The sequence below is a fragment of the Mycobacterium sp. 4858 genome (assembly GCF_900240975.1).
In the GTDB taxonomy this organism is placed as follows: Bacteria; Actinomycetota; Actinomycetes; order Mycobacteriales; family Mycobacteriaceae; genus Mycobacterium.
This window is the reverse complement of record NZ_LT968775.1, coordinates 1-115,343: the sequence shown is the minus strand read 5'-3', so window position 1 is coordinate 115,343 and position 115,343 is coordinate 1. Positions and strand designations below refer to the sequence as shown.

Here is a 115,343-nt window from a genome sequence, read left to right as displayed (position 1 = left end):
GCTATTCAGCGTCTGACCACCCGAGGCGCGCCCGGGCCGCCAGCGCCCCGCACTACAATGTCGTTTTTCCGCCAGTTTTGTCAGTCGGTGGGTGTAAGTCTTGAAGCGTGCATGACGACTTCGAACGTTGCTACCGCGCCGTCCAGTCCAAGGACGCCCGGTTCGACGGCTGGTTCGTCACGGCGGTCCTGACCACCCGCATCTATTGCCGCCCCAGCTGCCCGGTGCGGCCGCCGTTCGCCCGCAACGTGCGGTTCTACCCGACCGCGGCGGCCGCTCAGCGCGCGGGGTTCCGGGCCTGCAAACGGTGCCGCCCCGACGCGTCGCCGGGTTCACCGGAATGGAACGTACGCGGCGACGTCGTCGCGCGGACGATGCGGCTCATCGCCGACGGCACGGTGGACCGCGAGGGTGTCGGCGGTCTGGCAGCCCACCTCGGCTATACCACCCGCCAGCTGGAGCGGCTGTTGCAGGCCGAAGTGGGCGCCGGCCCGCTCGCGCTGGCCCGCGCCCAGCGAGCGCAGACCGCTCGCCTGCTGATCGAGACCACGGCTTTGCCGTTCGGCGACGTCGCCTTCGCGTCGGGGTTTTCCAGCATCCGCCAGTTCAACGACACAGTGCGCCTGGTGTTCGAGAACACGCCGACGGAACTGCGCCGGCTGGCAGCCGCCCGGCCCGGGTCGGGCGCCGCTTCGGCGGGAACGGTGTGCCTTCGCCTGCCGGTTCGCACCCCGTTCGCCTACGAGGGAGTCTTCGGCCACTTGGCCGCCAGCACAGTGCCCGGTTGTGAGGAAGTTCGCGATGGCGCCTATCGACGCACCCTTCGCCTGCCGGTCGGCAGCGCCGTCGTCACGCTGACACCGGCCGTCGATCACGTCCGCTGCGTGCTCGCGCTCGACGACTTTCGCGACCTCACAACGGCGATCGCCCGCTGCCGGCGGCTGCTCGATCTCGACGCCGATCCCGAAGCGGTGGACGAGGCGCTCGCCGGTGACCCCGGCCTGCGTCCCGCGATCGTAAAGGCACCCGGACAACGCATCCCCCGCACTGTCGACGAGGCCGAGCTGGCCGTGCGCGCGGTTCTGGGCCAACAGGTCTCGACCAAAGCGGCGAGCACGCACGCCGGCCGCCTGGTCGCCGCCTACGGGCACCCGATCGCGGACCCGGACGGCGGGTTGACGCATACTTTCCCGTCGGTGGAGCAGCTCGCCGAGATCGACCCGGTCCACTTGGCGGTCCCCAAAGCCCGCCAACGGACCCTGAGCGCATTGGTCGCCGGCCTCGCCGACGGCAGTATCGTCCTGGACAGCGGGAGCGACTGGGAAGCCTCCCGCAGGCAATTGCTGGATCTGCCCGGGGTAGGCCCCTGGACCGCAGAGGTGATTGCCATGCGCGGTCTCGGTGACCCAGATGCCTTCCCCGCCACCGACCTTGGCCTTCGCTCGGCCGCCAGACAGCTGGGCTTGCCGACGGACGAAGGGGCGCTGGTCACGCATGGCACCCGCTGGCGCCCCTGGCGCTCGTACGCCACCCAGTACCTTTGGACCACCCTCGAGCATCCGGTTAACCAATGGCCACCACAGGAGCCCCAAAAGGAGACAGCATGATCGAGTACCGCACCATCGAAAGCCCGGTCGGGCCGCTGACGTTGGCGGGACAGGACTCCGTTTTGACCGTGCTTCGGATGGTCGACCAGACCTACGAACCGAGCCGGACCGGCTGGACACCGAACCCGGCCGCATTCCAAGAGGCCACCGAGCAACTCGACGCCTACTTTGCCGGCGAGCTGACCGACTTCGATTTCGAATTCGAGCTCCGCGGCTCCGATTTCCAGCGGCGAGTGTGGTCGGCGCTACAAACAATTCCATATGGCGAAACGAGGTCGTACGGAAAGATTGCGGACCAGATCGGAGCTCCCGGCTCCGCACGGGCGGTGGGGTTGGCCAACGGCCACAACCCCATTGCGATTGTCGTTCCCTGCCATCGAGTGATCGGCGCCAACGGCAGCCTCACCGGTTACGGCGGCGGCCTCGAGCGAAAGCAAACGTTGCTCGGGTTGGAGAGAAAACACGCATCCGCGAATGCGACTTTGACATTGTTCGACTAGAAATCGCCGGCGCCGTAAATGCAAAAACACCCCCGTCGCCGGGGGTGTTTTTGTGTATGTTCGGCGGTGTCCTACTTTTCCACCCGCATGGGCAGTATCATCGGCGCTGACAGGCTTAGCTTCCGGGTTCGGAATGGGACCGGGCGTTTCCCTGTCGCTGTGGCCGCCGTAACTCTATTTAAATTTGGTTTCGGTGGGGGGTGTGGTGTCCAAGTTTCCGCGGCTATTGCCGCTGGAAATGGAAAGTGGTTGCGATTGTGTGTTGGTAAGTTTTCGGCCGGTTAGTGCCAGTTCCCTGCACTCATTGCTGAGCTTCCAGGTCTGGCCTATCGATCCCGTGGTCTGCGGGGGGCCTTATCCCTCTAAAAGGGTGAGAAACCTGATCTTGGAGAAGGTTTCCCGCTTAGATGCTTTCAGCGGTTATCCTGTCCGAACGTGGCTATCCAGCGGTGCCCCTGGTGGGACAACTGGTATACCAGAGGTTCGTCCGTCCCGGTCCTCTCGTACTAGGGACAGGTTTCCTCAAGTTTCTGACGCGCGCGGCGGATAGAGACCGAACTGTCTCACGACGTTCTAAACCCAGCTCGCGTGCCGCTTTAATGGGCGAACAGCCCAACCCTTGGGACCTGCTCCAGCCCCAGGATGCGACGAGCCGACATCGAGGTGCCAAACCATCCCGTCGATATGGACTCTTGGGGAAGATCAGCCTGTTATCCCCGGGGTACCTTTTATCCGTTGAGCGACACCCCTTCCACTCGGGGGTGCCGGATCACTAGTCCCGACTTTCGTCCCTGCTTGACTTGTAAGTCTCGCAGTCAAGCTCCCTTGTGCACTTACACTCAACACCTGATTGCCGTCCAGGTTGAGGGAACCTTTGGGCGCCTCCGTTACATTTTAGGAGGCAACCGCCCCAGTTAAACTACCCGCCAGGCACTGTCCGTGAACCCGATAAGGCTTCGACGTTAGGTGTCCAATACGATCAGAGTGGTATTTCAACAACGACTCCGCCCCAACTGGCGTTGAGGTTTCACAGTCTCCCACCTATCCTACACAAACCGTACCGAACACCAATACCAAGTTGTAGTGAAGGTCCCGGGGTCTTTTCGTCCTGCCGCGCGTAACGAGCATCTTTACTCGTAGTGCAATTTCGCCGAGTCTATGGTTGAGACAGTTGGGAAGTCGTTACGCCATTCGTGCAGGTCGGAACTTACCCGACAAGGAATTTCGCTACCTTAGGATGGTTATAGTTACCACCGCCGTTTACTGGGGCTTAAATTCTCCGCTTCACCTTACGGTTAACGGGTCCTCTTAACCTTCCAGCACCGGGCAGGCGTCAGTCCGTATACATCGTCTTGCGACTTCGCACGGACCTGTGTTTTTAGTAAACAGTCGCTACCCACTGGTTTCTGCGGCCGAATCCCGCTCCCACCGCAAGGGTGTTCACAGTATTTCGGCCCCCCTTCTCCCGAAGTTACGGGGGCATTTTGCCGAGTTCCTTAACCATAGTTATCTCGTACGCCTTGGTATGCTCTACCTGACCACCTGTGTCGGTTTGGGGTACGGGCCGTGTGTGTGCTCGCTAGAGGCTTTTCTTGGCAGCAGAGGATCACCGAATTCGCCTCAATCGGCTATGCATCACCTCTCAGGATTAATGAGCGACGGATTTACCTATCGCTCTCCCTACGGGCTTGCCCCAGTATTACCACTGACTGGTACGGCTACCTTCCTGCGTCACCCCATTGCTTGACTACTACCAGCGAAGGTCCCACGCAGCCGGCGATCCTCGCACCCCGAAGGGATTGATAGACCACCATTTGGGTGGTTAGTACCGCTGATTCGTCAGGGACGCCCACACACGGGTACGGGAATATCAACCCGTTGTCCATCGACTACGCCTGTCGGCCTCGCCTTAGGTCCCGACTCACCCTGGGCGGACTGGCCTGGCCCAGGAACCCTTGGTCTTACGGCGGGCAAGGTTCTCACTTGCCTTATCGCTACTCATGCCTGCATTCTCACTCCCCCAAACTCCACCACACGGTTACCCGGTAGCTTCGCTGCATGGGGGACGCTCCCCTACCCAACCTTACGGTTGCCGCGGCTTCGGCGGTGTGCTTGAGCCCCGCTACATTATCGGCGCACAATCACTTGACCAGTGAGCTATTACGCACTCTTTCAAGGGTGGCTGCTTCTAAGCCAACCTCCTGGTTGTCTCTGCGACTGCACATCCTTTTCCACTTAGCACACGCTTAGGGGCCTTAGCCGGCGATCTGGGCTGTTTCCCTCTCGACGCACGGAGCTTATCCCCCGCCGTCTCACTGCCACGCTATACACCACGGCATTCGGAGTTTGGCTGACGTCAGTAACCTAGTAGGGCCCATCGGCCATCCAGTAGCTCTACCTCCGTGGTGAAACACGTAACGCTGCACCTAAATGCATTTCGGGGAGAACCAGCTATCACGGAGTTTGATTGGCCTTTCACCCCTACCCACAGCTCATCCCCTCAGTCTTCAACCTAAGTGGGTTCGGGCCTCCACGCGGTCTTACCCGCGCTTCACCCTGGCCATGGGTAGATCACTCCGCTTCGGGTCCAGAACACGCCACTACACCCCAAAGGGGATGCGCCCTATTCAGACTCGCTTTCGCTGCGGCTACCCCGCACGGGTTAACCTCGCGACGTGTCCCTGACTCGCAGGCTCATTCTTCAAAAGGCACGCCATCACCCCACAAGGAGGCTCTGACGGCTTGTAGGCACACGGTTTCAGGTACTATTTCACTCCCCTCCCGGGGTACTTTTCACCATTCCCTCACGGTACTAATCCGCTATCGGTCATCGAGAAGTATTTAGGCTTACCGGGTGGTCCCGGCAGATTCACAGCAGATTCCACGGGCCCGCTGCTACTCGGGTGTTGATACAAGGTAGGTGCCGGGTTTTCGCGTACCGGGCTTTCACCGTCTACGGCGGGCCGTCCCAGGCCACTTCCGCTAACCACGACACTTTCTGACTACCCCTCAGCCAGGTAGAGCTGAGACATATCAATCCCACAACCCCGCACACACAACCCCTACCCGGTTATCCATGCATGCGGTTTAGCCTGTTCCGCGTTCGCTCGCCACTACTAACGGAATCACAATTGTTTTCTTCTCCTACGGGTACTGAGATGTTTCACTTCCCCGCGTTACCTCCCGCACCCTATATATTCAGATGCGGGTAACACGACATCACTCGTGCTGGGTTTCCCCATTCGGAAATCCTCGGATCAATGCTCGGTTGACAGCTCCCCGAGGCATATCGCAGCCTCCCACGTCCTTCATCGGCTCTCGATGCCAAGGCATCCACCATGCGCCCTTAAACACTTACTTACACACAAAAACCAAAGAAGAAATTACACATTTCAACGAACACGCGACCGTTGCCGGCAACGCATCCGTTTAGATGCTCGCAACCACTATCCAATACTCAAACACCACACCCCACCACCAAGATGGAGGGACACCACACGGACTGGCCGAGTGTTGTCTCAGGGCCCAATAGTGTGTCTGGCAATCATTTGCTGTTGTGCACCCGGATCCCGCCCACTACAGGCGGAAACCCCTCACGGCTCGCACCCCACCAATTGGAGTGCTTTTCGTGGTGCTCCTTAGAAAGGAGGTGATCCAGCCGCACCTTCCGGTACGGCTACCTTGTTACGACTTCGTCCCAATCGCCGATCCCACCTTCGACAGCTCCCTCCCAAAGGGTTAGGCCACTGGCTTCGGGTGTTACCGACTTTCATGACGTGACGGGCGGTGTGTACAAGGCCCGGGAACGTATTCACCGCAGCGTTGCTGATCTGCGATTACTAGCGACTCCGACTTCACGGGGTCGAGTTGCAGACCCCGATCCGAACTGAGACCGGCTTTAAAAGGATTCGCTTAACCTTACGGCATCGCAGCCCTTTGTACCGGCCATTGTAGCATGTGTGAAGCCCTGGACATAAGGGGCATGATGACTTGACGTCATCCCCACCTTCCTCCGAGTTGACCCCGGCAGTCTCTCACGAGTCCCCGGCATTACCCGCTGGCAACATGAGACAAGGGTTGCGCTCGTTGCGGGACTTAACCCAACATCTCACGACACGAGCTGACGACAGCCATGCACCACCTGCACACAGGCCACAAGGGAACGCCTATCTCTAGACGCGTCCTGTGCATGTCAAACCCAGGTAAGGTTCTTCGCGTTGCATCGAATTAATCCACATGCTCCGCCGCTTGTGCGGGCCCCCGTCAATTCCTTTGAGTTTTAGCCTTGCGGCCGTACTCCCCAGGCGGGGTACTTAATGCGTTAGCTACGGCACGGATCCCAAGGAAGGAAACCCACACCTAGTACCCACCGTTTACGGCGTGGACTACCAGGGTATCTAATCCTGTTCGCTCCCCACGCTTTCGCTCCTCAGCGTCAGTTACTGCCCAGAGACCCGCCTTCGCCACCGGTGTTCCTCCTGATATCTGCGCATTCCACCGCTACACCAGGAATTCCAGTCTCCCCTGCAGTACTCTAGTCTGCCCGTATCGCCCGCACGCCGAGGGTTAAGCCCCCGGTTTTCACGAACAACGCGACAAACCACCTACGAGCTCTTTACGCCCAGTAATTCCGGACAACGCTCGCACCCTACGTATTACCGCGGCTGCTGGCACGTAGTTGGCCGGTGCTTCTTCTGCAGGTACCGTCACTTGCGCTTCGTCCCTGCTGAAAGAGGTTTACAACCCGAAGGCCGTCATCCCCCACGCGGCGTCGCTGCATCAGGCTTGCGCCCATTGTGCAATATTCCCCACTGCTGCCTCCCGTAGGAGTCTGGGCCGTATCTCAGTCCCAGTGTGGCCGGACACCCTCTCAGGCCGGCTACCCGTCGTCGCCTTGGTAGGCCATCACCCCACCAACAAGCTGATAGGCCGCGGGCCCATCCCACACCGCAAAAGCTTTCCACCACAAGGCATGCGCCAAGTGGTCCTATCCGGTATTAGACCCAGTTTCCCAGGCTTATCCCGAAGTGCAGGGCAGATTGCCCACGTGTTACTCACCCGTTCGCCACTCGAGTACCCCCGAAGGGGCCTTTCCGTTCGACTTGCATGTGTTAAGCACGCCGCCAGCGTTCGTCCTGAGCCAGGATCAAACTCTCCAAACAAAATCTCCTCGCGAATGAGGTGAATTCAGATCAGAGAAAATCTGACCTAACAAAAAGACACCAAATAACTGGCATCAAAAGTTGCCATACCCACACACGGGGAGTGCTAGGTATGGCCAAAAACAACAACAAATAAAAAGACCAAACACACTATTGAGTTCTCAAACAACACTTGTTTCGCCCGTTTTGGGGCAACCCTGCCAGCTTAATACAAGTCCGGCAGCGAAGTCAACTCCCAGTTTTGGTCTTCCGGAGACCGTTTCGGGAGCAGCCGTGCAAGGCTAGTACCAATCCAGCGAGGGAGTCAAGGGCCCGGGGTGTCGGCCGCCTGGTGTGGCGACCGCCCCTGTGGGGCACTGACTTTGGTTACTCTACCCGCTCGATCTCCGCTCCCAAAATCGCCAGGTTCTCCACGAACAACGGGTAGCCCCGATCGATGTGGAAGACGTCGTGGACCTCGGTGTCACCGTCGGCGACGAGCCCCGCCAAAACCAGCCCCGCACCGGCCCGAATGTCCGAACACCACACCGGGGCGCTCGACAATTGCGGCAGGCCTCGCACGACTGCGTGGTGACCATCGGTGCGGGCGTCCGCGCCCAGCCGGATCATCTCTTCGACAAAGCGGAAACGGGCCTCGAAAACGTTCTCCGTGATCATCGAGGTGCCGTCGGCGATCGACGCCAGGGCGATCGCCATCGGCTGCAGATCCGTCGGGAACCCGGGGAACGGCAGGGTCGCCACGTTGACGGCCTTGGGCCGTTCGTACTGGGTGATCCGAAAGCTGTTGTCCGTCTGGGTGACGGTCGCGCCGGCGTCGTGCAGCTTGTGCAGCACCACCTGGAGGTGGGCCGGGTCGACGCCGGTCACCGAGATGTCTCCACGGGTCATCGCGGCGGCGATGCCCCAGGTGGCGGCAACGATGCGATCCCCGATCACCCGGTGCTCGGTCGGGTAGAGCCGTGGGACTCCGGTGATGGTCATGGTCGACGAGCCGGCACCTTCGACCTGCGCGCCCATCTGGTTCAACATGGTGCACAGGTCCACGACGTCGGGTTCGCGCGCCGCATTGTGGATCGTGGTGACGCCCTCGGCCAGCACGGCGGCCATCAGGATGTTCTCGGTGGCCCCCACCGAGGGAAACTCGAGCTGGATCTCCGCGCCGCGCAAGGTGTCGGCGTGGGCGACGACGCAACCGTGTTCGATGTTGCACTGGGCGCCCAGCTGCCGCAGGCCCGCCTGATGCATGTCCAGCGGACGGGAACCGATCGCGTCACCGCCCGGCAGCGCCACCCTGGCCCGCTTGCACCGGCCGACCAGCGGCCCGAGCACGCAGACCGACGCCCGGAACTGTCGCACCGCCGCGAAGTCGGCGTCGTATTTCGGCTCGTCGGGTGAGGTGATGCGGGCGACGTCGCCGTCGAGTTCGACGGTGGCGCCCAGGCCGCGCAAGACCTCTGCCATCAACGGCACATCGAGGATGTCGGGGCAGTTGGTGATGGTGCTGGTGCCCTCGGCCAGCAGCGTTGCCGCCATCAGCTTGAGCACGCTGTTCTTGGCGCCCCCCACTGCGACTTCGCCGGACAACCGGTTGCCGCCGGTCACCACGAATCGCTCAGCCACCCGCGTCAGTCTAGTGAAGCGATATCGGGTTGTCAGTCAGCCCGCTTGGCGACGATGCGCTCCGCGGAGCGGAGTGAGGTGGGGGTGTCCCCAGCCGTGCAGCGACGAGGGGTCAGCCGAGGCTCGGCACCATCGCGAGCCGCAGTACCGTTTTGGTCATGGCGATACACCTGACCCGCATCTATACGCGAACCGGTGACGACGGCACGACGGGATTGAGTGATTTCTCGCGGGTCTCCAAGAACGACCCCCGACTGGTCGCCTACGCGGACTGCGACGAGGCCAACTCGGCGATCGGCGTCGCGATCGCCCTTGGTCAGCCCGACCAGGAGATCGCCGGTGTGTTGCGGCAGATCCAGAACGACCTGTTCGACGCCGGCGCAGACCTGTCGACACCGGTGGTGGAGAACCCCGAATATCCAGCCCTGCGGGTCACCCAGCCCTACATCGACCGGCTCGAGGGCTGGTGTGACAAATATAACGAGAACCTGACTGCGCTGAATTCCTTTGTGCTGCCGGGCGGTTCGCCGCTGTCGGCGCTGTTGCACGTCGCCCGCACCATCGTCCGCCGGGCGGAACGCTCGGCCTGGGCGGCGGTCGAGGCCGCGCCGCAGCAGGTCAACGTCCTCCCGGCGAAGTACTTGAACCGCCTGTCGGATCTGCTCTTCATCCTGGCGCGCGCGGCCAATCCCGACGGTGACGTGCTGTGGAAGCCCGGGGGCCAACCCGGCGGCGACGCGCCACCTCCCAGTTAGCCTGCGGGGCAAGGCCTAAACGCTGCGGCGGCGAGCGCGCGGTGACGGGCGCGATTCCAGCCAGGACAGGAACGCGGTCAACGCGCCCTTGTCGAGCGCGATCTCATAACCGGTCCGACGATCCTGCGTCGTGTCGCGCAGCTCCAGCACAACGATCTCGTCGGTCATGATGTCGAATTCATCGCCGCGGGGTGCGCGGCGGGAGACGATCTCGACTCCCCTGCGGCTGAGTCGGCGATCGGGCCACAGCCGCAGGCTGGAGAGCCGGTAGAACGCGGCCTCACCGCCGCGGTAACGGATCACGCCGTGACGCCAGCCGTGACCCCCGACCGCGGGAATGTCTCGCATGATCCCCGCGGTGCCGCCCTGGCGCAGCTTCCACAACCGATAGCTCAACGCGACGACCGCGCCCGCCAGGACGACGACGAGCACGACCATGCCGATCATGGGCGCGCTCATCGGCGATTAGTCGATCGCGCCGACGGCGCGCAATCTGCCGCGCCCCCGCGCCGCGATGCGCGGGTCGTCGGACTCCGAATCCTCCCTGGCGGCGCTTTCGTCGATCTCCGACTCGAACGCGGCGGACTCGGCCAGAACGGTCACCGACTCCTCGGTGACCGACAGGAACCCACCTTCGATGGCGACGCGCAGATCGTCGTCACCCTCGCGTTCCACGCGCACCATCGCGTCGTCGACCAGCTGGGCGACGATCGGGATATGCCGGGGCATGATGCCGATTTCGCCGACGGTGGTGCGGGTGAACAAAAACGTTGCCTCACCCGACCAGATCTTGCGGTCTACGGCAACTATCTCAACGTTCAATTCGGCCATGCCACAGAGCCTTTCAGAGCCTTTCGGTCACGCCTTTAGGAATCCAACTTGGCGCCGAAGCTTTCGGCTTTCTTGGCCAAGTCGTCCAGGCCGCCGATCAAGAAGAACGCCTGTTCCGGGATGTGGTCGAAGTCGCCCTTGGTCAGGCGGTCGAACGCCTCGATGGTCTCCTTCACCGGCACCGTCGAACCCGGCTGCCCGGTGAACTGCTCGGCCGCCATCATGTTCTGCGACAGGAACCGCTCGATGCGCCGGGCGCGCTGGACCAGCTGCTTGTCCTCCTCGGACAGCTCGTCGATACCGAGGATCGCGATGATGTCTTGAAGGTCCTTGTAGCGCTGCAGGATTCGGATGACTTCCTGCGCCACCCGGTAATGCTCGTCACCGACCACGCTGGGGTCGAGGATCGTCGAGCTCGATGCCAGCGGGTCCACCGCGGGGAAGATGCCTTTGGAGAACACCGAGCGCGACAGCTCGGTGGTGGCGTCCAGGTGCGCGAACGTGGTCGCCGGCGCAGGGTCGGTGTAGTCGTCGGCGGGCACGTAAACCGCCTGCATCGAGGTGATCGAGCGGCCTCGCGTCGAGGTGATGCGCTCCTGCAGCTCACCCATCTCGTCGGCCAGCGTGGGCTGGTATCCCACCGCGGAAGGCATACGGCCGAGCAGCGTCGATACCTCCGACCCGGCCTGGGTGAACCGGAAGATGTTGTCGATGAACAGCAGCACGTCCTGGCCTGCCTCGTCGCGGAACCACTCGGCCATCGTCAGGGCGGACAGGGCCACGCGCATACGGGTGCCGGGCGGCTCGTCCATCTGACCGAACACCAGCGCGGTGTCCTTGAGCACGTCGGCTTCCTTGAGCTCGACCCAGAGGTCGTTGCCCTCACGGGTGCGCTCGCCCACGCCGGCGAAAACCGAAGTACCACCGAAGTTTCGGGCGATACGGTTGATCATCTCCTGGATGAGCACCGTCTTACCCACGCCGGCACCGCCGAACAGCGCGATCTTGCCGCCACGCACGTATGGCGTGAGCAGGTCGACGACCTTCAGACCGGTCTCGAGCATCTCGGTGCGGGGCTCGAGCTCTTCGAACGGCGGCGGCTTGCGGTGGATCGACCAGTGCTCGAAGTCCTCACCGTAGCCCGGCTCGTCCAGGCAGTCACCCAGCGCGTTGAAGACGTGACCCTTGACCTCCTGGCCGACCGGCACGGAGATCGGCTTGCCGCTGTCCGTCACCTCGACGCCGCGGACCAGCCCGTCGGTGGGCTGCAGCGAAATGGTGCGCACCAGGTTGTCGCCAAGGTGCTGTGCGACCTCCAGGGTGAGGGTCTTCTTGAGCTCCTCGAACGTGATCTCGGCGTTGAGCGCGTTGAACAGTTCAGGCACAGAACCGCGCGGGAACTCGACGTCGACCACGGGGCCGGTGATTCGCACCACGCGGCCGCTGGTCTCGGAGTTCGTGGCCTTCTCGGCCTTTTCTGTCGTTGCAGTAGTAGCAGCCATTTATTTTCTCTTCCTCGTGTGCTACTTAGCGTCGGCGAGCGCATTTGCGCCGCCGACGATTTCGCTGATCTCTTGGGTGATCTGGGCCTGGCGCTCGCGGTTGGCCATCAGCGTGAGCTCTTTGATCAGGTCGTCCGCGTTGTCGGTTGCCGACTTCATCGCTCGTTGGCGCGAAGCGAGCTCCGACGCCGCCGATTCGAGCAGCGCGGCGTAGACGCGGGTCGTCACGTAACGCGGCAGCAGCGACTCGAAAAGCGTTGTCGCGTCTGGCTCGAACGAATACAGGGTGCGCACTTCCGGCGGCTCCTCGACGTACTCGACCACCATGGGTGCGATCCGGTGAGCTACCGCCGCCTGCGACATCATCGACTTGAACTCCGAGTAGACGACGTGCAGTTCGTCGACGCCCTGGTCGTCCTGCGACTCGTCGCCCGTGCCCTTCATGAAGGCATCGACCAGGGTCGAAGCGATCTCGGCGGCGTTCTCGTACTGAGGTTGCTCGGAGAAGCCCGTCCACGAGTCGGTGATGTCCCAGTTGCGGAACTTGAAGTAGTTCAGCGCCTTCCGGCCGACCGTGTACACGACCGGCGTCTTGCCTTCCTCGCGCAGCAGGGAGAACAGCTCCTCAGACCGACGGAAGATGCTGGAGTTGTAGGCGCCGCAGAGACCACGGTCGGAAGACACCACCAAGACGCCGGCCCGCTTGGGTTCTTCCCGCTCGACCAACAGGGGGTGATCCAGTGCGGCTTCGGACGACAGCGTGGTGAGCATCGCCGTGATCTGAAATGCGTAGGGCCTGGCGGCTTGCAGCCGGGCCTGCGCCTTTCCGATGCGCGATGTCGCGATCATCTCCTGGGCCTTGGTGATCTTCTTGATCGACCCCGCCGAGCGGATCCGGCCGCGTAATTCGCGAAGTGTGGCAGCCATTGGTTGTTACTTGTTCTCTTTCTTTGCCTTCTTCTCCGGCGCAGGCTTCTTCACCTTCACCGATTCCTTCCCGAGGTCTTCTTCGTCCAGCGGCTCGACGTGCTCGTCGGGCACGACCGATCCGCCGCCCGTGGCTGCGAAGCCCTTCTTGAAGTTGTTGATGATGTCGGTCAGCTGCTTTTCGGCCTCTTCGGGAAGCTTTCCGCTGTCGCGGACACCGGCCAGGAACTTCTCCTCGGACGCCCGCATGTGGTCGAGCAACTCGGTTTCGAAACGCCTGACGTCCTCGACGGGCACGGAGTCCAGGTGACCTCCGGTACCCAGGAAGATCGAAACAACCTGCTCCTCAACCGGCATGGGCTGATACTGCGGTTGCTTGAGCAGTTCGACGAGTCGCTCACCGCGCTCCAGCTGCGCCTTGGAGGTGGCGTCCAGGTCGGAAGCGAAGGCCGCAAACGATTCCAGTTCGCGGTACTGGGACAGGTCCAGACGCAGCGAGCCTGCCACCTCCTTCATGGCCTTGATCTGTGCCGCACCACCCACGCGGGACACCGACACACCGACGTTGATGGCGGGCCGCACGCCCTGGTTGAACAGGTCGGACTCCAGGAAGCACTGCCCGTCGGTGATCGAGATGACGTTGGTCGGGATGTAGGCCGAGATGTCGTTGGCCTTGGTCTCGATGATCGGCAGGCCGGTCAGCGACCCACCCCCGAGTTCGTCGGAGAGCTTCGCGCAGCGCTCCAACAGCCGCGAGTGCAGGTAGAACACGTCACCGGGGTAGGCCTCGCGGCCCGGCGGCCGACGCAGCAGCAGCGAGATCGCCCGGTACGCCTCGGCCTGCTTGCTCAGGTCGTCGAAGACGATCAGCACGTGCTTGCCGTCGTACATCCAGTGCTGGGCGATCGCCGAACCGGTGTATGGCGCAAGCCATTTGAAGCCTGCCGAGTCGGACGCCGGGGCCGCGACGATGGTGGTGTAGTCCATAGCGCCGCCCTCTTCGAGCGCTCGCCGGACCGACGCGATCGTGGTGCCCTTCTGACCGATGGCCACGTACACGCAGCGGACCTGCTTTTTCTCGTCGCCGCTCTCCCAGTTCTCCCGCTGGTTGAGGATGGTGTCAACGCACACGGCGGTCTTGCCGGTCTTGCGGTCGCCGATGATCAGCTGCCGCTGGCCTCGACCGATCGGGGTCATCGCGTCGATGGCCTTGATGCCGGTCTGCAGCGGCTCGCTCACACTCTGCCGCTGCACCACCGAAGGCGCCTGGATCTCCAGCGCGCGGCGGATGTCGGTGTCGATGTCCCCCCGACCGTCGATGGGCTGGCCGAGCGGATTGACCACGCGCCCCAGGAAGCCGTCGCCGACCGGGACGGACAGGACCTCCCCGGTGCGCTTGACCTGTTGGCCCTCTTCGATTTTCTCGAAGTCACCCAGGATCACCGCGCCGACGCTGTGTTCGTCGAGGTTCAGGGCGACGCCGAGAACCCCGCCGGGGAACTCGAGCAGCTCCTGCGTCATGACGGAGGGCAGGCCTTCGACGTGCGCGATGCCGTCCCCGGCCTCGACGACGGTACCGACCTCTTCGCGTGAGGTGTCGGAGGTGAAAGAGCCTACATACTCCTCGATGGCGCTTTGGATGTCATCAGCGGAGATTGTCAACTCGGCCATGGCTTTTCGTCTTCCTACTTGATCTTGGTTCGCGTGTGCTTGTGAATGGTTGGTGTCAGTCGGGCAGTTGCGCCTGGGCTGCGGCAAGGCGCGAAGCGAGTGTCCCGTCAATCACTTCGTCGGCCACTGAGATGAGCAGCCCGCCCAGCAGTTCGTCGGAGATCTGCAGCTGCACCGTCACCGGGTGGCCGTAGATGCGGCCGAGGACGTCGGTGAGGCGGGACCGCTGGGCATCGCTGAGCTCGGCCGCCGCACCGACCTGTGCGACGATCTCGCCGCGACGTGCCACGGCGACTTCCGCCAGGAACTGGACGGCCTCCTCGGCCGACTCGCCTCTGAGCAGTTGGACGGTCTGGGTCAGCAGCGCCTGCACGATCGGGTTGACTCTGTCGCTCGCGCTGTCAAGCACCTTGCGCAGCAGGCCGATTCGTCCTTCCACCGGGACGCCGTAGTCGCCCAGCAGGATGGCGAGCCGCGGCTGCGAGTCCAGGATGCGCGAGAACCGGAACAACTGCTCTTCGACTTCGTCGACCTTGTTCTCACGCTCGGCGACTTCCAGCAGCGCCTGCCGCGAGATGTGCTCGATGGCGGCGGCCAGGTCGGAGTTGGCCGACCAACGCTCCGAGACGGCCAGCCGCAACACATCGAGAGTGGCGTCAGCGACCTTGCCGGAGACCAACCGCTCGATCAACCGGACCCGGGGCGCCGCGTCCTCGGCGGGCACCGTCAGATACCGGGTGACGACGATCTCCCGGTCGAGCATTTCGGCTACCGAGACAAGCTCGGCTGACAGATCGGAAAGGGCTTTGTTGTCAAGGCCTTTGGCGATGTCACTGAACCGCTCCGACAGCCCCGCCACCGCTGCGCGACTGGCGGAGCGCATCTTCGCCAGCAGCGGATATTGGACCTCCGCGGGCGCAGGGGCCATCGCTTCGAGGTCGTCCAGGAACCGATCGACGGTGGCCGATTGCTGCGCCGGCTCGGCGACGTAGTTGCGCACCAATTCGCCGGCCTGACGCACCGCTTCGTGGCCGAGCTCCAGGCGAAGCTGGCGGCTCAGTTGCGTACGCAGCAGGTCGACCTGGCGGCCGCCCTGTGCGGTGATGCGCTCGGACTCGACCGCGGATTGGGCCCGGAACTGCTCGGCGATGCGGCCAGCGTCCGTTTGGGCCTCCTCGACGAGCCGTTCGGCTTCGACCTTGGCGGATTCCACGGCCTTGCTGTGGGCCGTGGTCGACTCACTCAGCCGGTCGGCCGCCGCCGCAGAGTCTTTCAACTGCTGGCGGACGGCGTCTTGACGAGCAGCCATCAGACGGCGCACCGGGGGCACGACGTACCGCACGACCAGGAAAACGATTGCCGCAAAACCGATCAACTGCCCGATGAAAGTCGACATACGCGCTTACCGCCCAGACTTACCGGTGGCCGCGGTGGCCGGAGCCACCTCTACACCGAGGATCCGGCTGGCCAGCGTCGCCGACATGGCCGCCACGTTGGCGCGCAGATCCAGCTCCACGGCGTCTCTCTCCCGCTTCAATTGCTCGGAGGCCATTTGCAACGTCGACAGCACCTGCTGCTCCGCACGGGCGCGCGCGTCTTCGACCAGCTTACGGCCCTCTGCGCGGGCATTGTCGCGCAACGACGACGCCTGAACCCGCGCTTCCGTCAGGGCTTCTTCGTAGTCGGCCTTGGCGGCGTCGAACTGCTCGCCGGCCTTCTTGTTGTCGGCGACCGTCTTGGCGACCATGGCGTCACGCTCGCGCAACACCCGCATGACGGGCGGCACGACGAACGTGCCGATGACGGCCAGCACGATCAAGAAGATCGCCAGCACGAAGAAGAAAGTGCCGTTCGGAACGAGGAAGTTGTTGCCTCCCTCGGCCAGCACCTGGCTGGACGCCAGAACGCTCAGGCTCGCGTCACCCATCACAGCGAATTAGGTGCCGACGGGTGTGGCGAAGACGAACAGCGCCATGAACGCCAGGTTGATGAAGTAGGCCGCCTCGACCAGACCGACGGTGATGAAGAACGGCGTGAACAGCCGGCCTTGTGCCTCGGGTTGCCGGGCGATGCCGGAGACCAGCGCGTTACCGGCGATACCGTCACCGATACCGGCGCCGATCGCGCCGCCGCCCATGATGAGTCCACCGCCGATGAGCGCAGCGGCAGCGACTTGGGGGTCCAGAGCCATTCTTATCCTCCTTGATAGCTGGTAGCGGTCTACCAGGCCTCTGTAATGGTGCGTGGGACAAAGCAATTCGTGATGGTCTCAGTCATGGTGTTCCTCGATCTCCATGGCTTGGCTGAAGTAGAGGATCGTCAAGATCGAGAAGATGAACGCCTGGATCGCCCCGACGAACAGGTCGAAGGCCTTCCAGATGGCGTTGGGTGCCCACATGATGTAGGGCGGGAAGAGCGCGATCAACGCGACCAGGATGCCGCCGGCGAAGATGTTGCCGAAAAGTCGGAGCGACAACGAGATCGGCTTGGCCAGTTCTTCGACGAGGTTGATCGGCGCCAGGAACGCAACGTGACCTTTGAGCACCGCGAGCGGGTGTCCGACGATGCCGCGGCGCCAGATGCCGGCCACGTGATAGCAGACGAAGACGAACAGGGCCAGCGCCAGGACGTAATTGATGTCGGCTGCGGCCGACTTCAGCAGCTCGGTGGTGTGTCCGGACTTGTCGGTGTACTGCAGCGGCAGCACGGACAGCCAGTTGGAGATCAGGATGAACACGAAGATCGTGACGGCCAGCGGCAACACGAACGGCGCGATCCGCATTCCGATCGCGCTTTCGATCTGGTCGCGCATCTGGACGGTGATGGCCTCCCAGAACAGCTGCACGCCGCTGGGGACGCCGGTGGAGGTGATCTTCGCGCGCAGGAAGAAGGCCAGCGCGAGCACGATCACCGCCGCGATCGCGGTGGACAGGATCGTGTCCGTGTTGACGGTCATGCCCAGCCACGTGGCGTGGGTGTGCTCGCCGACCTCGATGGCGGATTCGGCCAGGAACGTCGTCTCAGTCATCGTTGCTGTTCTTTCCTTCGGTTCCGTCCGATCCCGCGATCACGCCGCCTCCGTCCGCGGGATGCGCCTCGGCCCAGTCGCCGGCGCGCAGCTTCTTCCACACGGGAAGCGCCGTCGACGCCACCAACAAGACCTGGAAAAGCGCCAATCCGAACACGACGCCCAGGCCGGCGGGCCGGAAGACGTAGGCGATGATCAGCCCGATGACGGTGATGATGGCCAGCCGGGTGGCGGAGTTCAGCGCCATCGTGCTTTTCAGCGGATGCTCCTTCGCGGTGATCGACGCGACCGAACGACGCACCAAGAGGGCGTTGAGCAAACCGAGGAGCAACCCGACGCCGAAGAACACCCCGACCATCGGGTGACCGGTCATGCTGGCGACGATGACCGCCACCGCGGTGACGGCAATGCTGAGGACCAACAGGCGGACCGGGCGGAACGCAACAGAGGGAAACACCAACGGCGCGTCCTGCGCTGGTGTCGTCACTGCAGCACCTCAATCCCAAGTTGGTGGAGCGGGAGTCCCCCGACCGACTGATCGGTGGCCCGCCGAGCGTATCGCACGTCACAGTGGAATCGCCCAAGGGGTATCTCCCGGCGCGAGTCCTCAGCCGACCCGACCGGATCTGTGTCCGATGGACCGGCAATTTGTGCGGCTTTTTGGGGCTCTACCTGCACCGTACCATAGGGCGAGGCACCCCTACTACTAGCTGTCGTAGTCCTCGTCGTCGTACTCGTCGCGCCGGCGCATGAGGGGAATCGCCGTCGCGATGCCGGCGACCACGATGGCGCCCAGCATCACCGCCGCGGTGTGGCGGGGATTGAAGAAGATGGTGCTGGCCGCGCCGAACGCGACGATGCCCACCCAGAGGTAGATCAACAACACCACTCGGCGGTGGGAGTGCCCGATCTGCAGCAACCGGTGATGCAGGTGCATCTTGTCGGGACTGAACGCGCTGCGGCCGGCGCGGGTGCGGCGCACGATCGCCAGCAGCAAATCGAGCATCGGCACGAACATGACGGCGACCACCAGCAGGAACGGCGACAGCAGCGCGAACACGTCGCGCGCGCCGTAGGCGTTTTGCGAGACGGGGCCGGCGGCGGTGGTGGAGGCCGCGGCGAGCATCAGGCCGATCAGCATCGAGCCGGAATCACCCATGAAGATCTTGGCGCGGTGGAAGTTGTGCGGCAGGAAGCCGAGACAGGCGCCCGCGAGCACCACGGAGATCACGGCGGGCGGATAGAAGAGGACATCGCCGCCGTGATCGCGCAGCAGTCCGACCGAGAACATGCAGATCGCCAGCGCGGTGATCAACCCGAGCCCGGCGGCCAGCCCGTCGAGCCCGTCGACGAAGTTCATCGCGTTGACGATGGAGACGGTCAACGCCAGCGTGAGCAGGATGGACGAGGCCTGGTCCAGCACGATGGTGCCGACGCCGCCGATCGGGATGTACAGGACGCTCCAGGCCACGCCCATGGTGACCAGCACGCTGGCCGCGGTGATCTGACCGGCGAACTTCGTCAGCGCGTCGAGCCCCCACCGATCGTCGATGAGGCCGATGCCCATGATGACCGCGCCGGCCACCAGCACCGCGGGCATACCGGTCGAGTAGACGAACCCGCGGGTGAGCGCCGGGAGCTGCGACGCCAGGAAGACGGCCGAGACGACGCCGAGAAACATCGCCAACCCACCCATACGCGGGGTGGGCGTCACGTGCACGTCGCGCTCCCGCGGATAGGCAACGGCACCGAGCCGGGTGGCGAGCACCCGCACCGGGCCGGTTGCGAAGTAGGTGATGATCGCCGCGGTCAACCCCACAAGTGCCAGCTCGCGCAGGGGGACTCCGGCGCCGCGGTCACCCAGGGCGAGCAAACCACTGGCAAGGTTCGCTAGGTCGCCGGCCGGGTCGCTGGACACGTCGAGACCGTACTGCACCAACCTGGCAACGGGGGAACCGCTCCGGTCAGGCTTGAGCAGTCAGGCTTTCGGGATCGACACCGAGCACTTCCGCGATTCGTTCGGCGCTCACCGGGCCGGGTCGCAGGATCCGCGGGGCGGGTCCGGTCAGGTCGACGATCGTGGAGGCCGCCCGCTGCTCGGCCGTCCCCGCGTCGAGATAGACGTCGACGAGATCGCCGAGTTGATTGCGGGCCTCGTCGGCGTCCACTGCGGGCGGACGGCCGGAGACGTTCGCGCTGGAAACGGCCATGGGCCCCACTTCGCGCAACAACTCGATGGCCACCGGGTGCAGCGGCATACGCAGCATCACGGTGCCGCGGGCGTCGCCGAGGTCCCATTGCAGCGACGGCGCCTGCGCCACCACCAGGCTCAGCGCGCCCGGCCAGAACGCGCGGATCAGGTCTCGGGCCCCGCCCGGCATGGTGTAGACCAGGCCCTCGATGGTGTGCCAGGAGCCGACCAGCACGCCGACCGGCATGTCGCGGCCCCGCCCCTTCGCCGATAGCAGGGCGGCGACCGCGGCGCTGTTGAACGCATCGGCGCCGATGCCGTAGACGGTGTCCGTCGGCATGACGACCAATCGGCCGCCCTTGAGCGCCCCCGCCGCCGAGGCGATCCCGCGCGAACGCTGGCCGGGGTCGGCGCAGTCGAACACTTCGGTCACACCCGACCCCGCTTTCTGCGGGCGGTGACGAACCGCGGCCGGCCGGCGAGGTCGCGGCGGGCCTCGACTTCATCGAAAAGCCCTGTCCTGCAGATCAATTCCACCGTTTGCGACGAGGTGGTGTCGTCATGCTCGACGGCGAAGATGCCGCCCGGGCGAAGCCAGCGGCCGGCCAGGGCGACGATGGGGGCGATCACCGCCATCCCGTCCGGTCCGCCGAACACCGCGTGATGCGGATCGTGTTGAGCGACTTCGGGTTCCACGTCTGCAGCATCGGGGACATAGGGCGGATTGGCCACCACCGCGTCGACCTCGCCGTCCAGGTCCGGCAGCAGCGCGGGCTCGGTGGCGTCGGCGCGGATGAATTCGACGGCGGTGCCGGCGGCGTTGCGCCGCGCGTATTGGAGGGCCACGTCGGAGTCGTCGATGCCGATGACCCGGGCATCGGGGCGCTCGTGGGCGAGCGCCACCGCCAATGCACCCGAACCAGTGCACAGGTCGACGATGACGGGCCGTGCCGGGAGGGGCTGTTGGGTGGCCCACGCGAACAGCGCTTCGGTTTCCGGGCGCGGTAGGAAGACGCCCGGGCCGACGTGCAGCGTCAGCGGTCCGAACGCGGCCGTGCCGGTGAGGTGCTGCAACGGCACCCGTCGGGAACGCGCGGCCACGACGTCGCGGTAGCGATCGAGGAAATCGTCGCCGGCCGACTCGAGCAAGGCCAGCCGGCCGCGTTCGGTCCCGGTCAGGTGTGCGGCCAGCTCCTCGGCGTCCCAACGCGCGGAGTCGATCCCCGCCTCGGCCAGCGTCGCCGCAGCGGAGTCGATCGCGCGCCGCACCGCACTCATGCCTGCTGCAGCCGGGATTGTTTGTCGGCGGCGCTCAGCGCATCGAACATCGCGTCGAGGTCGCCGTCGAGTACCTGATCGAGATTGTGTGCCTTGAAACCGATCCGGTGGTCGGTGATCCGGTTCTCCGGGAAGTTGTAGGTGCGAATCCGTTCGCTGCGGTCCACGGTCCGGATCTGGCTGGCCCGGTCGGCCGACGCGTCGGCCAGCGCCTGTTCCTCGGCCAGCGCTTGCAGCCGGGCGGCGAGCACCTGCAACGCACGCGCCTTGTTCTGCAGCTGCGATCGTTCGTTCTGGCAGGTGACCACGATGCCGGTGGGTAGATGTGTGATCCGCACCGCGGAGTCGGTGGTGTTCACCCCCTGCCCGCCCTTGCCGGACGAGCGGTACACGTCGATGCGCAGATCCGACTCGTCGATCTGTACCTCGCCCACTTCCTCGGGTTCGGGATAGACCAGGACCCCGGCGGCTGAAGTGTGAACGCGTCCTTGGGATTCCGTCACCGGGACGCGCTGCACCCGATGCACCCCGCCCTCGAACTTCATCCGGGACCACACGCCGTCGGGCGAGTCGCCCTTGCTGGCGATGGACAGCGTCGCATCCTTGTAGCCACCGAGGTCCGATGTCGTCTCATCCAGCACCGTCACCGTCCAGCCGTGCCGCTCGGCATAGCGGATGTACATCCTGGCCAGATCCGCCGCGAACAACGCCGATTCCTCGCCGCCCTCACCCGATTTGACTTCGAGCACGATGTCGTCGGGATCGTGCGGGTCGCGGGGGGCCAGCATGTCGGTCAGTTGGGTGTCCAGTTCGGCGACCCGTGATTCAAGCTCGGTGACCTCCGCGGCGAACGAGTCGTCGTCGGCGGCCAGCTCACGCGCGGCCTCCAGGTCGCCGCGCGCCGACTCCAGCTTGCGGTAGGTGGCGACGATGGGGGCCAACCGGGCGAAACGGCGGCCGGCTTTGCGCGCCTCGACGGGGTTGCTGTGCAGGTCGGGGTCCGCCAGCCGTCGCTCGAGCTCGGCGTGCTCGGCCAGCAGCACATCAATCGTCTGCACCGGCTGCGTCACGTGTCACCTCCTGCCCGGTCCGCTCCCGCTTTCTTACTGCCGTAAACGCAAACCGACGCCCGGCCTGTGCTCGCTCGCACAGTTCGGGCGTCGGCAACGCAGCTATTTGTCGGTGTTGTCCGCCGCGGCGCCTTTGCGCTTGCCGTAACGCTTCTCGAAGCGGGCCACCCGGCCGCCGCTGTCCAGAATCTTCTGCTTGCCGGTGTAGAACGGGTGGCACTGCGAGCACACCTCGACGACGATGTTGCCGCCGGCCTTGGTGCTGCGGGTCTGAAAAGTGTTCCCGCACCCGCAGTGCACGGTGGTCTCCGCGTAGGCGGGGTGAATGTCGGCTTTCATGCTGTCCTTTTCGGTCGTTTGCCCGCGACCCCCGTGCCTGGCGAACGTGAGCCGGTTCGGGGATAGTCGAGCGTCGATTATGCCAGGTCAACCGCTGTCTCCCCAAAACACCGAGTTGGGCCGTGGCATTCCCGGGAACCGGGGCCGGGCAGCGGCGTGATCGGCGGGTTGCCGGTTGCCGATCGCCGCGAGACATAAACCACGGCGAAACCCGCCGGCGGGTCGTGTACGTGGTTGATGTGTCGTGGCCAGACCAGCCCGGCCTAGGGGTGATCGGTCAGTCGTTGTCCATGGATCCGGGTGTGGTCTTGGAGACCTGCACCAGGAACTCGTAGTTCGTCTTCGTCTTGCGCAATTGCGACATCAGCAGGTCGATGGCCTGGTGGGAATCCAGACCTGACAGCACGCGGCGCAGCTTGTGCACGATGCCGAACTCGTCGGGCGACAGCAGCAGCTCGTCCTTGCGGGTGCCGGAGGGGTTGACGTCGACCGCCGGGAAGACCCGCCGCTCGGAGATCTTGCGGTCCAGCTTGAGCTCGGCATTACCGGTGCCCTTGAACTCCTCGAAGATGACCGTGTCACCGGTGGATCCGGTCTCGACCATCGCCGTGGCGATGATGGTCAGCGACCCGCCTTCCTCGATGTTTCGCGCGGCACCCAGGAATCGCTTCGGCGGGTACAGGGCGGTGGAGTCGACACCACCGGACAGGATCCGGCCCGATGCGGGCGACGCGTTGTTGTAGGCGCGGCCCAGACGGGTGATCGAGTCGAGCAGCACCACGACGTCCTTACCCTGCTCGACGAGGCGCTTGGCACGTTCGATGGCCAGCTCGGCGACTGCCGTGTGGTCCGTGGGCGGCCGGTCGAAGGTCGAGGCGATGACCTCGCCCTTGACGGAGCGCGTCATGTCGGTGACCTCCTCCGGGCGCTCGTCGACGAGCACGACCATGAGGTGGCATTCCGGGTTGTTCTTGGTGATCGCGTTGGCGATGTCCTGCAGGATCGTCGTCTTACCGGCCTTCGGCGGCGACACGATCAGGGCGCGCTGGCCCTTACCGATCGGCATGATCAGGTCGATGACCCGGGTGGTCAGCCGGTCGGGGGTGGTTTCCAGGCGAAGCCGCTGGTTGGGGTAGAGCGGCGTCAGCTTGCTGAAATCGGGCCGCTTTTTCGCGTCCTCGACCGGGCCACCGTTGACGCTGTCCAGGCGGACCAGCGGGTTGAACTTCTGGCGCTGGTTGGGCTGTTCGCCGTCCTTGGGCACGCGAACCGCGCCGGTCACCGCGTCGCCGCGGCGCAGGCCGTTCTTGCGCACCATGTTCATGGACACGTAGACGTCGTGCGGACCGGCCAGGTAACCGGAGGTGCGGACGAACGCGTAATTGTCGAGGACGTCAAGGATTCCGGCGACCGGTTGCACGACGTCGTCTTCGCGCAGTTCGGTGTCGCCGCCCTCGCCGGACCGCTCACCGCGCCGCCTCCGGTCGCGGTCGCGGAAGCGGCGACCACGCCTGCCCTGACGGCCCTCGCCGTCATCGTCCTGCTGGTTGGAGCCGCCACGAGATTGCTGGCCGCCCGAGCCTTGCTGGTCACCGCTTTGGTCACCGGCGTCTTGTCCGCGCTCGTCGTTTTGGGTCTCCCGCTTGCCGCCCTGACGTGCGTCATCGTCGCCGGTGGCCGCGCCCTCGCGGGTGCGTGAGCGCTCGCCATCGGTGTCGTCGGCGGTGCGGGCCGATCCCGGCTCGCGCGAGGCGCTGCGCCGCTCACGGCGGGGCGCCTCGGTCGAGGAACCGTTCTGTTGGTCCTGAGCGGTCGGCGCATCGGCGCCGGCGGCGTCGGATTTGCCGCCGTCCTCGGGGGCGGCCGGGGCGGACGTCCCGTTGGACTGTCCCCTGATTTCCTTTATGGCGGCGATGAGTTCGTTCTTGCGCATGCCCGACGTCCCCTTGACGCCGACCTGGTTAGCCAGCGCGCGCAGTTCGGGAAGCACCATGGTCGACAGAGAGCCAACCGGGGCATTGGTTTTGACGTCGGATGTGTCCGGGGTCACGGCGTTCGGCACGTCATTGTTGTCGGTGCTCGCGTCAGCCGTGAACAGGTCCGTATCGGTCACGGATTTCCTTTCTTCCCCCGTTGATCAGGTCATTCGGGGGGTTCGTTGCATTCAGCCAAATTTGCCGAGTGCACCCAATCATCGACTCTGCAACGGTGATCGCCTCAGTCGGCGGAGTAAGCGGCGAACCTCGTTCACGAGAAGAATTGGTGTTGTCCTAGCGGCAACGCAGTATTGATGCAGATGCAGATGCTGCAATTGCTGGACGGGTCCGAGGATAGCCCGCATCTTTGTCGGAAGCAAGCAAACCCTCCGGCCACGCTGTGGATCAACCGGGGACTGTGACTCCCGGGCTCCAGCGAACTCGTTCGCCGGCGGTCATCTCAGTGAGGGCAAATCCGTTCGCGGCCCCGTGCTCCACCACTTCCGCGGGCAACTCCGGCTCCGTGCTCAGGGCAATCAGTGCCGGGCCCGCCCCCGAAAGCGTCGCTGCCACGTTATTACGCCGCAGCAGCCGCAAATATTCCGCGGAGGCCGGCATCGCCGGCGCGCGCTGCGGTTGGTGCAGCAGATCCTCGGTGGCCGGCATGAGCAGGTCCGGGCGTTCGGTGAGCGCTACCACCAGCAGGGCCGCGCGGCTGACGTTGAACCGGGCATCGTCATGACTCACCTGAGCCGGCAGCAGCACCCGGGTCTCGGCGGTCAGGGAGCGCTCTTGGGGTATCGCGCAATACAGACGGATGTCGGGGTGGAGTCGCACCGACACCGCCGAGTAGCGCGGCCGCTCACCGGAGCGATCGATCCAGGAGACCACCGCACCGCCGAGCACCGCCGCGGCGGCGTTGTCGGGATGACCCTCGAACTCCGAGGACAGCTGGATCAGCTGCGCGTCGCTCAACGGCTTCGAATCCGCCTGCGTCACAAGGCCGTTCGCTGCCGCCAGGCCGCCTACCACGGCGGCTGCGGACGAGCCGAGGCCGCGGGAGTGCGGGATGGCGTTGCGGCAGCGGACCACCAGCCCCGCGGCGCGCACGCCCGCGGCGCGCAGCCCGCATTCGACGGCGCGGACCACCAGGTGTTCGGGACCGCGCGGCACCTGCTCGGCACTCTCCCCCTCGACCAGCACCACCAGGCCTGAATCCGTTGTCTCCACGACGATTTCGTCGCTGAGACTCAATGCCAGGCCGAGGCTGTCGAAACCGGGGCCGAGGTTGGCGCTGGAGGCCGACACCACGGCGCTCGCCACCAGCCCGGCGGGCAGCATCTGGGACGTCATTTCTCAGGCCAGCCCCAGCTTTTCGACGACCAGCACCGGGTCGACCGGCAGCGGGGACACGGTCGGCATATCCCTCAGCGCGGTGTCGGGATCCTTGAGGCCGTTGCCGGTGACCGTGCACACCACCGTCGAGCCGCGCGCCACCCAACCGTCGTCAACCGCCTTGAGCAGACCCGCGATGCTGGCCGCGGATGCGGGCTCGACGAAGACGCCTTCGCTCTCGGCCACCAGGTGGTAGGCGGCGAGGATCTCCTCGTCGGTGGCGGCCAGGAAGCGGCCGTTGGACTGCTGCTGCGCGTTCACCGCGGCGGCCCACGATGCGGGGGCACCGATGCGGATGGCGGTCGCGATCGTCTCGGGGTGGCGGACGGGGGCGCCGTGCACCAGTGGCGCCGCGCCGGCGGCCTGGGTGCCGAGCATGCGGGGCAGCTTGTCGATGACGCCGTCGTGGTGATATTCGGTGTAGCCCTTCCAGTACGCGGTGATGTTGCCCGCGTTACCCACCGGGAGGGCGTGCACGTCCGGCGCGGCACCCAGCGCGTCGACGATCTCGAACGCCGCCGTCTTCTGGCCCTCGATGCGCACCGGGTTGACCGAGTTGACCAACGCGATCGTCGGGAAGTCGGCGGCCATCTTGCGGGCCAGTTCCAGACAGTCGTCGAAGTTGCCGTCGATCTGAATGATCTTGGCGCCGTGCATGACCGCCTGCGCCAGCTTGCCCATCGCGATCTTGCCCTGCGGGATGAGCACCGCGCAGGTGATGCCGGCGCGGGCCGCGTACGCGGCCGCCGACGCCGAGGTATTGCCGGTCGACGCGCACAGCACGGCCTGCTGACCCCGCGCCAGCGCGTCGGTGACCGCCATGGTCATGCCGCGGTCCTTGAACGAGCCGGTCGGGTTGAGGCCCTCGACCTTGAGGTGCACCGTGCAGCCGGTCTTCTCCGAAAGACGCGTCGCCGCGATCAGCGGGGTGCCGCCCTCGAGGAGGGTGACCGGGGTCCAGTCGTCGCCCACCGGCAGCCGGTCGCGGTAGGCCGCGATCAATCCCGGCCACGGTTGGTGCACGGCGGTACGCGGAACGCTCATCGGCCGGTCTCTTCCAGCCGCAGCACGCTGGTGACGCCCTGCACGACATCGAGATCGGCCAGCGCGTCGACGGTTTCGGAGAGTGCGGCGTCGGTGGCGCTGTGGGTGACCACCACGACGCGGGCCCCCACCCGCCGCCCGCCTTCGTCGACCACGCCCTCCTGGCGGACCTCGGCGATACTCACCTCGCGCTTGGCGAATTCGGCCGCCACCGTGGACAACACGCCGGGCTTGTCGGCGACGTTCATGCTGACGTAGTAGCGGGTGGAGATGAAACCCATTGGGGCGATGGGAAGCTGGGCGTACTTCGATTCTTTCGGCCCGCGGCTGCCCAACACCCGGTTGCGGGCGGCCATGACCAAGTCACCGGTGACCGCCGACGCGGTGGGCGCGCCGCCCGCGCCCTGACCGTAGAACATGAGCCGGCCGGCGGCCTTGGCCTCCACCACGACGGCGTTGAATGCCCCGTTGACCGTGGCCAACGGGTGCGACAGCGGCACCAGCGCCGGGTAGACGCGGGCCGAGACCCGCTCCTGTCCGTCGTCACTGGTGATGCGCTCGCAGATGGACAGCAGTTTGATGGTGCAACCCAGGGAGCGGGCGGAGGCGAAGTCGGCCGGCGTGATCTTGGTGATGCCCTCGCGATAGACGTCGTCGGCGGTCACCCGGGTGTGGAAGGCGATCGATGCCAGGATCGCGGCCTTGGCCGCGGCGTCGTAGCCCTCGACGTCGGCCGTGGGATCGGCCTCGGCGTACCCCAGCGCGCTCGCCTCTGCCAGGGCGGTGGCGTAGTCGGCGCCGGTGCTGTCCATCGCGGAGAGGATGTAGTTGGTGGTGCCGTTGACGATGCCGGCGACCCGCAGCACGGTGTCTCCCGCCAGCGACTGCGTGAGCGGGCGGATGACCGGGATGGCGCCCGCGACCGCCGCCTCGAAATACAGGTCGACGTGGGCGTTTTCGGCGGCCTGCGCCAATTCCCCGGTGGAGGTGGCCAACAGCGCCTTGTTCGCCGTGACGACGGACTTGCCGTGCTCGAGCGCGCGCAGGATCGCCTTGCGGGCCGGCTCCACCGGACCCATCAACTCCAGGACGATGTCGACGTCCTCGCGGGAGACGAGTTCCTCGATGTTGTCGGTGAGCAACTCGATCGGAACTCCTCGGTCGGCGGCCACCCGCCGCACTCCGATGCCGCGCAACACCAAGGGAGCACCGATACGCGCCGCGAGGTCCTCGGCGCTGTCCTCGATGATTCGGACAACTTCGCTGCCGACGTTGCCGAACCCGAGTACCGCTACGCCGACAGGCTTTTCGTCACGGGGCACAGTTCACCTCACTTCCAGACTCAGTAGGTCGTCCACCGTCTCGCGGCGCAGAATCAGGCGCGAGCGCCCCGCACGCACCGCCACCACGGCCGGCCGACAGACCATGTTGTAGCGGCTGGACAGTGAATAGCAGTACGCGCCGGTCGCGGCGACCCCGAGCAGGTCACCGGGGCGCAGGTCGTCGGGCACCCACGCGTCGCGCACCACGATGTCCCCGCTCTCGCAGTGCTTTCCGACGATCCGGGCCAGGGTCGCCGGCGCATCGCTGGCCCGCGACAGCAGCCGGGCGTCGTATTGGGCGTCGTAGAGCGCGGTGCGGATGTTGTCGCTCATGCCGCCGTCGACGCTGACATACCGGCGCTGGGCCGTGCTGCTCACGTCGACGTCCTTGACGGTGCCCACCTCGTACAGCGTGATGGTGCCCGGCCCGGCGATGGCACGCCCCGGCTCGACCACCAGCCTCGGAGTGGGCAGGCCCACGGCCGCCGACTCGTTGGCGACGATCGCCGTCAGCTTGGCCGCCAGCTCGGCCACCGGCGGCGGGTCGTCCGTGCCCAGGTACGAGATGCCCAGCCCGCCACCGAGATCCACGGTGGAGACCTGGCCCGTCTTGTCGATGCCGAATTCGTCGACGATTTGGTGCAGCAGCCCGATCACGCGGTGTGCGGCTACCTCGAAGCCGTCGACGTCGAAGATCTGCGAGCCGATGTGGCTGTGCAGCCCCACCAACCGCAGGTGGTCGGTGGCGAACACCCGGCGCACCGCGGCCATCGCCGCGCCGCTGGCCACCGACAGCCCGAACTTCTGGTCCTCGTGTGCGGTCGAGATGAACTCGTGCGTGTGCGCTTCGACCCCGACGGTGAGGCGGACGTAGACGTCCTGGACGACGCCGGCCTCCCCCGCGATCGTGTCGAGGCGCTCGATTTCGGTCATCGAGTCCAAGACGATATGCCCGACACCGGCTTTGACCGCCGCGGTCAGCTCCGCGACGGATTTGTTGTTGCCGTGGAACGTGATTCGCTCCGGCGGAAAGTCGGCGTGCAGCGCGACGGCGAGCTCGCCGCCGGTGGACACGTCCAGCGACAGGCCCTCCTCATCGACCCACCGGGCGATCTCGCTGCACAGGAAGGCCTTGGCCGCGTAGCACACGTTCTGCCCGCCGCCGAAGGCCGTCGCCAGTTCGCGGCACCGGGAACGGAAGTCGTCCTCGTCGACGACGAACAGCGGGGTCCCGTACTCCTGGGTGAGCTGGGTGACCGGTATTCCGGCGAGGTTGGCCACCCCGGTGTCGTCGCGAAGGATGTTGCGCGGCCAGACATTCGGCGCAAGCCGCAGCAGCTCGTCGGGCGATTGCGGCCGCGGCGTGCTATCGGGGTGCCGGGCGTCTTCGGCGTGCCGGGGGCCGGCGGGGTGCACGTTCACATTCGCTCCGGAGCGGTGACACCGAGGATCGTCAGCCCGTTGGCGATGACCTGGCGGGTGGCCTCGCACAGCGCCAGGCGCGCGGCGTGCAGGTCGGTGGGCTGCTCGTCCCCCTGGGGCAGCACCCGGCACGAATCGTAGAACCGGTGGTAGTCGCCGGCCAGGTCTTCCAGGTAACGGCACACCCGATGCGGCTCCCGCAGGGACGCAGCGGTTTTCAGCACGCGGGGGAATTCCCCGATGCTGCGCAGCAGCGTTCCCTCCTTGTCGTGGCTGAGCAGCTCGAGGTGCCCCGTGTCGGGGACCAGGCCCAGTTCCGCGGCGTTGCGTGCCAGCGCCGACAGCCGCGCGTGCGCGTATTGCACGTAGTAAACCGGGTTTTCGTTCGACGCCGACGACCACAGCGCCAGGTCGATGTCGATCGGGGTGTCGACCGAGGAGCGGATCAGGCTGTAGCGCGCCGCGTCGACGCCGATCGCCTCCACCAGGTCGTCGAGCGTGATCACCGTTCCCGCCCGCTTGCTCATCCGGACCGGCGCGCCGTCGCGCACCAGGTTGACCATCTGCCCGATCAGCACCTCGACGTGAGCCGGGTCGTCACCGAATGCGGCGGCCACGGCCTTGAGCCGGGCGATGTATCCGTGGTGGTCGGCGCCGAGCATGTAGATGCACAGGTCGAAGCCGCGCTGCCGCTTGTCCAGGTAGTAGGCGATGTCGCCCGCGATGTAGGCCGGCTTACCGTCGCTCTTGATCACGACGCGGTCCTTGTCGTCCCCAAAAGAACTGGTGCGCAACCAGGTTGCGCCATCCTTCTCGTAGATGTTGCCGGTCTCGCGCAGCCGGGCGATGGCCTGATCGACGCGGCCGCTGGTGTGCATCGAGTCTTCGTGGGTGTAGACGTCGAAGTCGGTGCCGAACTCGTGCAGCGACTCCTTGATGTGGGTGAACATCAGGTCGACACCGATTTCGCGGAACGTCTCGTGCATCTCGGCTTCGGGCAGGCTCAGCGCGTCGGGCGCCTTGGCCAGCACCTGCGCGGCGATGTCGTTGATGTAGGCGCCCGCATAGCCGTCCTCGGGCGTCGGTTCGCCCTTGGCGGCGGCGATCAGCGAGTTGGCGAAGCGGTCGATCTGGGCGCCGTGGTCGTTGAAGTAGTACTCGCGCTCGACGTCGGCGCCCTGGGTGCTCAACAGCCGGCCCAACGCGTCGCCGACGGCGGCCCAGCGGGTGCCGCCGATGTGGATGGGCCCGGTGGGGTTGGCCGAGACGAATTCCAGGTTGATCTTGTGGCCGCCCAGCGCGTCGGAGTGACCGAACTCATCACCGGCGTCGATGACGTTGTTGATGATCACCGCCTGCGCCGACGCCTCGAGGCGCAGGTTGATGAATCCGGGCCCGGCCACTTCCGCCGAGGCGACGCCGTCGGCCTGTGCCAGCGCCTCTGCCAGCCAGCCGGCCAGTTCACGGGGGTTGGCGCCGACCTTCTTGCCCAGCTGAAGCGCCAGGTTGCTGGCGTAGTCGCCGTGCTCGGGATTGCGGGGCCGCTCCACGGTGACCGTCGCCGGCAAGGCGGCAGCGTCCAGCCCGCGCTCGGCCAACACCGCGGAGGCGGTGTTCCTGAGCAGCTCAGCGAGGTCAGCTGGGGTCACGAGCGTCCATCCTATTGGCTGAGGTGCCCGCGCCCCGAATCCGTTGCGGTGGTCGAGCGGTCACCGCGATGCGTTAGTCTGTCTGGGCCCACTGGCGCATCATGGTCTCCATGCGCCCCCGTAGCTCAGGGGATAGAGCGTCTGCCTCCGGAGCAGAAGGCCGCAGGTTCGAATCCTGCCGGGGGCACCAGTATTCGCGCAGGTCAGGCGGTATTTTCCGTTAGTCAGTTCGGCTAATGAAACGTTCACCGCGGATAAACCGGACTCAGATGGTGCATTTCAGCCCGACGTGGGCGGCGTGGTACCCGAGCCGGCGATAGAACGCCCGAGCCCTTTCGCGAGCCTCGTCCGTGGTCACCTGCGCCAGCTGTGCCCCGTGTGCTCGGCCGTAGTTGTGTGCCCACTCGACGAGTGCAGTACCAAGACCCTGTGCGCGTTCGGCTTTGGCGACCCGTAATCCCTCGATCTGCAGCCGGGTGGCGCCGCCGCGGGAAAGGCCGGGAATGATCGTCAATTGCACAGTCGCGACGACCATATCGGAACCGTTCAGGACGACTCCGAGATAGTTGGATCGGTCGCGAACGACGATGTCGTAGGCCGCCTCGTAGCGTTCGAGTTCGGCGGCTTCGCGATCCTGACCGAATTCGTCGTCGGAGAGCAGCTGGGCGATCACCCCCACGTGTTCGCGCGTCGCGCGCTGCACACGATATGTGCGGCCCGCTACCCGCAGCAGTCCTCGAACCGACGACTGCGCCAGTGCCTGTAGGCGCGCCACCAACAGGTCCAGCCACGCCCCCACATTGGTTCGGGCCTCCGCGGTATCCGGGTAGCGGCATCGCAGATGTAGCCCGGACTCGTCCTGGATGAACCAGAGCATGACGCCGTCGGTGTCAACGCTCGCGCTCACATACTGGGCGTCGAGTCCGACCGAGTCGATGCGCACCGGAAGTCTGCTTTGGTCCAGCCAGGAAATCGCGAACATGCCGGGCGCGACGGGCATTCCACCCCACGGAGCCAGTACGTCGGCCAGTGGCCAGGAACCAAGCTGCACAGCTTCTTTGACGGCGACGGCCGCGGCGTGCGGCTCGGCAACCGCTGACTCCAGGACCGAATTGGTGATGAACCAGCCCACCGAGTCGTGCCATTTGTCTTCAAATCGGCTGTGCACGGGGAAGACCGCGCGCAGCGGCGCCCCGGCCAACTCGCGGGTCACCGCAGTCATGGCGACCACAGCGAGTGCCAGCGTCGAGACACCGTCGTCGCGTGCCTGCGCGACGAACGCGGCGCCGTCATCGACATCGAACACGTCACGCACTTCAACGCGTTCCGGATGCGGCCCGGACTCACCCAACGGCAGCGGAAACCGTGGCATCACCCCACCGCTGTCGCTGATGATTTGTGCCCATCGCGCGCGCACGCGTTCCGGTGCCGCGGGACGGTCCAACAGTGCTTGGGTGTGCACGACAAATGCCGGCGGCGGCTGCAGCGACGACGTACGTCCGATCCGCGCGTCGGCGAGTATCGACAACAGGTCCCGGGCAATCACCAGCATCGACCACATGTCCACATGGGCGTGGTCGGCAGCGATCACCACCGTCAATCCGGCGGCAGTCTCCAGCACACACAATCGATGTGAGGGCCGCTGATAGGGCGAGCACGTCGCATTGAGAACTACTCGCAGTGCGTCGTTGACCGCCTGGCCCGGAGTGATCTCATGCTCTACCCACTTGCCTGGGCGAATATCGATCTCATTCAGCTGCGGATCGCCGTCCGCCCCGAGTGTGAAAGCCGTTCGAAGGGTGCCGTGGCGGGCGATCACAGCCAGCCACGCATCGGCCAACGATTGGCGGCTGACCCCCGCCGGCAACCGAATGGACAGCGCCATCCAGGAGCCGGGTCGTGCGCCCGCACCGACGTGTATGCGCTGGTCGAACGACACCGGGAGCTGATGCCGGCCGAGGTCAGACACCGACACGTCATAGCCCCATAGTCGTCCAAAGGGTAGCCGCAGGTGCGCCACGTTGGTCAGCCGCATGGCGGTACCCTAACGCCCCGGTTAGCCTGAATGCTCGGTCTGCGGGGTCGGCTCCGGGGCGAGCCGTCCGGTCGTGAGAAGAGTTGCGTGATGTCCACTTTCGTGGTTCCTGGAGCAGAGCTTGCGGTTGAACTGAGCGACGAAGGTGGTCATCCGGTAGTTCAACTGCACGGGCTTACCTCCAGCCGCGCGCGTGACCGGGTGCTCAATCTCGACCTCGGCAGGGGCCTCAGCGGGACCCGACTGCTGCGGTACGACGCACGCGGCCATGGCAAGTCGACTGGGCGCAAGGTCCCGGAGGATTACCGATGGGAAAGCCTTGCCGAGGATCTTCTGCAGCTGCTCGACAAATGGTTTCCCGGCGAACGAGTACACGGAGTCGGCCCGTCCATGGGTACCGGCACGCTGCTGCACGCGGCTGCCCGCGAGCCGGACCGCTTCGCCGGCCTCACGCTCATGGTGCCGGCTACCGCGTGGGAAACCCGGCCCGCGCAGGCGGCGATCTACCGGGTTGCGGCCGAATTGATCGAAACCGAGGGAGTCGGGGCATTCATCGCGTCGGCGCGTGGGGCGACTCCGCCGCCGGCCACGGTCGGCGCGCCCGAAACAGTTCCCGATGTGGCCGACGCGCTGCTGCCGTCACTGTTTCGAGGCGCGGCTCTCAGCGACCTGCCCGCTCGCGAAGCGGTCGCACGAATCAATGTGCCGACGACGATTCTGGCCTGGGTCGGCGACCCGGCGCATCCGATGTCGACAGCGGAATCGCTTGCCGCACTGATGCCGCGGTCGACGCTCACCGTGGCGCACAGCCCGGCCGATGTCGAGACCTGGCCCCGGATCCTGAGCCAAGACGTCGCCCGCAGAGGCTGACTTGTACGCGGAGCCACGTCGGCTCGCGCCTGGGCCGCGCCGGCGTCTTGCATGGTGTAGGTGCCGTAGCGCTGACGTGCGGTTATGGACAACCTTCGCGTGGCTTGTTACTGCGCTTGAACGAGTCTTCCGGCGCGTTGACGCGCGGGGGCTGTCGCAACAGTCGTGAGTTTCAGGTCTTCGCTGACCTCGTCGAGCGCGCGGCCGCGGGGTTCCGGCAGCAGGAGTGTCGTCGCGATCGCCGCGATGTAGCAGCCGAACGCCAGCAGCGTCACCGCCCGCAACCCCTCCGCAGACAGGATGAGCGGCACCACAAGCGCTCCCCCGAATGCGCCGACCTTGGCGACACCCGACGACAGGCCGTGCAAGCTGCTGCGGAAGGCGGTCGGGTAGGACTCGGCGGCCAGCAGCATGGTGGTGTAGTTCGGACCGAACGCGATGCCGAACAACGAGAGACCGAACACGATCCCGAAGGGCAGGACGGCGCTGCTCAGGGTGGGCACCACGGTGATCAGCAGCATGGCCAACGCACACAACCCGAAGCCGACGATTTGGAGTCGACGCCGCGGCCATCGGTCGAGGACGAAGAGCCCGGCGATGGCGCCGACCAGGCTGAAGCACACGACGAGCACGGCGTTCAGCGCGATGTTGGACAGCGTGGAGCCGTGCGGGCTGATGGTCTTGATCAGCAGCGGCTGACTCACCGAGTTGCCGTACACCGCGACGTTGAAGAAGAACCAGCTTCCGGCGGTGCCCAGCAGGGTGATGAGCACCTTGCGGTTCGTCAACGCCAACCGCAGCCCACCGACCGGAGCCTTAGAAACCGTTGCCGCACTGAACGTTTGATTGCCCGCTCCGGCGAACTTCTCGAAGTCCTGGCGCGCCCGACGCTCGTCGCCATGCTCGGCCGTCCAACGGGGCGACTCCGGCATGTGGCGACGCTGGTAGAGAACCAGCATCGACGGCAGTACACCCAGCCCGAGGATCAGTCGCCAGGCCAGGTCGTTGTCGACACCGACCGCGAGGACCAGCAGGCTCACCAGGTAGGCGCAGACCTGGCCGAACACATAGAACAGGAACGTCATGCCGACGAGTTGGCCACGGTTTCGCGCGTTGGCGTACTCGGTCATGATGACGCCGCTCGCCGGGTAGTCGCCGCCGATGCCCACGCCGAGGATCAGCCGGCCGACCAGCAACACCGTGAAGTTCGGGGCGAACGCCGACACCAGGGCCCCGATGATCATCAGCACGGCTTCGAGCCCGTACACGCGCCGGCGGCCGAAGCGGTCGCCGAGCCGGCCGAACACCATCGCGCCCACCGCGACCGCGAGAAGCGTCGAGCTGGTCAGCATCGAGACCTGACCGCTGCCGAGGTGGAACTGCGGTGCGGCCAGCAGCGTCACCGAGCCGATGACGTTGAGGTCATAGGAGTCGGTGAAGAATCCCGCCCCGGCCGTCGCCGCTGCCTTGAAGTGGAAGACGCCGAGTGGGGCGTCGTCGATGGACTTCCCGACGCTCTCGCTGCTGGCCACGTCAGTCATTGAGGCTCCGATTCCAAGCGCCGACTTGTCATTACAAGAACCCTCCGATAGAGGTTCAGCAGCTGTCAACACCGGAATGTTCTGGGCAGCAGATGTTCAGATTCCCTTAACCAACAGGCTAATTCGTAAGCAAAGCCCGGGCCGGAGCCCTCGCCACACATGTATAGTCAAGTCGTGGCAACCGCACTGCACGAGATCATTGCCGACAGCCTGAGGGAACAGATCCGCCTCGGTGAACTGGTCGTGGGCGCGCCGCTGCCCTCGGAGTCTCGGCTGTGCGAACAGTGGAACGCGTCGCGCGGACCGGTGCGCCAAGCGCTGGCCACCCTGCGCGCCGAGGGCGTCATCGCCGGCGGGCGCGGCAAACCGCCGGTCGTGTGTTCCGCCGCGACCGGACAGCCCTTCGACACGCTGCTGTCGTATTCGGCGTGGGCGCACTCGATCGGCCGTACGCCCGGGCAGCGGACCCTGGAGTTGGCGCTGCGGCGGGCCGACCAGCACGCCGCCTCGGTGCTACACGTCGACGTCGATGCGCCGGTCGTCGAGGTGTTGCGGCTGCGCTACCTCGACGACGAGCCCGCGATGCTCGAGCGCGCCGTATTCGTCGAGCACGTCGGTCGGCGCCTGTTCGACTTCGACTGCGATTCGGGATCCCTGTGGGCGTATCTACTTTCGCAGGGCGTGCAGTTCGCCCGGGCATCCCATGTGATCGACGCGGTGGCCGCCGACGCGCTGGACGCGCAGCACCTCGGTGTGCCCGAGGGAGTTCCGTTGCTGCGTCAGCAGCGAACGACGCGAAGCCCGTACGGCGAAATCCTCGAATACCACGACGACCGATACCTGCCGGGACTCGTCAGTTTCACCCTCGAAAACACGCTGGACGCGCGCTGCGCCCTGACGCGCAACGCCAATCCCTAAGGAGCCGAGCTCATGACGATCCTCCCGCCCGAAGTCGTGGTCCTGGACATGGCGGGCACCACGATCGACGACGGTCAGCAGGTCTACCGCGTGCTCGCTGAGACCGCGAGAGCGCACGGGGCATCGCCGTCGAAGGCCGAAATCGCCCGCTGGCACGGCGCCTCGAAGCACGAAGCGCTGCGCGAACTGCTCACCTCCCGCTCCGGCACGCCCCCGAGCGCGGGGGAGCTGGAAGTGGTGGTCACCGATTTCCATGCCCGGCTCAGCGCCGCCTACGCCGAACACCCGCCGTATCCGCTGCCGGGGGTCGTCGACGCTCTGTCCACGTTGCGCGACCGTGGTGTAAAGGTCGCGCTGACAACGGGATTCGACCGCGTCATCGTCGAATCGCTGCTGTCGGCGCTGGGATGGATGGACGACGCGGTGGCGGATACCGTCGTCTGCGGCAGCGATGTGGCCGCCGGACGCCCCGCGCCCTACATGATCTTTCGGGCCATGGAACGGCTGGGCGTGACCGATGTGGCGCGCGTCCTGGTCGCCGGAGACACTCCCCGCGACCTCGAAGCCGGGACCAACTCCGGTGCCGCGATGGTGGTGGGCGTCCTTTCGGGAGCCAGCGACGCCGACGAACTCGGCGCCCACCGGCACACCCACCTGCTGCCGTCGGTGGCCGACCTGCCCGGCCTGCTCGGCGTGCTCCCGGTGGCGATGAGCGCTCCATGACCAGCGCAACCCTCGACCGGCGGATCGACACCACCGCCGCGGCAGTATGGCGCGGCGGTGACCGAATCACCGTCGAGCGCGTGGCGGTGCCGCCACTGGGCCCGGCCGACGTGCTCGTCCGGGTGCGCCTGGCCACCGTGTGCGGCAGCGACCGGCACACCGTCAGCGGCCGTCGCGTGCAACCGTGCCCGTCGATCCTTGGCCACGAGGCCGTCGGTGAGATCGTTGCCGTCGGACAAGCAGGCAGGCGCGACGTCGACGGCCATGACCTACACCCCGGGCAACGCGTCATCTGGTCGATCACGCTGCCCTGCCGAACCTGTGACCGCTGCCGCGCCGGGGTCACCGCCAAATGCCGCACAGTCCGCAAGGCCGGGCACGAGGCGCTCGACTCGGACTGGGCGTTGTCCGGCTCCTACGCCGAATATGTCTTTCTGCCAAGCAACTTGGCGATCGCGGTCGTCGACGACGACCTCAGTGACGCCGCCGCCGCTCCCGCCGCGTGCGCGACGGCGACGGTCATGGCGGTGATCGACCGCGCGGGGCCACTGGCCGGCAAGCGGGTTAACGTCGTAGGGGTCGGCATGCTCGGACTCAGCGCTGTCGCGGCTACGGCCTCGGCCGGCGCTTCGGCGGTCACGGCGATCGATCCCAGCACCGAAAGAAGGCAGCTGGCAAGGCAATTCGGCGCCACCGACGAGGCGCCATCGGCACACGACGTGGGAAGCTACGACGTCTTGTTGGAGTTCTCCGGCTCATCGGCGGCCTTGCAGGCCGGATTAACCGCGTTGGACGGCCAGGGCGTCGCTGTCCTCGCCGGTTCCGTCGCGCCCAACGGCGCCATCGCGCTCGACCCCGAGCAAGTCGTTCGCCGGCAGCTGTCGATCTTCGGCGTGCACAATTACGAGCCGCGGCACCTCAGTGCGGCGCTGAGCTTTCTGCTCGCAACCCACGACCGGTTTCCGTGGGCGGAGCTGGTTGCCCAGCCCCGGCCGCTCGCGGACGTCGCGAGCCTGCTCGTCGGCTGCCCCGGCCCCTCGCCGCGATATTCGGTCGCGCCCTAGGCCTTAACTCCGGACGAGAACGAATGCCTCGGCCTTTCGAGCATCGTCCGAGGCAGGTTAGATCATCGGCATGGGCGAACGCATCACTTTCCAGGGCTCCACGGGCGCGCAGCTGGCCGGCGTCATCGAGGTGCCCGACGGAGCGGTGCGCGGCTGGGGCGTGTTCGCGCACGGCTTCACGCTCGGCAAGGACTCGCCCGCCGCGGCGAGGATCTGCAAGCAACTGGCCGCCGACGGCATCGGCATGCTGCGCTTCGACGCGCTCGGCCTCGGCGGATCCGAGGGCGACTGGGGCGACGGGTCGTTCACCGTCAAGGTCCACGACATCGCCAAGGCGTGCGAATTCATGACAAGCCGCGGAACCCCGGCCGACATCCTGATCGGGCACTCGTGGGGCGGCGCGGCGGTGCTCGCCGCGGCTCGGCAATCGCCCGGAGTGCGGTCGGTGGTGACGGTCGCCGCACCGGTCGACCCGAGCCACGTCGAAAAGCATTACGACGCAGTCGTCGACCGCTGTCTGACCGAGGGCAGCGCCGAATGGATGGTCGGTGGACGCACGCTGACGCTCAAGCGGGCATTCGTCGAGGATGTTCGCCGGGCCCACCTGCGCGACAAGATCAGGGATTTGCGCCTGCCGCTGCTGATCCTGCACTCGCCCACCGACAACACGGTCGGCATCGAGAACGCGAGCGAGATCTTCCGCTTGGCCCGTCATCCCCGCAGCTTCGTCTCGCTGGAGGGGTCCGATCACTTTCTCACCGCTCGTGGCCAGGCGCACCGGGCGGGGCGGATCATCGGCGCCTGGGCCGACGCGTACCTGGGTGACAACAGCTACGTCAAGTAGGCAAACCAGCCGATGCGATGCTCACCCGCCGACGCCGGGGGCACATTCGCCAAGCTCCCCGCGATCGCTGATGTCCAGGACTTCGACCTCGTACCTGTCCGACAACTCCTGGCCGAACGCCATGGCCTCCGGCCCTCCGTCGGTGTCGAGGAGTCCCAGCTCGACGATGCCGCCCACGCGCGCCCGATACTCGGCACGGGGGCTGATCTTCATCGTCGGCGGCGGCCGGAACGGCAGCACGTCATGCAGGACAACCTTGCCGACAACCAGATACGACCACGGCGCATCCGTGACCTTCAGTTGCGGCGCCGCTCGCGAGGCCAGCTGCGCCACCCTCGGGAACCCGCGCGCCCGCGCGATCACATCCGCGACCTCGATATCGGCGTACCATCCGCACTCGCACTCCGGCGCCGGCGGCACGTGCGCCGGGTTGTAGCGGCATTCGGCGGCGGACCATTTCGTCGGCCAGGCCATTTCGCCGTAATACGGGGATCTCAGCACATCCCCGGCCATTCCCGTCCAAAAGCGAAAGCCGACGGCGGTTTCCAGGCGGCCGAAACCGGGTGCGATCAGCCGGTCGTCCAGCCATTCGTGCAGCCCGGGCATCGCGGCCTCGATCGCCGCCAAGGCGTGCTCGAAGTCGGCGCCAAAGACCGGGTTCCGGACGTCGACGCACCTGAGCCGGGCGTCGTCAACGCCACGCTCCCGCAACACCTCCACATGTTCGCGGCCCAACGCCACCACCAGATCGGCTGCGAGGTGCTCAGGACCGACCAGCGCGGCCCGATGGTCCGCCGGCGCGGGATAACCACTCGCGGACAGCACCGAGCACGCTTGCTCATCGGCCGTATCGCCCACCCACGCGAGGGTGCCCGCACTGGAGACCCGCACCACATCTTCCAGGCCACGCTCCCGCAGCTGCTCGGCGAACAGCGCCGCGGCCATCACCGATCGAGCGCGGTTGAAACTGCATACGAACGCGACGTGCAGCCGAGGGTTACCCACCGTCCGCACCGCATCCCAGGCAGCGCAGCGAGCTCATGGAAGTCCTTCAGTCGAGGGTGACCGATGTATGCGACTCGCCTCGAACAGATTTGAGTCGGTCGCCAGCTTATCGGTGGGGTCCCGGGTCAGCCGCCTCACGCTCGAGCCAGGACAAACGCCTCGATGTGGCGCGCTCCGGCCCGCGCTTCGTACTTGCGCCACCCCGGATACAGCTCAAGGCCTTTCGCCCAGATCTCGTCGCGTTCGCCGGGCGCGGCGAGCCGCGCGTTCGCGTGCCATCTATCCCGACCGATGGCCACCGTCGCTTCGGGGTGGGCCTTGAGGTTGTGGTACCACGAAGGGTGCTTGGCGCCGCCGAAGTTGGACGCGATGAGGGCCAGACCGTCCGGGTGCGGGATTCCGTACACGGCGACGGTGCGCGGCTCACCGGATCTCGCGCCGGTGGTGGTGAGCATGACCACGGGGATGCCGGTCGCCAGCCCGGCGAAGCTGGTCCTGCCCCCGCTGACCCGGGCGATGAGCCGGTCGAGGTGGTGCGCGGTGGGACGCAGCAGCGCGACACCCACGGGTGTCGACGCGAAGCGCCGCATCATCCGGTGGAATGCGTTGGCATCGTCGAAGGACTGGCCGGGCATGGTGTCATTGTGACCCGAGCCTGGGCCGCGTAGGGCCTGTTCACGCGAGCCGAAAAACCAACGCCAATCCCACCACAGGCGTCGCCCACGACACTAAGCTGCTGGTCGTGGGCAAGAACGTGTTAGCCAACGGCCGTGGGCGCTGGCTGGCGATCCTGGGCTCGCTCGCACTTGCGGCCGGCATGATCTACGCCCAAGACACGAAGCCGCGATGCTGCGCGCCGAACGCGCTGGCGGCGGCCCCCACGACCGCATCCGCCGCACCTACCAACGCCGCCGCGCCACTCATCGACAACCCGCACACCGCCACTCCCGCGGAAGTCGAGATGCTGGCCGCGAACGCGCCCGCCGCCGCCCAGCAGTTCCAGGTCGCGTTGCCCCGCGGCCTGGCCTCGGAGGACCGGCTCCAGGTCAAGACGATCTGGGCGGAGCGAGCCATCAGCGTGCTGTTTCCGCAGATCAAGACGATCTACGGGTACCGCGAAGACCCCTTGCCGTGGCACCCCAACGGGTTGGCGATCGACGTGATGATCCCGAACCACAACACCCCCGAGGGCATCGAGCTGGGCAACCAGATCGCCGGGTACGCCTTGGCGAACGCGAAGCGCTGGGGAATCAACCACGTGATCTGGCGGCAGAAGATCTATCCGGGCGTCGGAGGGGGAAGCTGGACGGCCGACCTCGGGTCGGAAACCCTCAACCACTACGACCACGTTCACATCGCCACCAACGGCGGCGGCTACCCCACCGGGCACGAGGTCTATTACATCGCCTCGATGACGCCCGCGCCCAACCAGTGACACGCGGGACGCGGCGGGTCCCCGCATTGCGTCATGGCCGTCGCAGCAGGAACAGGCTGTAGGCGGCGACGGACTGTGCGTCGGCGATCACTCCGGAACGGATCATCTGCTCGACGTCCTCGCGGTCGAACCAGGCGCTGCGCAGGTCCTGTTCCTCGTGCTCGAGGTCCGGCTCGCCCTCGACGATTCCGGTGGCCAGGAACACCCACCCGCGCTGGCTCGTCATGCCCGGTGCGACGTCGAGCTGGCCGAGGACTTCGAACGACGTCGCACTCAATCCCGTTTCCTCGCGCAACTCACGCGCGGCCAGCTCGGAGGGGTCCGTGTCCGCCAAACCGGGTGCGGTTCCTTGCGGGAATTCCCAGCGTCGCGCCCCGAGCGGGTACCGAAACTGCTCGACCAGCCGGAAGCGGTCCCCGTCGAACGGCATCACCAGCGCATAGTCGGGTTTGTCCACCACGCCGTAAATGCCGGGGCTGCCGTCCGGGCGACGGATGTCGTCTTCGCGGAGCACCATCCATTGGCTCCGGTAGACCTCGCGGGACGCGACGCATTCGATGAAGTGCACCCGCCCAGTATCACTGCCGGCCCACGACGCGTCCCGTTACCGGGGGGCCGTGAAGCGGTCGTACGTCCGGCGCAGCGCACCGCGGTCGACGGAATGCAACACGCTGGTGAGGGCCCCGAAGACGTCGACGGGTCCGACGGTGGGATCCGCCGTTTCGCCGCGGGTGTATTCCCAGGGCAGAGATCGTCCGCGGCGCAGCACCTCGCCGAGATACCACACCGCGCCGTCGAGGAACGGCGCATTGCGTTCCTCGTCCAGGAGCTGTTCGGGTGTCGGAGCCTTCTGAACGACCAGCTCTTCCAGCGCGTCGAGGGACGCCGGGGAGAAGTCCCAGACGGCATCGCCGCCGTAATGGCTTGCCCACACCGGGAATTGGGCACCCCGCTCGGCAAGCCAGCACCGCAGGTATTCGCCATTCGAAAACCGTTGCGTCGCTTGTTGTTTGGCCCTGAAGCGGCGCTTGGTGGATTCTTCGACCCGGTCGCGCATCTCGGCCACCCAGCGGAGGTCCTCGACACGGTCCCGCCACTTCGCCAGTTCCTCTTGGGCGGCGACGGTGAGGGGGCTGTCGTCACCGAAGACCCGGGCTTCGTCGTCGGCCAGGGCTTGCCAGGTGGCGACCTTGTCCCGGTAATCCTCGGGTTCGGACTCCCACAGCGCGATCGTGTGCCGCGCGATCAGCGTGTGGCGGTGGTCGTGCCCCAGCTTCTCTCGCATCACCTCGACCAGCGACTCGAGTTGGGCCATGGCGCCGGCGGCGTCCACCGATTCGCCGTGCCATTGCGCCAGTGACAACCGCATCCCCAGCGTGTCCTCGTGGTGCTCACCGAGCACCAAGCGCCGTGCGGCAAGGACGCGCTCACCCTCGGCGATGGCCCCCGGGTAGTCACCGAGCTCCTTGAGCTGGTGCGCCACCCGGTCCCTGGACGTCAGCACGGTCGGGTGCTCGGCGCCCAGCACGCCTTCTTCGTCGGCCAGCAGCTGCGACCATTCGGCCAGCGCGGCGCGCCCCTCGGGCTGCGGCCGGTCGGCGAACATGTGACGCGCCGTCAACGTGGTGATGTGATTGCGGCCGAGCACCTCCTCCAGTTCGGGTACCAGCTGCTCGAGAGCGGCATAGGCCCCGGCCTGGTCTCCCATCTGCAGCTGCAGGTGCACCAGCGCGAGCTCCATGTCCAACACGTTGGGATGGCGCTCCCCCAGGATCGGCCGGCACAGCGCGACCAGCTCGTTCATCAGCGGCAACGCCCCGGCGAAATCGGCCGCGGCGATGCGCTCCGAGATGAGCCGGGTCAAGGCGGCAAGCGGCCCGGGCAGTTCCGGCTGCGTCATATCGCTATCGAATCTCGCGCGCGGCGCCGTGGCAATTCACCTCGCCTTCCCCGCCTCCGGTGTCGCGCTGGCATGAATCGGCACGGTGCCCGATAGTCATAGGAACAAAACGCCAACGTCAGCAGAGGTGGGGGTTATGCCGGACGCCCGGGAGCGGGGGTGACCATGCGCGGCCACATCATCGTCAGCGGTGACGACGCGCTGGCCACCACGATCGTCGAGGAGCTCAACACCGCCGGCATGCACATCGTCAAGGTCCGCACCGCCGGTGAGCTCGAAACCGTCGGGGTCACCCGCGCTCTCGCCGTGATCTGCGTCGGGGACGACGACGCGACCAACCTGGAAATCGCGCTGCTGGCACGCAAGGCCAACCCGGGCGTGCGCGTGGTGGCGCGGCTGGCCAATGACGTGCTGCGCACGGCCATGGCCGCGGACAAGCGCCCCGGGGCGATCCTGGACGTCGCCGACCTGGCGGCACCCTCGGTTGTCGAGGCGTGTCTGGCGCACACCGTGCACCCGTTCGAGGCGGCGGGCATCGAGTTCGTCGTCTCCGGCGCCGAGGCGCCGTACAGCGCGACGCTGCGCGAGATCTACGGCGACCTGGCGCCGGTGGCGGTGATCCACGGCGAGAACTGCGCCACCCCGGGAGAGGTCGTGTCCTGTCCGGGCCGCGACCTGCCGATCCACGCCGGCGACTGGACCGCGATGATCGGCACCGCCGACGAACTGGCCGCCCGCGGCATCAGGGTTCCGCGGCCCACGGTGACGCGATATCGCCTGACCCGGCTGCGCAGGGCGCTCGACGGCGCGCGCGCCCTGCGTGACGACGTCAACCCGATGTTCGCGAGAGCGTTGCTGGCGGCGGCGTGCCTGCTGATCGGGTCGACGGTGGTGCTGCGGTTCAGCTACCAGCCGCATCCGAAGATGACGTGGCTCGACGCGCTGTATTTCAGCACCGAGACGATCGCGACGGTGGGTTACGGCGACTTCAGCTTCCTGCAGCAGCCCACCTGGCTGCGGCTGTTCAGCATCATGCTGATGTTCGCCGGGGTGACGACCACCGCGCTTCTCGTCGCCTTCATCGCCGACCTGCTGCTATCGCGGCGTTTCGCCCATTCGGTCGGCCGCCGCCGGGCGCGCCACCTGCGCAATCACGTGATCGTCGTCGGGCTGGGTTCGTTCGGCAGCCGCGTGATCGCCGACTTGAGGTCGGCCGGGTACGACGTCGCGGTGATCGAGCGGGACGAGAACAACCGGTTTCTGTCGACGGCGGCCGACCTTGACGTGCCGGTGATCTTCGGCGACGCGACGCTGCGCCAGACGCTGGAGGCGGCGCGCGTCGACCACGCCCGCGCGGTGGCGGTGCTGACGCAGGACGACATGGTCAACATCGAGACCGGGATCGTGCTGCGCGAGATGCTCGGGCCCCGGGTGAAGCCCGAAGTCGTGCGGCCCGACGTTCCCCTGGTGCTCCGGGTCTATGACCGTGCGCTGGGGGCCGCGGTGGCGCAGCGGTTCGGCTTCGAAAACGTCCGGTCCACCGTCGAACTGGCCGCGCCATGGTTCATCGGCGCCGCGATGGGCCTGCAGGTGCTGGGCACCTTCTCCGTCGGGCAGCGCTCGTTCATGATCGGCGGGATGCACGTGGCGCCCGGCAGCGAGCTCGACGGGCTGAAGATGTTCGAACTGTCGACGCAGACGCGCGTCATTGCGATCACCCGCCAGGACGCGCCCGTCGAGCTCCACCCGCGCCGTGACGCCTGGCTGCGGGGCGGCGACACCGTCTACCTCGTCGGCCCGTACCGCGAGCTGCTGGCGACGCTGCGCAAGGGTCAGCCTCCCCAGCAGCCGGCGGCGGGCGACGACCAGCGCGCGTCGGCCTAACCCCCTAGAGCCGGGCCGCCACGTCCGCCGCGCGGCTGAGCTGGTCGACGTCCGAGCTGGTCGGGATGAGCTGCACCTCGTCGGCGCCGATGGCCTCGAACTTGCGCAGCACGGCCAGCAGCTCGTCCTCGGTGCCGGCCCAGCCGGTCGTCGGCGCCATCGCGTCGACGTACTCCCCCGGTATCCAGTTCATGTACCGCCGCAGATGACGATGCACCTGGGCGCGAGCCTGCTCGGGTGAGCCGAACGCGAACCAGAACGACGTCACCAGGTGCGGTTTGCCCTTGCCCACCCGCGCCCACGCGTCGCGCGCGACGTCGAACAGCTCGTTCTGCTTGGCGGCATCCAGGTCCAGGGTGGTCCCGGCGAGCCCGGCGGCCCAGGACGCGGCGCTGCGGATGGTCTTCGGGCCGATGCTGCCCACCAACAGCGGCGGACCGCCGGGCTGCACCGGCGCGGGCCCGACCGGCAGGACCGAGTCGGTGAGCTTTTCGCCGGCCCACACCCGCTTCATCACGGCCACGCGTTCGGCCATGTCGCGCATGGTCTGCGTCGCCGGGTCGGCGCCGACGGCGTGGTAGTCCTCGTGCCTGCCGCCCACGCCGATGCCCACGCTCAGCCGCCCACCACAGAGCATGTCGCCGGTCGCCAGGGCCTTGGCCAGCATCACGGGGTCGTGCAGCTGCGGGACGATCACGGTCGTCAGCAGCCGCACCCGACGCGTCCAGGCGGCCAGCGCTCCCAGCAGGGTGAGGTTGTCCGGGTTGTCGAACGCGATGCGCTCACCCCAGCACAGCGATGAGAACGGGCCGGCGTCGATCCCGCGCGCCCAGCTCTCCAACACTTCCGCATCCAAGTCCGGCTCCATCACCGGCAGCGTCATCGCAATCCGCACGACGGCGATTCTGGCATGACAGTCAACATCCGGGCGGGCAAGTGGCAGCATGGAGCAGATGGGTTTCACCAGCAGTTCCATCGCGCACGTCCGCCTCACCGTCACCGATATCGAGCGGTCCCGTCAGTTCTATGAGAGCGTTTTCGGTTGGCCGGTGCTGCTGGAGGTGCCCGACAACGCCGACGAGGCCACCCGCAGCCAATTGAGCTTCCTGTTCGGTGGCGTCATCTACGACCTCGGCGGCACGCTGCTCGGACTGCGGCCCGTTGCCACCGACCGCTTCGACGAAGACCGCACCGGGCTCGACCACATCGCGTTCCGGGTCGCCAGCAAGGACGAATTGGATTCCGCCGCAGCCCATCTCGATGATCTGGGTGTCTCCCACGAACCTGTGAAGGACATCGGGCCGTCCTACATCCTGCAGTTCCGCGACCCCGACAACATCGCCCTCGAACTCACCGCACCGAAATAGGAGGAGCATGGCCATCAGTTTCAACCACACGATCGTCGCCTCCCGCGACAAGCGCGAGTCCGCGGAATTCCTCACCGAGTTGTTCGGACTGCCAGACCCAAAGCCGTTCGGCCACTTCATGGTTGTCCAGCTCGAGCACGGCGCCAGCCTGGACTATTCGGACGCCCCCGGCGGGACGGAGATTCCGCGGCAGCACTACGCCTTCCTGGTGTCCGAAGAGGAGTTCGACACGATCTACGGCAAGATCTCCTCGCGCGGACTGCAGCACTGGGCCGACCCCGGCGCCAACCGGCCCGGCGAGATCAACCATAGGGACGGCGGGCGCGGGGTGTACTTCCTGGACCCGTCGGGGCATGCCATGGAGATCCTGACCCGCCCCTACGGGTCGGGGGGCCAGCGGTAGTGGTTATTCGCCCCCACGCGGTGTGCCGTGCCGCACGCTCTCCTGCGTTCGGTAGTCCTCGGCGAACTGCGCCACGTGTCTGGGCAGGGCGTTGGCGGCGACGTCGGACAGCGTGGTTTCCTCCAGCACCGAGCGCATGCTGGCGCGCAGCGCCCGCCAGACGTCGGTGAGCGCCGCGGTGGGGCCCGAGTAGGGCAAGTCGCCCAGACCGATGTCGCGCACGCTGGCCAGTGGCCCGTCGATGCAGCGCAACACGTCGGCGATGCTGATCTCGTTGCCGGGCCGGGCCAGTTCGTAACCGCCCTCGCGGCCCCGATGGCTTCTCACCAGGCGGTCGGTGCGCAGGTTGGTCAGGATGTCGACGAGAAACTGCGGCGGTATGCCCTGTGCCTGGGCCAAGTCGTCGGTTTTCACCAACGTCCCGTGGGGGACCGTGGCGAGCTGGACCATGGCCCGCACCGCGTACTCCGCCTTCGCCGACATGCGCACTCTCAGGATTGTGCCACCCGATGTGCGAAATCCGGCGTAGCCGGGCGCGCTATCCGCGTGATTCGAGCAGATCGACGATGCTGCGTGCCTGCTCCTCGACGGTGCGGTCCGGCGTCAGCCGCAGGTCGGGGTTGGCCGGCGGTTGATACGGGCTGTCGATGCCGGTGAAGTGTGCGATCTCGCCCGCGCGGGCCTTGGCATAGAGCCCCTTGGGATCACGCTGCTCGCATTCTTCGATGGGGGTGTCGCAGAACACCTCGATGAAGTCGAACCCCGCGGCGGCGTGCACATTACGAGCCATCTCGCGCTGCTCGGTCAGCGGGCTGATGGCCGGCACCAGCACGACGTTGCCGCAGTCGGCGAGCAGAGCCGCCACATGCGCCAGCCGGCGCAGGTTCTCCGCGCGGTCGGCCATGCTGAAGCCCAGGTCGGCGTTCAAGCCGTGCCGCAGGTTGTCACCGTCGAGAACGTAAGCGGGGATGCCCTTTTCGAGCAGCATCTGCTCGACCAGCATCGCCACCGACGACTTGCCGGATCCGGACAGACCGGTGAACCATATGGTCCTGCCCCGCGGGCGGGCTTCGGCGACGGCCGATGACTTGTGCCGCACCGTGTTCGGGCTCGCCGTCTGCACCGAGACGTCACGCAGCACCATGCCCGCGGCGACGGTGCCGTTGGTGTGCGGGTCGATCAGGATGAACGAGCCCGTGCTGGCGTTGCGGGTGTACTCGTCGAGCAGCAAGGGCACCTGAGTGCGCAGCGAAATTCGACCAAGTTCGTTGAGCTGCAATGCGTTTGCAGTCTTGTCGCGGTGCAGGGTGTTCACGTCCAGCCGGTAGTCCAGCCCGGTCACCCGCGCGCGCGTGGTGCGGGTGGTGTGCTTGATGACGTATTCGCGGCCGGGCTCCAGCGTCGCGTCGTCGGCCATCCAGCACACGGTCGCGTCGAAATCCTGGGCGATCCGGGGCTGGTTGTTGCTGCGGGCGATGAGGTCACCGCGCGAGATGTCGATCTCGTCGGCAAGGCTGATCGACACGGCCATCGGCGGAAAGGCTTCTTCGACAGGACCGTTCGGCCCGTCGATCGCGGTGATCCGGGTGGTCTTGCCGATCGGCAGGACGACGACCTCGTCACCGGCACGCATGACCCCGCTGGCCACGGTGCCGGCATAGCTGCGGTGGTCCTGGTGTTCGCGGGTGTGCGGCCGGATGACGTACTGGACCGGGAATCGCACGTCGACCAGGTTGCGGTCGCCGGCGATGTAGACCTCCTCCAGGTGCGACAACAGCGCCGGGCCCTCGTACCAGGGCGTCTGGTCCGACTTGGTCACCACGTTGTCGCCGTGCAACGCGGATAGCGGGATGGTGGCCACGTCGTGCACGTCCAGGCGCGCGGCGAACGCGTGGAATTCGTCCCGGATCGCCTCGAATTTGTCTCTGTCCCAGCCGATCAGGTCCATCTTGTTCACGGCGAGCACGATGTGCTGGATGCCCAGCAACGAGGCCAGGAAGGCGTGCCGGCGGGACTGCTCCAGCAGGCCGTGCCGCGCATCGACGAGCACGATCACCAGTTGGGCGGTCGACGCGCCGGTCACCATGTTGCGGGTGTACTGGATGTGGCCCGGGGTGTCGGCGATGATGAATTTCCGCTTGGGAGTGGCGAAATAGCGGTAGGCGACGTCGATCGTGATGCCCTGCTCACGTTCGGCGCGCAAGCCGTCGGTCACCAGCGCCAGGTCGGTGTAGTCGTGACCACGATCCTTGGAGGTCTGTTCCACCGCGGCCCACTGGTCCTCCATGACGGCCTTGGAGTCGTAGAGCAGGCGCCCGATCAGGGTGGACTTGCCGTCGTCGACGGAACCCGCGGTGGCGAGGCGAAGCAGCGTGGTGGGTGTGGCCATCAGAAGTACCCCTGCCGTTTGCGGTCTTCCATGCCGGCTTCCGAGATTCGGTCGTCTGCCCTGGTGGCGCCGCGTTCGGTCAGCCGGGACACCGCGGTCTCGGCGATGACCTCCTCCACCGTCGAGGCTTCCGATTCCACGCATCCGGTGCAGGTGACGTCGCCGACGGTGCGGAAACGGACCGTCGTTTCGAACACCGGCTCGTCGTCGCGCGGTTGCATGTGCCGGTCGACGGCCAGCAGCATGCCGTCGCGGCGGAACACCTTGCGCCGGTGGGCGTAATAGATCGAGGGCAGCGCGATGTTCTCGGCACCGATGTAGGACCAGATGTCGAACTCGGTCCAGTTGGACAGCGGGAAGGCCCGGATGTGCTCGCCCTTGTGGTGCCGGCCGTTGTAGAGGTTCCACAGCTCGGGCCGCTGCGCCTTCGGGTCCCACTGGCCGAACTCGTCACGGAAGCTGAACACGCGTTCCTTGGCGCGCGCCTTCTCCTCGTCGCGGCGCGCTCCGCCGAACGCCGCGTCGAACTTGTTCTCCCGGATGGCGCGCAGCAGCGTCACGGTCTGGATCGGGTTGCGTCCCTGCTTGGGCTCGACGACGCGGCCGGCGTCGATGTCCTCCTGGACCGACGCGACGACCAGGCGGACCCCGTGCTCGGCGACGAGCTCGTCGCGGGTGGCGATCACCTCGTCGAAGTTGTGGCCGGTGTCGACGTGCATCACGGGGAACGGCAACCTCCCGGGCTTAAACGCCCGCAGTGCCAGGTGCAGCATGACGATGGAGTCCTTGCCGCCGGAGAACAACAACACCGGCCGCTCGAACTCGGCGGCCACCTCCCGGATGATGTGGATCGCTTCGGCCTCCAGTGAGCGCAGATGGCTCAACTCGTACTGGCCGGCGGCGGGGGCCGCCTTCAGATCGCTGGGCATAGCTTCCTCGGGGTAAACCTGGTAGAGTCGGTCAAGTTTAGCAGCTTTGCCATCACAGCACCAGCACGGGTGACGGGTTGTCAAGTGGGGCCGCTCATAGCGCGGACGACGGTGATCCGACTGATCGGGTCAAGACGGGCGGCGACCCTTTTCCGGCCGATGCCCGGTGCGAAAGCATGAACGGATGACCTCCGACTCTGCACCCCAGGGCCCATCATCGAGCGGCCGCGACGTCATCGCGCAGTTCCTCCTCGAATCACCGTTCGTCGCCAAGCTGGGCATCGTCGCCGACCGGCTCGACGACCAGAGGTGAGGTTGCGGCTGCCGTGGGACACCTCCAACGTCACGATCGGTGACATGGTCCACGGGGGCGCGATCGCCATACTCGCCGATGTCACGTCATGGCGGCGGCATGGTGCGGCGCGCAGGGCAAGCTCGTCGCGAAGGCCCTCGCGACCTACAAGGTGGGCCGACTACTGCTAGACCTTGACTTCCTCGAGCTTCCCCGTCGCGACGTCGAAGACGAATCCGCGCACGGACTCGTGCTTGGTCACGAACGGGCTGTTCTCGATGCGCCGCAGCGACTGCCGGACGTCCTCGGCCACGTCGGGGAAGGCTTCGGGCGCCCACGGCGGCTTGACGCCGGTCTCCTCTTGAATGGCGCGCTTGAAGTCGTCGTCGGTGAAGGTCAGCATTCCGCAATCGGTGTGGTGGATCAGGATGATCTCCCGGGTCCCGAGCAACCGCTGACTGATGGCCAGCGACCGGATCACGTCGTCGGTGATCACCCCGCCGGCGTTGCGGATGACGTGGGCCTCGCCCTCATTGAGACCGAGGGCGCGGTACACGTCGAGCCGGGCGTCCATGCAGGCGACGACCGCGACGTGTTTGGCCGGCGGCATCGGCAGCGGGCCGTGGAAGCTGCTCGCATAGTGGGCGTTGTTGGCCAGGAAGTCGTCGGTAACCGTCACGCAAGCCTCCTCGGAATGTCGCAGCACTCGGAGTTGCTACCCGCATCGGTGCCGCGGTGATGTTAACAACGGGCCATCGTTCATTGACGCATGAAAATCAGCGGGATCACAAGGATCGACCGCCGAACCGGGCCGGTGCGGGCCGGAATCGTTAACCTGTCCCAATGCGGGTCGGGCGGTGCGATCGGGGATGATTCGCTTCTTGGCGCGCCGGTTGCTCAACTACGTCGTGCTGCTGGCGCTGGCATCGTTTCTCACGTTTTGCCTGACATCGGTGGCCTTCCGCCCACTGGACAGCCTGTTGCAGCGCAGTCCGCGGCCGCCGCAGTCCGTCATCGACGCCAAGGCGCACGCGCTCAACCTCGACAAGCCGATACCGATCCGCTATGCGCAGTGGGCCTCGCATGCCGTGCGCGGCGACTTCGGCAAGACCATCACCGGACAGCCCGTCGGCGCCACACTCTGGCGGCGCGTCGGGGTCACCCTGCGGCTCCTGGTCGTGGGGTCGCTGGCGGGCACGGTGCTGGGCATCGTGGCCGGGGCCTGGGGGGCCATCCGCCAATACCGAATGAGTGACCGCCTCGTCACGATGGCGGCGCTGCTGGTGCTGAGCACTCCGACGTTCGTCATCGCCAGCCTCTTGATCCTCGGCGCATTACGGGTGAACTGGGCTTTGGGCGTGCACCTTTTCGACTACACCGGGGAAACCTCACCCGGCGTGGAGGGCGGGGCCTGGCATCAGTTGGTGGACCGGTTGCGGCACCTGATCCTGCCCACGCTCACCCTGACCTTGGCGGCCGCCGCCGGGTACAGCCGTTATCAGCGCAACGCGATGCTCGACGTCCTGGGCCAGGATTTCATTCGCACCGCGCGCGCCAAGGGGCTCACCCGCCGGCGCGCACTGGTGAAGCACGGACTGCGCACGGCGCTGATACCGTTGGCCACCCTGTTCGCCTACGGGGTCGCCGGCCTGGTGACTGGCGCGGTGTTCGTGGAGAAGATCTTCGGCTGGCATGGCATGGGCGAATGGCTGGTGCAGGGCATCGCGACGCAGGACACCTACATCATCGCCGCCATCACGCTGTTTTCCGGCACGGTCGTGCTGCTGGCGGGCCTGCTCTCCGACGTCTTCTACGCAGCTCTCGATCCCAGGGTGCGGGTGTCATGACGGCCGAGCCCAAAGTGGAAGGCGCTCAGGGTATCTCGTCCCCGAAACCATCGGAGTTCACCTCGCGCCGCACCCTGGTGCTGCGCAGGTTCGTGCGCAACCGGTTGGCCGTCACGGCGCTCACACTGCTGGTGCTGCTGTTCGTCGGCTGCTACGCACTGCCGGGCCTGCTGCCGTATTCCTATGACGACCTCGACTTCGACGCGCTGTTACAACCGCCGAACGCCCGGCACTGGCTGGGCACCAACGCGCTGGGTCAGGACCTGCTGGCACAGATCCTGCGGGGCATGCAGAAGTCGATGCTGATCGGTGTGTGCGTGGCGGTCATCTCGACCGGCATTGCCGCCACGGTCGGCTCGATCGCGGGCTATTTCGGTGGCTGGCGGGACCGGGCGCTGATGTGGCTGGTCGACCTGCTGTTGGTGGTACCCAGCTTCATCCTCATCGCGATCGTCACTCCGCGAACCAAGAGCTCCGCCAACATCCTGTTGCTCGTCTTACTGCTCGCCGGCTTCGGCTGGATGATCAGCTCGCGCATGGTGCGTGGCATGACCATGAGTCTGCGTGAACGCGAATTCATCAGGGCCGCAAGGTACATGGGCGTTTCGAGCCAGCGGATCATCCTGCGCCATGTGGTGCCCAACGTGGCCTCGATCCTGATCATCGACGCCGCCCTCAACGTCGCGTCGGCCATCCTGGCCGAGACCGGGCTGAGCTTTCTCGGTTTCGGGATTCAGCCGCCGGACGTGTCGCTGGGCACGTTGATCGCCAACGGCACCCAGTCCGCGACCACCTTCCCGTGGGTGTTCCTGTTTCCGGCGGGGGTGCTGGTGCTGATCCTGGTGTGCGCCAACGTGACCGGTGACGGCCTGCGCGACGCGCTGGACCCGGGCAGCGGCATGTTGCGGGGCGGCACCCGTTGAACGCGCTGCTCGAGGTGGCCGACCTGGCCGTCAGTTTCCCGACGGACGGTGACCCGGTGACCGCGGTGCGCGGCATCAGCTACAGCATCGCCCCGGGCGAGGTCGTGGCCATGGTCGGCGAATCCGGTTCGGGCAAGTCGGTTTCGGCGATGGCGGTGGTCGGTCTGCTACCGGAGTACGCGCGGGTGCGCGGCTCGGTGCGGTTGCACGACACCGAGTTGCTGGGCCTGGGCGACGACGCGATGTCGCGGTTCCGCGGCAAGGCGGTCGGCATGGTGTTCCAGGATCCGATGTCGGCGCTGACGCCCGTCTACACAGTCGGGGACCAGATCGCCGAGGCGATCGAAATTCACCAGCCGCACGTGGGCAAGAAGGCCGCCCGCCGCCGCGCGGCGGAACTCCTCGACTTGGTCGGTATCGCTCAGCCCGACCGGCGTGCCCGCGCGTTTCCGCACGAGCTGTCCGGCGGCGAACGGCAGCGGGTGGTCATCGCGATCGCGATCGCCAACGACCCCGACCTGCTGATCTGCGACGAACCCACCACCGCGCTCGACGTCACGGTGCAGGCGCAGATCCTCGAGGTGCTCAAGACGGCGCGCGACGTCACCGGCGCCGGCGTGCTGATCATCACCCACGACCTGGGCGTGGTCGCCGAGTTCGCCGACCGGGCGCTGGTCATGTACGCGGGCCGGGTCGTCGAATCCGCCGGGGTGCACGACCTGTACCGCGATCGCCAAATGCCCTACACCGTAGGCCTGTTGGGCTCTGTCCCGCGGCTCAACGCCGCGCAGGGCACCCGGCTGGTGCCCATCCCGGGCGCGCCCCCGTCGTTGGTCGGACTGGAACCGGGCTGCCCCTTCGCGCCGCGCTGCCCCCTCGTCATCGAGGACTGCCGCGCGGACGAACCGGACCTGCTCCCCGTCGGCGCCGGTCACCGGGCGGCCTGCATCCGCACCGACCAGGTCAACGGACGCACCGCCGCGGAGATCTACGGTGTCAACACCGAGGCGCATGCCCCCGCGTCCGGCGACTCGTCGGTCGTCGTGCGGGTGCGCGATCTGGTCAAGACCTTTTCCCTGACCAAAGGTGTGGTGTTGCGCCGCAGCGTCGGCGAGGTCCGCGCGGTCGACGGCGTCAGTTTCGAGTTGCAGCAGGGCCGCACCCTCGGCATCGTCGGCGAGTCCGGCTCGGGCAAGTCGACCACGCTACACGAAATCCTGGAATTGGTTGCGCCGCAGTCTGGTTCGATCGACGTGCTCGGCACGGACGTGGCAACCCTGACCGCGTCGCAGCGGCGATCGTTGCGGCGCGACATCCAGGTGGTGTTCCAAGACCCGGTGGCGTCACTGGACCCCCGGCTGCCGGTGTCCGACCTCCTCGCCGAGCCGTTGCTGGCCAACGGCTTCGGAAAGAGCGAGACCAACGCGCGCGTCGCCGAGCTGCTCGACATCGTGGGACTGCGCCGAGCGGACGCCGCCCGATATCCCGCCGAGTTCTCCGGCGGGCAGAAGCAGCGCATCGGCATCGCGCGGGCGCTGGCGTTGCAGCCCAAGATCTTGGCCCTCGACGAGCCGGTCTCCGCCCTGGACGTCTCGATTCAGGCCGGCATCATCAATCTGCTGCTCGATCTGCAGGAACGGTTCGGCCTGTCGTACCTGTTCGTGTCCCATGACCTTTCGGTGGTCAGACACCTCGCGCACCAGGTCGTGGTCATGTATGCCGGCACGATCGTGGAGCAGGGCGACAGCGGGCAGGTGTTCGATAACCCGCGGCACGAGTACACCCGGAGGCTGCTGGGGGCCGTGCCACAACCGGATCCGAGCAGACGTGTCTAGGCGGGTCGCGACGGCGATCGTCGTTATGGTGCTGACGGTGTCCGGTTGCTCGCCGGCAATCAACCTGGCGCCCGAAAGCGGCCACAGCGCGGAGATCGGCACCACCAGCGACATCAACCCACAGGACCCCGCCACGCTGCGAGACGGCGGCAGCCTGCGGCTGGCGCTCAGCGACTTCCCGCCCAACTTCAACATCCTGCACATCGACGGCAACTCGGCCGAGGTCGCCGCGATGATGAAGGCCACCCTGCCCCGGGCCTTCGTCATCGGCGCGGACGGCTCGACCACTGTGGACACCGACTACTTCAGCAGCGTCGAACTCACCGGGACCGCACCGCAGGTGGTGACCTACACGATCAACCCGCGCGCGGTGTGGTCCGACGGCACACCGATCACGTGGGAAGACATCGCCAGCCAGATCCACGCGTTGAGCGGCGCCGACAAGACGTTCGAGATCGCCGGGCCCAGCGGCGCGGACCGGGTCGCGTCGGTCACCCGGGGTGTCGACGACCGGCAAGCCGTGGTGACCTTCGCCAAGCCGTACGCCGAGTGGCGCGGCATGTTCGCCGGTAACGGCATGCTGCTGCCCAGGAGCATGACGGCCACGCCGGAGGCGTTCAACAAGGGCCAGCTCGAGGGGCCCGGCCCGTCGGCGGGCCCCTTCATCGTCACGTCGCTGGACCGGACGACACAGCGGATCGTGTTGTCGCGCAACCCGAAATGGTGGGGTGCCCGGCCGCGACTGGACAACATCACCTACCTGGTACTCGACGACGCCGCGCGGCTGCCGGCCCTGCAGAACAACACCATCGACGCGTCCGGCGTCGGTTCCGTCGACCAGCTGACCATCGCGCAACGCACGAAGGGGATCTCGATCCGGCGCGCCCCCGCGCCCGCATGGTCTCACTTCACCTTCAACGGCGCCCCGGGATCGATCCTGGCCGACAAGGCGCTGCGCCTCGCGGTGGCCAAGGGCATCGACCGCCGCACCATCGCCAAGGTCGTCCAATACGGCCTCACGAGCGATCCGGTGGCGTTGGGCAACCACATCTACGTCGCCGGGCAGAAGGGCTACCAGGACAACAGCGCGGTCGTTCCCTATGACCCGGAGCAGGCCAAGCGGGAGCTCGACGCCCTGGGCTGGAAGCTGAATGGCCAGTTCCGGGAGAAGGACGGTCGCCCGCTGGTCATTCGCGATCTGTTCTATGACGCCCAGGGCAGCCGGCAGTTCGCCCAGATCGCCCAGCACAGCCTCGCGCAGATCGGCGTCAAGCTCGAACTGGTGTCCAGGTCCGGCAGCGGGTTCTTCACCAACTACATCAACGTCGGGGCTTTCGACATGGCCCAATTCGGTTGGCTCGGCGACGCTTTCCCCCTCTCGGCGCTGACGCAGATCTACCTGTCGGGCGGGGAGAGCAACTTCGGAAAGATCGGCAGCCCGCAGATCGACGCGGCGATCGAGCGGACCCTGCAGGAACTCGACCCCGCCAAGGCGCAGGCGTTGGCCAACGATCTCGACAGACTCATCTGGGCCGAAGGGTTCAGCCTGCCGCTCACGCAGTCGCCCGGCGACGTCGCGGTCCGCAGCACGCTGGCCAACTTCGGCGCCGCCGGTCTAGGCGACCTGCGCTACACCGCCATCGGGTTCATGCGCGGGTGATCCGGCGCAGCCTCGCGGGGATCGGCAGGGCGCCCTCGACGAGGGCGGCCACCGCGATCGCTTTCCACAGCAGGCGCAGCTCCGGGCGCTCCGGAAGCGCGTCCAGCGCCGGTGCTTTCGCGGCGAGCCCCTCGAGCCCGCCCCGCCATACCGCTCGCGCGATCTCGATCGCTGCGGGCTCGCGAAAGTCCAACGCGCTGTGCGCCATGCTGGGCAGCTTCAACAGCACCGCGTGGGGCAGCAGCGCGGCGACCCGCTCGGCGACCGCCGGTGGAGTGATGAGGTCGCGGCCACCGGAAACCACCGCGGTGGGCCAGCCGAAATGCGGCATCTCGGCCGCCAGGTCGTAAGGCTCGTCCTCGAAAGTCGCCGTCTGGGTGCGCGCTTCGCGTTCGGCCACGGCGGGGTCGAGCGGTAGGCCGTCGGGTTCGGCGGCGTAGTTCAGCTCGCGGAACGCGATGCGGCTCACCAAGTCTTCCTCGTAGCGAAACGGCAGGTTGCTCAGCGTGGCGAACCGGGATAGTAGCCACCACAACAGCTTTCGGCCATCCAGCAGTAGGTCGAGTTGCCGCTCGAGCAGCTCGGCACCGCCGTACCCGTAGATCGTCGCCACCACCTGGGTGGCCGCCGCCGTCATCACCCCCGCGTCAACGAGTTTGCGCATTTTGGGCGCCAGCGCGGCGGTTTCGGGGCTGTCGCCGCGGAGCAGGAGCCGACGGATCGCGCGACGGACGATCACGATGTCATGCCGCGACAGCAGCGGCGAATCGAGGATCATTGCCCGTACCCGGCCCGGATGTTGCACGCCGAACCCGGACGCGATGTACGTGCCGTACGACGCACCGTAGATGACGGCCGAGTCGACGCGGGCATCGTCGAGCACGGCGGCGATGTCGTCGACGACCTGATTCACGGTGATCGCTTCGGGGGGCAGATCCTCGCCGGAGTCGTCGTGGCGGGACATGCCCACTCCGCGGTGCTCGATCATGATGACGTCCAGGCCGGCCGCGGCCGCGCGACCCCGCAACCCCCGATACATCTGCACCGAGGCCACCCCGGGACCCCCCGGGATGATGACCAGCGGGTGCGCGGATTTACGCCCGGTGCGCACGTAGTACAGATCAAACTCTTCGCGGCTATCCGGGGAGATCGGCCGACGCACGGGCCGCACACCGGGCAATGCCGCGAGCTTCTCCTGCACCCGGCGCCGCTTCGCATTCATCGTCATCGGTGTCGGCCCGCCATGGTCCCATTCTGCCGGGGCCCTCGCCGGGCACCATCGCAGCGCTCCCCGCGCGACGCTTGGCGCACCTGTGCGCGCAGGTCTAGGCGCTGAGGTCGATGCGGTGCGCGCCCTTGACGCCGTCATACCGGTCGGGGCTGCAGGTGAGCACGATCACCTGCCCGTGCGTTCCGACCGTGTCGAAGACCTCCCCCATCTTGGCCAGCCGGTCGGGATCGGTGAAGCCGAGCGCGTCGTCGACCACCACCGGAACGGCGTCCTCCTTGGCGACCAAAGCCGCGCCCGCGAGCCGCGCCAGGATGGCGAGTTGTTCTTTGGCCCCGCCGGACAGTGATTCGTAGGGCACCGTGACGCCGTTGAGCGTGCGACTGCGGATGCAAAGGTCGCTGTCGATGTCGACCTCGAACGTGGGCCCGAACACCGGGCGGCCGAGCCGTTGCAGCTCGGCGCGATAGGGCTCGACGTACCGCTGCCGGGTGGTGTCGCGGTGGCGGGTCATGACCGAGCGCAGCAGCCTCGCGGCCCTGGCCCGGCCGCCAACCCGGATGTGCTCGCCGGCCGCGTGCTCGCGTTCGGATTCCGCGGCGTCGAGCTTGCCCTGGCGGCCCTCGCTGCCGAACACCGACAGTTCGATGGTGACCTCGCGCAACGCGCGGGCGGCGTTCTCGTATCGCTCCCGGAGTTCCTCTGTTTCCTGTGTGGCAGCGGTCAATTCGGCATGCACCGCGTCCGGACTCGCCGCCGCCAGTCCCTCGGCGAGCTCGGCGTGACGAAGCTCAGCGGCCCGCGCCGCTTGTTGCGCGGCGTCGGCCGCCGACGCGAGGTCGTCGTCGCCGGCCGATGCCCGCTCTCGGGCCAGCCTATCGGTGGCCGCGGCGAGTTCACCGCGCTGGGTCTCCAGCGTGTTCTGGAGAACGGTTGCGCGGGTGGCTAATTCGGTGAGCCGGGCGGCGGCGGCGGTGGCGTTCCGGCGGCGGTCGTCGCAGTGCGCAACCGCGGCCAGACGCGTGGTCTCCAGCGCATCGAGTTCGGCGCGGGCGGCGTCGACGTCCGCAGCGGGAAGTTCCACCCCGGACGGTTGGCCGATACGCAGCTCTGCGAGCCGGGAACGCAGCTGGTCGATCTCTTCGTCGCCGCAGAGGCCGGCCAGGGTGGCACTCAGCTGGTCGCGGCTACCCTGCAGCTCGCGGCGACGGCGATCGGCGGAGCGGGCGGCCGCGAGGTCGGCTACCCGGCCCTCTGCCAGCGCGGCGGCCAACTCTTCGTGTGCTGCAGCGTGTTTCGCCTGGACATCGAGCGTCGTCGCGCCTGGAGTGATCCGCGCAGTCAGGACCCCGGGGACCTGCACGGCGGTGGGTCCGGTGGTCGTGAGGGACCAGGTCTGCCCCTCGGCCAACGAGACCCGCTGGTCGCCGACGGCGAGTTCCACGTCCGCTGTGGCGGTGAACTCGACGACGGCGGACGTCGATGCCAGCTGGTCGCCGGTGCGATCGACCGCCGCGGCGGCGTCCTCGATTCGTCGCAGCAGCTGTTCGGTGACGGCGACATCGGAGAGCGCGGCGCACACGTGGTCGCGGTCCTGCTGGATGGCCTCGATCTTGGCCAAGCGGGCGCTCAACCGGTCGGCCTCCTCGCGGTCGGCCAGCGCAGCGACGGCTCGGCGGGCGGATTCCGCGCGGTCATGCAGGTCCGCAAGCGCCTCGGTGGCCTTGCGGGCCGCGATGTCGGCGGCCTCGGCTTCGACGTGCGCGGCCGCATGCTCATCGGTCGCTTGTTGCGTTTGAGCCTCGACGGCCGCGACACCGGCTGTGCGGACGTCGATTTCGGCGAGCAGTTGCAGCCGTGCATGGTGGGCGACCGCCGCCGCGGCGCTCGTAGCCGCCGCGGCCGCAGCGATCAACTCGGCCTCGCGCGCCTGGCCGGCGAGTTCGTCGATCTGTTCCGCGGCCTCCCGGGCGGCGGCGAGGCGCGGTCGGGCCGCGATGCGACGCTGCGACAACTCGGCGACCTGTTCGGTCAACACTGCATGCCGGCACACCCGCTCGTCGACCTCGGCCACCGCCGCCGCGCACTCCGCGACCGCCGCCTCGGCGTCTGCCAGCCGGGTGATCGCCGCGGCCCATTCACCCGTCGGGCGCCCGGTGGGAGTGAAGTAGCGGCCGTATTCGGCGTCGATTCGCTCGATGAGCAGCGGCTCGGTGCCGGAAAGCGCCCCGGTGTCGCCGGCCGCCACATCCAGCGCGCGCGAGAGCGCGTCACAGCCCGACAAATCCACCGCCGCGGTCGACGCTGACTGCAGCACCCGTTGGGCGTGCCACAGATCGCTGTCCACCGTCTCGGCCAGCATGGCGCGGACGCGTTCGTGCGCCTCGTCGCCGGTGAGCTGTTCGCGGTGCGGCGCCTGGATCGTCAGCTCGGTTTCACACTTCTTGTGAAAACGCTTGCGGTATACGAATCGATAAGGGCCGCAGCTTAATTCGGCGCTCACCTCGGAGCCGACGTCACTGTTGGTGGGTTTGACCTGCTTGACTTCCTTCTTCGTCGAACGGTCCCTGGACTCGAGCAGTAGGTCCAGCGCCTCGATCATGGACGACTTGCCGATTTCGTTGGCCCCGCACACCACCACGACGCCGTGGTCGGGGAACTCGATCTCCCGGTGGGCGATGCCGCGGTAATTCGTCAGGACCAGGCGGTGCAACTTCATGCGGCGCCCCGGTCGGTGAGGCGCAGCAACAGCGCCAGTGCCGCCTGCGCGTCGACGGCCGTCTCGGAGTCGCCCTCGCGCGCCGTCACCACCAACTCGTCGACCGCCGCGGCCGCGAATCCCCCGATACCGAGATCGCTGAATTCGCCGTCGGCCGGAATGACCGCCAGATCGGTGTGGCGGTCCCACAGGCCGAGCCAGGCGTACAACCGCGCGTACTTGTCCAGGCAGGCATCGAGCGCGGCGCGGTCGGTGACCGTCAGTGATCCGGTGAGCGCCAAGCGCACCACCGTGCGGTCCTTGTCGGTCATCAGGTCCAGGTTCATGTCGAGGTCGACGATGTCGCGGCGGGTATCGACCTGTCGATGCAACGTGACGAACCGCCAGCGGCCGACATGCCGCGATTCCACCTTGACGGCGCGGTTCGGGTCCGTTTCGTCGATGTCGACGATGAGGACGTGGCCAGGGTCCGATTCCACGTCGTCGAAGTTGGTGACTTCCGGCGCCCCGGAGTACCAGACCCGGCCGGTGTTGCCGACGCGGGTGCGCGAATGCTTGTCGCCCAGTGCCGCGTAGTGCACCGTGCCCGTCGCCAGCGCGTCGTCGAGGGCGGTGAGCCGGATCACTGAGGGCTTGTCCCGATCAGGGTCCAGAACGTCGACCCCGCCGTGCGCGACGAGGATCCGGGTAACGGGTTCCGGGGTCAGCGCCTCGAGGACGCCGGCGACCAGGTCGGAGGTGGGGGCTTTGGATCGCCATGGCGCGGCGACGATCTCCAGCCCGGGCCGCACGTGGTGAACGCCGGCCTGGTCAAGCACGATCACGTTCTCGGGGCGTTCGGCGGTGAACAGCGCGCTGGTGTAGACGGAGGAGGCATCGAGCGGATCATGGTTGCCTGGCAGCAGGTAGACCGGAATCCCGATGGCGCGCATGGCTTCCAAGGACTGCCCGACAACCCGCGGGGGAAGCTGATTGTGTTCGAAGACATCTCCGGACACCACGACGAACTCGGCGCCCACCTCCGCCGCCAGCGCTCCCAGACCGGCCACCGCGTCACGCCGGGCCGCAGAGTAGCGCGGCTGGGCGTCCCCGGCCAGGAAGTGCCGGGTCATGCCGAGCTGCCAGTCGGCGGTGTGCAGGAATCGCATGTCGGCGGCCCCCTTTCGGATTGCGTGGTTACAGGGCATCGCGAGCTTATGTCCGCGCACCGACAAGACGCGGGACCTCGACCGGCAGGTCTCCGAGCGGCTATTTTGCGGATTTTTTTGAGTGTGCATCTGTGGCGGTTTCGAGCCGATTTTTGTCGGTGGGGGTGGCTAGTTTGGCGGTGTGAGTCCAAGTAGTCATCCGGATGTCGACGCGGTGTTCGACGACCTCGATGCGGTCTTGGCCCGCGCCCGGGCGTTACCGGTTGACGCGATGAACGTCGCACAACAGCTGGCGATGCTGGAGCGCTGCGAGAAGGCGCGCCGCCAACTGCCGGCCATCGAACACCCGGTGATCAACAACCTGGCCCGCCAAGCCACGCCAGAGGAGTTGGGCGGCACGCTGCCGCACGCGGTCGCCGAGGCCACGCTGATCAGCCGCGCCGAAGCCTCCCGGCGGGTCAAAGAAGCGGTGGATTTGGGGCCGCGGCACGGGTTGACCGGCGAACCGCTGGCGCCGATGCTGCCGGCCACCGCCGCCGCCCAACGCGACGGACAACTCGGCGCCGGCCAGGTGGCGGTGATCCGCCGCTTCTTCCACCGCCTGCCCGGCTGGGTGGATGCCGCCACTCGCGAGGCCGTCGAGGCCGACCTGGCCGCCCACGGCACGCAGTACCGGCCCGAACAACTCGCCGCACTCGCCGAGCACATCGCCGACTGCCTCAACCCCGATGGCACCTACCGCGACGAGGACCGCGCCCGACGCCGCGGACTCACTTTGGGCAAGCAAGGCCCCGACGGCATGTCCGAACTGCGCGGCCTGCTCACCCCCGAGGCCCGCGCCACCGTGGAAGCGGTCCTGGCCAAACTCGCCGCACCCGGCATGTGCAATCCGCTCGAGGACACCCCGTGCGTGGACGGCGCCCCCAGCCAAGAGGCCATCGACCGCGACACCCGCAGCACCGCCCAACGCCACCACGACGGCCTGCTCGCTGGGCTGCGCGGGTTGCTGGCCTCGGGAAAACTCGGCCAGCACAACGGCTTACCCGCCTCCATCATCATCACCACCACCCTGCAAGACTTGGAGGCCGCCTGCGGCACGGGGCTCACCGGCGGCGGCACCCGGCTCCCCATCAGCGACGTGATCCGCCTGGCCCGCCACGCCCGTCACTATCTGGCCGTCTTCGACAACGCCAAACCCCTGGCGCTCTATCACACCAAACGCCTGGCCTCCCCGGCTCAGCGAATCATGCTCTACGCCAAGGATCGTGGTTGCTCGGCGCCGGGCTGCACCGTGCCCGGCTACCTGTCCGAGGTCCACCACGTCACCGACTGGGCCAAGTGCCGGCGCACCGACATCACCGGCCTCACCTTCGCCTGCGGACCCCATCACCGCATGCTCAAACCCGACGGCTGGACCACCCGCACAAACACCAAGGGCCACACCGAATGGATCCCCCCACCCCACCACGACCGCGGCCAACCCCGCACCAACACCTACCACCACCCCGAAAAACTGCTCCACCACGACGACGACGATGACGACGACGCGGCCTAGGGGTTAGCGTGGCTCCCGTGAAAGATCAGCGCACATTGCTGTTGATGCGCCACGCGAAATCCGACTACCCGCCCGGGGTCGCCGACCACGAGCGGCCGCTGGCGCCCCGCGGCGTCAAGCAAGCGGGACTCGCCGGCGATTGGCTGCGCGCCAACGCTCCAGCCATCGACGCCGTGCTGTGTTCCACCGCAACCCGTACGCGGCAGACGTTGGCCAACGCACGAATCGACGCGCCCGTGCGCTACAGCGAGCGGCTTTACGGCGCCACGCCCGGCATCATGATCGAAGAAATCAACACGGTCGGCGGCGAAGTCGAGACACTGCTGGTCGTCGGTCACGAGCCGACGATGTCGGACCTGGCTCTCGGCCTGGCCGGCAGTGGCACCGACTCGGCTGCCGCCGAACGGATCTCGGCGAAGTTCCCGACGTCGGCGATCGCGGTGCTGACCGTGCCGTTCGGGTGGAAGGACCTCGAACTCGGCCGTGCCGCCCTGATTGGCTTCGAAATCCCGCGCTGAACTGCTACGAGTTCGTGGCCAGCGTCAGCTCCATCAACTTGAGCGCCTGACCGCACGCGTCGATGCCCGGCGCCTGGGGGTTGACCCACCACCCGACCACGCCCGCGGCGTCGCTGGCCACTCCGCACGCGCCGTTCGGGTCATCCGGCCGCATCACGATCGAATCGATCCCGGCGATGTTGCGGGACTCGACCTTGTACTTCAGGAAGTCGGCGACCTTGCGCTCGTTGCTGAGGCTGCCCTGCTCGAACCAGAACCGGGTGATGTCGATCAGCCCGGCGGGGTTGGCCGCCTGCCACCGGCAGATCGCGCCGACGAACGTGCTCTGGATGTCGAGCGGGTCGGCACCCACCGTCTTGGCCAGGATGTCGCTGGTGAGCACCTCACACTCCTTGAGCAGGTTCGGATACTGCTGCTGGGAGTTGTTGTTGCGGGTCGGGCCGCCCGCCTTGACGGCGTTGCCGGCGACGGACCTCGAACAACCCGTGATGACCACCAGGGCAGAGATCAAGATGGCCACAACCGCGCGAACGCTTCTCGTGGTCATTTCGAGTTCGCAATCGACTGACGCGCCAGCTCCTTGGCGATGTCGCAGGGCGGCGGGAACGGCTTTTGGCTGAAGCTGATCGACCATTCGAAGAAGTCGTCCTGGAATTGAATGCCCACCTCGCAGAGTGAGTCCCCCAAATTCGGCTCGTTGCCGATGGCGATGAACCCGCTGTGACCGTTGATGTTGATGTCGTCGACGCTGGCGCGCGACAACTCCTCGGTCTTGCGTTCACGTCCGATCGGGCTGCCGCGATACCAGGAGAAGGAGAAGTGCGGACCAAGGATGCCGCCGCCCGCCAGCCATTGGCAGCCGACCGAGTTCCGGGCGGTGTTGATCAGGCCCGTCACCTTCGTCAGTTCCGCCACGGTCTGATCGGTGATGCCCCCGCACTGGGGGAACATCGGGCCGTGGTGGCCCTCCGCGTTCCCCGGCGCCGACGACGACGTCGCACCTGGCTTATTGCCGCCCGAGTCGGAGCACGCCGCCACCGTGAGCACCAGGACCATCAAGGCTGACGCCGCGGCGACGAGCGCCCTCGCGTTACGCCGCACCGCTACCCTGCTCTTGCTCAGCCTGCTCCCGGTCCACACGATGCACTGTAGCGGCAGCTCAGCGGGTCAACCACCGACGCGCCTGAGCAGGCGTTTCAGTTACACCGCCGGACGCGCCGTGTGCGACAGTTACGAAATGCTCCTGGCACTGCTGCGCCAGTACATCCGGCCGTACCGGCGGCTGGTCGCGGTGCTGATGGTGTTTCAGGGCATCAGCACCCTGGCGTCGCTGTACCTGCCGACGGTCAACGCCGCGATCATCGACGAGGGCGTGGCCAAGGGCGACACGTCCACGATTGTCAGGCTCGGCATGGTGATGCTCTCGGTCACCGGGCTGCAGGTGTTGTGCGCGGTCGGGGCGGTCTACTTCGGGTCGCGAACCGGGATGGGCTTCGGTCGCGACCTGCGCGCGGCGGTGTTCGAACACATCACGACCTTCTCCGAGCACGAGACCGCCCGCTTCGGCGCGCCCACGCTGTTGACGCGGAGCACCAACGACGTCCGCCAGATCCAATACCTGGTTCAGATATCGAGCACCGTGCTGGTCACCGCGCCCATCATGTGCGTGGGCGGAATCCTGATGGCCATCCACCAGGAGGCCGCGCTGACCTGGCTGCTGCTGGTCAGCGTTCCCATCATGGCGTTGGCCAACTACTGGGTGATGGCACACATGCTGCCCCTGTTCCGCAGGATGCAGGGCCTGATCGACGGCATCAACCGGGTGATGCGCGACCAGCTGTCCGGCGTCCGCGTCGTGCGCGCGTTTGCCCGTGAACGCTATGAGCGCGACCGGTTCGCCCGCGCCAACGCCGCGCTGTCGTACACCGCGCTGACCGCCGGGAACTGGCAGGCGGTGATGCTGCCGGTGACCACGTTGACCGTCAACGTGTCCAGCGTCGCGCTGATCTGGTTCGGCGGGCTGCGCATCGATCGGGGCCAGATGCAGGTCGGCTCGTTGACCGCGTTCCTGGCGTACTTCACCCAGATCCTCATGGCGGTGCTGATGGCCACGATGACGCTGGTGGTGCTGCCCCGAGCATCCGTGTGCGCCGAACGGATCACCGAGGTGCTCTCCACCCGGGCCGCGGTGACCGATCCGCAGCGGCCGGTGTTCCCGGCCGGCGGGATCACCGGGGTGGTGCGCCTCGACAGCGCCACCTTCACCTATCCGGGCGCCGATCGCCCCGTGCTGCAGGATGTTTCGTTGACCGCACATCCCGGCACCACCACGGCCATCGTCGGCAGCACCGGGTCGGGCAAGTCGACGCTGGTGTCGTTGATCTGCCGGCTCTACGACGTGACCGGCGGCGCCGTGTTGGTCGACGACATCGACGTCCGCGACTACCACACCGAGCGACTGTGGTCGGCGATCGGGCTGGTTCCCCAGCGCGGCTATCTGTTCTCCGGCACCGTCGCGGACAATCTCCGCTACGGCAAGGCTGACGCGACCGACGAGGAAATGTGGGAAGCGTTGCGGGTGGCCGACGCCGACGGATTCGTGCGCGCACACGACGACGGGCTCCGCATGCGGGTGGCCCAGGGCGGCATCAACTTCTCCGGCGGTCAGCGGCAACGACTGGCGATCGCCCGCGCGGTCATCCGCCACCCCGCCATCTACCTCTTCGACGACTCGTTCGGCGCGCTCGACGTCCACACCGACGCACGGGTCCGCGCGTCGGTGAAGCAAATAGCGGCCGCTGCCACCGTCATCGTTGTCACCCAACGCGTTTCGACCGCCGCCGAGGCCGACCAGGTGATCGTTGTCGACAACGGGAAACTGGTGGGCAGCGGCACGCACGACTCGCTGCTCGCCGACTGCCCCGCCTACGCCGAATTCGCCGACTCGCAGTCGGTGAGCGCGGTGCAATCCGGCCAGGCCGGGGGCGCGTCATGACGGCGCCGGCCACCCGCGGTTTGGCCCCGGCACCGGCCGGGCGGTCCCGTGACTTCTGGGGGTCGGCCACCCGGCTGGCGAAAAGGCTTGCCCCACAACGCCGGCTCAGCGTCGCGGTGATCGGCCTCGGGATCACCGGTACGGTGATCGGGGTCATCGTCCCGCGCATCCTCGGCCACGCCACCGACCTGCTGTTCAACGGCGTCATCGGGCGACAGCTCCCCGCGGGCATCACCAAGGCGCAGGCCGTCGCCGCGGCCCGCGCGCGGGGCGAGGGCACCTTCGCCGACCTGCTGTCGGGAATGAGCGTGGTGCCGGGGAAAGGCGTGGACTTCGGCGCGGTGGCGCGAACGCTGGCGCTGGCGTTGGGCCTTTATCTGGTTTCGGCACTGTTGATCTGGGCCCAGGCGCGGCTGCTCAACGTCACCGTGCAGCGCACCATGGTCGCGCTGCGTTCGGACGTCGAGGACAAAATCCACCGCCTGCCGCTGTCCTACTTCGATGGGCGCCAACGCGGTGAGCTGTTGAGCCGGGTGACCAACGACATCGACAACGTGCAGTCGTCGCTGTCGATGACCATCAGCCAGTTGGTGACGTCGATCCTGACCGTGGTGGCGGTGCTCGCGATGATGGTGTCCATCTCGCCGCTGCTGGCGCTGATCACCGTGGCGGCGGTGCCGCTGACCCTGCTGGCGACACGCGCGATCGCGCGGCGCGCACAGCGCCTGTTCGTGGCGCAGTGGACGAGCATCGGTCGCCTCAACGCCCACATCGAGGAGACCTACAGCGGCTTCACGGTGGTCAAGACGTTCGGCCACCAGGCCGCGGCGCGCGGCCACTTTCGCGACTGCAACGACGACGTCTACCAGGCGAGTTTCGGCGCGCAGTTCTTCTCGGGCCTCGTGGCGCCCGCGACGGGGTTCATCGGCAACCTCGGCTACGTGGCCGTCGCCGTGGTGGGCGGCCTGCAGGTGGCCACCGGCCGCATCACCCTCGGCGGCATCCAGGCTTTCATCCAATACGTCCGGCAGTTCAATGCCCCTCTCGGCCAGGTGGCTGGGATGTACAACACCCTGCAGTCCGGGGTGGCCAGCGCCGAGCGAGTGTTCGATCTGCTCGACGAGCCCGAGGAATCGCCGGACGCCGAGGCCACCCTGGCCCTGCCCGGCGCGGCCCCCACCGGCCGAGTCGAGTTTCAGCACGTCAGCTTCGGTTACCGCCCGAACACCCCGGTGATCCACGACCTGTCGATGGTGGCCGAGCCCGGAACCACGGTGGCGATCGTCGGGCCGACCGGGGCCGGCAAGACCACCCTGGTGAACCTGTTGATGCGGTTCTACGACGTCGATTCCGGCCGGATCCTGGTCGACGGCACCGATATCACGACCGTGAGCCGGCAGTCGCTGCGTTCGCGGATCGGCATGGTGCTGCAAGACACCTGGCTCTTCGATGGGACGATCGCGGAGAACATCGCCTACGGGCGGCCCGACGCCAGCGCTGATGAGGTGGTGCGGGCCGCGAAGGCGGCCTACGTCGACCGGTTCGTGCACACCCTGCCAGCTGGCTACCAGACGCGGGTCAGCGGCGGCGGCGGCAACATCAGCGCCGGCGAGAAGCAGCTCATCACCATCGCCCGCGCATTCCTCGCCCGGCCCCGGCTGTTGATCCTCGACGAGGCGACCAGTTCGGTCGACACCCGAACCGAGGCACTCATCGCCCGCGCCATGTCGGAGCTCCGCCGCGACCGCACGAGTTTCATTATCGCGCACCGGCTTTCGACGGTCCGAGAGGCAGACCGCATCGTCGTGGTCGAGGCCGGACGGATCGTCGAACAGGGCAGTCACGCCGAGTTGCTGGCCAGGCGGGGCGCCTACTACGCCATGACAAGGGCATAGCCACAATGGCAAGCACAATGGGCCGGAAGGACCGATAGTCGATGGTGGACAAGCGTCTCGAACTCGGTCTGCTCGGACCGTTGGACATGAGCGTTGACGGCACCCCGGTGGCCCTGGGCACCCCCAAACAGCGGGCGGTGCTGGCCATGCTGCTGATGAACCGCAACAGCCCCGTCGGGGTCGACCGGCTCATCACCGCCCTGTGGGACGACGCGCCCCCGTCGGGGGCACGGGCCAGCATCCATTCCTATGTGTCCAACCTCCGCAAGTTGCTCGGCACGGCCGGCATCGACCCGCGAGCGGTGCTGGCCGCGGCGCCGCCTGGTTACCGGCTCACCATCACCGAAAACGCTTGCGATCTGGGCCGATTCATTGCCGAGAAGACCGCGGGCGTGCACGCGGCCGCCAGGGGCGAATTCGAAGACGCCAGCCAGCACCTGACCGCCGCTTTGGCGCAATGGCGCGGGCCCGTGCTCGAGGACCTGCGCGAGTTCGGGTTCGTCGACACCTTCGCGACTTCCCTTGTCGAGGAGAAACTTCAGGTCCACGGCGCGAAGGCGGAGGCCGAAATCGCCTGCGGGCGCGCGTCCGCCGTGATCACGGAGCTGGAGGCGCTGACCGGCGAGCACCCCTACCGGGAACCGCTATGGGCCCAACTGATCACGGCCTACTACCTCACGGACCGCCAATCGGACGCGCTGGCCGCCTACCGCCGGGTCAAGACCACGCTCGCCGACGACCTGGGGATCGACCCGGGGCCGACGCTGCGGTCGCTCAACGAGCGGATACTGCGGCAGGAACCGCTGGACGTGAAGCGCAGCGCCAAGACCGCCGCCGTCGACACCGTCACGGTCCTCGAAGAGCATGCGATGACGTCCGGGCAGCGGGCCATCGCCTACCTGCACGAGGCCTCGGGACGCAGCTACGCGCTGCGAGAGGCGGCAACCCGGATCGGGCGGCTCGGCGACAACGACATCGTCCTCGACAACCCCAAAGTCAGCCGCCACCATGCCGTCATCGTCGACACGGGCACCAGCTTCATCATCAACGACCTCCGATCGTCCAACGGGGTCCACGTGCAACACGAGCGAATCCGCTCCGTTGCCACGCTGCGCGACGGCGATCACGTCCGCATCTGCGACTACGAATTCACGTTTCAGATCGCCGGCGACGGCGAGAGTTAGCAACACCGCGTCCGCCCGGGAAATCGGGTGATTGTCATGCGTCGGGCCGGGTGGGGGCTTACCGTCATGGTTGCTGGGTCAGGGAATTGCGGCTGACCGGTGCGCCCGGTGATTGTCGGGTGGCGATGGTGTGGTGGCTGGGTGTGAAGGATCGGCGATGAGCGATGAGCAGGCCTCGCGGGTGGGTTCGGATTTCGGGCCTTATCACCTGAAGCGCCTGCTTGGACGCGGTGGAATGGGCGAGGTTTACGAGGCCGAGCACACCGTCAAGGAATGGACGGTGGCGGTCAAGCTGCTCTCGGAGGCCTTCAGCAAGGACCCGGTGTTTCGGGAGCGGATGAAACGCGAAGCCCGCACCGCCGGTCGTTTGCAGGAGCCGCACGTGGTGCCCATCCACGACTACGGCGAGATCGACGGCCAGATGTTCTTGGAGATGCGCCTGATCGAGGGCACCGATTTGGACGGTGTGCTCAAACGCTTCGGCCCGCTGTCCCCGCCGCGGGCGGTGGCCATCATCACCCAGATCGCCTCGGCGCTGGATGCCGCCCACGCCGCCGGGGTCATGCACCGCGACGTCAAACCGCAAAACATCCTCATCACCCGCGACGACTTCGCCTACCTCGTCGACTTCGGGATCGCCAGCGCCACCACCGACGAAAAGCTGACCCAGCTGGGCACCGCCGTCGGAACATGGAAATACATGGCGCCGGAACGGTTTTCCAACGCCGAGGTCACCTACCGCGCCGACATCTACGCCCTGGCCTGCGTGCTCTACGAATGCCTCACGGGATCCCCGCCGTACACGTCCAGCAGCGCGGGCGCGCTGGTCACCGCCCACACCATGGACCCCGTACCCCAGCCCAGCGCGCTGCGGCCGGGTATTCCCAAGGGCTTCGACGCGGTGATCAGCCGCGGCATGGCCAAGAAGCCCGAGGACCGCTACGCGAGCGCCGGCGACCTCGCCCTGGCCGCCCACGACGCGCTCAGCGACCCCGACCAAGACCACGCCGCCACCATCCTGCGCCGCAGTCAGGAAGCCACCCTGCCGGGCACCGTCATGGCCCCTCCCCCCACACCGCCGCCGGCACCGGAGTCGCCCTCCGATACCCGCGCAAAGCGCCCCGACCTGGCGGCCCGACAGCGGCCCCATCCCGGCCGCCGCCCAGCCCCCGGCCACACCGCCCTATTACCAAGCCAGCGCCCATTGGGGCGGCCCTCCACCGCAATTCGGCGGACCGGGGTGGAACCAACCCCCACCCAAACGACGCAACCCCTGGCCCATCATCGCCGCCGTCGCCGCGTTGGTGGTTGTCGTTGCGCTCGCCGCCGTCGGCATCGTCGTGGTCATGGGAGGCGACGACGGTAACCCGCAGGCGAACCGCACCTCGACCACGTCGAGCACCACCAGGGCCGTCACCACCACGACAACGACCCGGGCCGGCAACCCGCAGAGCAAGCTGCTCGGCATGCTGCCCACCGGGTATCCCGGCGGCGCTTGCACGCCCGCGACCCCCAAGTCGAACAGCATCTGGGTGAATGCGCTGGCCATGGTCGACTGCGACCAGAACACCAATCAGGGTGGGCCGTCTCGGGCCGTCTATGGACTGTTCGCCGACGAGGACGTGCTGAAGAAGGCGTTCGACGACGACGTGGCCGCCGTGCAACTGACGAACTGCCCGGGAGCGGGGCAGTCACCGGATGGCTGGCACCACGACAGCACCCCCACGGTGACCGCCGGCACGATCGCGTGCGGAACCTACAAGAACCACCCGAACGTCATCTGGACCAACGAGGCCAAACTCATGCTCTGTGACGTCTACGGGGATCCGCCCGCCCTCGAAGACCTGCACACGTGGTGGACCAACTACGGCGGCTGAGATCTGGTCAAACCCCAACCGGGGCATAGTTTCTCGGTTCGGGGCGGCCGGGGCACCGGCCTACGACTGAAGGTCCGGGCCCTCCGCGCGCAAGTCGTCGACCGCCGACATGGCGTTACGCAACTTGGCCAGCCATTCCTCGGCATGTTCACCGACCAGCTTGACCGACCACGCCAGAGCGTCGGCGCGAGACCGGGCGACACCGGCATCCACCAGCGTGTCGAGCACCTGCCGCTCGGGTTGCTTCAAGCGTGTCATCACCGGAACCGCGATGTGAGTGAACAGGATTCGTTCTGCGCCGGCTTTGGAACCGACCTCGACACCCCAGGAAACCTTGCGCCCGTAGCGATCTTGCGCCTCGTCGGCGATGTGCATTCGCTCCGAACGGGTTTCCTCGCGGAACCGGGAAGCACGTCCTTCCGCGCGGGCCCCGGTCTCCTCGTTCTCCGCGCCCTGCGGTTCCGGCAGCCGCCCGATGACGGTGATTTCCTCGCGGTCGACGATGACCGTCGGGTCGCCGTCGAACCAGCTTTCGGGCAGACGCCCGGCGAACCATTCCGCGGCGTCGCTGGCGTCGGGTTGTTGGGCTTGCTGCCAGCCGCCGGGGCGGCCGTAGCGCCGGCCGTGCGTGTGATGCGATTTCATAATTACATGATTACACCGTTACACGGGTTAGGGAACAGCGTTCACCGGCGGCGAACGCCGCCCGGCGACGGCACACGCGTCGTGGGCGACGGGCCCGCGAACGGCCGTCCGCGAAAAGGTGTGTTTAAGTGCGGAGAACCCGTTGATATGACCTGCGTCACGTTGTATTTTTGGTAGCGAAGCAGGCCCGGAAACGACCAATTCAAAGCGCCGGAAGTCAGGGTAGAAGACCGGCCGCGTAGGACCCGCGCATGACGGAGCCCAACGCCCCCCAGAGTCGTCCGGGCCTGCCCATGTCGGACGGATGTCCGACTCAGTCCCCGCCGTCGCCCCGGCGAATACGGAAGAGCTTGACCTCGTTCTTGATGCCCTTGAGGCGGCGCGCACCTGCGAACGACCCGTTGAACTCGCCGATGTCCGCAACGGTCTCCCAGGCCGAATCCGCCGCCAGCACGGTGCCCGGACGCGCCACACCGGTGACCCGGCTGGCGACGTTGACCGGGCTGCCGAACCAGTCGCCCGCCCGGCTCACCGCCATGCCGGAGGCCACGCCCGCCCGCAGCCGTGGGAAGTCGTTGTCGGTGTCCACGGCCTCGACCAGCTTCACCACCACGTCGAGCATGGGCAGCGGGTCGGGGCAGACGAACATCACCGCGTCGCCGATCGTCTTGATGAATCGCACCGGCGGGGTGGTGATGTCGCGCGCCAGGACCGCCAGTCGGTTGGCCAGATGCCCCAGCTCCTCCGCCGACACCGCTTCGCCGATCCGGGTGAAGCCGACGAGGTCCGCGAAGGCGACGGTGATCTGGCGCGCACCCGGCAGGGGTTTGCCGGCGGCGCGCTCGGCCGCGTTGACCGCTTCGGTCTCCATCATGTGACGCAGCTGCATGAACAGCATGTGCTGGATCATCGGCCCGAGCTCGGGCGCGATTTCACCCACCAAAGCCTTTGAGGCCTTGGCGATTTCGAGCTCGGTGGCGCCGGGCCGCATGATCGCCGAAAGCGCGGTGTAGCGCATGACCTCGGCGGCGCGTGAGAGCCCTTCGGCGAGCACCCGGACCACGAGCACCACTTGCTCGGGGTCCAGCCCGAGCTCGACGAAACGCTGGGCGTAGGCGGCGGCTTCGCCGTCGGCGCGCATGTGCACGACCGCGTCGGGGTCCTCCACCCGGGCCAGGCCGATCGCGCGCTGCACCCGCTGCAAGAGATCCAGGTCGATGCCGTGGGTCTCGCTGATCTCGCGGGCGGACACGTAGGTGCCGTCGTCACCCATGAGGTGGCGGGTCGCCAGCAGCAGCGGGGGGTTCGTGGCCCTGATCTCGTCGGGGGTGATGCCCTGCTCGAGCAGCCACTCGACCAGCTCCGCCCGCTCAGCGCGTGCGCTGCCCTCTAGTCCGTCGAGCAGGTCCCCGTCCACGTCGCCAACGTACAACGGGCGTCGATCGCGAGCGCGGCGAAGCCGGGCGAAGCGGGTCGGCGCGAATAGGTCCCGTCGATCGCGAGCGCGGCGAAGCCGGGCGAAGCGGGTCGGCGCGAATAGGTCCCGCCGATCGCGAGCGCGGCGAAGCCGGGCGAAGCGGGTCGGCGCGAATAGGTCCGGCCGATCGCGAGCGCGGCGAAGCCGGGCGAAGCGGGTCGGCGTCGACAGGACACGTCATGATCTGAAGTGATGAGCGCACCGCTGCTGGGGGGTTTTCCACCGGTCGTCGACGAGAATGCCCGGGTGCTGATCCTGGGTTCGTTTCCGAGCGCCCAATCCCTGGCGGTAGGCCAGTATTATGGGAATCCGCGAAATGCGTTCTGGGCGATCACCGGCGAGCTGTTCGGGTTCGACGCGGCGGCGCCGTACGAAAAGCGGCTGACCGCCCTGCAATCGGCGGGCGTGGCCCTCTGGGACGTGGTGCGCGCCTGCCGCCGCGCCGGCAGCGCGGACTCGGCAATCGAACCCAGGAGCGTGGTGGTCAACGAGTTCGGCGAACTGTTCGCGCGGTACCCCGCCATCGCGCGGGTGTACTTCAACGGCGCCAAGGCCGCCGCGCTGTACCACAGGCTGGCCGAGGCCGATGAGCGCATCGACTACCGACGATTGCCGTCGACGAGCCCGGCCCACGCCGTGCGACCCGGCGTCAAGCTGGCCGCCTGGCGCGAAATTCTTCGCTCATGACACCGGCGGTCGCCGATGCGCCCACGGCCTGGCGGACTCGATCTGCGCGGCCAGCGACAACAACGTCGCCTCCGCGAACGGCCGGCCCACCAGCTGCACGGCGATCGGCAGGCCGTCGCCGTCGAAGTCCCACGGGACGGCCGCGGCGGGCTGCCCTGTCAGGTTCCACACCTGCTGGTAGGGCACGCGCTGCGCCACCGCCAGCAGCGTCCACACCGCGCCGCGGCGTTGGTAGGCACCGATTCGGGACGGCCCCGTGGCGTTGCCCGGCGTGACGACGACGTCGACGTCGTCGAAGATCGACTGGATCCGGGCACTCGCCGCCGCCTCGGCCTCGCGGAGGGCGACCATCCTGCGATCGGAGAACAGCGAACCGGCGCGCGCCAGGTTGCGGGTGCGCGCTTCCAGGCGTTCGGGATGCGCCAGTGCGTCGGCGTCGTCGCTGATACCCCGCAGATAGCGGGGCAGGTAGTTGGTCATGATGGCCGACGGCGGATAGTCGGGTTCGGCGCGGATGACGTCATGGCCCAGATCGCGCAGCAACGCGCCGGCCTGTTCGACCGCCGTGAGCTGCTCCTTGCCGATCCTGACGGGCAACGGCGTGGGAACCTTCGTGCTCAAGGCGATGCGCAGCCGACCGGGGCTACGCGCCGCCGCGGCCGAGAACTCCCCTTCGGGCCCCGGCACGGTGGATGTCGCATCGAGGAACAGCGCGGCGTCCAGCACCGACCGGGCCAGCGGGCCGTTGACGCTGAGCCCGTGCCACGCGTCGTCATGCGGCTCCAACGACACCCGGTCGCGTTGGGGCTTCAGACCGAACAGGCCACACCAGATCGCCGGGATGCGAATCGAGCCACCACCGTCGGATCCCAGCGCCAGCGGAGCCAGGCCGGCGGCCACCGCCGCCGCGCTGCCGCCACTGCTGCCGCCCGGGGTGCGGGTGAGGTTCCAGGGGTTGCGGGTCGCCCCGAAGGCCAGCGACTCGGTGTAGGGAAACATCATCAGCTCGGGCACATTGGTTTTGCCGAGGATGACGGCGCCGGCGGCGCGGAGCCGGCGGACCACCTCCGCATCGGAGTTCGCCGCGGGCCGGTGCCCGCCGCTGCCGTACGTCGTCACCTCGCCGGCGACGTCGACGTCGTCTTTGATCGCGATCGGCACCCCGAGCAGCGGCAGCCGCTCACCCGCGTCGAGGCGGTCCTGCGCGACGGCCGCCTCATAGCGCGCGCTGTCGGCCAACACCACGCGGTAGCAGCGCAACTGGCTGTCCAGCCGCGCGATCCGCTCCAGATAGATCTCGAGCAGCTCGGGCGCGGTCAGCTCACCGTCGGCCAGCATGCGGGCCTGAGTGGCCGCGCCGGCATAAGCCACATCGCGGGCCGCGTCGCGAGCGTCCACTGCGGCAGCGTATCCCCCGGCCAGTACCGTGGGCGACATGTCCTGCGTGTTCTGTGCGATTGTCGCCGGTGAGGCCCCGGCCATCCGGATCTGTGAAGACGACGAGTATGTGGCCATCCTTGACATCCGCCCGTTCACCCGAGGCCACACCCTCGTGATCCCCAAGCGCCACAGCGTGGATCTCACCGACACCCCGCCCGAGACGCTGGCCGGGATGATCACGATCGGCCAGCGGATCGCCCGTGCCGCCCGCGCAACCGAATTGGCCGACGCGACCAACATCGCCATCAACGACGGCGGCGCCGCCTTCCAGACGGTGTTCCACATTCATCTGCACGTGCTGCCCCGGCGCAACGGCGACAAGCTGTCGGTCGCCAAAGGGATGCTGCTGAGGCGCGATCCCGACCGGGACGCCACCGCGCAGATCCTGCGTTCGGCACTGGCCCGCATCGACGCCAGCCAGTAATACTGGGCTGATGGCATTTCCGTCCTGGGTCGAGCAGCGTCTACTGCCCCCGATGTTGCGCCTGCACGACACCGTCTATCGCAAGACGAACGGCTGGATCGGTCATCGCTTCCTGCTGATACCCAGCCTGCTGCTGCATACCGTCGGCGCCAAGACGGGCCAACCGCGTACCGCGGCGCTCACCTATGCGCGCGACGGCGATGACTACCTGGTGGTCGCTTCCAGGGGCGGCGATCCCCGCGCCCCCGGGTGGTATCACAACCTGCGGAAGAATCCGGACGTGGAAATCAACGTCGGCCCAAGGCGTTTTGCGGTCACCGCCCGCCCCGTGTTACCGGATGATGCCGATTACCCGCGGCTATGGCAGATCGTCAACAAGAACAACGGCGACCGCTACACGGCGTACCAGAAGAAGACGTCGCGGCCGATTCCGGTCGTGGTACTCACGCGGCGTTGACCTTAGACCTGGTGGGGAGGTTTATTCTCCACTAGCGCACGGTGAACTCTTGGACTGCTCACCGCACGGCGCAGGATGAGCTGGAGTGGGTATGAAGCCGTGGGCGGGCAATCCTTGGCGGCGATTCCGGCTGCCCCCGCGCCTGGGTCGGCTCGTCCTCGGTGTCTACGGTTCGGCGGCCGCGCTGGTGGTCGCGTCTTCGATCGCGAACTGGAGGGGCGTCTACGCGACGCGGCCGGTCGACGAAATCGCTCTCGCGGCGTGCCTGCTGTTCGGGGCGGGGTGCGCGGGCTACGCGGCCCTGTCCGCAGACGGTCGGCACCGGGCCGGGTGGCTGGCGATGGTGACGGCCCTGTTGGGCTGGGCGGCCGGCGAGGTCATCTGGGCCGTGTACGACGTGCGTCCGGAGCTGGCCCACGCCACGCATCCGGCCGCCGCCGAGATCGTGCTGTTGCTCTGGCCGTTCGGCGCCTTCACGTCGTTGGTGCTGTTGTCGCGCTTCTCCCGGCACAGCCCGCGGCGACTGGTGCTGGACGGCCTGATCGTGGCGACGTCGCTGTTCGTGGTGTCGTGGGTCTTCGTCCTCGAGAAACAACTGCGCGAGGACAGCGGCTCCCGGGCGACGACGATCCCCGAAGTCTTCAACGACGTCCTCCTGCTGACGACCTCGATCCTGATGCTGTCCCGGGTCCGTCGCGGCGACCCGCCGAGCCGCAACCTGCTGGCCGGGGGCGTGACGGCGATCAGCGTCGCGGACATCGCGATGGTGTTCAAGAGCGGGATCGGCAGCTATCAGGTGAGCGATCTCGTGGATCTGGGCAGAGTAGCCGGCCTGGGCATGATCGCGCTCGCCGCGCTGTCCAGCGTCCACGAGGTGCCGGCGCCGGGGTCGCGTGACGACGAAATACGGTCGCGCACCCGGCTGTGGTTGCCGTACCTGCCACTGCTGGTGGCCGCCGCGGTCGGGCTGACCCGCGCGGTCAGGTTGATGACGCACGGACCTCTGCTGATGGCGCTGGGGATCCTGGTTGCGGCGGTGCTCGTCCGGCAGTTCGTCATGCTGATGGAGAACCAGAGGCTGCTGTCCGAGGTGGCGCGGGAAGCGTTCCGCGACAGTCTGACGGGACTGGCCAACAGGGCGTATTTCCTTGATCGGCTGGAACAGGCCGTCGCCCGGCGGAATTGCGACATCGCACCCATCGGGGTGTTGTGTCTCGACCTCGACAACTTCAAATCGGTCAACGACGCCCTGGGCCACCCCGCCGGTGACGAACTGCTGGTCCGGGTCGCCGGGCGACTCACCGCCACGTTGGGCGACAAGTGCGTCACCGCTCGCCTCGGTGGTGACGAATTCGCCGTCCTCCTCGAGGGCCCCATCGAAGAGTCGCATGTGGCAGCGCATCGAGTCCTCGAGGCGTTCAACACCCCGATCCTGGTCGACGGCGTTCCCATACCGGTCCGGCCGAGTGTCGGCTTCACGGTCGCGACCGCCGCGTCGGAATGCACCGTCGAGCAGCTCCTCCGGCACGCCGACCTGGCCATGTACACCGCCAAACGCGAAGGCGGCCAATGCGTTCGGAGCTTTGTGCCCGATCTGCCGCTCTCCTATCCCTCCCCGGCAATCGCGCCCGCCGAGCCGGCCATCGCGCTGGCCGAGCCGGCAATCGCGGCGCCGGTCGTCGCGACGAGCACGACGCAGATGCGCAGGCGCGCCGCCGACGTGGACGTGTCACGACCCGCACGGCCGCAGGACGGGGTCGACGGCGTTCGGTGGCCCCCGACGCCGATCCGGATCGCCTTGGCGGGCTTGATCATCGGCGTGGTCTCCTTCACGGTGACCAGCGTCGTCGCACCGAATGCCGGCCACAGCGTCTTCTTCGCCAAATCCCTGTATTCAGCGTTGAACCTGCTGGCGGCCGGGCTGATCGCCGTTCGCGCGTACCGCCTCAAAGCCGACCGGCTTGCGTGGTCTCTGATCGCGGCGGGCATGGCGCTCTCGGCGCTCGGTGATGTCGTGTACGCGTTGTGGGTGCCGAACGCGCACTCACCGTCGGTTGCCGATCCCGAATACCTGGCGTTCTACCCGTTCGTCTATGCCGGGATAGTGCTGCTGATGCGATCCCGCCTCAAGCGGGTGCCGATGCCGGTACGCCTCGATTCCCTGGTGTGCGCGCTGGCCGTGGCCGCACTGGCAGCGGCGCTGCGGGACGGGCCCATGCATGCGGCCGCGCACCGGACACCCGCGACAGTGTTGGTAGGCCTGATCTATCCGTGGGGCGACCTGGTGCTGCTGGCCCTGGCCGTCGGCATGCTGCCAATCCTCGGCTGGCGCAGCGAGTTTCGCTGGGCCTTCCTTGTCGTCGGGCTAATCGGTTTCGCGGTCGCGGACACCGCGTACCTCTTCCAGACGTCGGCGGGCTCGTACCGGGTAGGCACCACGCTGGACGCGCTCTGGCCGGCCTCGTCGCTGCTGGTGGCGCTGGCCAGCTGGGCGCGGGGGTCGTCGGCGGCACCGGTGACGCGGCGCGGACTCGACGCCTACGCCGTTCCGGTGACGTGCACCGTCGTGGCACTCGGTGTCGCCATCCTGGGGCACGATTCGCGGCTCGCATCCACGCTCGCCGCGCTGAGTCTGGTGGCGGTCGCCGCCCGATTCTCGGTGACGTTCCGGGATGTCAGCCTGCTGGCCGAAAGCCACAAACAGGCCATGACCGACGAATTGACCACACTGCCCAATCGGCGGTCGCTGGCAACGGCGCTGACCGCGCTGTCGGCGTCCGACTTGCCGGCGAGAACGTCGTCGCGTCGCGCGCTGCTCTTGCTGAATCTGCCCCAGCTGCGGGAGATCAACCACTCGGTCGGTCGCCACTTCGGCGATGAGTTGTTGTGGCGGGTCGCAAACCGGCTCGCGCACAACATGCGTCGCGACGACCTGCTCGCCCGCGTGAGCGACGAAGAATTCGCCATTCTGCTGGGCGAGGGATCGGACCTCGCCGCCGCACGGGCCCAGGCGGGCCGGTTACTCGAGGCCATCAGCATCCCGTTCGAACTGGACGCGATCAGTGTGCAGGTCGACGCCTGCGTCGCCATCGCGTTGTACCCCGATCATTGCGATCACCCGCAGGAGCTGTTGAATCGCGCCGAGGCGGCAATCCCGTACGCCAAGTCCGCCCTCAGCAGGATCGCGGTGTACGAGTCGGGCTTCGAGGTGGATCGCGACCACGACCCCAACCTCATCCGGGAGCTGCGCGCCGCGCTGATCGATGGCGACGAGCTGACGGTGCACTACCAGCCGAAGGTCAACGCCAGCGACGGAAGCGTGCACAGCGTCGAGGCCCTGCTGCGCTGGCAGCACCCCGCGCGCGGGTTGCTGTTGCCCGAAGAGTTCCTCCCGGCCGCCGAACGCGCCGGGTTGATGCGCACGTTGGCCAATCGCACCATCAACCTCACCCTCGAACAGGTCCGGTTCTGGCGCGATCAGGGCATCGCGCTGACGGTCGCGGTGAACCTGTCGACGACGAACCTGCTCGATCTGGACCTCGCGGTCACCATCGAACGGCTGCTGCGGACCCACGGACTACCCCCGGACGCGCTGATCATCGAGATCACCGAGAGCGCCCTGGTCGACTCGGAGCGCTCCCGCAACACCGTCGCCGCCCTGCAGCTTCTCGGCGTTCGTATCTCGCTGGACGACTACGGCACCGGATGGTCGTCGCTGGCCCGTCTGCAGGATGTCTCGGTCGACGAGCTGAAATTGGACAGGAGATTCGTGGCGCGGCTGGCGCAGGATCCCCGATCGGTGGCCATCGTGCAGTCCACCGTGGACTTGGCGCAGAACCTGGGCGCCGACCTCGTCGCCGAGGGGGTGGAAGACGAGGCCACGCTGAGCGCGCTGCGGCGTTACGGCTGCACCATCACCCAGGGGTTCGTGCACAGCCCGCCGTTACCGGCGGACGAACTGCGGCGCTGGATCACCGGCCGCAGTGCGGTCGCCGGCCCCGTCGATTCGCAGCGATCGGGTGTGACGGACTGACCGGCTAGAACAATTCCTTGGCGAGCAGTTCCAGGGTCGCCACCCGCGCCGGCGCGGTGGCCGGCCGGGTGCCGCGGCGAGCCGAGGCCACCGGGTTGACCATGACCTCGTCGACGCCGAACCGTTGGGCGAGTGCCCGTAACTGGTCGGCGGCCTCGGCGGGCGTGCCCAGGACCGCGCGTCGCAACCCGCTCTCCACGATCTGCTGCTGCTGCGGCGTCAGCTCCGCGCCCTGTGCCTCCTCGACGAGCGGCACCGGCCCCAGGGGCTGTCCGGTGCGCAGCTTCGCCATCATCTGCAGATTGGGCAGCATCAACGCCGTTGCCTCGTCGCGGGTTTCGGCCACCGCCGCGTTCACCGTCAGGAACGTCACCGGCTCGGCGGCCACGGCGCTGGGCTTGAACCGGGAGCGGTAGAGCTCGAGCGCCTCCTCGGTCCCCTGCCCCGAGAAGTGGTGCGCGAACACGTAGGGCAACCCCTTGGCGGCGGCCAAGTGCGCCGAGTACATGGACGAGCCCAGCAGCCACAGGCGGGGTTCACCGGCGGCCGCCGGGGTGGCCTTGAGCCGATAGTTCCCCGAGCGCAGCGGCACCACCACGCCGCGCGCGCTCATCAACGCCGCCACGTCGTCGAGGTATTCCGGAAAGTTCTCGATGTCTTCTTCGCCGCGGCCGCCGCGCAGCGCGTAGGCGGTCACCGGGTCCGACCCGGGCGCCCGCCCGATGCCCAGGTCGATGCGGCCAGGGGCCGCGGCTTCCAGCAGCGCGAACTGCTCGGCCACCGCCAGCGGCGCGTGGTTGGGCAGCATCACGCCGCCGGACCCGAGACGCAGCTGCGAGGTTTGCGCGGCCAGGTAGGCGATCAGGACCGGCGGGCTGGTGGCCCCGACGGAGGGCATGTTGTGATGCTCGGCGACCCAGTAGCGCGTGTAACCCAGCCGATCCGCGGCCTGGGCCAGTTGCACGGTTGCCGCCAGCGCATCGGCGGTCGTCTGATCCGTGCGGACCGGGACGAGATCAAGGACGGAAAGACGCACGTTCGCGTCAACGCCTTTCGGCGTGCGAACGTTCCCTCGGGCGCGCCTCCCCCAGGCTCAGTAGTCCTTCAGCGTGATCGAGCTGACGATCCGGTCGAAGACCTCCTGCGGTATCGGAGCCCCGCCGGGGATGTTGTCAACGACGAGCCATTGGTTGCGCTTGACGTAGTCGTTGAACTCTTTGTGGTAGTTGGCGAAACCGAGCTCGTAGTCGACCGTCCCGTCGTGAGTGGCCGCGGCGAGCTCCCCGGCCAGGATGTAGGCGCCCAGCAGGGCCACACTGGTCCCCTGGCCCGACAGCGGCGAGCAGCAGTATGCGGCGTCGCCGACCAGCGCGACCCGGCCCTTCGACCAGCGGTCCATCTTGATCTGCGACATTTCGTCGAAGTAGAAATCCGGTGCGCTGCGCATGTATTCCAGCAGCTGCGGACGCACCCACCCGTCGCCGGCCATCCGCCGTTCCAGCTCGGCGAACTGCGCCTGGGTGTCGCGGTAGTCGATCCGCAGCTCGGCGTCCATGAAACCGAGCATGGCCCGGGCCTCGGTGTTGTTGCGGGCGCTGTAGACCCCGGCCATGCTGGCGTCCCCGTAATGCCAGGTCTGCCAGTAGTCCAGGTCGAGGAAATTGGGCACGGTGAAGATCGCCGCATGCGTGCCCAGCCGCTCGATGAATTGCTCCTCGGGGCCGAACACCAACCGGCGCACGTTGGAGTGCAATCCGTCCGCGCCGATCACCAAGTCGAAGCTGCGCGCGGCTGCGCGTTCGAAGGTCACGTGGACGGCCGTACCGTCGTCGTCCAACCCGGTGATGGTGTCGTCGAAGATGTATTCCGCCGTCCATTGGCTTGCGCCGTACAGCAATTCGACCAGGTCGTCGCGCAGCAACTCGACGTCGGGGCTGTCGACGGGCCCACCCGTGGGCGTCGACTCGGTGTCGCGGGACAGCTCGTTGCCGTCGCTGTCGACGACGGAGGCGCCGCGGATTTGCGTCTTCCGCTTCTGGGCGGCGGCCAGCAGGCCCATGCGCTCCAGCACGTCCAGCGCCGGCCCGCGCACGTCGATCGCCTGGCCGCCCGGCCGCGGCCCGGGATGGCGCTCCACCACGGTGACCGAATAGCCATGGCGGCCAAGCCAATAAGCGGTCGTCGCACCGGCCACGCTAGCGCCAGAAATCAGAACGTCGGTCACTTAATCCCTGCCAGCCTTTTCGCGTCGCGAAAAACGTCGTCGAGCATTGCTGGTGTCAACCTACCGGTAAACATGTTTTGCTGACTGGGGTGGTAACAGCCGAGTAATCGCACGCCAGGCGCGAATTGCGCCACGACCCCGTGGCCGAACCGCGGCTTGCGCATCGCGGACGCGCCGGGCAGCCGCAGCGCGATTTGCCAGGCGAATCCGCCCAGAGCCACGATCGTGCGCACATGCTCGGCGACCAGCCGCCATTCGGCCTCCAGCCAGGGCCAGCAGGTGTCGCGCTCCGCCGGTGTCGGCGCGTTGGCCGGGGGCGCACACCGCACCGGTGCGGCGATCCGAACGCCGTTGGCCCGCAACCCGTCCGCCGCATCCACGCTGGTCGGCTGGTTCACCAGCCCGGCCCGGTGCAGCGCGGCATAGAGCTGGTCGCCGGACCGGTCCCCGGTGAACATGCGGCCCGTCCGGTTGGCGCCGTGCGCGGCGGGCGCCAACCCGACGATCAACAACCAGGGCCGTTCCGACCCCCAGCCCGGCACCGGGCGGCCCCAGTACGGCTGGTCGGCGAAGGCCCGCCGTTTCAGGACGGCCACGTCCTCGCGCCAGTCGACCAGCCGCGGGCAGGCGCGGCAGACACTGATCAGGGCGTCGAGTTCGGGGATCGACGCGGCGCGGGGCGCCAGCGCGGCGACCTGTGCGGCGTCGGCGGCGACGTCCGTCTCCGGGGTCGCCGGGTCGCCCGGCCATCCGGTGCCGGGGACCACGGGAGAATCGAACGCCTGGCCGGTACGAGGGTGGACGAGCACATGAACATCCTGCAGTCAACCGGCAGGCGACGGCCGAACGCCCCGAATAATCGGTGGTACCGCCGCGGGTCAGCCGTTAAGTTCTCACCGAATACCCATGAGCCATACGAGCCGCGGCCCGGCGTTTCTGATCCTGTTCGCCACACTGCTGGCGACGGCCGGCACCGGCATCTCGATAGTCGCGTTCCCGTGGCTGGCGTTGCAGCACCGCGACAGCGCCAAGGACGCGTCGATCGTGGCGGCCGCGATGACGCTGCCCCTCGTGTTGTCCACCCTGGTGGCCGGGACCGCGGTGGATTTCTTCGGGCGCCGCCGGATATCGCTCGTCTCCGATGCGCTGTCCGGCGCGGCGGTGAGCGTCATCCCCCTGACCGCGTGGGCGCTCGGGGCAGGCGCGATCAACGTCACCGAGCTTGCCGTGGTGGCCTTCTGCGCGGCGGCTTTCGACCCGGCCGGGGCGACGGCGCGCCAGTCGATGCTGCCGGAGGCGGCCGCCCGCGCGGGCTGGTCGCTGGACCGCACCAACAGCGTCTACGAGGCCATTCTCAACCTGGCCTACATCGTGGGGCCCGGCATCGGCGGTTTGATGATCGCCACGGTCGGCGGCATCAACACGATGTGGGTCACGGCCGGTTGCTTCGGGATGTCCTTCCTGGCGATCGGCGCGCTGCGGCTCGAGGGTGCCGGCAAGCCGCACCACGCGACCCGACCCGACGGGTTGATGTCCGGCATCGTCGAAGGGCTGCGGTTCGTCTGGAATCTGCGGGTGCTGCGGACGCTCGCCCTGATCGACCTGGTTGTGACCGCCCTCTACCTGCCGATGGAAAGCGTGCTGTTCCCCAAGTACTTCACCGACCGGCACCAGCCCGCCCAGCTGGGTTGGGCTCTGATGGCGCTCGGGGTGGGCGGCGTCGCGGGCGCGCTGGGCTACGCGGTGCTGTCGAAACGCACCCGCCGGCGGACGGCGGTGCTGACGGCGACGCTCACCTTCGGCGCCGCGACGGTCGGCATCGCCTTCCTGCCGCCGCTGCCGGTGATCCTCGTACTGTGCGGGGTGACGGGGCTGGTCTACGGGCCGATCCAGCCGATCTATAACTACGTCATGCAGACCCGGGCGCCGCACCATCTGCGCGGCCGGGTGGTCGGGGTGATGACGGGGTTGATGTACGCCGCGGGCCCGTTGGGCTTGCTGGTGGCCGGGCCCCTGGCCGACGCCGCAGGGCTCAAGGCCACCTTCCTGGCGTTGGCGGTACCGATCCTGTTGATCGGGCTGGTCGCCTTGAGGCTGCCGTCGCTGAGGGAAGTGGACCGCGCGCCGGAGTTCGCCGGGGATGGCGGGCCCTAGGATCGAAGGCTGTGAGCAGTGATGTCCTGGCCGAGCTGATCTCCGGCCTGCCCGACGGGATGGTCGTGACCGACCCGGCCGTCACCGAGGGCTACCGCCAGGACCGCGCCTTCGACCCGTCGGCCGGCAAACCGTTGGCGGTGGTGCGCCCGCGGTGCACCGAGGACGTACAGACCGTGCTGCGCTGGGCCACCCGCCACCGGGTGCCGGTGGTGACCCGCGGAGCCGGTAGCGGGCTGTCCGGCGGGGCGACGGCGCTGGACAACGGCATCGTCCTGTCGACGGAGAGGATGCGCGACATCGCCGTCGACCCGGTGACGCGCACGGCGGTGTGTCAGGCCGGCCTGTTCAACGCCGAGGTCAAGAAGGCCGTCGCCGAGTACGGCCTGTGGTATCCCCCGGACCCGTCGTCGTTCGAAATCTGCAGCATCGGCGGCAACATCGCCACCAACGCCGGCGGCCTGTGTTGCGTGAAATACGGCGTGACCACCGACTACGTGCTGGGCATGCAGGTGGTGTTGGCCGACGGTACCGCGGTCCGGCTCGGCGGTCCGCGGTTAAAGGATGTGGCCGGGCTGTCGCTGACCAAGCTTTTCGTCGGCAGCGAGGGCACGCTGGGAGTCGTCACCGAGGTCACGCTGCGCCTGGTTCCCAAGCAGAACGCGTCCGGCATCGTGGTGGCCTCGTTCGCGTCGGTGGAGGCGGCCGTGGACGCGGTGCTCGGGGTTGTTGGGTGCCTGCGCCCGTCGATGCTGGAGTTCATGGATTCGGTGGCCATCAACGCCGTCGAGGACACCTTGCGCATGGACCTGGACCGAGGGGCGGCCGCCATGCTGGTGGCCGGCTCCGACGAAAGGGGACGCGCGGGCTCCGAGGACGCCGAGATCATGGCCGCGGTGTTCGCCGAAAACGGTGCGACGGAAGTGTTTTCGACCGACGATCCCGACGAGGGCGAGGCCTTCGTCGCCGCCCGCCGGTTCTGCATCCCCGCGGTCGAGGCGAAGGGATCGCTCTTGCTCGAAGACGTCGGGGTCCCGCTCCCGGCACTGGGCCGGTTGGTCACCGGCATCGCGCGCATCGCCGCCGAGCGTGACCTGACGATCTCGGTGATCGCCCACGCCGGCGACGGCAACACCCACCCGTTGATCGTGTACGACCCCGCGGACGTCGCCATGACCGAGCGGGCCCACCTCGCCTTCGGCGAGATCATGGACCTGGCCGTCGGGCTCGGCGGCACGATCACCGGTGAGCACGGCGTGGGCCGGTTGAAGCGGCCGTGGCTGGCGGGCTACCTCGGCCCCGAGGTGATGGACCTCAACCGGCGGATCAAGCAGGCCCTGGACCCGCAGGGGATTCTGAACCCGGGCGCGGGGATCTAGGTAGCGTTGCTCGACTGCCCGGCTGGCCGGGCGCGTGATGTCGACCGCCCGGCTGGCCGGGGCGCCCGGCGGTAGGCCACGTTGACATTCTGAGCTGATTGTCGTACCAATGAGACATGGCTGTGGTTATGTCTCACAACGTGCCGGTCACGTTCGAGCTGGCGACCGCCGACACCTGGCCGGATCCCTGGCCGATGTACCGGGCGCTTCGCGACCACGATCCGGTGCACCACGTCGTCCCGGCCAGACGGCCCGAGCACGACTACTACGTGCTGTCCCGGCACGCCGACGTGTGGGCCGCCGCGCGCGACCACGAGACGTTCTCCTCCGCGCAGGGACTGACGGTCAACTACGGTGACCTGGAAATGATCGGGCTGCAGGACAATCCGCCGATGGTGATGCAGGATCCGCCGGTGCACACCGAGTTTCGGAAACTGGTGTCGCGCGGCTTCACGCCACGACAGGTGGAGGCGGTGGAGCCCAAGGTGCGCGAATTCGTCGTCGAGCGCATCGAGAGGCTGCGCGCCGCCGGCGGCGGCGACATCGTCACCGAGCTGTTCAAACCGCTGCCGTCGATGGTGGTCGCGCACTACCTCGGTGTCCCCGAAGCGGATCGAGCGCAATTCGACCGGTGGACGGATGTGATCGTCGCGGCCAACACCGCCGAAGGCGGCGTCGCCGGCGCACTGGAAACGGTTGGCGACGCGGTCGGGTCGATGATGGCCTACTTCACCGGTTTGATCGAGCGCCGCCGAACCAAGCCCGGCGACGACACCATCTCCCATTTGGTGGCCGCCGGCGTGGGCGCCGGCGGCGATATCGCCGGCACCCTCTCGGTGCTGGCGTTCACGTTCACCATGGTCACCGGCGGCAACGACACCACCACCGGAATGCTCGGTGGCTCAATGCCTTTGCTGCATCAGCGTCCCGACCAGCGGCGGCTTCTGGTCGACGATCCGGGGTTGATCCCCGATGCCGTCGAGGAATTGCTCAGGCTGACCTCGCCGGTGCAGGGACTGGCGCGCACCACCACCCGCGACGTGACTCTTCACGGCACGACCATCCCCGCCGCGCGGAAGGTGTTCCTGCTGTACGGGTCGGCCAACCGGGACGAGCGCCAATACGGGCCGGACGCAGGTGAACTCGACGTCACCCGCTGCCCGCGCAACATCCTGACCTTCAGCCACGGCGCCCACCATTGCCTCGGCGCGGCGGCGGCGCGCATGCAATCCCGTGTCGCTCTGACCGAATTGCTGGCCCGCTGCCCCGATTTCGAGGTCGATGAGTCCGCGATCGTCTGGTCGGGCGGCAGTTACGTGCGCCGCCCGCTGTCGGTACCGATCCGGGTGAAGTCCTGATGCCGAACGACTGGCTGGGCACGCAGCGCACCGAAGCGGCCGCGGACCGGATCCTCGACGCCGCCGAGCGACTCTACACCGAGCGCGACCACGCTTCGATCGGCATGAACGAAATCGCCAGGGCCGCAGGATGTTCGCGCGCGACGCTGTACCGGTACTTCGAGAACCGCGAGGCGTTGCGGACCGCCTACGTGCACCGCGAAACCCGCAGGCTCAGCCGCGCGATCAAGGAGCAGATCGGCGGCATCGACGATCCCCGGGAACGACTCGTCGCGAGCATCACCGCCACGCTGCGGATGGTTCGCGGCAGCCGCGCGTTGGCGTCGTGGTTCGCCATCACCCGGCCGCCGATCGGCGTCGAGGTGGCCGGACAGTCCGAGGTGATCACCGCCCTGGCCGCCGCGTTCATCGGCTCCCTCGGGCCGGAAGACCCCGCCGTCGTGGAGCGCCGGGCGCGCTGGATGGTGCGAGTGATCAGTTCGCTGCTGCAGTTCCCGGGCCGAGACGACGCCGACGAGCGGGCGATGATCGAAGAGTTCGTCGTGCCGATCGTGACGCCGGTTTCGGCCCGCGGCTAGGCGCCCGGGCGGCTCAGGTTCGCACGCGCGTGAAGCGGTGCAGCAGCCAGGCCAGCGGAATCGTCAGCACCATCGTCGCGAGGAACAGGTACAGCATCGAGCCGGTGTAGACGTGGGCGCGAACGATGTAGACCATGGCGAATTCCATGGTGATCAGGTGGATCAGGAAGATCTCGTAGGAGATCTCCCCCAGCCACACCATCGGCCGGGTCGCCAGCAGCCGCCAGTACCAGCCCTGGTCCCCCAGGGCCAGCGGCGCCACCGCGAGCGCGGCGATCACGGCATAGAAGCAGGTCTTGAACAGCGCCTCGCTCAGCGTCGCCGGCGAGGTGGTGGGCGCGCCGGCGATGGGCGTGGAGACGATGAAATAGCAGACGATCGCCAGCGGTATGGCCACGAAGGCGTAACCGCGCACGCCCATCGCCTGCAGGACGGCCAGCAACATCCCGGCGAGGAACCAGGCCAGGTAGGTGGGCAGCCACAGCCGCGCGCCGTCGGGAAACCAGTGATCGGTGTGCACGAGAACCAGCCAGGCCGGGCTGACCAAGGTCAAGCCGGCCAGCGCACCCAGCAGGAGTCTCGGCTGCCAGCGCCGTCGGCAGACGAGCACCAAGAGCACGTAGGCCAGCAGCGGGAGCAGCACGTAGAACGACGCTTCCACCGCGAGGCTCCACATCTGCGTCAGCCCCTGATGCAGGTACTTGCCCAGGTACCCGTTGCAGTAGATCTGCGTCAGCGTCAGGTTGCGCACCAGGCCGAGCCACGTGTGTCCGGGGTTGGGTCCCGCTTCGCGGAAGTGGTACAGCACGTAGGCGAACAGCACGGTGATCACGTAGGCCGGCATGATGCGTCGAACCCGGTGCCACGCATAGCGACTCAGCGACGGCGGCGGCGCGCCGGTGGCGGCCGATTTGAGCCACGGACGGAACAGCAGGAAGCCGGACAGCACGAAGAAGATCGGCACGCCGATCTCCATGCGAGAGCCGACCAGGCCCCAATAGCCGTGGGTGTACTTGCCGGTGCTGTAGGCCGCGTGCGTGCCGACGACGAGGAGGGCGGCGACGGCGCGTACTCCGGTCAGCGACGCGACCCGGTCGACGTGGGCGGTCTGCTCGAGTCCGCCCTGGGCGTCTTGTTCTTCGGACAGGGTCATCCGGTGTGTTTCCTGCGCGGCTTCCCGCCGTCCCGGCCGCGCGGCTTGGTGGCCGACCGATCCGGCTGAAGATTGATGAGCACCCCCGAAATGCGGGTGCGTTCAAGCCTTTTCAGCGTCGACGGGGACAGCTTGGCCGGCAGCTCCACCAGCGAGAAGTCCGGGCCGATGGCGATGTGCCCGAAATCGCTGCGATGCAGCCCACCCTCGTTGGCGATGGCGCCGACGATCGCGCCCGGGCCGACCTTGTGCCGTTTACCCACCGCGATGCGGTAAGTGGTGAACGACCTTGTTTGCCTTGGCCTTTCGGGACGCTCGCGTTGTTCGGTATGCCGCTCACGGCGTTCACGCGGCGGCTCGGGCGACATCAGGAACTCTTCGCCGTCACGGGACTGCAGCGCCAGCGCCGCGGCGATGTCGGCCAACGGGACATCGTGCTCGCGCTCGTAGTCCTCGACCAGCTTGCGGAACAGGTCGATCCCCGGACGGCCCAGCGCGGCGGTGATGGAATCCGCGAACTTCGCCACCCGCTGGGCGTTGACGTCCTCGACGGTGGGCAGTTCCGCCTCGGTCAGCGTTTGCCGCGTCGCCTTCTCGATCGCCTTGAGCAGGTGGCGCTCCCGCGGGGAAACGAACAGCAGCGCGGTCCCCGAACGCCCGGCCCGACCGGTGCGCCCGATGCGATGCACGTAGGACTCGGTGTCGTGCGGAATGTCGTAGTTGAGCACATGCGATATGCGCTCCACGTCGAGCCCGCGCGCGGCCACGTCGGTGGCGACCAGGATGTCGATGCCGCCGTCCTTCAGCGCGGCGACAGTCCGCTCGCGCTGGCCCTGCGGGATGTCGCCGTTGATGGCCGCCGCGGAAAAGCCTCGGGCCCTGAGCTTCTCCGCGACCTCCTCGGTGGCCTGCTTGGTGCGTACGAAGACGATCATCGCCTCGAACGGCTCCACCTCGAGGACGCGGGTCAGCGCGTCCATCTTGCGCGGGCCGGCGACCTGGATGTATCGCTGCGAAATGTTCTCGGCCGTGGCGGTTTTGGCTTTGGTGGTGACCTCGAGCGGATCGTGCAGGTACTTGGTGGTGAGCTTGCGGATCGCGGGCGGCATGGTCGCCGAGAACAGGGCGACCTGCTTGTACTCGGGGGTGTCGGCCAGGATGCGTTCGACGTCCTCGGCGAAGCCCATGGTGAGCATCTCGTCCGCCTCGTCGAGCACCAGGTAGTCCACCCGCGACAGGTCCAGCGTCCCGCGCTCGAGATGGTCGATGACCCGGCCGGGCGTGCCCACGACCACCTGCGCGCCGCGTCGCAGGCCCGCCAGCTGCACGCTGTACGACGAGCCGCCGTAGATCGGCAGCACATTGACCTTCGGCAGATGGGCCCCGTAGCGGCTGAACGCCTCGGCCACCTGCAGGGCCAGCTCGCGGGTGGGCGCCAGCACCAGCGCCTGGGTCGCGGTGCTGGTGACGTCGATCTTGGACAGGATGGGGATGGCGAACGCCGCCGTCTTGCCCGTGCCGGTCTGCGCCAGCCCGACGACGTCCGAGCCCGCCATCAGCGCCGGGATGGTCGCGGCCTGGATGCCCGTGGGCGACTCGTAACCCACGTCGGCGATCGCCCGCAGGACCGAAGGGTTGATCTGCAGGTCGGCAAATGTGGGAGAGGCAGCCTCGGGCGAGCTGTCCGGAGTGGTCATCGCCCATGGAGTCTAGTGGTGATCGCGAGCTCAGCGGACATGAGCGCTGCGGGTCCGTGATCATGAGCACAGCCGTGCCCGGCCATGCCTGTCACACCTGTGCGCGCGATGACGGTACGGTGCCCGATGTGTGGTCGCCACCCCGCCGTACCGGGCCACTGACCGGCTCGGCCGCCGTCGCGTTGATCGCCATGACGTTGGCCGGCTGTGGTTCGGGGGACTCCACGGTCGCGAAGACGCCGCAGGCCACGACGACCACCGAGACCCCGTCCATCACCGCCCCGGCCCAGCCCTCGGGCGCCGCCGCGCCGCCCGGCAGCAATGCCGCGCCGGCCGACCCGTGCGCGGTCAACCTCGCCTCGCCCACCATCGCGAAGGTCGTCTCCGAGCTGCCACGCGACCCGCGCAGCCAGCAAGGCTGGAACCCGGAGCCGCTGGCCGGCAACTACAACCAGTGCGCCCAGTTGTCGGCGGTGATCATCAAGGCCAACACCAACGCCGTCAACCCCACCACCCGGGCGGTGCTGTTCCACCTCGGGCAGTTCATCCCGCAAGGGGTCCCCGACACCTACGGGTTCAACGGCGTCGACGCGACGCAGACCACCGGTGACACGGTGGCGCTGACCTACCCCAGCGGCATCAACGGGTTGAACACCGATGTGCGGTTCCACTGGAACGGCAACGGTGTGGAGCTGATCGGTAACGCCCCGGGCCGCTAGCCGGAACCGCCTTTCCGTCGGTCCCCTCCCCTACAGTTGCTGCTGTGTTCGTCACCGGCGACAGCATCGTGTACAGCGCGTCGGATCTGGCCGCCGCCGCCCGGTGCGAGTACGCGCTGCTGCGCGATTTCGACGCGAAGCTGGGCTGGGGACCCGCCGCCCCGGCCGAGGATGACCTGCTCGCGCGGACCGCGGCCCTCGGAAACGACCACGAGCGACGCGAACTGGACCGGCTGCGGGGCGAGTTCGGGAGCGGGGTCGCGGTCATCGGCCGCCCGGCCTACACGCCCGCCGGCTTCGCGGCGGCCACCGAAGCGACCCGGCGCGCCATCGTGGGCGGCGCCCCGGTGGTGTATCAGGCGGCCGTGTTCGACGGCCGCTTCGTCGGCTTCGCCGACTTCCTGGTGCGAGACGGCGACCAATACCGGGTCATCGACACCAAGCTGGCCCGTTCGGCCAACGTCACCGCCCTGTTGCAGCTCGCCGCCTATGCCGATGCGCTGGCAGCCTCGGGGGTCCCGGTGGCGCCCGAGGCCGAACTGCACCTGGGCGACGGGACGGCCGCCCGCTACCGCGTCCGCGACCTCGTCCCCGTCTACCGCGCCCAGCGCGCCCGACTGCAACGGCTCCTCGATGAACACCACGCCGGTGGCACCCCGGTCCGCTGGGACGACGAGGGCGTGGCCGCCTGTTTCCGTTGCGCGTTGTGCACCGAGCAGCTGCGCGCCTGCGACGACCTGCTGTTGGTCGCCGGCATGCGAGTGGGCCAGCGCGACAAGCTGATCGACGCCGGAATCACCACGGTGCCCGGCCTGGCCCGGCACGCCGGCCCCGTGCCGGACCTCGCCCCCGCCGCGGTCCGCAAGCTGACCGCCCAGGCCGGACTTCAAGTGCGCCAACGAGAAACCGGCACGCCGCTTTACGAGATCGTCGACCCCCAACCCCTGACGCTGCTGCCCGAACCGGACCCCGGCGACCTGTTCTTCGACTTCGAGGGCGACCCGCTGTGGACCCTCGACGGCAAGGAGTGGGGTCTGGAATACCTATTCGGGGTCCTGGAAGCCGGGCCCGCCGGCACGTTTCGCCCGCTGTGGGCGCACAACCGGGCGGATGAACGCAAGGCCCTCGGCGATTTTCTGGCCATGGTGGCCAAGCGTCGCAAGCGCAGGCCGAACATGCACGTCTACCACTACGCGCCGTATGAGAAGACCGCGTTACTGCGGCTCGCTGGGCGCTACGGAGTCGGCGAGGATCAGGTCGACGAACTGCTGCGCAGCGGGACGCTCGTCGACCTCTACCCCCTGGTGCGCAAGAGCGTTCGCGTGGGTGCGGAGTCGTTCAGCCTGAAGGCGCTCGAACCGCTCTACATGGGCGCGCAGCTGCGGGCCGGCGATGTCACCACCGCCACCGGTTCGATCACCTCCTACGCCCGCTACTGCGAACTGCGGGCCGACGGCCGCGGCGACGAAGCCGCCTCCGTGCTCAAGGAGATCGAGGAGTACAACCACTACGACTGCCGCTCGACCCAGGAACTGCGCAACTGGTTGATGTTGCGCGCCTACGAATCCGGCGTCCTGCCGGTCGGCGCCCAGCCTGTGCGGGACGGCAACAGAGTCGAGGACCGTGACCAGCTGGCGGTGACCCTGTCGAGGTTCACCGGCGACGCCGCCGTCGGTCAACGCACGCCGAAGCAGACGGCCGTAGCGTTGCTGGCCGCGGCGCGCGGCTACCACCGGCGGGAGGACAAACCGTTCTGGTGGGCCCACTTCGACCGCCTCAACTTCCCCGTCGAGGAGTGGGCGGACGACACCGACGTCTTCGTCGCCGAGCACGCGTCGGTCAGCGTGGACTGGAACATCCCGCCCCGCGCGCGCAAGCCGCAGCGACGGGTGCGGCTGCGGGGCGCGCTGGCGCGCGGCGAGTTGATGACCGACGTCTTCGCACTCTACGACCCCCCGACCCCGCCCGGCCTGTCCGACGATCCCGACCGGCGAGCGGCCGGACGCGCCACGGTGATCGAGGCCGACGATCCGGCGCTGCCCACCGAGGTGACCATCGTTGAACGAGTGGGCAACGACGGCAAGCCATTCCACCACCTCCCCTTCGCCCTCACCCCCGGTCCGCCGATCCCGACGACCGCCCTGCGGGAGTCGATCGAGGCCACGGCCGCCGCCGTCGCGGCCGGCCTGCCGCAGTTGCCCCGGAGCGCGGCCGTGGACATCCTGCTGCGCCGCGCGCCCCGGACCCGAAGCGGCAGCGCGCTGCCGCGCGGCGTCGACACGGTCCGCGACATCACCGACGCGGTGCTGGACCTGGACTCCTCCTACCTGGCGGTGCATGGACCGCCGGGCACCGGCAAGACGCACACCGCCGCCCGCGTCGTCCATCGGCTCGCCACCCACCACGGCTGGCGCATCGGCGTGGTCGCGCAGTCGCACGCCACGGTGGAGAACCTGCTCGACTGCGTCATCGACGCCGGGCTGGACCCGGCGCGGGTCGCGAAGAAACGCAACGGCCACAGCGCACCGCGCTGGCGGGAGGTCGACGGCAGCGGGTACGCCGAGTTCATTCAATCTTGGGGGCCCGGCACCGCGGGCTGCGTCGTGGGCGGCACGGCCTGGGATTTCGCCAACGCCAACCGGATAGCGCCCGGCAGCCTCGACCTCCTGGTGATCGACGAGGCGGGCCAGTTCTGCCTGGCAAACACCATCGCGGTCGCGCCTGCGGCCGCCAACCTGGTGCTACTCGGCGACCCTCAGCAGCTGCCGCAGGTCAGCCAGGGAACCCATCCCGACCCGGTTGATACCTCGGCACTCGACTGGCTGGTCGACGGTCAGCGCACCCTGCCCGACGAACGCGGCTACTTCCTGGACCGCTCGTACCGCATGCATCCGGCGGTCTGCGCCGCGGTGTCGGCGCTGTCCTACGAGGGCAGGTTGCATTCCCACGAGTGCACCGGTGACCGACGGCTTGCCGGCTACCCGCCCGGCGTCCAGACGCTCACCGTCGCACACCACGGCAACTCGACGGAGAGCCCTCAGGAGGCCGACGCGATCGCCGCCGAGATCGACCGGATGCTCGGGGCGCCGTGGACCGACGAGCACGGCACCCGCCCGCTGACCGCCGCCGACGTGCTGGTGCTGGCGCCCTACAACGCCCAGGTGGGACTGCTGCGCCGACGGCTGGCCTCGGCCGGGCTCGGCGGGATCCGGGTGGGGACGGTCGACAAGTTCCAGGGTGGGCAGGCGCCGGTCGTGTTCATGTCGATGACGGCATCTTCCGCAGACCTGGTACCGCGCGGTATCTCGTTCCTGCTCAACAGGAATCGCCTCAACGTCGCCATCAGCCGGGCCCAATACGCGGCGTTCATCGTCCGCTCGGGGTCGTTGACCGAATACCTGCCCACCACCCCGGCGGGCCTGACCGACCTGGGCGCGTTTCTGGCGCTGACCGAACCGACGTGATGGCCCCGGTTAGTTGCCGGACGAGTGGCGGCCGTAACCGGTGGGGTCGTCGTCGGGATCGCGGCGGTGACGCCGGCCTCGCACCGCGCCGTTCTGCTGGCGTTGCGCCGGCGGCGCGAGCCGGTCGCGCGGCGCGGTGATGGGACGGACGCGCTGGCCGGTGTCGACATGAGAGCCGTTGTGCGCGAACCCGATAGGGCCACCGTGCGGAGTCGGTTCGTCCCGCGGGCCGGTCCCCACGTCGACGCGCGCCGGGCGCGGGTGGGCGACCCGATCGATTGGCGGCTCGCGGCTTTCACGCGCGTACGCCGCGCGCGGGGCGGACACGGGCTCGGGTTCGCGCACAAGGATGCATTCGACGTACGCGTCGTCGTCGTAGTCGTCGTCGTAGTCGTAGTCGTCGTCATAGTCGTCGAACACGTCACCCGCCTCGGCCGGGGCGCCGGCCGTGGCCGACGGTGCGAACCCGATCAAGAACAGCGCGGCCACGATCCCGAACAGCGCGATGAACGCGGGCAGCAACACCGATTGCGACATGGCGGCCGCGAACGGGTCCCGCAGGAATTCGGGCAATTGCAGGCTGGCGGCCGCCTCACCGCCGACACCTTCCGACGGCTGCGCGGGCATCTCGGCGCCGATCCGTGCCGTCATGAACGCGGCCATGCCGGCGCTGCCGAGCACGGCGCCGAGCTGGCGGACGGAGTTGTAGACGGCCGAGCCCGCACCGGCCAGGCGCGGCGGCAGGTTGCGCGTCGCGGTGGCGGTCAGCGGCGACCACACGAACGCCATCCCGACGCCCGTCGCGAAGAACGGCAACAGCAGCCGCCAGATGGGCGTCCCCGGCGACATCTCGAAGCTGAGCCAGGTCAGCGCGATCGCCAGCACCGAAAACCCGAAGCCGAGGACCGGCCGCGGATGGTATTTGTCGACCATCCTGCCGACGAACGGCGCGAACACACCGTTGGCGATCGCCATCGGCGCGATCAGCAGAGCCGAACGCGTCGGCGACAGCCCGCACACGGCCTGCGCGTAGAACGTCAGCGGCAGCATCATCCCCGTCGCGGCGAACGAGACGATGGCCACCCCGGCGTTGCACAGGCCGAAGTCAAGGTCACGGAAGATCGCCAGCGGAATCAGCGGCTCGTCGGTGTTCATCGACTGCCAGAACACGAATACCGTCATGAACCCGATGCCGGCGACGATCATCGCCCAGATCCAGGGCTCCCAGTGCGCGGCCTGGCCCTGCTGCAGCCCGAACACGATCAGGAACATGCCCGCCCCGGACAGCACGACGCCGACAACGTCGAATCGGTGTGACTGCGTGGGTAGCACCGGGACCAGCCAGTACGCCAGCGCGAGCCCCAGCACGCCGATCGGGACGTTGACGAAGAAGATCCACTGCCACCCCAGCCCGTCGACCAGCACGCCACCGGCCAGCGGGCCCACCAGGCTGGCCACGCCCGCGGTGGCGCCCCACAGGCTCACCGCGACACCGCGCCGCTCCGGCGGGAAGATCCGGGTGATGGTCGACAAGGTCTGCGGGGTGAGCACCCCGGCGCCCACACCCTGGACGACGCGGGCGGTGATCAGCATGGCGGCGCTGCCCGACAGCCCGCACCAGACCGAGGCGACGGTGAACACCACCAGGCCGATCAGGTAGAGGTTTTTCGGGCCGAACCGGTCACCCAGCCGCCCGGCCACCAGCAGCACGACCGCATAGCCCAGCAGGTAGGCGCTGGTCACCCAGACCACGGTGTCGTAGCCGATGTGCAGCCTGGTCATGATCGTCGGGTTCGCGATGGCGACGATGGTCGAGTCGACCATGATCATGAAGAAGCCGATCATCATCGCCCAGAGGGCGTTCCAGGGCTTCTCGGAATGCGGCGAGTTCCGGGTGAGCAAGTTCCACCGGTTGGTGAGGTGGGGCGGGTGGGGCGCCGCGCGCCGGCTGCCCCCGGACGACGGAGGCGTCGCCGTGGTCATCTACCCACCTCGTTTCCGCTCCCGACGATGCGTGCCCGCACGGCGCCGGTCTGATCGACCGGCCCGGACCGTCACGACATCCAGCCTGCATTATTGCCGCTGCCGAAATTGGGGGCGGGCACGGATCCGATCCCGGGTACACCAGGCGGAAGGTTTCGTGTTCGGTCGGTGTTCCGCGGCGGGCACGTTAGCCTGGTAAGACGCCATTTGCAGGAGAGGCAAGATGCGGGCCCGACGGAAGCGGTCTTCGAACCGGTTTTTCAGCATGTCGCATGCGGATGAGGAGCGGCCGCCCACCGACGGCCGGCCCAAGGTCTCCGCGCGGGCGTTGGCCCAGGTCATCGAGCGAAGCTCGCGGATTCAGGGTCCGGCGGCCGAGGCCTACGTGTCCCGACTGCGCAACGCGCACCCGAGCAGCAGCCCGGCCGACATCCTGGCCAAGCTGCAGACGCGGTACGTGGGCATGGTGACGGCCAGCGGCATGGCGGTGGGCGCGGCGGCGACCATCCCCGGCATCGGCACCCTGAGCGCGCTGTCTGCCGCCGCCGCCGAGACGGTGACATTCCTGGAAGCCACCGCGTTCTTCGTCCTGGCGGTCGCGGTGGTGTATGACATCCCCGCCGACCACCGGGAACGACGCCGGGCCCTGGTGCTGTCCGTGCTGGTCGGCGACAACAGCAGGGACGCGGTCGCCCAGCTGTTCGGCCCGGCACGCACCAACGGCGGCTGGATCTCGGAGAGTGTGGCCGCCGTGCCGCTGTCATCGATGTCGCGGCTGAACTCGCGGCTGCTCAAATCGTGGGTGAAGCGGTACACGCTGCGACGCGGCGCCCTGATGTTCGGCAAGCTGCTGCCGGTGGGCATCGGGATCATCGTCGGGGCGGTCGGCAACTATTTCGCCGGCAAGAAGATCGTCGGCAACGCCAACCGGGCGTTCGGCACTCCCCCGGTGCGCTGGCCCCGCGCCCTGCACCTGGTGCCGCCGCTGCACGAAGCGGGCTGACGGCCGTCCCACCCACCCCCTTCAACCTGGCGAATTGCTGGCGAAAGGTTAGCCTTTATAGGGCGGAGAGGTTGAGCATCGACACTGGTGTGAGGTGCTCCACAATCCGGGGTCGACAAACGTACAGGCGTCACGCACTAGCTGCTTGAAGCGCTTGCAGGACAGAGGAATTGAGGCGAACGGCGGTCGTGAGCAACATAAGTTCACCATTCGGGCAAAACGAGTGGCTGGTCGAGGAGATGTACCGCAAGTTCCGCGATGATCCCTCGTCGGTCGATCCGAGCTGGCACGAGTTCCTGGTCGACTACAACCCCGAGCCGACCGGCGAATCGCCCTCGAGCAAAACGACCACCGGTGACGGCCAGGCCCAAGCAGCCCCGCAGGCGGCCCCGCAAACAAAGGCCGCGCCTTCCGCCGAGCCGTCTCCCCAGCCCTCGCCGCCCGCCAAGCCCGCAATCCGAGAGGGCGCGAGGCCCTGGACGACTACACCCCGGAGCCGCCCGGCGAACCGCCCTCGAGCAAAACGCCCCCCGGTGACGGCCGGCCCCAAGCAGCCCCGCAGGCGCCCCCGCAAACAAAGGCCGCGCCTGCCGCCGAGCCGTCTCCCCAGCCCCCGCCGCCCGCCAAGCCCGCCGCCGGGAACGGCACCGCGACCCCCACGGCCGCGCCGGCGAAGCCGAAGGCCCCGACTCCCCCGCCGGCCGAGGGCGACGAGCTGCAGACGCTGCGCGGCGCCGCGGCCGCGGTGGTCAAGAACATGTCCGCCTCGCTGGACGTACCGACCGCCACCAGCGTCCGCGCCATTCCGGCCAAGCTGCTCATCGACAACCGGATCGTCATCAACAACCAGCTCAAGCGCACCCGCGGCGGCAAGATCTCCTTCACCCACCTGCTGGGCTACGCGCTGGTGCAGGCGATCAAGCAGTTCCCCAACATGAATCGGCACTACGCCGAGATCGACGGCAAACCGACGGCGGTCACCCCGGCGCACACCAACCTGGGCCTGGCCATCGATCTGCAGGGCAAGGACGGCAAGCGTTCCCTGGTGGTGGCCGGCATCAAGGGCTGCGAGACCATGCGATTCGCGCAATTCGTCACCGCCTACGAGGACATCGTCCGCCGCGCCCGCGACGGCAAACTGACAGCCGAAGACTTTGCGGGCGTGACGATTTCGCTGACCAACCCCGGCACCATCGGCACCGTGCACTCGGTGCCGCGGCTGATGAACGGCCAGGGCGCGATCATCGGTGTCGGCGCCATGGAATACCCCGCCGAGTTCCAGGGCGCCAGCGAGGAACGCATCGCCGAACTGGGGATCGGCAAGCTGATCACGCTGACCTCCACCTACGACCACCGCATCATCCAGGGCGCCGAATCCGGCGACTTCCTGCGCACCATCCACGAGATGCTGTTGTCGGACGCGTTCTGGGACGACATCTTCCGCGAACTGGGCAACCCGTACCTGCCGATCCGCTGGAGCACCGACAACCCGGATTCGATCGTCGACAAGAACGCGCGGGTGATGGAGCTGATCGGGGCGTACCGCAACCGCGGCCACCTGATGGCGGATATCGACCCGCTGAGGTTGGACGGCAGCCGGTTCCGCAGCCACCCCGACCTGGAGATCCTCAACCACGGCCTGACGCTGTGGGACCTCGACCGGGTGTTCAAGGTCAACGGGTTCGCCGGCTGCGAGTACAAGAAGCTGCGCGACATCCTGGGCCTGCTGCGCGACGCGTACTGCCGCCACATCGGGGTGGAGTACACCCACATCCTGGACCCCGAACAACAAGAATGGCTGCAGCAGCGCGTTGAGACCAAACACGTCAAGCCCACGGTGGCGGAGCAGAAGTTCATCCTGAGCAAGCTCAACGCCGCCGAGGCCTTCGAGACCTTCCTGCAGACCAAATATGTTGGACAGAAACGTTTTTCGCTGGAGGGTGCGGAAAGCGTGATCCCGATGATGGACGCGGCGATCGACCAGTGCGCCGAGCACGCCCTCGACGAGGTGGTGATCGGGATGCCGCACCGCGGGCGCCTCAACGTCTTGGCCAACATCGTCGGAAAGCCGTACTCGCAGATTTTCAGCGAGTTCGAAGGCAACCTCAACCCGTCGCAGGCCCACGGTTCCGGCGACGTCAAATACCACCTCGGCGCCACCGGCGTGTACCTGCAGATGTTCGGCGACAACGACATTGCGGTCTCGCTGACCGCCAACCCGTCGCACCTCGAAGCCGTGGACCCGGTGCTGGAGGGCCTGGTCCGGGCCAAGCAGGACCTGCTCAACCGGGGCGCCCACGACGACGGTGACGAGAAGGCGTTCTCGGTGGTGCCGATGATGCTGCACGGTGACGCCGCCTTCGCCGGTCAGGGCGTGGTCGCCGAGACGCTGAACATGGCGAACCTGCCCGGCTACCGGGTCGGCGGCACCATCCACATCATCGTCAACAACCAGATCGGCTTCACCACCGCGCCGGAGTATTCGCGATCCAGCGAATACTGCACCGACGTCGCGAAGATGATCGGGGCGCCGATCTTCCACGTCAACGGCGACGACCCCGAGGCCTGCGTGTGGGTGGCGAAGCTGGCCGTGGACTTCCGGCAGAAGTTCAAGAAGGACGTCGTCATCGACATGCTGTGCTACCGCAGGCGCGGCCACAACGAGGGCGACGATCCGTCGATGACCAACCCCGCCATGTACGACGTCGTCGACATCAAGCGCGGGGTCCGCAAGAGCTACACCGAAGCCCTGATCGGCCGCGGTGACATCTCGCTGAAGGAGGCCGAGGACGCGCTGCGCGACTACCAGGGCCAGCTGGAGCGGGTGTTCAACGAGGTGCGTGACCTGGAGAAACACGGCGTGCAGCCCAGCGCGTCGGTCGAGGCCGACCAGATGCTGCCCGCGGGCCTGTCCACGGCGGTGGACAAGGCGTTGCTGTCCCGGATCGGGGACGCGTTCCTCGCCCTGCCGGAGGGCTTCAGCGCGCACCCCCGCGTGCAGCCGGTGCTGGAAAAGCGGCGGGAGATGGCCTACGAGGGCAAGATCGACTGGGCCTTCGGCGAACTGCTGGCGCTCGGTTCGCTGGTGGCCGAGGGCAAGCTGGTCCGGCTGTCGGGCCAGGACACCCGGCGCGGCACCTTCTCCCAGCGGCATTCGGTGATCATCGACCGCCACACCGGCGAGGAGTTCACCCCGCTGCAACTGCTGGCGACCAACCCGGACGGGACTCCCACCGGGGGCAAGTTCCTGGTCTACGACTCACCGCTGTCCGAGTACGCCGCCGTCGGCTTCGAATACGGCTACACCGTGGGCAACCCGGACGCCCTGGTGCTGTGGGAGGCGCAGTTCGGCGACTTCGTCAACGGCGCGCAGTCGATCATCGACGAGTTCATCAGCTCGGGCGAGGCCAAGTGGGGCCAGCTGTCCAACGTGGTGCTGCTGCTGCCGCACGGCCACGAGGGCCAGGGACCCGACCACACCTCGGGCCGCATCGAACGCTTCCTGCAGCTATGGGCGGAGGGTTCGATGACGATCGCAATGCCGTCGACGCCATCCAACTATTTCCACCTGCTGCGCCGCCACGCGCTCGACGGTGTGCAACGGCCGCTGATCGTGTTCACACCCAAGTCGATGCTGCGCAACAAGGCCGCGGTCAGCGACGTCAGGGACTTCACCGAGATCAAGTTCCGCTCGGTGCTCGAAGAGCCGACCTACGAGGACGGCATCGGTGACCGCGGCAAGGTCAGGCGGATCCTGCTGACCAGCGGGAAAATCTACTACGAGCTGGTGGCCCGCAAGGCCAAGGACAACCGCGACGACGTCGCGATCGTGCGCATCGAGCAGCTCGCCCCGCTGCCGAAGCGCCGGCTCAGCGAGACGCTGGACCACTACCCGAGCGCCGACGAGTTCTTCTGGGTGCAGGAGGAGCCGGCCAACCAGGGCGCGTGGCCGCGGTTCGGTCTCGAGCTGCCCGAGCTGCTGCCCGACAAGCTGACCGGGCTCAAGCGGATCTCGCGGCGGGCCATGTCGGCGCCGTCGTCGGGTTCGTCGAAGGTGCACGCGGTCGAGCAACAGGAGATCCTCGACACGGCGTTCCGCTGATTGCGTTGCCCCACCCGCCGATAAGGGGGACCGCCGGTACCGGCTAGCCTCGACGCAAACGGGGCCGATTGGGAAGGGTGCTCATGCAAGGGTTCGCCGGCAAGGTCGCCGTGGTCACTGGTGCGGGTTCGGGTATCGGGCAGGCGCTGGCGATAGAGCTGGGCCGCTCGGGCGCCAAGGTCGCGATCAGCGACGTCGATGTCGAGGGCCTGGCGGAAACCGAGGCCAAGTTGAAGGCGATCGGGGCCGAGGTCATGGCGGACCGGCTCGACGTGACCGAGCGCGAGGCGTTTCTGGCCTACGCCGACGCCGTCCGCGACCACTTCGGCAAGGTGAACCAGATCTACAACAACGCGGGCATCGCGTTCACCGGCGACGTCGAAGTCAGCCAGTTCAAAGACATCGAGCGGGTGATGGACGTCGACTTCTGGGGTGTGGTCAACGGCACCAAGGCGTTCCTGCCCCACCTGATCGCCTCCGGCGACGGTCATGTGATCAACGTCTCGAGCGTGTTCGGGTTGTTCTCGGTGCCCGGTCAGGCGGCCTACAACTCCGCCAAGTTCGCGGTCCGCGGCTTCACCGAGGCGCTGCGGCAGGAGATGGCGGCGGCCGGCCACCCGGTCGCGGTGACCACGGTGCACCCCGGCGGCATCAAGACGGCGATCGCCCGCAACGCCACGGCCGCCGAGGGGCTCGACCAGGCCGAGCTGGCCAGCCTGTTCGACAAGCGGTTGGCCAAGACCAGCCCGCACCGGGCCGCCCAGATCATCCTGGAGGCGGTGCGCAAGAAGAAGGCCCGGGTGCTGGTCGGCACGGACGCCAAGGTGCTGGACGCCCTGGTGCGGCTGACGGGCCCGGGATACCAGCAGCTGTTCGGGCCCGTGATGGGCCGGTTGATGCCCAAGCGGTGAGGGAAACCGTAGCGGGGATCGCCACTACCGGCTAGCCTGACGCCGCACGCCGCCACGAGGGAGTACTGGATGCACAGCTTCGCTGGAAAGGTCGCCGTGGTGACGGGCGCGGGTTCGGGGATCGGCCAGGCGCTGGCGCTAGAACTTGGCCGCGCGGGCGCCAGGGTCGCGATCGGCGACGTCGACATCGAAGGGCTGGCGCGAACCGAGGCGCAACTCAAGGCGATCGGCGCGCCGGTCAAAGCCGACCGGCTCGATGTGACCGAGCGCGAGGCGTTTCTGGCCTACGCCGACGCCGTCCGCGAGCACTTCGGCAAGGTGAACCAGATCTACAACAACGCGGGCATCACGTTTGTCGGGTCCATCGAGGACAGCCGGTTCAAGGACTTCGAGCGGGTGATGGACGTCGACTATTGGGGTGTGGTGAACGGCACCAAGGCCTTCCTCCCCCACCTGATCGCCTCGGGCGACGGCCACGTCATCAACATCTCCAGCGCGCTGGGCCTGTTCTCGGCGCCCGGGCAGGCGGCGTACGTTTCGGCCAAGTTCGCCGTTCGCGGTTTCACCGAGGCGCTGCGCCAGGAGATGGTGCTGGCCGGCCACCCGGTGCGGGTGACGACGGTGCACCCCGGCGGCGTGAAGACGGGATTCGCCCGCAACGCCGTCTTCGCCGACGGCCTCGACCAGGACGGCCTGGCGGAACTGTTCGAGGAGCAGCAGGCCAAGACCACACCGCAGCGGGCTGCTGAGGTCATCTTGGCGGGCGTGGGCAGGAACAAGGCCCGGGTGCTCGTCGGCCCCGACGTCAAGGCCATGGATCTGGTGGTGCGGCTGACGGGTTCGAGACCCGAGCGCCTGCTGGGCGGGCCGATCATGAGCCGGGTGCAGCAGACGGTGCACAGGCTCATGCCCAAACGGTGAGGCTCGTTCACCGCCCCAGCGGATGCTCCGCGAGCCACCCGCCGGCCACCGCCTGCGGGTCGGCCCCGCCGCCCACCTGACGGCGCATGTCGACCAGCGCGGCTGTGTCCAGCACGCCGGCGACCTCGTTGATGGCCAGCAGCTGCCGATCGCTCAGCGCGTTGCGGCGATACAGCGGCACGACGTTCTCGGCCCTGACCAGTGCCGGCTTGCCGTCAGCCAGCGCGACCAGGTCGGCGGGCAGGCCGGGGTCGGCGGTCGTCGTCCAGCCCGCGGTCAGCTGCCCGGCCCGCACCGCGGCGAACATCGTTGTCTGATCGGGGAATTCGCGCGGAACCGGAAGCCGGCACGTGCCCACCGTCGAGGGAGCCGGACGCCCGGCGACGGTGCCGACGACCAATCCGGCGCAGTGTTTCGGCAGCGCGCTCAGGTCCGCGCTGACGTCGCTGCCACCCCACGCCCCGGCGGTGGACCCGGTCACCAGCAGCACGGGTTTGTCTTCCGCCGCCGTCGTGTAGTCACCCGCGGCGACGCCCTCGGGCAGCGCGGCCACCATCGCGCGGTAGACCTCCGCGTCGGACAACGCCGCCGCACCGGGCTGCAGGCTCTGCAGCTCGCGTCCGGTCAGGGCCGGGACGACGGTGAACGCGCCCGAGTCCAGGCGCGCCATCGGATTCTCGGCGGTCTCGGCGCGCGCCGGGAAACCGTATGACCGCAGCGCGGCCACGTACACGCCGGCCAGCAGCGCCGACTCGGGATCCGCCGACGAGCCGACCACCAGTTCCGGACGAGCGGCGTGGCCGCCGGTGCCGCAGCCGGCCACCACGAGAATGACGGCGAGCAGCGACGCCGCCAGCCGGCCGGTTCTCACCCCGCGATGTCTGCGGGGTCTGCGGCCAGGGCCACCGCCGTGGCGACGGCATCCCCGACGCGCAGGTCCAGCGGGCTGGGGACGATTCGGTCGAAAGCCAGGTCATCGCTGACGACCGAGAAGATGGCCTCGGCGGCGGCAACCATCATCTTCTCGGTGATCCGGCGCGCCCCGGCGTCGAGCGCCCCACGGAACACGCCGGGGAAGGCCAGCACGTTGTTGATCTGGTTGGGGAAGTCGCTGCGGCCGGTGGCCACCACCGCGGCGTACTTGGCCGCGACCTGCGGATGGATCTCGGGGTCGGGGTTGGACAGCGCGAACACGATGGCGTCGGGCGCCATGGTGGCGATCATCTCCTCGGGCACCACACCGCCCGACACCCCGAGGAACAGATCGGCGCCGCGCAGCGCTTCGGCCATGCTGCCCGTCAGACCGTCGGGGTTCGTGCGCTGCGCCAGAACGCTCTTCACGCTGTTCATGTCGTCGCGCCCGGTGTGCAGAATGCCGCGCGAGTCGAGCACGGTGATGTCGGAAACGCCCATCGTCAGAAGGAGATTCGTGCACGCCACACCCGCCGCGCCGGCGCCGGAGACCACCACCCGCAGCGACGTCATGTCGCGGCCGAGCAACTTGGTGGCACCCATGAGCGCGGCCAGCGCAACGATCGCCGTCCCGTGCTGATCGTCGTGCATCACGGGGCAGTCCAGCGCTTCGATGACCCGCCGTTCGATCTCGAAGCAGCGCGGCGCGGAAATGTCCTCGAGGTTGACGGCGCCGAACGTCGGGCGCAGCCGCACCAGGGTTTCGACGATCTCGTCGGGATCCTTGGTGTCCAGCACGATGGGGATCGCGTTCAGGCCGCCGTACGCCTGAAACAGGGCGCACTTGCCCTCCATCACCGGCAACGAGGCCGCCGGTCCGATGTCACCCAGGCCCAGCACGGCGCTGCCGTCGCTGACGACGGCGACCAGCCGGTTCGCCCACGTGTACCGGGCGGCCTGGCTGCGGTCGGCGGCGATCGCGCGACTGACCTGCGCCACACCCGGTGTGTAGGCGATGGACAGGGCGCGCTGGGTGTCCAGCGGTGCCGTCAGGCCTACCGAAAGCTTGCCGCCAATGTGTGCCTCGAAGATTTCCGCGTCGGTGATCGCACCCGCTTCGACGCGCGTCTGTATCGATTCAATCAACTCGGACACGCGCTTCAGGGTACTGACTACCGATTAGTAGACCTAATGGTGACGTGCGTCTCACCGGCCACGCCGCTGGATCTCAGATGAGACCCAGCTCGGTGACCGCCTTGCGCTCGTCGACCAGCTCGGCGGTCGTCTTGTCGATCCGACCGCGGGAGAAGTCGTCGATCTCCAACCCCTGCACGATCGACCAGTCGCCGTCCTTGGTGGTGACCGGGAACGACGACACGATTCCCTCCGGCACGCCGTAGGAGCCGTCGGAGTACACCGCCATCGACACCCAGTCGCCGTCCGGGCTGCCCAGCAGCCAGGAACGGGCGGCGTCGATGGTCGCCGACGCGGCCGAGGCGGCCGACGAGGCGCCGCGCGCGTCGATGATCGCCGCGCCGCGCTTGGCCACCGTCGGGATGAAGTCGTTCTCGAGCCAGTTCTGGTCGTTGACCACCTCGGCGGCGTTCTTGCCGCCGACCTCGGCGTGGAAGATGTCGGGGTACTGGGTCGCGGAGTGGTTGCCCCAAATGGTCATCTTCTTGATGTCGGTGACCTTGGCGCCCGTCTTCTTGGCCAGCTGCGAGATGGCGCGGTTGTGGTCGAGGCGGGTCAGCGCGGAGAACCGTTCCTTGGGGATGTCGGGGGCGTTGCTGAGCGCGATCAGCGCGTTGGTGTTGGCCGGGTTGCCGGTCACCCCGATGCGGATGTCGTCGGCGGCCACCGAGTTCAAGGCCTTGCCCTGCGCGGTGAAGATCGCGCCGTTGGCCTCCAGCAGGTCGCTGCGCTCCATGCCCGGCCCGCGCGGCCGCGCGCCGACCAGCAGGGCGAGGTTGGCACCGTCGAAGATCTTGTTGGGATCCGAGCCGATCTGCACCCCGGCCAACAGCGGAAACGCGCAGTCATCGAGCTCCATCACCACGCCCTCGAGCGCCTTGAGCGCCGGCTCGATCTCGAGCAGACGCAGCTCGATCGGGCGGTCGGGGCCCAGCAGCGAACCGCTCGCCAAGCGGAACAACAGGCTGTAGCCGATCTGGCCGGCGGCGCCGGTGACGGCGACCTTGAGAGGACTTGCGCTCACGTCGAAATACTCCTTGTGGAGGTAGTCATGCAGGATCGGGTCTCGGCTCGAAACTAGCGCACCGTTCCCGGCTGCCGACCCCCGGTCCGATGCCCGGCCGCGCCGGCAACCGGATCGTCGCTCGTCGGCAAGCCGGACCGCGTAGCATGGAGCACCGCCGGTCAGACCTGCGCTGCGATCGGAGGTGGATGTGTTCCAGGGTTTTGACGCATTGCCCGAGGCTCTGCGGCCGCTCGCGCACGAGCCTCGTCCGCCGCAAGCCGACACCCGACCGCACTCCCCCAACGAGACGTTGGTCGACTGCGCCGTCTACGCCGAGGGCCACCGGCTCCCCGGGACATACAGCTACGCCACGGCCCTGGACAAAGTGCGCCAGATCGAGATGCTCGGGCACGAGGCGTTCGTGTGGGTCGGCCTGCGCGAGCCCGACCAGGCCGAGATGCAGGAAGTCGCGGAGGTTTTCGGGATACACCCGCTGGCCGTCGAGGACGCCGTCTGCGCCCACCAGCGGCCCAAGCTGGAACGATTCGACGAGACGCTGTTCCTGGTGCTGAAGACGGTCGCGTACGTGCCGCATGAGTCGGTGGCGGCCGCCCGCCAAATCGTCGAGACCGGCGAGGTGATGGTCTTCGTCCGCAAGGACTTCGTGGTCACCGTCCGCCACGGCGAGCACGGCGGGCTTTCCGATCTGCGCAAGCGGATGGAGGCCGACCCCGAGCAGCTGCGCCTGGGGCCGTACGCGGTGATGCACGCCATCGCCCACGAGGTGGTCAACCACTACCTGGTGGTCAGCCACCTGATCGAATCGGACATCGACAGCATCGAGGGTCTGGCGTTCGCGCCGGGCCGCAAGATCGACGTCGAACCCATCTATCTGCTCAAGCGCGAGGTCGTCGAACTGCGCCGGTGCGTCAACCCGTTATCCGGCGCGTTCCTGCGAATCCAACAGGAGAACAAAGACCTGATCTCCAAGGAGGTGCGGCGCTACCTGCGCGACCTCGCCGACCACCACTCCGAGGCAGCCGAGCACATCGCCAGCTACGACGACATGCTCAACTCGCTGATCCAGGCCGCGCTGGCCCGCGTCGGAATGCAGCAGAACTCCGACATGCGCAAGATATCGGCCTGGGCCGGCATCATCGCGGTGCCGACCATGTTCGCGGGCATCTACGGCATGAACTTCGAGTTCATGCCCGAGCTGAAATGGCACTGGGGGTACCCGGTGGTGGTCGCCATCATGATCACCGCCTGCCTGACCCTGTACTTCAGCTTCCGAAGACTCAACTGGCTCTGACGCGAGCTGACGGTCAGTTCGGTTGCGCCGCTGGGCGTTTCGGGTCGAGCACGTCGACGCCGTCGTTCTGCCACGCCTGCCGCATGGCTTCGGCGCCCTTCAACCGCACCCAGGCCGCCTCGGTCGCGGTGATGGGCGTCGCCAACAGGAACTGCACCGGGGCACGCGGCGGCTCCAACGGCAGATCGTCAATGTCGCTGGGGCCCAGCAACACCGCGGTGAACGGCACGCGTCCCGCGGGTCGCGCCCACAACGGCGATCCCAGGTCCACCAACGCGTCGGCGGTCAGCACCAGACCCTCGACGGCCGGCGTCGCGGCCAGTACCGCCAGGCTGCGGGCTATGCCGGTGACCGGGCCCGGATCTCGCAGGCGCAGCACCACCTCGGCGCGCGGTCCCCGAGTGTGGTCGTCGACGATCTGCGCCGGGTCGGTCATCGGATACCGCGAACAGCCCAGTGACACGTAATGCACCAACCCGTCGCTCCCGCGGAAGCGCAGCACCTCGATGGGTTCGGTGCCCAGAAAGGTCACGCTCGCCGAATCGGGCTCGACATCGGCGAAGTGACGGCGCAGGTGCGCGCGCACCTGGTCCAGGACCGGGCTCACTGATCCGCGGACGCCGCGACGGTCAGGTTCGCCCCGGTGCCGGCATCGAATACGGCGAGCTTCGTGGTGTCGAACGCCAGCTCGATGGACTGCCCGATCACCGCTTTGGATTCCGCGGGAACCCTTGCCACGAACTGGTTTTCGTGCGCATCGGCCTGGGCGGCCAGCTCGTCCAGTTGGGCGGAGTGCGCCGCCCACCCCGCGGTGGAGAAGTAGACGAACTTGTCGGCGCCCAACGACTCGACCAGGTCGACCTTCACCTCGAAGGTGAGCGCCCTGATGCGCTGGTACCCGTCGATCAACGCGGCGTCGTGCAGGTGCTCGGGCCGCACCCCCACGATGATGTTCTCCGGCACCGGGTGCTGCGCGATCATCCGTTCGACGTCCGGCGACAACATGACCTCACCGAAAGGCAGCGTCAGGCCGGTGGTGGTCACCGTGGCGGGGAAGAAGTTCATGGCCGGCGAGCCGATGAACCCGGCGACGAACAGGTTTGCCGGGTGTTCGTAAAGCTCGTCCGGGGTGCCGATCTGCTGCGCGACCCCGCCGTGCATCACCACCACCCGGTCTCCGAGTGTCATCGCCTCGGTCTGGTCGTGCGTGACGTAGACGGTCGTGGTGCCGAGCCGCTTCTGCAGCCGGGCGATCTCGCCGCGCATCTGGACCCGTAGCTTGGCGTCCAGGTTGGACAGCGGCTCGTCCATCAAGAAGGCCTTGGGGTGGCGCACGATCGCGCGACCCATTGCGACCCGCTGCCGTTGCCCGCCCGACAGTTGGGAGGGTTTGCGGTCGAGAAGTTCGGTCAGGTCAAGGGTTTTGGCGGTCTCTTCGACCTTCTGGGCGATCTCCGCCTTCTTCATCTTCGCCAACGTCAGCGGGAACGCGATGTTCTGCCGGACGGTCATGTGGGGGTACAGCGCGTACGACTGGAAAACCATCGCGATGTCGCGGTCTTTGGGCGCCTTCTCGTTCACGCGTTCGCCGCCGATGCGCAGTTCGCCCGACGTGATGTCCTCCAGGCCGGCGATCATGTTCAGTGTCGTCGTCTTACCGCAACCGGAAGGTCCGACCAGGATCAGGAATTCGCCGTCGGCGATGGTGATGCTGAGGTCTTGCACCGCCGTGGCGCCGTCGGGGTAGCTCTTGCTGACATGGTCCAGCACAATCTCGGCCATCGCGCTATCCCTTCACAGCGCCGGAGGTCAATCCGGCGATGATTCGCCGTTGAAAGATTAAAACAAACACGATGATCGGCACGGTGATCACGACGGCACCGGCCGCGATCGACCCGGTGGGCTCCTCGAATTGTGAACTGCCGCCGAAGTTCGCGATGGCCACCGGCGCGGTGATCGCCGCCTTGGTGGCGGTGAGCGACAGCGCCAGCAGCAGGTCGTTCCAGGCGAAGATGAACACCAGGATGGCCGCCGTCACCACTCCCGGCGCGGCCAGGGGGACGATCACCTTGCGGAAGGCCTGCGCCGGCGTGGCCCCGTCCATTTTCGCCGCCCGCTCGAGATCCCATGGGATCTCCCGGAAGAAGGCCGACAGGGTGTAGATGGCAAGCGGAAGAGCGAAGGTGATGTAGGGCAGGATCAGCCCCGGCCAGGTGTCGAACAGGCCGACGAAGCGTTCGATGTTGAACAGCGGGGTGACCAGTGAGATCGCGGGGAACATGGTGACCAGCAGGGTGGCGCCGATCATGACCCGCTTGCCGGGGAAGCGCAGCCGGGCGATCGCGTAGGCGGCCATCGCGCCGAGCACCACCGCGATCGCGGTGGTGATCAGCCCTATGCCGATCGAGTTGACCAGCGCCGCACCGAACAGGTCACCCCGGAAGATGCCGCGGTAGTTCTCGAAGGACACCGACGACGGGATCAGCTTGCCGTCCTTGACCGTTGACGTCGGCTTGAGCGAGAGGCTGAGGATCCACAGCACCGGGACAAGTGCGTACCCCACCACCACGGTGTCGATGACGGCCCACCCCACCGCCCGCCGGGCGCCTACCCCGGCCCGCGCGCGTTCAACGGTCATCGGCGTCACCACCGGGCGCCGCGACGCCGAACACCTTGATGTAGACGAGCGCGATGATGCCCACACAGACGAAGATGAGCACGCTGATCGCCGAGCCCAACCCGACGTTGAACCCTTTGAACAGGTTGTCGTAACCGAGGATTGACACCGAGTCGGTATTGTTCGCGCCGTCGGTCAGCACGTAGATGTTGTCGAAGATGCGGAAGGCGTCCAGGGTCCGGAACAACAGCGCGACCACGACCGCGGGCTTGATGATCGGTAACGTCACGCGCACCAGCCGCCGCCACGGCCCCGCGCCGTCGACTTGGGCGGCCTTCAGCAAGTCCTCGGGCACCAGCGCCAGCCCGGCCAGCAGCAGCAGCGACATGAAAGGCGTCGTCTTCCAGACCTCGGCGAGGACGACGATGCCCAGCGACGGGAGTTGCTGTGTCAACGGAGCACTGCCCTGCGGCAAGAGGTTGGCCAGATAGCCGGTTCCCGGTGTCCACGCGTAATACCAGCTGTAGGACGCCACCACGGTGACGATGCCGTACGGGATGAGCACGGCGGTGCGCACCAGCCCCCGGCCGATGAGCGTGCGGTGCATCACCAGGGCCAGCGCCAGGCCGAGCACGAACTCGACCGACACGGAAACCACTGTGATTCCCAGCGTTACGGCTAGCGCCGTCCACCAATACCGGTCGGTCAAGATCGTTTGGTAGTTGCTCAGGCCGACGAACGCGGTGTCGTTGGGGGTGGCGAGGCTGTTGCGCTGCAGGCTCAGCCACACCGCATAGCCGATCGGGTAGGCCGTCACCGCCAGCATCAGCAGCGCCGCGGGCGCGACGAGGACGAAGGCAAGGCGCCGTTCCGACAGCCGGTTTCGCGTGCGTGTGCGCGGAGCGACGGCGGGGACATCCGAGGGGGCGGCGCGCGTCACGGCAGCAGCCCCTTGCCGTCAATGGCCTGCTGCGCCTGCGCGGTGAGTTCGTCGGCCGTCCGCTCCGGGTCGATCCGCGTGATGGGGCTCAGCGCCGCGGACAGCCGCAGCGACAACGCCTGATACACCGGCGTCGCGGGCCGCACGGCGGCGTCGGTGAGTTGCCGCCGAATGACGGTGTACATCGGGTACTTGGCCTGGAATTGCGGGTCGGAGTACAGCGACGTCCGCACCGCGGGTAGCCCGCCTTGCATCGAAACGTACTTCTGGCTCGGCAGGCTGCGCAGGCAGCGCACGGCCTCGAACGCCTCCGCGCGATGACGGGTGGTGCTGGCGACGGCCAGGTTCAGCCCGCCGATCGTGACCTTGGCCGGGCGGCCCGGCGCCACACCGGGGTACGGGGCGAACGCGAAAACCTTCTGGCTGGCCTCGTAAGCCAGGCGGAATTGCTCGTCGGTGGGCACGAACGTCCCGACGTCGTTGATGCTGCCGGCCAACGCCGGGTCCCGGTTGAGCGGCAGGAAGGGGACACCGCCCTTCACCGCGTTCTCCAGCATGGAGGCCAGCACATACGGCCAGTTGACTTCCAGCGCGGCCCTGCCCTGTTCGACCGCCAGGCGGGCCGTGCCTTCGTCGGTCCGGGTGATCGACGGGTCGGCGCCCGGAGCGGTGCCCACGGACTTCAGGATGCGCAGCGCGTTGAGCGTCGCGGCCCGGTGCGCGGGCGTGTCCGTCAGGGTGACCCGGCGGCCGTCCTCGGAAAGCACCTGGCCGCCACCGCTCACCAACAGGGTGTTGAACCACACGACCAGGCCCTCACCCTCGTTCGCCTGCACGGCGATCCAGGCGGGCCGGCCCGCGGCGTGCAACCGGGCGGCCTCGGCCACCATCGCGGCCCAGTCCAGCGGCGGCTGGCTCACGAAATCGGGCCGGTACCAGAGCAATTCGGTGTTCGTGGCGACGGGCGCTGCATACAACTCGTGCTTCCACCGTGCCGTCGCCAGGGGGCCGGGCAACGTGTCGGCCCGGGCGTCGCCGTCGGCCAGCCCTGCGGGGTCGTCGGACAGCGGCAGCGCCCAGCCCGCCTCGGCGAACTCCGCGGTCCACACCACGTCCAGCGCCATCACGTCCAGCCCGCGGTCGTGAGCGCTCAGCCGGCGTGCCAGCTGCACGCGCTGCTCCCCGGGACCCCTCGGCAGGCTCACATGCCGGATGGCGAACCGGCCTCCCATCTGTTTGGTGCACTCTTGAGCGACGGCGTTGAAGGCAGTCGAATCGGTGGTCGGGGTGAAGAACGTGATCACCAGTCCCCCGCCGACCGTCCCGCAGGCCGGCACCGCCGCGGCGACGATCAACGACGCCGAAGCGATGACGGCCAGCCGACGCGGGCGCACGCGACTCACCACCGGAGTCACACCCTTCGTGCGTGTCCTCAAATCGCTAAGCGCGCCAACAGATCCCGCGCCTTCTCCGCGTTCTGCGGATCGCAGAGCACGTCGTAGCGGCCGGCCACCAGCTGCATGGTCGAGCTGAAATCCCTTGTGCCACGGGCCATCGCGTAGGGGACCGCGGAGGTGATCAAGCCGAAGAAAACGCCGGCGACCAGGCCGGTGGCCAACGCGGCCCACGGATTCGGGCTGAAGAAGCCGAGCACCAACCCGATGAACAGCCCCAGCCAGGCGCCGCTGAGTACCCCGCCGCCAAGCACCTTGGCCCACGTCAGCCGGCCGGTGACCCGTTCGACCTGCATCAAGTCGACGCCGACGATGGTCACCTGCTGAACGGGGAACTGCTGCTCCGAGAGGTAGTCCACGGCGCGCTGCGCCTCGGCGTAGGTGGGGTAGGACCCGACCGGCCACCCCTTGGGCGGCGTCGGCAATCCGGGTGCGCGACGACCGCCCGCCGCGCCCGCGGGCGTCGCGCCGGGAACTTGACCGGGCTGGAAAGGACTAGTCATCGGCGATCATTCTCCTCCGCCCAGGCCATCGTCACATCTCGGGGCCTTCTAGCCTATCGAGCGGCCGCAAGCCAACCTGCGAAAACAGGGCGCAGGCACCCGCTGCGCCCCCAGCGGCCCCGCGGCGATTCACCGCCGATCCGCGACTCGGCCATCGGCTAGGTTGAACACCATGACAGCGCCCGGCGACGGTTTCGGCGAACGCGCCCACGACGACCAAGCCGAACCGGCTCCCGCCGGCGGCGGGGCCCCGGAGCAGCCAGAGGCGCCGTGGGAACCGCCGGCCCCGGCCACGCCACCCGAATATCCGCCCCCGGCCTATCC

The 115,343-nt window shown here is 67.6% G+C and carries 93 protein-coding genes, 1 tRNA gene, 3 rRNA genes and 4 pseudogenes (1 of these 101 running past the window's edge); 41 read left to right on the top strand and 60 right to left on the bottom strand.

Features of this window, described 5'->3' with window-relative positions; translation table 11 throughout:
* The 3 genes from C1737_RS26805 to C1737_RS00625 all read left to right on the top strand — a co-directional run.
* Window positions 1–16 carry the final stretch of a hypothetical protein gene (locus C1737_RS26805; RefSeq protein WP_197516436.1) on the top strand. It extends 122 nt beyond the left edge of the window, so only the last 16 of its 138 coding nucleotides appear in the window; its start codon lies off the left edge, out of view; it ends in the stop codon at window positions 14–16.
* A gap of 91 nt (window positions 17–107) precedes the next feature.
* The gene (locus C1737_RS00630) at window positions 108–1,607 is read left to right on the top strand and encodes a DNA-3-methyladenine glycosylase 2 family protein (RefSeq protein ID WP_067923003.1); all 1,500 of its coding nucleotides are present in this window, start codon (window positions 108–110) and stop codon (window positions 1,605–1,607) included.
* Entirely contained in the window at window positions 1,604–2,107 is a 504-nt protein-coding gene (locus C1737_RS00625; RefSeq protein ID WP_102416944.1) for a methylated-DNA--[protein]-cysteine S-methyltransferase, read from the top strand. The genes C1737_RS00630 and C1737_RS00625 overlap by 4 nt, the downstream gene beginning before the upstream one ends.
* 58 nt (window positions 2,108–2,165) lie before the next feature.
* On the opposite strand, the gene rrf is transcribed toward C1737_RS00625, so the two are convergent.
* The 4 genes from rrf to murA all read right to left on the bottom strand — a co-directional run bounded on the left by rrf (window position 2,166) and on the right by murA (window position 8,889).
* Window positions 2,166–2,278: ribosomal RNA gene (rrf, locus tag C1737_RS00620) — 5S ribosomal RNA — on the bottom strand.
* 90 nt (window positions 2,279–2,368) lie between these two features.
* A 23S ribosomal RNA gene (locus C1737_RS00615) occupies window positions 2,369–5,467 on the bottom strand.
* Window positions 5,468–5,749: 282 nt separating this feature from the next.
* Window positions 5,750–7,269: ribosomal RNA gene (locus C1737_RS00610) — 16S ribosomal RNA — on the bottom strand.
* Together the 16S, 23S and 5S rRNA genes form the textbook arrangement of a ribosomal RNA operon.
* 366 nt (window positions 7,270–7,635) lie before the next feature.
* Window positions 7,636–8,889 carry a UDP-N-acetylglucosamine 1-carboxyvinyltransferase gene (murA, locus tag C1737_RS00605; protein ID WP_067924781.1) on the bottom strand — a complete coding sequence of 418 codons (1,254 nt, stop codon included), beginning with the start codon at window positions 8,887–8,889 and terminating at the stop codon, window positions 7,636–7,638.
* 158 nt (window positions 8,890–9,047) lie between these two features.
* Between murA and C1737_RS00600 the strand changes: the two genes are divergently transcribed.
* The gene (locus C1737_RS00600; RefSeq protein ID WP_068098284.1) at window positions 9,048–9,644 is read left to right on the top strand and encodes a cob(I)yrinic acid a,c-diamide adenosyltransferase; all 597 of its coding nucleotides are present in this window, start codon (window positions 9,048–9,050) and stop codon (window positions 9,642–9,644) included.
* 15 nt (window positions 9,645–9,659) lie between these two features.
* Here C1737_RS00600 and C1737_RS00595 read toward each other — a convergent pair whose 3' ends face one another.
* The 21 genes from C1737_RS00595 to argS form a co-directional block, all read right to left on the bottom strand.
* Window positions 9,660–10,103 (bottom strand): DUF2550 domain-containing protein, encoded by a 444-nt coding sequence (locus C1737_RS00595; RefSeq protein WP_067924787.1) that lies wholly within the window; start codon window positions 10,101–10,103, stop codon window positions 9,660–9,662.
* Between the two features lie 6 nt (window positions 10,104–10,109).
* Window positions 10,110–10,475, bottom strand: coding sequence for a F0F1 ATP synthase subunit epsilon (locus C1737_RS00590; RefSeq protein ID WP_067924789.1), 366 nt, complete (start codon window positions 10,473–10,475; stop codon window positions 10,110–10,112).
* A 35-nt stretch (window positions 10,476–10,510) separates the two neighbouring features.
* Window positions 10,511–11,977: a F0F1 ATP synthase subunit beta gene (gene atpD, locus C1737_RS00585; protein WP_068098285.1), complete on the bottom strand. Its 1,467-nt coding sequence runs from the start codon at window positions 11,975–11,977 to the stop codon at window positions 10,511–10,513.
* A gap of 21 nt (window positions 11,978–11,998) precedes the next feature.
* Complete coding sequence (locus C1737_RS00580) at window positions 11,999–12,904, bottom strand: F0F1 ATP synthase subunit gamma (RefSeq protein WP_068098286.1); 906 nt, start codon at window positions 12,902–12,904, stop codon at window positions 11,999–12,001.
* A 6-nt stretch (window positions 12,905–12,910) separates the two neighbouring features.
* Complete coding sequence (atpA, locus tag C1737_RS00575) at window positions 12,911–14,575, bottom strand: F0F1 ATP synthase subunit alpha (protein WP_102416943.1); 1,665 nt, start codon at window positions 14,573–14,575, stop codon at window positions 12,911–12,913.
* Window positions 14,576–14,630: 55 nt separating this feature from the next.
* Window positions 14,631–15,971: a F0F1 ATP synthase subunit B/delta gene (locus tag C1737_RS00570; protein WP_068098288.1), complete on the bottom strand. Its 1,341-nt coding sequence runs from the start codon at window positions 15,969–15,971 to the stop codon at window positions 14,631–14,633.
* Window positions 15,972–15,977: 6 nt separating this feature from the next.
* On the bottom strand, window positions 15,978–16,502 hold the full coding sequence (locus C1737_RS00565) for a F0F1 ATP synthase subunit B (protein ID WP_068098289.1): 525 nt from the start codon (window positions 16,500–16,502) through the stop codon (window positions 15,978–15,980).
* Between the two features lie 9 nt (window positions 16,503–16,511).
* Complete coding sequence (locus tag C1737_RS00560; protein WP_024636915.1) at window positions 16,512–16,760, bottom strand: F0F1 ATP synthase subunit C; 249 nt, start codon at window positions 16,758–16,760, stop codon at window positions 16,512–16,514.
* A gap of 84 nt (window positions 16,761–16,844) precedes the next feature.
* The gene (atpB, locus tag C1737_RS00555; protein ID WP_067920855.1) at window positions 16,845–17,603 is read right to left on the bottom strand and encodes a F0F1 ATP synthase subunit A; all 759 of its coding nucleotides are present in this window, start codon (window positions 17,601–17,603) and stop codon (window positions 16,845–16,847) included.
* Window positions 17,596–18,090, bottom strand: coding sequence for an ATP synthase subunit I (locus C1737_RS00550; RefSeq protein ID WP_067920853.1), 495 nt, complete (start codon window positions 18,088–18,090; stop codon window positions 17,596–17,598). Before C1737_RS00550 ends, atpB begins: the two co-directional genes overlap by 8 nt.
* 219 nt (window positions 18,091–18,309) lie before the next feature.
* On the bottom strand, window positions 18,310–19,539 hold the full coding sequence (locus tag C1737_RS00545) for a glycosyltransferase family 4 protein (RefSeq protein ID WP_068098290.1): 1,230 nt from the start codon (window positions 19,537–19,539) through the stop codon (window positions 18,310–18,312).
* 28 nt (window positions 19,540–19,567) lie between these two features.
* Window positions 19,568–20,227, bottom strand: coding sequence for an L-threonylcarbamoyladenylate synthase (locus tag C1737_RS00540; RefSeq protein WP_102416942.1), 660 nt, complete (start codon window positions 20,225–20,227; stop codon window positions 19,568–19,570).
* Window positions 20,224–21,072, bottom strand: a complete 849-nt coding sequence (gene prmC, locus C1737_RS00535) for a peptide chain release factor N(5)-glutamine methyltransferase (RefSeq protein WP_102416941.1) — start codon at window positions 21,070–21,072, stop codon at window positions 20,224–20,226. Before prmC ends, C1737_RS00540 begins: the two co-directional genes overlap by 4 nt.
* Complete coding sequence (gene prfA, locus C1737_RS00530) at window positions 21,069–22,142, bottom strand: peptide chain release factor 1 (RefSeq protein ID WP_102416940.1); 1,074 nt, start codon at window positions 22,140–22,142, stop codon at window positions 21,069–21,071. Before prfA ends, prmC begins: the two co-directional genes overlap by 4 nt.
* A 102-nt stretch (window positions 22,143–22,244) precedes the next feature.
* Entirely contained in the window at window positions 22,245–22,481 is a 237-nt protein-coding gene (rpmE, locus tag C1737_RS00525; protein WP_067920843.1) for a 50S ribosomal protein L31, read from the bottom strand.
* Window positions 22,482–22,758: 277 nt separating this feature from the next.
* On the bottom strand, window positions 22,759–24,594 hold the full coding sequence (gene rho / locus C1737_RS00520) for a transcription termination factor Rho (RefSeq protein ID WP_067920841.1): 1,836 nt from the start codon (window positions 24,592–24,594) through the stop codon (window positions 22,759–22,761).
* A gap of 268 nt (window positions 24,595–24,862) precedes the next feature.
* Window positions 24,863–25,810 (bottom strand): homoserine kinase, encoded by a 948-nt coding sequence (thrB, locus tag C1737_RS00510; protein WP_068098295.1) that lies wholly within the window; start codon window positions 25,808–25,810, stop codon window positions 24,863–24,865.
* A 3-nt stretch (window positions 25,811–25,813) separates the two neighbouring features.
* Window positions 25,814–26,896 (bottom strand): threonine synthase, encoded by a 1,083-nt coding sequence (gene thrC / locus C1737_RS00505; RefSeq protein ID WP_067920837.1) that lies wholly within the window; start codon window positions 26,894–26,896, stop codon window positions 25,814–25,816.
* On the bottom strand, window positions 26,893–28,218 hold the full coding sequence (locus tag C1737_RS00500; protein ID WP_068098296.1) for a homoserine dehydrogenase: 1,326 nt from the start codon (window positions 28,216–28,218) through the stop codon (window positions 26,893–26,895). Before C1737_RS00500 ends, thrC begins: the two co-directional genes overlap by 4 nt.
* 3 nt (window positions 28,219–28,221) lie before the next feature.
* Window positions 28,222–29,640 (bottom strand): diaminopimelate decarboxylase, encoded by a 1,419-nt coding sequence (lysA, locus tag C1737_RS00495; RefSeq protein WP_068098297.1) that lies wholly within the window; start codon window positions 29,638–29,640, stop codon window positions 28,222–28,224.
* Complete coding sequence (argS, locus tag C1737_RS00490; RefSeq protein WP_102416939.1) at window positions 29,637–31,289, bottom strand: arginine--tRNA ligase; 1,653 nt, start codon at window positions 31,287–31,289, stop codon at window positions 29,637–29,639. The genes lysA and argS overlap by 4 nt, the downstream gene beginning before the upstream one ends.
* A 114-nt stretch (window positions 31,290–31,403) precedes the next feature.
* On the opposite strand from argS, the gene C1737_RS00485 reads away from it, so the two are divergent.
* Window positions 31,404–31,479, top strand: a tRNA-Arg gene (locus C1737_RS00485).
* A gap of 75 nt (window positions 31,480–31,554) precedes the next feature.
* On the opposite strand, the gene C1737_RS00480 is transcribed toward C1737_RS00485, so the two are convergent.
* Window positions 31,555–33,324 (bottom strand): GNAT family N-acetyltransferase, encoded by a 1,770-nt coding sequence (locus tag C1737_RS00480; RefSeq protein WP_068098299.1) that lies wholly within the window; start codon window positions 33,322–33,324, stop codon window positions 31,555–31,557.
* Window positions 33,325–33,414: 90 nt separating this feature from the next.
* Between C1737_RS00480 and C1737_RS00475 the strand changes: the two genes are divergently transcribed.
* Window positions 33,415–34,194, top strand: a complete 780-nt coding sequence (locus C1737_RS00475) for an alpha/beta fold hydrolase (RefSeq protein ID WP_102416938.1) — start codon at window positions 33,415–33,417, stop codon at window positions 34,192–34,194.
* 107 nt (window positions 34,195–34,301) lie between these two features.
* Here the strand turns inward: C1737_RS00475 and C1737_RS00470 are convergent, their stop codons facing one another.
* On the bottom strand, window positions 34,302–35,735 hold the full coding sequence (locus tag C1737_RS00470; RefSeq protein WP_102416937.1) for an MFS transporter: 1,434 nt from the start codon (window positions 35,733–35,735) through the stop codon (window positions 34,302–34,304).
* Between the two features lie 174 nt (window positions 35,736–35,909).
* On the opposite strand from C1737_RS00470, the gene C1737_RS00465 reads away from it, so the two are divergent.
* From C1737_RS00465 to C1737_RS00450, 4 genes are all read left to right on the top strand, one after another.
* A complete protein-coding gene (locus tag C1737_RS00465; RefSeq protein ID WP_102417707.1) occupies window positions 35,910–36,653 on the top strand; it encodes a GntR family transcriptional regulator in 744 nt (247 codons plus the stop codon).
* A gap of 12 nt (window positions 36,654–36,665) precedes the next feature.
* Window positions 36,666–37,376, top strand: a complete 711-nt coding sequence (locus C1737_RS00460) for a phosphonatase-like hydrolase (protein ID WP_102416936.1) — start codon at window positions 36,666–36,668, stop codon at window positions 37,374–37,376.
* A complete protein-coding gene (locus C1737_RS00455; RefSeq protein ID WP_102416935.1) occupies window positions 37,373–38,440 on the top strand; it encodes a zinc-binding dehydrogenase in 1,068 nt (355 codons plus the stop codon). Before C1737_RS00460 ends, C1737_RS00455 begins: the two co-directional genes overlap by 4 nt.
* A gap of 70 nt (window positions 38,441–38,510) precedes the next feature.
* Entirely contained in the window at window positions 38,511–39,284 is a 774-nt protein-coding gene (locus C1737_RS00450) for a S9 family peptidase (protein WP_102416934.1), read from the top strand.
* Window positions 39,285–39,305: 21 nt separating this feature from the next.
* On the opposite strand, the gene C1737_RS27465 is transcribed toward C1737_RS00450, so the two are convergent.
* Window positions 39,306–40,289: a hypothetical protein gene (locus C1737_RS27465; protein WP_102417706.1), complete on the bottom strand. Its 984-nt coding sequence runs from the start codon at window positions 40,287–40,289 to the stop codon at window positions 39,306–39,308.
* Window positions 40,290–40,423: 134 nt separating this feature from the next.
* Complete coding sequence (locus tag C1737_RS00440) at window positions 40,424–40,924, bottom strand: nitroreductase family deazaflavin-dependent oxidoreductase (RefSeq protein WP_102416933.1); 501 nt, start codon at window positions 40,922–40,924, stop codon at window positions 40,424–40,426.
* A gap of 107 nt (window positions 40,925–41,031) precedes the next feature.
* On the opposite strand from C1737_RS00440, the gene C1737_RS00435 reads away from it, so the two are divergent.
* The gene (locus tag C1737_RS00435) at window positions 41,032–41,724 is read left to right on the top strand and encodes a glycoside hydrolase (protein WP_068098307.1); all 693 of its coding nucleotides are present in this window, start codon (window positions 41,032–41,034) and stop codon (window positions 41,722–41,724) included.
* A 31-nt stretch (window positions 41,725–41,755) separates the two neighbouring features.
* On the opposite strand, the gene C1737_RS00430 is transcribed toward C1737_RS00435, so the two are convergent.
* A complete protein-coding gene (locus C1737_RS00430; protein ID WP_231980581.1) occupies window positions 41,756–42,241 on the bottom strand; it encodes an NUDIX hydrolase in 486 nt (161 codons plus the stop codon).
* A gap of 87 nt (window positions 42,242–42,328) precedes the next feature.
* On the bottom strand, window positions 42,329–43,624 hold the full coding sequence (locus C1737_RS00425; RefSeq protein ID WP_102416932.1) for a tetratricopeptide repeat protein: 1,296 nt from the start codon (window positions 43,622–43,624) through the stop codon (window positions 42,329–42,331).
* Window positions 43,625–43,789: 165 nt separating this feature from the next.
* On the opposite strand from C1737_RS00425, the gene C1737_RS00420 reads away from it, so the two are divergent.
* Window positions 43,790–45,508, top strand: coding sequence for an NAD-binding protein (locus C1737_RS00420; protein WP_067927970.1), 1,719 nt, complete (start codon window positions 43,790–43,792; stop codon window positions 45,506–45,508).
* A 4-nt stretch (window positions 45,509–45,512) separates the two neighbouring features.
* Here the strand turns inward: C1737_RS00420 and C1737_RS00415 are convergent, their stop codons facing one another.
* Window positions 45,513–46,391 (bottom strand): LLM class flavin-dependent oxidoreductase, encoded by an 879-nt coding sequence (locus tag C1737_RS00415; protein ID WP_102416931.1) that lies wholly within the window; start codon window positions 46,389–46,391, stop codon window positions 45,513–45,515.
* Window positions 46,392–46,461: 70 nt separating this feature from the next.
* Here C1737_RS00415 and C1737_RS00410 point away from each other — a divergent pair, with 70 nt between their 5' ends.
* Both C1737_RS00410 and C1737_RS00405 read left to right on the top strand, forming a co-directional pair.
* Window positions 46,462–46,875 carry a VOC family protein gene (locus C1737_RS00410; RefSeq protein WP_067927967.1) on the top strand — a complete coding sequence of 138 codons (414 nt, stop codon included), beginning with the start codon at window positions 46,462–46,464 and terminating at the stop codon, window positions 46,873–46,875.
* A 7-nt stretch (window positions 46,876–46,882) separates the two neighbouring features.
* Complete coding sequence (locus tag C1737_RS00405; RefSeq protein ID WP_067927915.1) at window positions 46,883–47,278, top strand: VOC family protein; 396 nt, start codon at window positions 46,883–46,885, stop codon at window positions 47,276–47,278.
* A gap of 3 nt (window positions 47,279–47,281) precedes the next feature.
* Here the strand turns inward: C1737_RS00405 and C1737_RS00400 are convergent, their stop codons facing one another.
* The 3 genes from C1737_RS00400 to cysD are packed head-to-tail and all read right to left on the bottom strand — an operon-like array spanning window position 47,282 to window position 50,596.
* Window positions 47,282–47,767, bottom strand: coding sequence for an RrF2 family transcriptional regulator (locus C1737_RS00400; RefSeq protein ID WP_067927913.1), 486 nt, complete (start codon window positions 47,765–47,767; stop codon window positions 47,282–47,284).
* 49 nt (window positions 47,768–47,816) lie between these two features.
* Window positions 47,817–49,667, bottom strand: coding sequence for an adenylyl-sulfate kinase (gene cysC, locus C1737_RS00395; RefSeq protein ID WP_068098310.1), 1,851 nt, complete (start codon window positions 49,665–49,667; stop codon window positions 47,817–47,819).
* Complete coding sequence (gene cysD, locus C1737_RS00390; protein WP_067927909.1) at window positions 49,667–50,596, bottom strand: sulfate adenylyltransferase subunit CysD; 930 nt, start codon at window positions 50,594–50,596, stop codon at window positions 49,667–49,669. Before cysD ends, cysC begins: the two co-directional genes overlap by 1 nt.
* Before the next feature lie 184 nt (window positions 50,597–50,780).
* On the opposite strand from cysD, the pseudogene C1737_RS00385 reads away from it, so the two are divergent.
* Window positions 50,781–51,028, top strand: a pseudogene (locus C1737_RS00385) (PaaI family thioesterase); the annotation flags it as partial.
* A 47-nt stretch (window positions 51,029–51,075) separates the two neighbouring features.
* Here the strand turns inward: C1737_RS00385 and C1737_RS00380 are convergent.
* The gene (locus tag C1737_RS00380; RefSeq protein ID WP_067927964.1) at window positions 51,076–51,567 is read right to left on the bottom strand and encodes a carbonic anhydrase; all 492 of its coding nucleotides are present in this window, start codon (window positions 51,565–51,567) and stop codon (window positions 51,076–51,078) included.
* 190 nt (window positions 51,568–51,757) lie between these two features.
* On the opposite strand from C1737_RS00380, the gene C1737_RS00375 reads away from it, so the two are divergent.
* The 4 genes from C1737_RS00375 to C1737_RS00360 are packed head-to-tail and all read left to right on the top strand — an operon-like array spanning window position 51,758 to window position 57,153.
* A complete protein-coding gene (locus C1737_RS00375) occupies window positions 51,758–52,735 on the top strand; it encodes an ABC transporter permease (protein WP_067927907.1) in 978 nt (325 codons plus the stop codon).
* Complete coding sequence (locus tag C1737_RS00370) at window positions 52,732–53,658, top strand: ABC transporter permease (RefSeq protein ID WP_068098312.1); 927 nt, start codon at window positions 52,732–52,734, stop codon at window positions 53,656–53,658. The genes C1737_RS00375 and C1737_RS00370 overlap by 4 nt, the downstream gene beginning before the upstream one ends.
* On the top strand, window positions 53,655–55,493 hold the full coding sequence (locus tag C1737_RS00365) for an ABC transporter ATP-binding protein (protein ID WP_102416930.1): 1,839 nt from the start codon (window positions 53,655–53,657) through the stop codon (window positions 55,491–55,493). Before C1737_RS00370 ends, C1737_RS00365 begins: the two co-directional genes overlap by 4 nt.
* 25 nt (window positions 55,494–55,518) lie before the next feature.
* On the top strand, window positions 55,519–57,153 hold the full coding sequence (locus tag C1737_RS00360; RefSeq protein WP_102416929.1) for an ABC transporter family substrate-binding protein: 1,635 nt from the start codon (window positions 55,519–55,521) through the stop codon (window positions 57,151–57,153).
* Here C1737_RS00360 and C1737_RS00355 read toward each other — a convergent pair.
* The 3 genes from C1737_RS00355 to C1737_RS00345 form a co-directional block, all read right to left on the bottom strand.
* Complete coding sequence (locus C1737_RS00355) at window positions 57,140–58,381, bottom strand: alpha/beta hydrolase (RefSeq protein ID WP_068098315.1); 1,242 nt, start codon at window positions 58,379–58,381, stop codon at window positions 57,140–57,142. The genes C1737_RS00360 and C1737_RS00355 overlap by 14 nt on opposite strands.
* 97 nt (window positions 58,382–58,478) lie before the next feature.
* Window positions 58,479–61,100 carry an ATP-binding protein gene (locus C1737_RS00350; RefSeq protein WP_102416928.1) on the bottom strand — a complete coding sequence of 874 codons (2,622 nt, stop codon included), beginning with the start codon at window positions 61,098–61,100 and terminating at the stop codon, window positions 58,479–58,481.
* The gene (locus C1737_RS00345; protein ID WP_102416927.1) at window positions 61,097–62,248 is read right to left on the bottom strand and encodes an exonuclease SbcCD subunit D; all 1,152 of its coding nucleotides are present in this window, start codon (window positions 62,246–62,248) and stop codon (window positions 61,097–61,099) included. The genes C1737_RS00350 and C1737_RS00345 overlap by 4 nt, the downstream gene beginning before the upstream one ends.
* Window positions 62,249–62,429: 181 nt before the next feature.
* Here C1737_RS00345 and C1737_RS00340 point away from each other — a divergent pair, with 181 nt between their 5' ends.
* Both C1737_RS00340 and C1737_RS00335 read left to right on the top strand, forming a co-directional pair.
* Window positions 62,430–63,803 carry an HNH endonuclease signature motif containing protein gene (locus tag C1737_RS00340; RefSeq protein ID WP_102416926.1) on the top strand — a complete coding sequence of 458 codons (1,374 nt, stop codon included), beginning with the start codon at window positions 62,430–62,432 and terminating at the stop codon, window positions 63,801–63,803.
* 17 nt (window positions 63,804–63,820) lie between these two features.
* Window positions 63,821–64,321 carry a histidine phosphatase family protein gene (locus C1737_RS00335; RefSeq protein WP_102416925.1) on the top strand — a complete coding sequence of 167 codons (501 nt, stop codon included), beginning with the start codon at window positions 63,821–63,823 and terminating at the stop codon, window positions 64,319–64,321.
* A 4-nt stretch (window positions 64,322–64,325) separates the two neighbouring features.
* On the opposite strand, the gene C1737_RS00330 is transcribed toward C1737_RS00335, so the two are convergent.
* Both C1737_RS00330 and C1737_RS00325 read right to left on the bottom strand, forming a co-directional pair.
* Window positions 64,326–64,868: a DUF3558 domain-containing protein gene (locus C1737_RS00330; protein ID WP_067927043.1), complete on the bottom strand. Its 543-nt coding sequence runs from the start codon at window positions 64,866–64,868 to the stop codon at window positions 64,326–64,328.
* Window positions 64,865–65,377 (bottom strand): DUF3558 domain-containing protein, encoded by a 513-nt coding sequence (locus tag C1737_RS00325; RefSeq protein ID WP_369807509.1) that lies wholly within the window; start codon window positions 65,375–65,377, stop codon window positions 64,865–64,867. Before C1737_RS00325 ends, C1737_RS00330 begins: the two co-directional genes overlap by 4 nt.
* A gap of 181 nt (window positions 65,378–65,558) precedes the next feature.
* Between C1737_RS00325 and C1737_RS00320 the strand changes: the two genes are divergently transcribed.
* The 4 genes and pseudogenes from C1737_RS00320 (at window position 65,559) to C1737_RS00305 (ending at window position 72,272) form a co-directional block, all read left to right on the top strand.
* A complete protein-coding gene (locus C1737_RS00320) occupies window positions 65,559–67,316 on the top strand; it encodes an ABC transporter ATP-binding protein (protein WP_102416923.1) in 1,758 nt (585 codons plus the stop codon).
* Window positions 67,313–69,211: an ABC transporter ATP-binding protein gene (locus C1737_RS00315; protein ID WP_102416922.1), complete on the top strand. Its 1,899-nt coding sequence runs from the start codon at window positions 67,313–67,315 to the stop codon at window positions 69,209–69,211. Before C1737_RS00320 ends, C1737_RS00315 begins: the two co-directional genes overlap by 4 nt.
* 41 nt (window positions 69,212–69,252) lie before the next feature.
* A complete protein-coding gene (locus C1737_RS00310; protein WP_102416921.1) occupies window positions 69,253–70,395 on the top strand; it encodes a BTAD domain-containing putative transcriptional regulator in 1,143 nt (380 codons plus the stop codon).
* Window positions 70,396–70,552: 157 nt separating this feature from the next.
* Window positions 70,553–72,272, top strand: a pseudogene (locus C1737_RS00305) (serine/threonine-protein kinase).
* A gap of 60 nt (window positions 72,273–72,332) precedes the next feature.
* Here the strand turns inward: C1737_RS00305 and C1737_RS00300 are convergent.
* The 3 genes from C1737_RS00300 to C1737_RS26515 form a co-directional block, all read right to left on the bottom strand.
* The gene (locus C1737_RS00300) at window positions 72,333–72,917 is read right to left on the bottom strand and encodes a hypothetical protein (RefSeq protein ID WP_102416920.1); all 585 of its coding nucleotides are present in this window, start codon (window positions 72,915–72,917) and stop codon (window positions 72,333–72,335) included.
* 313 nt (window positions 72,918–73,230) lie between these two features.
* Window positions 73,231–74,349, bottom strand: a complete 1,119-nt coding sequence (locus C1737_RS00295) for an adenylate cyclase regulatory domain-containing protein (protein ID WP_102416919.1) — start codon at window positions 74,347–74,349, stop codon at window positions 73,231–73,233.
* Window positions 74,307–74,570 (bottom strand): hypothetical protein, encoded by a 264-nt coding sequence (locus C1737_RS26515; protein WP_142393402.1) that lies wholly within the window; start codon window positions 74,568–74,570, stop codon window positions 74,307–74,309. The genes C1737_RS00295 and C1737_RS26515 overlap by 43 nt, the downstream gene beginning before the upstream one ends.
* Window positions 74,571–74,586: 16 nt before the next feature.
* Between C1737_RS26515 and C1737_RS00290 the strand changes: the two genes are divergently transcribed.
* Window positions 74,587–75,081: a DNA-deoxyinosine glycosylase gene (locus C1737_RS00290; RefSeq protein ID WP_102416918.1), complete on the top strand. Its 495-nt coding sequence runs from the start codon at window positions 74,587–74,589 to the stop codon at window positions 75,079–75,081.
* On the opposite strand, the gene C1737_RS00285 is transcribed toward C1737_RS00290, so the two are convergent.
* Window positions 75,076–76,479, bottom strand: coding sequence for an amidase (locus C1737_RS00285; RefSeq protein WP_369807460.1), 1,404 nt, complete (start codon window positions 76,477–76,479; stop codon window positions 75,076–75,078). The genes C1737_RS00290 and C1737_RS00285 overlap by 6 nt on opposite strands.
* A 37-nt stretch (window positions 76,480–76,516) precedes the next feature.
* Here C1737_RS00285 and C1737_RS00280 point away from each other — a divergent pair, with 37 nt between their 5' ends.
* The 3 genes from C1737_RS00280 (at window position 76,517) to C1737_RS00270 (ending at window position 81,435) form a co-directional block, all read left to right on the top strand.
* A complete protein-coding gene (locus tag C1737_RS00280; protein WP_067927147.1) occupies window positions 76,517–76,945 on the top strand; it encodes an HIT family protein in 429 nt (142 codons plus the stop codon).
* 10 nt (window positions 76,946–76,955) lie between these two features.
* Window positions 76,956–77,402: a nitroreductase family deazaflavin-dependent oxidoreductase gene (locus tag C1737_RS00275; protein ID WP_067927069.1), complete on the top strand. Its 447-nt coding sequence runs from the start codon at window positions 76,956–76,958 to the stop codon at window positions 77,400–77,402.
* Window positions 77,403–77,493: 91 nt separating this feature from the next.
* Entirely contained in the window at window positions 77,494–81,435 is a 3,942-nt protein-coding gene (locus C1737_RS00270) for a bifunctional diguanylate cyclase/phosphodiesterase (RefSeq protein ID WP_102416916.1), read from the top strand.
* A 4-nt stretch (window positions 81,436–81,439) separates the two neighbouring features.
* On the opposite strand, the gene C1737_RS00265 is transcribed toward C1737_RS00270, so the two are convergent.
* The 3 genes from C1737_RS00265 to C1737_RS00255 are packed head-to-tail and all read right to left on the bottom strand — an operon-like array spanning window position 81,440 to window position 84,483.
* On the bottom strand, window positions 81,440–82,471 hold the full coding sequence (locus tag C1737_RS00265) for an LLM class flavin-dependent oxidoreductase (protein ID WP_102416915.1): 1,032 nt from the start codon (window positions 82,469–82,471) through the stop codon (window positions 81,440–81,442).
* A 57-nt stretch (window positions 82,472–82,528) separates the two neighbouring features.
* Window positions 82,529–83,659 (bottom strand): FAD-binding protein, encoded by a 1,131-nt coding sequence (locus C1737_RS00260; RefSeq protein ID WP_102416914.1) that lies wholly within the window; start codon window positions 83,657–83,659, stop codon window positions 82,529–82,531.
* A complete protein-coding gene (locus C1737_RS00255) occupies window positions 83,656–84,483 on the bottom strand; it encodes a uracil-DNA glycosylase (protein WP_102416913.1) in 828 nt (275 codons plus the stop codon). The genes C1737_RS00260 and C1737_RS00255 overlap by 4 nt, the downstream gene beginning before the upstream one ends.
* Window positions 84,484–84,565: 82 nt before the next feature.
* Between C1737_RS00255 and C1737_RS00250 the strand changes: the two genes are divergently transcribed.
* The 4 genes from C1737_RS00250 (at window position 84,566) to C1737_RS00235 (ending at window position 89,128) form a co-directional block, all read left to right on the top strand.
* Window positions 84,566–85,813: an MFS transporter gene (locus C1737_RS00250; protein WP_102416912.1), complete on the top strand. Its 1,248-nt coding sequence runs from the start codon at window positions 84,566–84,568 to the stop codon at window positions 85,811–85,813.
* An 11-nt stretch (window positions 85,814–85,824) separates the two neighbouring features.
* Window positions 85,825–87,192, top strand: coding sequence for an FAD-binding oxidoreductase (locus tag C1737_RS00245; protein WP_102416911.1), 1,368 nt, complete (start codon window positions 85,825–85,827; stop codon window positions 87,190–87,192).
* A gap of 116 nt (window positions 87,193–87,308) precedes the next feature.
* Entirely contained in the window at window positions 87,309–88,550 is a 1,242-nt protein-coding gene (locus tag C1737_RS00240; protein WP_199182760.1) for a cytochrome P450, read from the top strand.
* Window positions 88,550–89,128, top strand: a complete 579-nt coding sequence (locus tag C1737_RS00235; RefSeq protein WP_068094336.1) for a TetR/AcrR family transcriptional regulator — start codon at window positions 88,550–88,552, stop codon at window positions 89,126–89,128. The genes C1737_RS00240 and C1737_RS00235 overlap by 1 nt, the downstream gene beginning before the upstream one ends.
* A gap of 13 nt (window positions 89,129–89,141) precedes the next feature.
* On the opposite strand, the gene C1737_RS00230 is transcribed toward C1737_RS00235, so the two are convergent.
* Together C1737_RS00230 and C1737_RS00225 are read right to left on the bottom strand one after the other, a co-directional pair.
* Complete coding sequence (locus tag C1737_RS00230) at window positions 89,142–90,281, bottom strand: acyltransferase (protein WP_102416909.1); 1,140 nt, start codon at window positions 90,279–90,281, stop codon at window positions 89,142–89,144.
* Window positions 90,278–91,978 (bottom strand): DEAD/DEAH box helicase, encoded by a 1,701-nt coding sequence (locus C1737_RS00225; RefSeq protein WP_068094329.1) that lies wholly within the window; start codon window positions 91,976–91,978, stop codon window positions 90,278–90,280. The genes C1737_RS00230 and C1737_RS00225 overlap by 4 nt, the downstream gene beginning before the upstream one ends.
* Window positions 91,979–92,097: 119 nt before the next feature.
* Between C1737_RS00225 and C1737_RS00220 the strand changes: the two genes are divergently transcribed.
* Both C1737_RS00220 and C1737_RS00215 read left to right on the top strand, forming a co-directional pair.
* Window positions 92,098–92,697 carry an LppP/LprE family lipoprotein gene (locus C1737_RS00220; protein ID WP_068094327.1) on the top strand — a complete coding sequence of 200 codons (600 nt, stop codon included), beginning with the start codon at window positions 92,098–92,100 and terminating at the stop codon, window positions 92,695–92,697.
* A 44-nt stretch (window positions 92,698–92,741) separates the two neighbouring features.
* Window positions 92,742–96,161, top strand: a complete 3,420-nt coding sequence (locus tag C1737_RS00215) for a TM0106 family RecB-like putative nuclease (RefSeq protein ID WP_102416908.1) — start codon at window positions 92,742–92,744, stop codon at window positions 96,159–96,161.
* Window positions 96,162–96,170: 9 nt separating this feature from the next.
* Here C1737_RS00215 and C1737_RS00210 read toward each other — a convergent pair whose 3' ends face one another.
* The gene (locus C1737_RS00210; RefSeq protein ID WP_102416907.1) at window positions 96,171–98,144 is read right to left on the bottom strand and encodes an MFS transporter; all 1,974 of its coding nucleotides are present in this window, start codon (window positions 98,142–98,144) and stop codon (window positions 96,171–96,173) included.
* 223 nt (window positions 98,145–98,367) lie between these two features.
* Between C1737_RS00210 and C1737_RS00205 the strand changes: the two genes are divergently transcribed.
* The 4 genes and pseudogenes from C1737_RS00205 (at window position 98,368) to C1737_RS00185 (ending at window position 105,081) form a co-directional block, all read left to right on the top strand.
* Window positions 98,368–99,147: a hypothetical protein gene (locus C1737_RS00205; RefSeq protein WP_199182759.1), complete on the top strand. Its 780-nt coding sequence runs from the start codon at window positions 98,368–98,370 to the stop codon at window positions 99,145–99,147.
* A gap of 239 nt (window positions 99,148–99,386) precedes the next feature.
* Window positions 99,387–103,249 (top strand): annotated as a pseudogene (locus C1737_RS00195) (multifunctional oxoglutarate decarboxylase/oxoglutarate dehydrogenase thiamine pyrophosphate-binding subunit/dihydrolipoyllysine-residue succinyltransferase subunit).
* A gap of 83 nt (window positions 103,250–103,332) precedes the next feature.
* Window positions 103,333–104,160 (top strand): SDR family oxidoreductase, encoded by an 828-nt coding sequence (locus tag C1737_RS00190; RefSeq protein ID WP_102416905.1) that lies wholly within the window; start codon window positions 103,333–103,335, stop codon window positions 104,158–104,160.
* 69 nt (window positions 104,161–104,229) lie between these two features.
* Complete coding sequence (locus C1737_RS00185) at window positions 104,230–105,081, top strand: SDR family oxidoreductase (RefSeq protein ID WP_102416904.1); 852 nt, start codon at window positions 104,230–104,232, stop codon at window positions 105,079–105,081.
* A 7-nt stretch (window positions 105,082–105,088) separates the two neighbouring features.
* On the opposite strand, the gene C1737_RS00180 is transcribed toward C1737_RS00185, so the two are convergent.
* The 3 genes from C1737_RS00180 to C1737_RS00170 form a co-directional block, all read right to left on the bottom strand.
* Window positions 105,089–105,952 carry a glycine betaine ABC transporter substrate-binding protein gene (locus C1737_RS00180; protein ID WP_102416903.1) on the bottom strand — a complete coding sequence of 288 codons (864 nt, stop codon included), beginning with the start codon at window positions 105,950–105,952 and terminating at the stop codon, window positions 105,089–105,091.
* Window positions 105,949–107,148, bottom strand: coding sequence for an NADP-dependent malic enzyme (locus tag C1737_RS00175; protein WP_102416902.1), 1,200 nt, complete (start codon window positions 107,146–107,148; stop codon window positions 105,949–105,951). Before C1737_RS00175 ends, C1737_RS00180 begins: the two co-directional genes overlap by 4 nt.
* A gap of 73 nt (window positions 107,149–107,221) precedes the next feature.
* Window positions 107,222–108,211, bottom strand: a complete 990-nt coding sequence (locus C1737_RS00170; RefSeq protein WP_068092173.1) for a malate dehydrogenase — start codon at window positions 108,209–108,211, stop codon at window positions 107,222–107,224.
* Window positions 108,212–108,401: 190 nt separating this feature from the next.
* On the opposite strand from C1737_RS00170, the gene corA reads away from it, so the two are divergent.
* A complete protein-coding gene (gene corA / locus C1737_RS00165) occupies window positions 108,402–109,505 on the top strand; it encodes a magnesium/cobalt transporter CorA (protein WP_067927155.1) in 1,104 nt (367 codons plus the stop codon).
* A gap of 13 nt (window positions 109,506–109,518) precedes the next feature.
* On the opposite strand, the gene C1737_RS00160 is transcribed toward corA, so the two are convergent.
* Genes C1737_RS00160 through C1737_RS00135 form a run of 6 tightly spaced genes read right to left on the bottom strand, consistent with a single transcriptional unit; the run spans window position 109,519 to window position 115,019 of the window.
* Entirely contained in the window at window positions 109,519–110,112 is a 594-nt protein-coding gene (locus C1737_RS00160; protein WP_102416901.1) for a suppressor of fused domain protein, read from the bottom strand.
* Window positions 110,109–111,287: an ABC transporter ATP-binding protein gene (locus C1737_RS00155; RefSeq protein WP_102416900.1), complete on the bottom strand. Its 1,179-nt coding sequence runs from the start codon at window positions 111,285–111,287 to the stop codon at window positions 110,109–110,111. The genes C1737_RS00160 and C1737_RS00155 overlap by 4 nt, the downstream gene beginning before the upstream one ends.
* Before the next feature lie 4 nt (window positions 111,288–111,291).
* The gene (locus tag C1737_RS00150; protein WP_102417704.1) at window positions 111,292–112,143 is read right to left on the bottom strand and encodes a carbohydrate ABC transporter permease; all 852 of its coding nucleotides are present in this window, start codon (window positions 112,141–112,143) and stop codon (window positions 111,292–111,294) included.
* Window positions 112,133–113,062, bottom strand: coding sequence for a carbohydrate ABC transporter permease (locus C1737_RS00145; RefSeq protein ID WP_102416899.1), 930 nt, complete (start codon window positions 113,060–113,062; stop codon window positions 112,133–112,135). Before C1737_RS00145 ends, C1737_RS00150 begins: the two co-directional genes overlap by 11 nt.
* Complete coding sequence (locus tag C1737_RS00140) at window positions 113,059–114,468, bottom strand: extracellular solute-binding protein (RefSeq protein WP_102417703.1); 1,410 nt, start codon at window positions 114,466–114,468, stop codon at window positions 113,059–113,061. Before C1737_RS00140 ends, C1737_RS00145 begins: the two co-directional genes overlap by 4 nt.
* 26 nt (window positions 114,469–114,494) lie before the next feature.
* Entirely contained in the window at window positions 114,495–115,019 is a 525-nt protein-coding gene (locus C1737_RS00135; protein WP_067927134.1) for a general stress protein, read from the bottom strand.
* A 163-nt stretch (window positions 115,020–115,182) separates the two neighbouring features.
* Between C1737_RS00135 and C1737_RS27460 the strand changes: the two are divergent.
* Window positions 115,183–115,343, top strand: a pseudogene (locus C1737_RS27460) (DUF4190 domain-containing protein); the annotation flags it as partial.

What these genes read in the sequence shown, in the direction of transcription:
- C1737_RS00625 (WP_102416944.1), top strand. Translation starts at nt 1,604, where the DNA reads ATGATCGAGTACCGCACCATCGAAAGCCCGGTCGGGCCGCTGACGTTG.
- C1737_RS00600 (WP_068098284.1), top strand. Translation starts at nt 9,048, where the DNA reads ATGGCGATACACCTGACCCGCATCTATACGCGAACCGGTGACGACGGC.
- C1737_RS00595 (WP_067924787.1), bottom strand. Translation starts at nt 10,103, where the DNA reads ATGAGCGCGCCCATGATCGGCATGGTCGTGCTCGTCGTCGTCCTGGCG.
- C1737_RS00590 (WP_067924789.1), bottom strand. Translation starts at nt 10,475, where the DNA reads ATGGCCGAATTGAACGTTGAGATAGTTGCCGTAGACCGCAAGATCTGG.
- atpD (WP_068098285.1), bottom strand. Translation starts at nt 11,977, where the DNA reads ATGGCTGCTACTACTGCAACGACAGAAAAGGCCGAGAAGGCCACGAAC.
- C1737_RS00580 (WP_068098286.1), bottom strand. Translation starts at nt 12,904, where the DNA reads ATGGCTGCCACACTTCGCGAATTACGCGGCCGGATCCGCTCGGCGGGG.
- atpA (WP_102416943.1), bottom strand. Translation starts at nt 14,575, where the DNA reads ATGGCCGAGTTGACAATCTCCGCTGATGACATCCAAAGCGCCATCGAG.
- C1737_RS00570 (WP_068098288.1), bottom strand. Translation starts at nt 15,971, where the DNA reads ATGTCGACTTTCATCGGGCAGTTGATCGGTTTTGCGGCAATCGTTTTC.
- C1737_RS00565 (WP_068098289.1), bottom strand. Translation starts at nt 16,502, where the DNA reads ATGGGTGACGCGAGCCTGAGCGTTCTGGCGTCCAGCCAGGTGCTGGCC.
- atpB (WP_067920855.1), bottom strand. Translation starts at nt 17,603, where the DNA reads ATGACTGAGACGACGTTCCTGGCCGAATCCGCCATCGAGGTCGGCGAG.
- prmC (WP_102416941.1), bottom strand. Translation starts at nt 21,072, where the DNA reads ATGAGTGCGGTGCGGCGCGCGATCGACTCCGCTGCGGCGACGCTGGCC.
- rpmE (WP_067920843.1), bottom strand. Translation starts at nt 22,481, where the DNA reads ATGAAAGCCGACATTCACCCCGCCTACGCGGAGACCACCGTGCACTGC.
- thrB (WP_068098295.1), bottom strand. Translation starts at nt 25,810, where the DNA reads ATGACGTCCCAGATGCTGCCCGCCGGGCTGGTGGCGAGCGCCGTGGTG.
- thrC (WP_067920837.1), bottom strand. Translation starts at nt 26,896, where the DNA reads ATGAGCGTTCCGCGTACCGCCGTGCACCAACCGTGGCCGGGATTGATC.
- C1737_RS00480 (WP_068098299.1), bottom strand. Translation starts at nt 33,324, where the DNA reads ATGCGGCTGACCAACGTGGCGCACCTGCGGCTACCCTTTGGACGACTA.
- C1737_RS00475 (WP_102416938.1), top strand. Translation starts at nt 33,415, where the DNA reads ATGTCCACTTTCGTGGTTCCTGGAGCAGAGCTTGCGGTTGAACTGAGC.
- C1737_RS00470 (WP_102416937.1), bottom strand. Translation starts at nt 35,735, where the DNA reads ATGACTGACGTGGCCAGCAGCGAGAGCGTCGGGAAGTCCATCGACGAC.
- C1737_RS00460 (WP_102416936.1), top strand. Translation starts at nt 36,666, where the DNA reads ATGACGATCCTCCCGCCCGAAGTCGTGGTCCTGGACATGGCGGGCACC.
- C1737_RS00455 (WP_102416935.1), top strand. Translation starts at nt 37,373, where the DNA reads ATGACCAGCGCAACCCTCGACCGGCGGATCGACACCACCGCCGCGGCA.
- C1737_RS00450 (WP_102416934.1), top strand. Translation starts at nt 38,511, where the DNA reads ATGGGCGAACGCATCACTTTCCAGGGCTCCACGGGCGCGCAGCTGGCC.
- C1737_RS00440 (WP_102416933.1), bottom strand. Translation starts at nt 40,924, where the DNA reads ATGCCCGGCCAGTCCTTCGACGATGCCAACGCATTCCACCGGATGATG.
- C1737_RS00430 (WP_231980581.1), bottom strand. Translation starts at nt 42,241, where the DNA reads ATGGTGCTCCGCGAAGACGACATCCGTCGCCCGGACGGCAGCCCCGGC.
- C1737_RS00425 (WP_102416932.1), bottom strand. Translation starts at nt 43,624, where the DNA reads ATGACGCAGCCGGAACTGCCCGGGCCGCTTGCCGCCTTGACCCGGCTC.
- C1737_RS00420 (WP_067927970.1), top strand. Translation starts at nt 43,790, where the DNA reads ATGCGCGGCCACATCATCGTCAGCGGTGACGACGCGCTGGCCACCACG.
- C1737_RS00415 (WP_102416931.1), bottom strand. Translation starts at nt 46,391, where the DNA reads ATGACGCTGCCGGTGATGGAGCCGGACTTGGATGCGGAAGTGTTGGAG.
- C1737_RS00410 (WP_067927967.1), top strand. Translation starts at nt 46,462, where the DNA reads ATGGGTTTCACCAGCAGTTCCATCGCGCACGTCCGCCTCACCGTCACC.
- C1737_RS00405 (WP_067927915.1), top strand. Translation starts at nt 46,883, where the DNA reads ATGGCCATCAGTTTCAACCACACGATCGTCGCCTCCCGCGACAAGCGC.
- cysC (WP_068098310.1), bottom strand. Translation starts at nt 49,667, where the DNA reads ATGGCCACACCCACCACGCTGCTTCGCCTCGCCACCGCGGGTTCCGTC.
- cysD (WP_067927909.1), bottom strand. Translation starts at nt 50,596, where the DNA reads ATGCCCAGCGATCTGAAGGCGGCCCCCGCCGCCGGCCAGTACGAGTTG.
- C1737_RS00375 (WP_067927907.1), top strand. Translation starts at nt 51,758, where the DNA reads ATGATTCGCTTCTTGGCGCGCCGGTTGCTCAACTACGTCGTGCTGCTG.
- C1737_RS00370 (WP_068098312.1), top strand. Translation starts at nt 52,732, where the DNA reads ATGACGGCCGAGCCCAAAGTGGAAGGCGCTCAGGGTATCTCGTCCCCG.
- C1737_RS00360 (WP_102416929.1), top strand. Translation starts at nt 55,519, where the DNA reads ATGGTGCTGACGGTGTCCGGTTGCTCGCCGGCAATCAACCTGGCGCCC.
- C1737_RS00355 (WP_068098315.1), bottom strand. Translation starts at nt 58,381, where the DNA reads ATGACGATGAATGCGAAGCGGCGCCGGGTGCAGGAGAAGCTCGCGGCA.
- C1737_RS00350 (WP_102416928.1), bottom strand. Translation starts at nt 61,100, where the DNA reads ATGAAGTTGCACCGCCTGGTCCTGACGAATTACCGCGGCATCGCCCAC.
- C1737_RS00345 (WP_102416927.1), bottom strand. Translation starts at nt 62,248, where the DNA reads ATGCGATTCCTGCACACCGCCGACTGGCAGCTCGGCATGACCCGGCAC.
- C1737_RS00330 (WP_067927043.1), bottom strand. Translation starts at nt 64,868, where the DNA reads ATGACCACGAGAAGCGTTCGCGCGGTTGTGGCCATCTTGATCTCTGCC.
- C1737_RS00325 (WP_369807509.1), bottom strand. Translation starts at nt 65,377, where the DNA reads ATGGTCCTGGTGCTCACGGTGGCGGCGTGCTCCGACTCGGGCGGCAAT.
- C1737_RS00320 (WP_102416923.1), top strand. Translation starts at nt 65,559, where the DNA reads ATGCTCCTGGCACTGCTGCGCCAGTACATCCGGCCGTACCGGCGGCTG.
- C1737_RS00315 (WP_102416922.1), top strand. Translation starts at nt 67,313, where the DNA reads ATGACGGCGCCGGCCACCCGCGGTTTGGCCCCGGCACCGGCCGGGCGG.
- C1737_RS00310 (WP_102416921.1), top strand. Translation starts at nt 69,253, where the DNA reads ATGGTGGACAAGCGTCTCGAACTCGGTCTGCTCGGACCGTTGGACATG.
- C1737_RS00300 (WP_102416920.1), bottom strand. Translation starts at nt 72,917, where the DNA reads ATGAAATCGCATCACACGCACGGCCGGCGCTACGGCCGCCCCGGCGGC.
- C1737_RS00290 (WP_102416918.1), top strand. Translation starts at nt 74,587, where the DNA reads ATGAGCGCACCGCTGCTGGGGGGTTTTCCACCGGTCGTCGACGAGAAT.
- C1737_RS00280 (WP_067927147.1), top strand. Translation starts at nt 76,517, where the DNA reads ATGTCCTGCGTGTTCTGTGCGATTGTCGCCGGTGAGGCCCCGGCCATC.
- C1737_RS00275 (WP_067927069.1), top strand. Translation starts at nt 76,956, where the DNA reads ATGGCATTTCCGTCCTGGGTCGAGCAGCGTCTACTGCCCCCGATGTTG.
- C1737_RS00270 (WP_102416916.1), top strand. Translation starts at nt 77,494, where the DNA reads ATGAAGCCGTGGGCGGGCAATCCTTGGCGGCGATTCCGGCTGCCCCCG.
- C1737_RS00250 (WP_102416912.1), top strand. Translation starts at nt 84,566, where the DNA reads ATGAGCCATACGAGCCGCGGCCCGGCGTTTCTGATCCTGTTCGCCACA.
- C1737_RS00240 (WP_199182760.1), top strand. Translation starts at nt 87,309, where the DNA reads ATGGCTGTGGTTATGTCTCACAACGTGCCGGTCACGTTCGAGCTGGCG.
- C1737_RS00235 (WP_068094336.1), top strand. Translation starts at nt 88,550, where the DNA reads ATGCCGAACGACTGGCTGGGCACGCAGCGCACCGAAGCGGCCGCGGAC.
- C1737_RS00230 (WP_102416909.1), bottom strand. Translation starts at nt 90,281, where the DNA reads ATGACCCTGTCCGAAGAACAAGACGCCCAGGGCGGACTCGAGCAGACC.
- C1737_RS00225 (WP_068094329.1), bottom strand. Translation starts at nt 91,978, where the DNA reads ATGACCACTCCGGACAGCTCGCCCGAGGCTGCCTCTCCCACATTTGCC.
- C1737_RS00210 (WP_102416907.1), bottom strand. Translation starts at nt 98,144, where the DNA reads ATGACCACGGCGACGCCTCCGTCGTCCGGGGGCAGCCGGCGCGCGGCG.
- C1737_RS00205 (WP_199182759.1), top strand. Translation starts at nt 98,368, where the DNA reads ATGCGGGCCCGACGGAAGCGGTCTTCGAACCGGTTTTTCAGCATGTCG.
- C1737_RS00190 (WP_102416905.1), top strand. Translation starts at nt 103,333, where the DNA reads ATGCAAGGGTTCGCCGGCAAGGTCGCCGTGGTCACTGGTGCGGGTTCG.
- C1737_RS00185 (WP_102416904.1), top strand. Translation starts at nt 104,230, where the DNA reads ATGCACAGCTTCGCTGGAAAGGTCGCCGTGGTGACGGGCGCGGGTTCG.
- C1737_RS00155 (WP_102416900.1), bottom strand. Translation starts at nt 111,287, where the DNA reads ATGGCCGAGATTGTGCTGGACCATGTCAGCAAGAGCTACCCCGACGGC.
- C1737_RS00150 (WP_102417704.1), bottom strand. Translation starts at nt 112,143, where the DNA reads ATGACCGTTGAACGCGCGCGGGCCGGGGTAGGCGCCCGGCGGGCGGTG.
- C1737_RS00135 (WP_067927134.1), bottom strand. Translation starts at nt 115,019, where the DNA reads ATGACTAGTCCTTTCCAGCCCGGTCAAGTTCCCGGCGCGACGCCCGCG.